94 protein-coding genes and 1 tRNA gene (2 of these 95 running past the window's edge) are annotated in these 115343 nt (G+C 66.9%); 49 read left to right on the top strand and 46 right to left on the bottom strand.

The annotated features are described in order from the left end of the window. Both SRU_RS10525 and SRU_RS10520 read right to left on the bottom strand, forming a co-directional pair. Positions 1–297, bottom strand: the start of a protein-coding gene (locus tag SRU_RS10525) for a DUF4139 domain-containing protein (RefSeq protein ID WP_011404730.1). 1734 nt of this gene lie to the left of the window's left edge; 297 of the gene's 2031 nt are visible here — the first part of the coding sequence; it begins with the start codon at positions 295–297; the stop codon falls past the left edge of the window. Between the two features lie 101 nt (positions 298–398). Next, positions 399–3887, bottom strand: a complete 3489-nt coding sequence (locus SRU_RS10520) for a DNA polymerase domain-containing protein (RefSeq protein WP_011404729.1) — start codon at positions 3885–3887, stop codon at positions 399–401. Positions 3888–4312: 425 nt separating this feature from the next. Between SRU_RS10520 and SRU_RS10515 the strand changes: the two genes are divergently transcribed. Further along, on the top strand, positions 4313–4657 hold the full coding sequence (locus SRU_RS10515; RefSeq protein ID WP_011404728.1) for a nucleotide pyrophosphohydrolase: 345 nt from the start codon (positions 4313–4315) through the stop codon (positions 4655–4657). A gap of 62 nt (positions 4658–4719) precedes the next feature. Here the strand turns inward: SRU_RS10515 and SRU_RS10510 are convergent, their stop codons facing one another. Continuing rightward, positions 4720–5058: a hypothetical protein gene (locus SRU_RS10510; RefSeq protein WP_112904373.1), complete on the bottom strand. Its 339-nt coding sequence runs from the start codon at positions 5056–5058 to the stop codon at positions 4720–4722. 389 nt (positions 5059–5447) lie between these two features. Here SRU_RS10510 and SRU_RS10505 point away from each other — a divergent pair, with 389 nt between their 5' ends. After that, positions 5448–5882 carry a PAS domain-containing protein gene (locus tag SRU_RS10505; protein ID WP_103016011.1) on the top strand — a complete coding sequence of 145 codons (435 nt, stop codon included), beginning with the start codon at positions 5448–5450 and terminating at the stop codon, positions 5880–5882. 72 nt (positions 5883–5954) lie between these two features. Here the strand turns inward: SRU_RS10505 and SRU_RS10500 are convergent, their stop codons facing one another. Continuing rightward, positions 5955–6665, bottom strand: coding sequence for a hypothetical protein (locus SRU_RS10500; RefSeq protein ID WP_237701717.1), 711 nt, complete (start codon positions 6663–6665; stop codon positions 5955–5957). Between the two features lie 284 nt (positions 6666–6949). Here SRU_RS10500 and SRU_RS10495 point away from each other — a divergent pair, with 284 nt between their 5' ends. Then, entirely contained in the window at positions 6950–7462 is a 513-nt protein-coding gene (locus tag SRU_RS10495) for a hypothetical protein (protein WP_011404724.1), read from the top strand. Between the two features lie 130 nt (positions 7463–7592). Here SRU_RS10495 and SRU_RS10490 read toward each other — a convergent pair. Then, positions 7593–7677 (bottom strand) — tRNA-Leu (locus SRU_RS10490). 144 nt (positions 7678–7821) lie between these two features. Here SRU_RS10490 and SRU_RS10485 point away from each other — a divergent pair. After that, entirely contained in the window at positions 7822–9900 is a 2079-nt protein-coding gene (locus tag SRU_RS10485) for a S46 family peptidase (RefSeq protein ID WP_237701716.1), read from the top strand. 55 nt (positions 9901–9955) lie between these two features. Then, positions 9956–12181: a S46 family peptidase gene (locus SRU_RS10480; protein ID WP_011404722.1), complete on the top strand. Its 2226-nt coding sequence runs from the start codon at positions 9956–9958 to the stop codon at positions 12179–12181. Positions 12182–12185: 4 nt separating this feature from the next. Here SRU_RS10480 and SRU_RS10475 read toward each other — a convergent pair whose 3' ends face one another. Next, positions 12186–13109, bottom strand: coding sequence for an alkaline phosphatase family protein (locus tag SRU_RS10475; protein ID WP_011404721.1), 924 nt, complete (start codon positions 13107–13109; stop codon positions 12186–12188). Positions 13110–13214: 105 nt separating this feature from the next. Continuing rightward, positions 13215–14159, bottom strand: a complete 945-nt coding sequence (locus SRU_RS10470; protein WP_164923611.1) for a universal stress protein — start codon at positions 14157–14159, stop codon at positions 13215–13217. Between the two features lie 43 nt (positions 14160–14202). On the opposite strand from SRU_RS10470, the gene SRU_RS15515 reads away from it, so the two are divergent. The 4 genes from SRU_RS15515 (at position 14203) to SRU_RS10455 (ending at position 16585) form a co-directional block, all read left to right on the top strand. Continuing rightward, positions 14203–14343: a hypothetical protein gene (locus SRU_RS15515; protein ID WP_162891551.1), complete on the top strand. Its 141-nt coding sequence runs from the start codon at positions 14203–14205 to the stop codon at positions 14341–14343. Positions 14344–14518: 175 nt separating this feature from the next. After that, entirely contained in the window at positions 14519–15289 is a 771-nt protein-coding gene (locus tag SRU_RS10465) for a hypothetical protein (protein WP_112904343.1), read from the top strand. Between the two features lie 47 nt (positions 15290–15336). Further along, on the top strand, positions 15337–15957 hold the full coding sequence (locus SRU_RS10460; protein WP_237701715.1) for an SAM-dependent methyltransferase: 621 nt from the start codon (positions 15337–15339) through the stop codon (positions 15955–15957). Positions 15958–15988: 31 nt separating this feature from the next. Continuing rightward, on the top strand, positions 15989–16585 hold the full coding sequence (locus SRU_RS10455; protein ID WP_237701714.1) for a hypothetical protein: 597 nt from the start codon (positions 15989–15991) through the stop codon (positions 16583–16585). Positions 16586–16613: 28 nt separating this feature from the next. Here SRU_RS10455 and SRU_RS10450 read toward each other — a convergent pair whose 3' ends face one another. From SRU_RS10450 to SRU_RS10425, 6 genes are all read right to left on the bottom strand, one after another. Further along, positions 16614–16865 carry a YgaP family membrane protein gene (locus SRU_RS10450; protein ID WP_112904341.1) on the bottom strand — a complete coding sequence of 84 codons (252 nt, stop codon included), beginning with the start codon at positions 16863–16865 and terminating at the stop codon, positions 16614–16616. A gap of 46 nt (positions 16866–16911) precedes the next feature. Further along, positions 16912–17238, bottom strand: a complete 327-nt coding sequence (locus tag SRU_RS10445) for a hypothetical protein (RefSeq protein ID WP_011404716.1) — start codon at positions 17236–17238, stop codon at positions 16912–16914. 303 nt (positions 17239–17541) lie between these two features. Next, complete coding sequence (locus SRU_RS10440; RefSeq protein WP_011404715.1) at positions 17542–20787, bottom strand: efflux RND transporter permease subunit; 3246 nt, start codon at positions 20785–20787, stop codon at positions 17542–17544. A gap of 46 nt (positions 20788–20833) precedes the next feature. Continuing rightward, positions 20834–21925 carry an efflux RND transporter periplasmic adaptor subunit gene (locus tag SRU_RS10435; protein WP_237701713.1) on the bottom strand — a complete coding sequence of 364 codons (1092 nt, stop codon included), beginning with the start codon at positions 21923–21925 and terminating at the stop codon, positions 20834–20836. 51 nt (positions 21926–21976) lie between these two features. Beyond that, positions 21977–23389: a TolC family protein gene (locus tag SRU_RS10430; protein WP_011404713.1), complete on the bottom strand. Its 1413-nt coding sequence runs from the start codon at positions 23387–23389 to the stop codon at positions 21977–21979. Between the two features lie 49 nt (positions 23390–23438). After that, positions 23439–24008, bottom strand: a complete 570-nt coding sequence (locus SRU_RS10425; protein ID WP_237701712.1) for a TetR/AcrR family transcriptional regulator — start codon at positions 24006–24008, stop codon at positions 23439–23441. A 273-nt stretch (positions 24009–24281) separates the two neighbouring features. Here SRU_RS10425 and SRU_RS10420 point away from each other — a divergent pair, with 273 nt between their 5' ends. Together SRU_RS10420 and SRU_RS10415 are read left to right on the top strand one after the other, a co-directional pair. Beyond that, positions 24282–24491, top strand: coding sequence for a YgaP family membrane protein (locus SRU_RS10420; protein ID WP_165443450.1), 210 nt, complete (start codon positions 24282–24284; stop codon positions 24489–24491). Between the two features lie 79 nt (positions 24492–24570). Further along, positions 24571–25809 (top strand): NAD(P)/FAD-dependent oxidoreductase, encoded by a 1239-nt coding sequence (locus tag SRU_RS10415; protein ID WP_011404710.1) that lies wholly within the window; start codon positions 24571–24573, stop codon positions 25807–25809. A gap of 9 nt (positions 25810–25818) precedes the next feature. Here SRU_RS10415 and SRU_RS10410 read toward each other — a convergent pair whose 3' ends face one another. The 3 genes from SRU_RS10410 to SRU_RS10400 all read right to left on the bottom strand — a co-directional run bounded on the left by SRU_RS10410 (position 25819) and on the right by SRU_RS10400 (position 28836). Then, positions 25819–26466, bottom strand: a complete 648-nt coding sequence (locus tag SRU_RS10410) for an NUDIX hydrolase (RefSeq protein WP_164923609.1) — start codon at positions 26464–26466, stop codon at positions 25819–25821. Positions 26467–26573: 107 nt separating this feature from the next. Continuing rightward, positions 26574–27809, bottom strand: a complete 1236-nt coding sequence (gene icd, locus SRU_RS10405) for an isocitrate dehydrogenase (NADP(+)) (protein WP_011404708.1) — start codon at positions 27807–27809, stop codon at positions 26574–26576. A gap of 145 nt (positions 27810–27954) precedes the next feature. Then, entirely contained in the window at positions 27955–28836 is an 882-nt protein-coding gene (locus SRU_RS10400) for a polyprenol monophosphomannose synthase (RefSeq protein ID WP_011404707.1), read from the bottom strand. Between the two features lie 225 nt (positions 28837–29061). On the opposite strand from SRU_RS10400, the gene pdhA reads away from it, so the two are divergent. The 7 genes from pdhA (at position 29062) to SRU_RS10365 (ending at position 37282) form a co-directional block, all read left to right on the top strand. Beyond that, positions 29062–30474, top strand: coding sequence for a pyruvate dehydrogenase (acetyl-transferring) E1 component subunit alpha (gene pdhA / locus SRU_RS10395; protein ID WP_011404706.1), 1413 nt, complete (start codon positions 29062–29064; stop codon positions 30472–30474). Positions 30475–30569: 95 nt separating this feature from the next. After that, positions 30570–31553: a pyruvate dehydrogenase complex E1 component subunit beta gene (locus SRU_RS10390; protein ID WP_011404705.1), complete on the top strand. Its 984-nt coding sequence runs from the start codon at positions 30570–30572 to the stop codon at positions 31551–31553. 95 nt (positions 31554–31648) lie between these two features. After that, positions 31649–33046: a pyruvate dehydrogenase complex dihydrolipoamide acetyltransferase gene (locus tag SRU_RS10385; protein WP_011404704.1), complete on the top strand. Its 1398-nt coding sequence runs from the start codon at positions 31649–31651 to the stop codon at positions 33044–33046. Between the two features lie 33 nt (positions 33047–33079). Next, entirely contained in the window at positions 33080–33883 is an 804-nt protein-coding gene (locus SRU_RS10380; protein WP_011404703.1) for a metallophosphoesterase family protein, read from the top strand. 119 nt (positions 33884–34002) lie between these two features. Next, positions 34003–34716: an energy transducer TonB family protein gene (locus SRU_RS10375; protein ID WP_011404702.1), complete on the top strand. Its 714-nt coding sequence runs from the start codon at positions 34003–34005 to the stop codon at positions 34714–34716. 97 nt (positions 34717–34813) lie between these two features. Beyond that, complete coding sequence (locus tag SRU_RS10370) at positions 34814–36811, top strand: alpha-ketoacid dehydrogenase subunit alpha/beta (RefSeq protein ID WP_164923608.1); 1998 nt, start codon at positions 34814–34816, stop codon at positions 36809–36811. 120 nt (positions 36812–36931) lie between these two features. After that, positions 36932–37282 carry a hypothetical protein gene (locus SRU_RS10365; protein WP_011404700.1) on the top strand — a complete coding sequence of 117 codons (351 nt, stop codon included), beginning with the start codon at positions 36932–36934 and terminating at the stop codon, positions 37280–37282. A 17-nt stretch (positions 37283–37299) separates the two neighbouring features. Here SRU_RS10365 and SRU_RS10360 read toward each other — a convergent pair whose 3' ends face one another. Both SRU_RS10360 and aspS read right to left on the bottom strand, forming a co-directional pair. Beyond that, positions 37300–37758 carry an inorganic diphosphatase gene (locus SRU_RS10360; protein ID WP_011404699.1) on the bottom strand — a complete coding sequence of 153 codons (459 nt, stop codon included), beginning with the start codon at positions 37756–37758 and terminating at the stop codon, positions 37300–37302. 10 nt (positions 37759–37768) lie between these two features. Continuing rightward, the gene (gene aspS, locus SRU_RS10355; protein WP_011404698.1) at positions 37769–39658 is read right to left on the bottom strand and encodes an aspartate--tRNA ligase; all 1890 of its coding nucleotides are present in this window, start codon (positions 39656–39658) and stop codon (positions 37769–37771) included. 236 nt (positions 39659–39894) lie between these two features. Between aspS and SRU_RS10350 the strand changes: the two genes are divergently transcribed. Together SRU_RS10350 and dut are read left to right on the top strand one after the other, a co-directional pair. Continuing rightward, positions 39895–41811: a peptide MFS transporter gene (locus SRU_RS10350; RefSeq protein ID WP_164923607.1), complete on the top strand. Its 1917-nt coding sequence runs from the start codon at positions 39895–39897 to the stop codon at positions 41809–41811. A 61-nt stretch (positions 41812–41872) separates the two neighbouring features. Continuing rightward, complete coding sequence (gene dut, locus SRU_RS10345; RefSeq protein WP_011404696.1) at positions 41873–42325, top strand: dUTP diphosphatase; 453 nt, start codon at positions 41873–41875, stop codon at positions 42323–42325. A 32-nt stretch (positions 42326–42357) separates the two neighbouring features. Here dut and SRU_RS10340 read toward each other — a convergent pair whose 3' ends face one another. Beyond that, on the bottom strand, positions 42358–43521 hold the full coding sequence (locus SRU_RS10340) for a BamA/TamA family outer membrane protein (protein WP_237701710.1): 1164 nt from the start codon (positions 43519–43521) through the stop codon (positions 42358–42360). 600 nt (positions 43522–44121) lie between these two features. Here SRU_RS10340 and SRU_RS10335 point away from each other — a divergent pair. Next, positions 44122–44958 (top strand): hypothetical protein, encoded by an 837-nt coding sequence (locus SRU_RS10335; RefSeq protein WP_237701709.1) that lies wholly within the window; start codon positions 44122–44124, stop codon positions 44956–44958. Positions 44959–45017: 59 nt separating this feature from the next. Here the strand turns inward: SRU_RS10335 and SRU_RS10330 are convergent, their stop codons facing one another. Next, positions 45018–45665 carry a histidine phosphatase family protein gene (locus SRU_RS10330; RefSeq protein ID WP_162892297.1) on the bottom strand — a complete coding sequence of 216 codons (648 nt, stop codon included), beginning with the start codon at positions 45663–45665 and terminating at the stop codon, positions 45018–45020. 144 nt (positions 45666–45809) lie between these two features. Here SRU_RS10330 and SRU_RS10325 point away from each other — a divergent pair, with 144 nt between their 5' ends. The 5 genes from SRU_RS10325 to SRU_RS10305 all read left to right on the top strand — a co-directional run bounded on the left by SRU_RS10325 (position 45810) and on the right by SRU_RS10305 (position 51488). After that, positions 45810–47396, top strand: coding sequence for an endonuclease/exonuclease/phosphatase family protein (locus tag SRU_RS10325; RefSeq protein WP_164923605.1), 1587 nt, complete (start codon positions 45810–45812; stop codon positions 47394–47396). Positions 47397–47612: 216 nt separating this feature from the next. After that, positions 47613–48050: an Hsp20/alpha crystallin family protein gene (locus tag SRU_RS10320; protein WP_011404691.1), complete on the top strand. Its 438-nt coding sequence runs from the start codon at positions 47613–47615 to the stop codon at positions 48048–48050. Positions 48051–48295: 245 nt separating this feature from the next. After that, positions 48296–49156 (top strand): prephenate dehydratase, encoded by an 861-nt coding sequence (pheA, locus tag SRU_RS10315; RefSeq protein WP_011404690.1) that lies wholly within the window; start codon positions 48296–48298, stop codon positions 49154–49156. A gap of 420 nt (positions 49157–49576) precedes the next feature. Beyond that, entirely contained in the window at positions 49577–50452 is an 876-nt protein-coding gene (locus SRU_RS10310; protein WP_118826915.1) for a cell division protein FtsX, read from the top strand. Positions 50453–50501: 49 nt separating this feature from the next. Continuing rightward, entirely contained in the window at positions 50502–51488 is a 987-nt protein-coding gene (locus SRU_RS10305) for a DUF4097 family beta strand repeat-containing protein (RefSeq protein WP_011404688.1), read from the top strand. A gap of 7 nt (positions 51489–51495) precedes the next feature. Here the strand turns inward: SRU_RS10305 and SRU_RS10300 are convergent, their stop codons facing one another. From SRU_RS10300 to SRU_RS10280, 5 genes are all read right to left on the bottom strand, one after another. Next, positions 51496–52737 (bottom strand): SGNH/GDSL hydrolase family protein, encoded by a 1242-nt coding sequence (locus tag SRU_RS10300; RefSeq protein WP_011404687.1) that lies wholly within the window; start codon positions 52735–52737, stop codon positions 51496–51498. Between the two features lie 5 nt (positions 52738–52742). Then, positions 52743–54191, bottom strand: a complete 1449-nt coding sequence (locus SRU_RS10295) for an OmpP1/FadL family transporter (protein WP_237701708.1) — start codon at positions 54189–54191, stop codon at positions 52743–52745. 280 nt (positions 54192–54471) lie between these two features. Next, positions 54472–55203, bottom strand: coding sequence for a DUF2071 domain-containing protein (locus tag SRU_RS10290; protein WP_237701707.1), 732 nt, complete (start codon positions 55201–55203; stop codon positions 54472–54474). A gap of 141 nt (positions 55204–55344) precedes the next feature. Beyond that, on the bottom strand, positions 55345–56184 hold the full coding sequence (locus SRU_RS10285; protein WP_013062346.1) for a sigma-70 family RNA polymerase sigma factor: 840 nt from the start codon (positions 56182–56184) through the stop codon (positions 55345–55347). Between the two features lie 248 nt (positions 56185–56432). Then, entirely contained in the window at positions 56433–57974 is a 1542-nt protein-coding gene (locus SRU_RS10280; RefSeq protein WP_011404683.1) for a GH3 auxin-responsive promoter family protein, read from the bottom strand. 189 nt (positions 57975–58163) lie between these two features. Between SRU_RS10280 and folP the strand changes: the two genes are divergently transcribed. The 3 genes from folP (at position 58164) to SRU_RS10265 (ending at position 60700) form a co-directional block, all read left to right on the top strand. Beyond that, on the top strand, positions 58164–59081 hold the full coding sequence (gene folP, locus SRU_RS10275; RefSeq protein WP_148278431.1) for a dihydropteroate synthase: 918 nt from the start codon (positions 58164–58166) through the stop codon (positions 59079–59081). A gap of 60 nt (positions 59082–59141) precedes the next feature. Then, a complete protein-coding gene (cdaA, locus tag SRU_RS10270) occupies positions 59142–59942 on the top strand; it encodes a diadenylate cyclase CdaA (RefSeq protein WP_011404681.1) in 801 nt (266 codons plus the stop codon). 65 nt (positions 59943–60007) lie between these two features. Further along, complete coding sequence (locus tag SRU_RS10265) at positions 60008–60700, top strand: protein-L-isoaspartate(D-aspartate) O-methyltransferase (RefSeq protein ID WP_011404680.1); 693 nt, start codon at positions 60008–60010, stop codon at positions 60698–60700. 122 nt (positions 60701–60822) lie between these two features. Here the strand turns inward: SRU_RS10265 and SRU_RS10260 are convergent, their stop codons facing one another. Beyond that, positions 60823–61353, bottom strand: coding sequence for a hypothetical protein (locus tag SRU_RS10260; RefSeq protein WP_011404679.1), 531 nt, complete (start codon positions 61351–61353; stop codon positions 60823–60825). Between the two features lie 288 nt (positions 61354–61641). On the opposite strand from SRU_RS10260, the gene SRU_RS10255 reads away from it, so the two are divergent. Further along, on the top strand, positions 61642–63321 hold the full coding sequence (locus SRU_RS10255) for a S41 family peptidase (protein ID WP_164923602.1): 1680 nt from the start codon (positions 61642–61644) through the stop codon (positions 63319–63321). A gap of 46 nt (positions 63322–63367) precedes the next feature. On the opposite strand, the gene SRU_RS10250 is transcribed toward SRU_RS10255, so the two are convergent. From SRU_RS10250 to fsa, 3 genes are all read right to left on the bottom strand, one after another. Further along, positions 63368–66325 carry an FAD-binding and (Fe-S)-binding domain-containing protein gene (locus tag SRU_RS10250; protein WP_164923601.1) on the bottom strand — a complete coding sequence of 986 codons (2958 nt, stop codon included), beginning with the start codon at positions 66323–66325 and terminating at the stop codon, positions 63368–63370. A 267-nt stretch (positions 66326–66592) separates the two neighbouring features. Next, the gene (locus tag SRU_RS10245) at positions 66593–67987 is read right to left on the bottom strand and encodes an MBL fold metallo-hydrolase (RefSeq protein WP_011404676.1); all 1395 of its coding nucleotides are present in this window, start codon (positions 67985–67987) and stop codon (positions 66593–66595) included. A 142-nt stretch (positions 67988–68129) separates the two neighbouring features. Next, positions 68130–68804 carry a fructose-6-phosphate aldolase gene (fsa, locus tag SRU_RS10240; RefSeq protein ID WP_011404675.1) on the bottom strand — a complete coding sequence of 225 codons (675 nt, stop codon included), beginning with the start codon at positions 68802–68804 and terminating at the stop codon, positions 68130–68132. A gap of 221 nt (positions 68805–69025) precedes the next feature. Between fsa and SRU_RS10235 the strand changes: the two genes are divergently transcribed. After that, positions 69026–70315: a GlmU family protein gene (locus tag SRU_RS10235; RefSeq protein ID WP_011404674.1), complete on the top strand. Its 1290-nt coding sequence runs from the start codon at positions 69026–69028 to the stop codon at positions 70313–70315. 5 nt (positions 70316–70320) lie between these two features. Here SRU_RS10235 and SRU_RS10230 read toward each other — a convergent pair whose 3' ends face one another. The 4 genes from SRU_RS10230 to SRU_RS10215 all read right to left on the bottom strand — a co-directional run bounded on the left by SRU_RS10230 (position 70321) and on the right by SRU_RS10215 (position 74157). Further along, the gene (locus SRU_RS10230) at positions 70321–70965 is read right to left on the bottom strand and encodes a hypothetical protein (protein ID WP_164923599.1); all 645 of its coding nucleotides are present in this window, start codon (positions 70963–70965) and stop codon (positions 70321–70323) included. Further along, complete coding sequence (locus tag SRU_RS10225) at positions 70962–71486, bottom strand: metallophosphoesterase (protein ID WP_011404673.1); 525 nt, start codon at positions 71484–71486, stop codon at positions 70962–70964. Before SRU_RS10225 ends, SRU_RS10230 begins: the two co-directional genes overlap by 4 nt. A 120-nt stretch (positions 71487–71606) precedes the next feature. Continuing rightward, on the bottom strand, positions 71607–72287 hold the full coding sequence (locus SRU_RS10220; RefSeq protein WP_011404672.1) for a metal-dependent hydrolase: 681 nt from the start codon (positions 72285–72287) through the stop codon (positions 71607–71609). Positions 72288–72402: 115 nt separating this feature from the next. Then, a complete protein-coding gene (locus SRU_RS10215; protein WP_011404671.1) occupies positions 72403–74157 on the bottom strand; it encodes a LamG-like jellyroll fold domain-containing protein in 1755 nt (584 codons plus the stop codon). Positions 74158–74313: 156 nt separating this feature from the next. Between SRU_RS10215 and SRU_RS10210 the strand changes: the two genes are divergently transcribed. Both SRU_RS10210 and SRU_RS10205 read left to right on the top strand, forming a co-directional pair. Further along, positions 74314–74781: a hypothetical protein gene (locus SRU_RS10210; RefSeq protein ID WP_237702055.1), complete on the top strand. Its 468-nt coding sequence runs from the start codon at positions 74314–74316 to the stop codon at positions 74779–74781. Beyond that, positions 74774–75031: a hypothetical protein gene (locus tag SRU_RS10205; RefSeq protein ID WP_164923598.1), complete on the top strand. Its 258-nt coding sequence runs from the start codon at positions 74774–74776 to the stop codon at positions 75029–75031. Before SRU_RS10210 ends, SRU_RS10205 begins: the two co-directional genes overlap by 8 nt. Positions 75032–75128: 97 nt before the next feature. Here SRU_RS10205 and SRU_RS10200 read toward each other — a convergent pair whose 3' ends face one another. Beyond that, on the bottom strand, positions 75129–75704 hold the full coding sequence (locus SRU_RS10200; protein WP_011404669.1) for an RNA polymerase sigma factor: 576 nt from the start codon (positions 75702–75704) through the stop codon (positions 75129–75131). 163 nt (positions 75705–75867) lie between these two features. On the opposite strand from SRU_RS10200, the gene SRU_RS10195 reads away from it, so the two are divergent. Both SRU_RS10195 and SRU_RS10190 read left to right on the top strand, forming a co-directional pair. Then, complete coding sequence (locus SRU_RS10195) at positions 75868–77052, top strand: P1 family peptidase (RefSeq protein WP_164923597.1); 1185 nt, start codon at positions 75868–75870, stop codon at positions 77050–77052. Further along, entirely contained in the window at positions 77049–77312 is a 264-nt protein-coding gene (locus SRU_RS10190) for a hypothetical protein (protein ID WP_011404667.1), read from the top strand. Before SRU_RS10195 ends, SRU_RS10190 begins: the two co-directional genes overlap by 4 nt. Positions 77313–77784: 472 nt before the next feature. On the opposite strand, the gene SRU_RS10185 is transcribed toward SRU_RS10190, so the two are convergent. The 6 genes from SRU_RS10185 to SRU_RS10160 all read right to left on the bottom strand — a co-directional run bounded on the left by SRU_RS10185 (position 77785) and on the right by SRU_RS10160 (position 83914). Continuing rightward, positions 77785–78153 (bottom strand): DUF5615 family PIN-like protein, encoded by a 369-nt coding sequence (locus SRU_RS10185; RefSeq protein ID WP_013062328.1) that lies wholly within the window; start codon positions 78151–78153, stop codon positions 77785–77787. Positions 78154–78156: 3 nt separating this feature from the next. Beyond that, on the bottom strand, positions 78157–78450 hold the full coding sequence (locus SRU_RS10180; protein ID WP_011404666.1) for a DUF433 domain-containing protein: 294 nt from the start codon (positions 78448–78450) through the stop codon (positions 78157–78159). Between the two features lie 394 nt (positions 78451–78844). After that, entirely contained in the window at positions 78845–80074 is a 1230-nt protein-coding gene (glgA, locus tag SRU_RS10175) for a glycogen synthase (RefSeq protein WP_231847101.1), read from the bottom strand. A 136-nt stretch (positions 80075–80210) separates the two neighbouring features. Continuing rightward, entirely contained in the window at positions 80211–81494 is a 1284-nt protein-coding gene (locus SRU_RS10170; RefSeq protein ID WP_011404664.1) for a glucose-1-phosphate adenylyltransferase, read from the bottom strand. Between the two features lie 147 nt (positions 81495–81641). Beyond that, positions 81642–83573 carry a choice-of-anchor B family protein gene (locus tag SRU_RS10165; protein WP_112904309.1) on the bottom strand — a complete coding sequence of 644 codons (1932 nt, stop codon included), beginning with the start codon at positions 83571–83573 and terminating at the stop codon, positions 81642–81644. Between the two features lie 113 nt (positions 83574–83686). Further along, positions 83687–83914: a DUF2905 domain-containing protein gene (locus tag SRU_RS10160; protein WP_011404662.1), complete on the bottom strand. Its 228-nt coding sequence runs from the start codon at positions 83912–83914 to the stop codon at positions 83687–83689. Between the two features lie 165 nt (positions 83915–84079). On the opposite strand from SRU_RS10160, the gene SRU_RS10155 reads away from it, so the two are divergent. Next, positions 84080–84556, top strand: coding sequence for a hypothetical protein (locus tag SRU_RS10155; RefSeq protein WP_011404661.1), 477 nt, complete (start codon positions 84080–84082; stop codon positions 84554–84556). 27 nt (positions 84557–84583) lie between these two features. Here SRU_RS10155 and SRU_RS10150 read toward each other — a convergent pair whose 3' ends face one another. Together SRU_RS10150 and SRU_RS10145 are read right to left on the bottom strand one after the other, a co-directional pair. After that, positions 84584–85435, bottom strand: coding sequence for a carbon-nitrogen hydrolase family protein (locus SRU_RS10150; RefSeq protein WP_011404660.1), 852 nt, complete (start codon positions 85433–85435; stop codon positions 84584–84586). Between the two features lie 41 nt (positions 85436–85476). Further along, on the bottom strand, positions 85477–85908 hold the full coding sequence (locus tag SRU_RS10145) for an SPOR domain-containing protein (RefSeq protein WP_011404659.1): 432 nt from the start codon (positions 85906–85908) through the stop codon (positions 85477–85479). A gap of 205 nt (positions 85909–86113) precedes the next feature. Between SRU_RS10145 and SRU_RS10140 the strand changes: the two genes are divergently transcribed. The 12 genes from SRU_RS10140 to nadA all read left to right on the top strand — a co-directional run bounded on the left by SRU_RS10140 (position 86114) and on the right by nadA (position 108155). Then, positions 86114–86911, top strand: a complete 798-nt coding sequence (locus SRU_RS10140) for a DUF6503 family protein (RefSeq protein WP_112904307.1) — start codon at positions 86114–86116, stop codon at positions 86909–86911. 14 nt (positions 86912–86925) lie between these two features. Further along, on the top strand, positions 86926–87618 hold the full coding sequence (locus SRU_RS10135) for a DUF1614 domain-containing protein (protein ID WP_011404657.1): 693 nt from the start codon (positions 86926–86928) through the stop codon (positions 87616–87618). A 405-nt stretch (positions 87619–88023) separates the two neighbouring features. Continuing rightward, positions 88024–91539, top strand: a complete 3516-nt coding sequence (locus tag SRU_RS10130; protein WP_011404656.1) for a TonB-dependent receptor — start codon at positions 88024–88026, stop codon at positions 91537–91539. 178 nt (positions 91540–91717) lie between these two features. Next, positions 91718–92683, top strand: a complete 966-nt coding sequence (locus tag SRU_RS10125; protein WP_118841294.1) for a hypothetical protein — start codon at positions 91718–91720, stop codon at positions 92681–92683. Positions 92684–93051: 368 nt separating this feature from the next. Continuing rightward, positions 93052–96387 (top strand): TonB-dependent receptor, encoded by a 3336-nt coding sequence (locus SRU_RS10120; RefSeq protein ID WP_231847099.1) that lies wholly within the window; start codon positions 93052–93054, stop codon positions 96385–96387. Positions 96388–96445: 58 nt separating this feature from the next. Next, positions 96446–97438, top strand: a complete 993-nt coding sequence (locus tag SRU_RS10115; protein WP_164923596.1) for a choice-of-anchor J domain-containing protein — start codon at positions 96446–96448, stop codon at positions 97436–97438. Positions 97439–97518: 80 nt separating this feature from the next. Continuing rightward, a complete protein-coding gene (locus tag SRU_RS10110; RefSeq protein ID WP_013062319.1) occupies positions 97519–99849 on the top strand; it encodes a DUF5689 domain-containing protein in 2331 nt (776 codons plus the stop codon). A 253-nt stretch (positions 99850–100102) separates the two neighbouring features. Next, positions 100103–103837, top strand: coding sequence for an endonuclease (locus tag SRU_RS10105; RefSeq protein ID WP_112904305.1), 3735 nt, complete (start codon positions 100103–100105; stop codon positions 103835–103837). Positions 103838–103882: 45 nt separating this feature from the next. Continuing rightward, a complete protein-coding gene (locus tag SRU_RS10100; protein WP_011404650.1) occupies positions 103883–104308 on the top strand; it encodes a fibronectin type III domain-containing protein in 426 nt (141 codons plus the stop codon). Positions 104309–104528: 220 nt separating this feature from the next. Further along, positions 104529–106025, top strand: coding sequence for an L-aspartate oxidase (locus SRU_RS10095; protein ID WP_011404649.1), 1497 nt, complete (start codon positions 104529–104531; stop codon positions 106023–106025). Between the two features lie 43 nt (positions 106026–106068). Beyond that, complete coding sequence (nadC, locus tag SRU_RS10090) at positions 106069–107004, top strand: carboxylating nicotinate-nucleotide diphosphorylase (RefSeq protein WP_013062317.1); 936 nt, start codon at positions 106069–106071, stop codon at positions 107002–107004. A 53-nt stretch (positions 107005–107057) separates the two neighbouring features. After that, positions 107058–108155 carry a quinolinate synthase NadA gene (gene nadA / locus SRU_RS10085; RefSeq protein ID WP_013062316.1) on the top strand — a complete coding sequence of 366 codons (1098 nt, stop codon included), beginning with the start codon at positions 107058–107060 and terminating at the stop codon, positions 108153–108155. Positions 108156–108281: 126 nt separating this feature from the next. On the opposite strand, the gene SRU_RS10080 is transcribed toward nadA, so the two are convergent. The 4 genes from SRU_RS10080 to SRU_RS10065 all read right to left on the bottom strand — a co-directional run bounded on the left by SRU_RS10080 (position 108282) and on the right by SRU_RS10065 (position 114871). Beyond that, on the bottom strand, positions 108282–109625 hold the full coding sequence (locus tag SRU_RS10080) for an amidohydrolase family protein (RefSeq protein WP_011404646.1): 1344 nt from the start codon (positions 109623–109625) through the stop codon (positions 108282–108284). 49 nt (positions 109626–109674) lie between these two features. Further along, complete coding sequence (locus SRU_RS10075; protein ID WP_011404645.1) at positions 109675–111102, bottom strand: amidohydrolase family protein; 1428 nt, start codon at positions 111100–111102, stop codon at positions 109675–109677. Positions 111103–111179: 77 nt separating this feature from the next. After that, positions 111180–112919 (bottom strand): amidohydrolase family protein, encoded by a 1740-nt coding sequence (locus SRU_RS10070; RefSeq protein WP_231847098.1) that lies wholly within the window; start codon positions 112917–112919, stop codon positions 111180–111182. A gap of 140 nt (positions 112920–113059) precedes the next feature. Beyond that, complete coding sequence (locus SRU_RS10065; RefSeq protein ID WP_013062315.1) at positions 113060–114871, bottom strand: AAA family ATPase; 1812 nt, start codon at positions 114869–114871, stop codon at positions 113060–113062. Positions 114872–115039: 168 nt separating this feature from the next. Between SRU_RS10065 and SRU_RS10060 the strand changes: the two genes are divergently transcribed. Beyond that, on the top strand, positions 115040–115343 hold the 5' portion of the coding sequence (locus tag SRU_RS10060; RefSeq protein ID WP_011404642.1) for a sucrase ferredoxin. 602 nt of this gene lie beyond the right edge of the window; the window shows 304 of its 906 coding nt (coding positions 1–304); its start codon is at positions 115040–115042; the stop codon falls past the right edge of the window.

The following is a 115343-nucleotide window of genomic DNA, read 5'->3' as shown; positions in this document are numbered from 1 at the left end:
CTGAAACCCCTCAAGGGTGCGCGAAAGCGGGTCCTGCGACGGATAGTTGATCGTGCCGACCCGTCCGCCGCTGAGGTCCTGAAGCACCAGCGACTTGAGCACGTCCTTCATCTGCTCGTCCCGGAAGCGCAGCGTCATCGTCGTCGTGCCCTGCACCGTGCCGCGGTGCTCGACGTAGCTGACCCCACTCTTAAAGAAGACGACCTTTTCGATGGGGACCGTCGGGTCGGACTGGGCGGCCGCGCTCAGCGGAAGGAGCAGGAGGAAAAGACCAGCACGGAGGCGTGGGGCGGACACGGAACCGAAGAGGATGGTTGGGAGCAGAAAGTCCGGGATTTTGTATGCCGTATTTCGTCACAATCAAAAGTGATGATACGCAATACGAGCACCAATCAAAATCAAAAAGGGACATCCTCCTGATCCTCGGCGTAGTCGGACGCATGTTCCTCCCGCTGAATCTCGATTCCGTCGGCGGAGAAGCCGAACAGATCCTCGGGGGAGAACACGAGGCGGAAGTCGGCCTCGTCGAAGAAGGGCTCGAACTTGCTCGCAAACTCGTCGAGTCGTTTCAAGTAGTAGGCGGTGTTCTCGTCCGGATCCTCGGGGTCCCACTCCTCGGCCCGCCGGCAGTGCTTGAAGGCCGTGACGGTGGCGTCGTCGCCGGTGATGTAGTACGTGATGCGGTCGCCCTTCTTCACGGGCTTGCCCGTGCGGTTCTGCTTCTCCTTGGCGAGTTCGTAGGTGGCGGCGCGGGGGCGCTGGCCCGCCTCCACGTCGGCCTCGTACTGCTCCAGCGTGTCTTTGAGCGTCTCGGTGCGAGCGAAGCGCTCCACGCCCTCCCAGTCGCTGTTGACGATTTTGTCGCGGGTGTCCACGTAGAGCTCGTGCAGGCCCGCCACGTCGTGGTCGAGGAGGCGGCGGATGGCCTTCCGGACGAAGTCGCGCCCGAACGGCTCGTTGGAGCGGGAGATGAGGGAGGAGCCCTTAAACTTCAACTCGTCGTCGTAGGTGAGGAGGGCATAGTTTTTCTTCTTGTACGACAGCATCTTCTTGAACCGCCCGTCGAACCCGACGCGGATGCCCTCCGGCATGGCCTCCGTCAGGCTCACGGTGTAGTCGATCTCGGCCTGCTCCCCCCGCACGTCCTCCGGGGGCACGAACAGGACCCCGTCGGTGTCGACCTCGATCACGGTGCCGCCGCGCGCCCGGATTTCGTCGATCAACTGGCGCAGAATTTGTTGCCCCGTCCGCGCCACGCGATCGGCCTCTTCGAAGTCGTTGAAGGCCGAGAGGCCAAAGCCGAGGAGGCCGTAGAAGCTCTGACCCGTCCAGTTGAACTTACGATTGCGCCCTGCGAGCACCGTGTGGTTGTCAGCAACGGTCAGGCAGTGGATCATTCCGTCGTAGTCCACCTGTTGCCGATGCTTCGGCTTGATCGTCGGGCGCTGGCCCCGAACCGTATTTACTTGAATTCGGTGGCTGCCATCATTCGGCATGTGAAAGGCGCGACGCCCTATGTGCATTGCAAGGCGGATAAAATCTTCGGCCAACTGATTGCTGGAGGTTGTGAAACGATCCCCATTTGCGGCGCTATCCCCTTGCATCAAGGTGTCAAATACAATCTTCAGGTCCTTGGGCCCAAGCTGAAAGATCCAGGGGGGAAGGTGCTTCGAGAAACTGTCCGATCCGCACTCGGCCTCCAGGATTTCATACAGCACTTTCGAACAGAAAGAGTGGTCGTTCTGGTCGGAGCTGTACGTAATGCCTGTCCGGTTGAGTAAGGTCGCAATTTCAGAACGTCCTATGTCGTTTTTTTGGCAGAGGGTCGTCTGGTACGAGACGCCGCGCACATTTCCATTCTCATACTGCCGCGCTTTGCTTTTGTAGAGCGTTCCTTCCGTTGCGAACCACCCAAGAATGCGAAGCCAGTCGGTCAATTCGTATTCTTCCGGCTGCCAGCGTGCTTGTCGACGAAGCTCCTTGATGCCGCGCGGGCCTGTTTTGTGCTCAATCGCAAGTCGATCGCACACGGCAGATAGAGAAATCGGACCCGGTCTCTCTTGAGTAGCGGGAAGTGAGCGGAGAGAGGGCAAACGGCGACGAATCCGGTCCCCCAGCATGTCGCCGGCCGTTTCCCACTCCAGGTCCGTGTATTCACCGGACGTGAACCTCTGTGTTAGGAACCGGTGGTTCGGGGTAACCAGAAAATCAGTGTGCTGGTTTTTTATCTCGACCATCGGGCCCGCGTAGTGCTGAGACTGGGTGGCTGTGACGGGCTTGATCTCGACCGCGCCGGTGTCCGGATTGAGAGAGTAGACGCGGTCTCCAACCTCGATTTCCTCGACGTGCCTAATGCCATCGACAGTTACGACCTCTGTCTCTGGGTCGAAGCAATTGATGAGCACCTTGTAAGAGCTCTGCCGTGCGTCGAGCTCGCTGCGGACTTCCTCCTCCTCGGCGTCCTTCATGTCCTGTTTCGTCTTCAGGCGCAGGTCCGTGAGCCGCTCCAGGAGCTGCGGGAAGAGGTCCAGCGTGTCGCCGGACGGCTGCACGTCGTAGTTGAGCATGATGGACGGGTACAGGCTCTCCACGTCGGCGTAGACGATGGGGCCCAGGACGCCCGTGATGAAGATGTCGGTGTAGCCGCCCATCGACTGGCTGCCCCACTCGCTGCGGGGCAGGGCGTGGCGCCGGCGCAGGTACTCCCGCACGAAGAGGCTCTCGATCTTGCCCGCAGGGCCGCGCCGCGCCGACGAGCCATAGGTCATCGGGAGCATCTGGGCGAGGTAGAAGGTGGAGCCGGAGAGGTGGCCCGCCAGCCGCTTCGTCTCGATCACGTCGTCGAGCGCGTACTCCAGCAGCGTCGCCCGGTCGGTGCGCCAGGCCTTGGCGATCTCGGTGCCCTCGATGTAGGTGCGCTCCTCGGGGGCGAGGTCGAAGTAGCGGGCGGCCGTTTTGAGGCTGTAGTCCGGGAGGTCGCGGCTGAACACGTCGAAGGACATCACCTGGAAGTAGGTGTCGATGACGTGGCGCCCCACGATGTCGACGGCCGGGTAGTCGACCGTCCGCTCCGCGAAGCGCATGCTGGAGTCGTAGGTGCGGGGGACCGACCCGTCGCGCCCAATGGCAAAGTCGACGCCGTGCAGGGCGCAGCGGTCGAGGAGGTAGGCGAGGTCGAACTCGAAGATGTTGTGGCCCTCGATCACGTCCGGGTCCCGCTCCTGGAGGACATAGACGAGCTCCTGGAGCAGCTGCTCCTCCCCGATCCCGTCGCGGAGGTGCAGCACCTCGTCCCAGCCCCGATTGTCGGAGAGGGCCACGATAATCACCTTGTCGTCGGGGCGGTCGGCGTTGGGGAAGCTGCCCTCGGAGTACACCTCAATGTCGAGCTGCAGGCGGTGCAGGTCGTCCAGCGTCATGCCGAGAAGGCACGACCGCCCGGTCTGCATGAGGTACTGCTGGGCGGGGGACCCGACCCGGTAGAGCTCGTCGGGCGCTTGCTGGTCGCTGTCCGATCGGTGTTCGACCTGCCGGAGGGCGTCCCAGTAGTCGCTCCACGTCTCGAAGGTCAGCAGGTACTGGTAGAAGTTGTCGCCGTTGAGCGGCGTGGCCGTGTGGACGTCCCCATTCCGGTACCGATCCGCGAGCAGCGAGAAGTCGGAGAGGAAGAAAAACGGAAAGAAGGTGTCCTCCTGCTCGTGGATGGAGGCAAAGTCCTCCGACCGCTGGTAGACGCGCACCCGAGCCGGCTCGTTCGACGGACGGTCCATCATCGGGTGGACGTCCACGAGGCGGGGCATGGGGTCTTTCCCGAACAGGGCCGTGTCCGCCGCCGACTGGGTCGCGTCGGCGGGGGCGGGGGTGTTGACGGCCGGCGGAGACGACATCGGACCGGGGGCGCTCTATTGAGAGTGAGTGCGAACAACCCGGATCGCGAGCCCGGGGAGCCAACAGCGAGCAACCAACGTCCCACCCCGCTGGCGAGATCGGCGTCGGTCTTCCGGATGGACGGAGGGCGCATGAAGAAGGCGTATAGCCCTCACGGGACATCGTCCGTCTAGATCCCAAGTGTCCCGGCGAGGTTTCGAGAACGTATCCCACCGGCCGTCCGAGGGGGACGTCGGAGAGCGCCGAGAACGTGCCCCCATTCCGGCATTGCGGCGGCACGCACAGGGGCAAGGGCACGTCTTCCGTTGCTGGGCCGCGGTCCGTCGTCCCCGGGATGTGAATTCGTTACGGCAGCGGGCGATCAAGTGGGGGAGCGGGCTGTATCGTTCCAGGCACCCGCTTCTTCGTTGCCGCAACATTCCTCATGCCCGATGCCCCCACGCCCCCGGCCTCCATCGAGGAGGCCATCGCCCGAGTCACCCGCTTCCGCGAGGCCCGCGACTGGAACCAATACCACACGCCACGCCACCTCTCACGGGCCGTGGCGGTGGAGGCGAGCGAACTGGAAGAGGAGTTTCTGTGGAAGGACGACCGTGACGTTGCGGAACATCTCCGGTCCGAGGAGGGCCGGAAGGCGGTCGAGGACGAGGTGGGGGACGTGCTGATCTCCCTCCTCCTCTTCTGTGAGCGGACGGGGATCGACCCGCTGGAGGCGCTCGGGGCGAAGCTGGAGAAAACGAAGAAGAAGTACCCTGTCGAGGACGCCTGACCGCGACCGGGTGTTTGGGCGAGGCTGCCGCAGTCCATCCTCGCTCCCGGAGGAAACCAGTCCTACGCGGGGCCGAATCCCTTCCGAATCTCGTCGAAGGTCTTTTCGATGATGCGCTCGTCGATGCCGTTGTAGATTGCGCTCATGAGTTGAATCGTGTTCTGGGCCGCGTCCTCAAACACGAACCGCGGGGCGGCAAAGTCGCACCGCACAAAGTGGGGGGGCTTCCCGCCCCCGTACACGAGGGTGCAGGTGTCGAAGGTGCAGTCCTCGAAGTGCGTCCCGTCGAGCAGGACGCGCTCACTCGAAAAGCTTTGCCCGACCACGTCGTCGCGGCCCGACTCGTCGCGGTCCGATTGAGACCCGCCCGAAGAGTCGCTGTGTCCGTTTTGCTTCGTCATGGTAGCGCTGCGTCTGGCTGAAAGGGGTGCCGTGGGTCCCTTCAAACCCTCTCGGGCGCGTGAGTTCGCCCGGTTGGGGCTTCTGGATGCCTTTCGTGGCGGTCGTGCCGGGATTCCCCAGCCTGTTCGCCGCGCCCCTGCGCTGTGGGGCACTCCGCACCGCCTGCCGGGCCTCACTCCCGTCCGCCTTTCGGTCCGGGGGGAGACCGTTCGGGCAGCCCTTCGTACCGCCGTTGGCCTCCACGAATCTTCCGATACGGTAAATCCACCGGCAGAGGACCGCTGCAGGAAACCGTACGGGAGGCGCCGCGTGGCGACAACTCCCGAGGGTCGAACCCCGATTCTCGTTGCGCGCTTGCCCCTCTATCTGCCCAGTTGCTCCTTCCTGTATGCTTGACCCCGATCTCCCCGACGCGTTTGCCCGGCACCTGCTGACGGCCGTGGCCGACCACTCCTTCAACGCCCTCACCATCACTCGTGCCTCCGGTGCGGAGGAGCCCGGCGAGATCGTCTACGTCAACGACGCGTTCGTGGACCTGACGGGCTACGAGGCCGAGGAGGTGATGGGGGAGACGCCCGGGGTCCTGCAGGGCCCCAAGACCGAGCAGGAGGTGCTGGACCGCCTCGGCCGGAAGCTTGGGGCCGGAGAGGTCTTTCACGGCCGGGCGACCAACTACCGAAAGGACGGCTCCGAATTTACGATGGAGTGGAAGGTCATTCCCGTTGCCGAGAGCGAGATGGATGTGGACGGGGCGGATTCCGGCGAGACGCTGGGGGCGTCCATCTACCACGTTGCGGTGCAGCGCGAGGCGCCGGCCGCATAGAGGACCGAGTGGCGCCCGGCCGCCGGCCCGCAGCGCGGCCGGCACCGCCGACCGTTCCGCACACCGGCGGCGCTACGCTCCGTACCGCTCGCGCACGAAGTCATCGTCCAGAATGGACCGGGCCGCTTCCCGCACCGTCGCCGGCCCGACCGCCGTCTCCAGGTCCGCGATGGTCGGCCCTGCCCCCGAGGTGTCCCGGTTGTGGTCGATTGGCTCCCGCCGGTCGGCGTGGGCCGCGAACCAGTAGGCCACCGCCCCCTGCAGTTTTGGAATGGGGATGCAGGTTTCCTCCTCGCGGTCCCGGATGTAGGCGAGGTCGTAGTAGCCGTCCGTCATGTCGCCCGTCGGGGTCTTGGGGCGCTCCCGGATGGACAGCGAGCACGTGACGCTCGGAAAGTACGCGTGAAGCGCGAGGGCGAAGGCCGCGTTGGCCGCATTGTAGTTGCCGCCGTTTTTGGCCTTCTCGGCGAAGGCAATCAGGTCCTCCGCGCCGCGGGGGACCGGCATCGCGGCCGGCTCCGACATCAGGGACGCATGGCCCTGAAGGCGGGCCTCGTCCCGGCGCTCGATGGCGACGAGGCGATCGGCGGGCTCACTGAGCATGTCCAGAACGTAAATCGTCTCGGACGCGTCGACGCCCGGCCGCGTGTCGGGGCGCTCGTGGGCCGCGACGCCGCCCTCAACGTTCTGATCAAGGTACCGAAGCCGCCGGTGAAGCTCTTCGGGCGCGATTTTGAACAGGGTGCCCCGGTTGCGGTGCCGGAGCGTGTAGTCGACGTCCATGAAGGGATGGGTTTGAGATGCGCAGTGCCGTAGGCCTGGTCTCGGTGGGGGTGACGGGCAGAAGAGCACCTGTTCCGCCAGCGTCAATCAAACCTGCGTCCCCCGTGCCGGATTCCGGAAATGCCGTGCTCCGGCGAGTTCTGAGCTGTTTTTCCCGTTTCGGGCCCTGCTCGGGGCCCGGTTCGTCTACTTCCGCACCCGGACCGGTCTGCGCCGCCACGGATCTGGCCTCCTCACGCTAATCCCTCACAGCCGACGCCCCGATAGGAGGCGTTTTTCCACCGATGGACCTTCCGTTATCGACCTTTCGCGTCTGCAACGGCCCTCGGGTTCCCGGAAAGGGACGCCCGGTGGCCATCGTGGTGGGGCGGGCCGAAGACGGCCTGCCGCCGGACCCACTGGTTCACCTGGAGTACTACGTGTTCTTCACCCGCGACGCCGACACCTTGATTGCCCGCGCCTTCCGAACCCTTGGAACCGTCCCCGAGGCCGTCGACCTGGGGGAGGGCCGTCCCGATCTCTCCTACTTTCTCGGACTGGCCCGAGAAGATGCCGAGACGAGGGTCCGTGAGCATCTCGAGTCGTTCTACGACGACCCCGAACAGGTCCTCGGTGGGCGGGCGGTTCGCCTGGAGTGGACGGACGCTTCCTACCTGGCCGACCTGTATTTTCGGGTGGTCGGCCTGGGGCAGTTCCGGCGGATTGCCGGGGCGACCGACTCGTCCGAGCTGAAGCGCTACCTCGACGACCTCGACGCGAACGGAGCGATTCTCGACCGGCAGGGCCTTTCCGCTTGAGATGTCCCCTCCGGGCCGGGGCGGCGCGACCTCAAGGTCGGCGGCTGCCCCCGCTGCCCCTTTCAAGGGACGGACTGGGAGCATTCCGTCTGCCTCCCTGCCCCGAACGCTGAGGGGCGTCTTCTGCTTGTGCGAAAGGGGGGACTCGAACCCCCACGGGGCTAGGCCCCACGAGATCCTAAGTCTCGCGCGTCTACCAATTCCGCCACTTTCGCATGCGGAACGTCGGGCATCGGTGCTGCCAGAAATAGGAATCGTAACATGGGATCGAGGTTCCTATGGATCCGCGTTGGTGTCGGGCTGTACGGATGCCGTGTCCGATCCACCTGCCCTGCTTGCTGCTGATCCCCCACCGGTTTATGACGCTCCGAGGCTCCGTACTTATCATCGGCGTGGCGAGTCTGCTGTGGGGCGGCCTCGGAATGGGGCCGCAGGCGCAGGCGCAGGACCGGGGGGCGCCGCGCTTTGGCCCGGCCGCGCCGGGCGACACGGTCGTGGCGGAGGCGTCGGACGCGGGACGAATCTGGAGCCTTGTTGCGCCGCCGGCCGACCGGCTTGTGCGTCGGTACGGGATGGAGGTGGACAGCGCCTGGGCGGCCCACCTGCGCCGAAGTGTCCTGCGGCTCCCTGGATGCACGGGGGCGCTGGTCTCGGCGGACGGGCTGGCCCTTACGACGGCCCGCTGCGTGCGACGGCACCTCAATTCTCAAGGCGACACCGCCATCGTGGCCGCGCGGCCCGCCGATGAGCGCGCCGTGCCGGCCTTGCACGCCGATCGCCTGGTCCGGACGAGCGACGTGACGGCGGCGGTGCGGACGGCCCGACAGGATACCGCCAAGGCGGCCGCGATATCCGCGGTCCAAGGGCGGCTCCAGACGGAGGCCGAGTCGGGTCGGCACGTGGAGGTGGCGGCCGACGGGGAAGGCGCATACACGGCGTACACCTACCGGCGCCACGAGGACGTGCGCGTTGCCCTGCTGCCGGACCGGCGAATCAGCGCATTCGGGGGCACCGACGCGGCGCTGACGTATCCGCGGTCGGCCTTCGATGTGGCACTGCTTCGCATCTACACGTCGGAGGGGCAGCCGTTGGCCCCCAACCACTTTTTCGATCCCTCTGGGCAGGGGGCACGCCCCGGAGACGCCGTGTTTTCGGCCGGACTGCCCACGGCCCCCCACCGGGCAGAGAGTGCGGCGCAGCTCGCCACGCGGCGGGACCTGGTGCTGCCGGCGCGGCGCGACCGCCTGGAGACGCGGGCCCAGGCCCTGCGAGCCCGTCTCGATACCACCGAGGCGTCCCCCCCTCAGCGCAGTGCCCTCCGTGATGCCAAGCGGGCCCTGAAACAGACCCGGGCGCGCCTGGAGGCCCTGCGGAACGAGTATGTGCGGGCCCGTCTCGCGCAGCGAGACGAGCGGCTCCGGCGGGCCCTTCGCCGAGACCCGGCCCTCCAGCGGCGGTTCGGGGGGGTGCTGGACAGCCTGGCTGCGATTCAGAACACCAAACGAACGCTTGGCGCCGGCTACCGGGCCTTCGGGGCCGCGGAGGGCGGGCCGCACGGCTCGTCCACGTACCGTCGGTTGCTTCGGGAGGAAAGACAGGAGTCGCCGACGCGCACCGCGTCCTCGCACGCCTCAATGACCGCCGCGGACTCCCTTCAGTCTTCGTCAGGGCCGGTCGAGACCGCCCTGCTGGCCGCCCGGCTGGAGGCCCTCCGGCGGCACCTCCGCCCGGACACCGCCGCCGTGGGGCGGCTCCTCGGGGGACAGTCGCCCGCCGAGCGCGCCGCCTCGGTCGTCGAGCAGCTCGCGTCGGCCTCGGGGGACGGGACGGACGCGTTCCCCACCGACGGCCCTGCGGCCGACGTGGCCGCCGTGGTCGGGGCGCGGGCCCGCTCCTTCCACGAGCAGTGGCGGGGCCTCACGCGGGCCGAACGCCGCCTCACTCGGCGTCTTGCAGACGCCCGTCGGGCCGCCCGGTCGGCCCCCGTGCTGACGGACGGCACCGCCCCCCGGTTGACGGACGGGCGCGTCCGGGGCTACCCGTACAACGGAACGACGGCCCCGCCCTTCACCACCGTCTTTGGCCTCTACGAACGGAACCGTGCGTTTGGCGGGGAGACGCCTTGGGCCCTCCCGGAGCGGTGGCACAAGGCGGGGGAACGGATGGACCGCTCGACGCCCCTTACCCTCGTGGCCTCCGTCGACGGGGCGGTCAGTAACAATGGGGCGCCGCTCCTCAACCAATCCCTGGAGCTGGTCGGGGTCGCCGCGGGGCCCAACATTCAGGGCGTGGCGGGCGCGTACCTCTTCCTGCCGGAGCGGATGCGGACCGTGGGGACGGACGTGCGCGGCCTGCGCGAGGCCCTGACGGCCGTGTACGGGGCGGACGCGCTGGTCGACGAACTGTTCGGGGGCCGCTCGCCCGACCGGTCGCCCTGAGGGACATGCTTCGGCGTTGCACCGTATTCTCTTCTGTGTCGTAAGACCCATCTGCATGCGCACTTCCGTTTGGCGTCTTGTCGCAATATTGGGAATTGGGGCCGTGCTCCTCTCGGGCTGTGGGGGGAGCGGGGGCACCGTATCGGTGCCCGTCGTGGAACGTCCCGACGAGACCGAGTCCGTGGACGACACGCTGGGGGCGACCGCCACGGAGGCGGCGTCGGTCCCGTCGCCCTCCGACACCGTCCGGGCCCAGCGGTTCGACCGCGGGCGAATGTGGACGGTCGAGAACCTGCCCACGTCCTACTTCCAGGAGGCCCACGGCGTCACCCCCGACGACGAGTGGCGCACGAAGGCCCGGCGGGGCGCGCTTCGGTTCGGCAGTGGGTGCTCGGCGTCGTTCGTGTCGTCGAGGGGGCTCGTGATGACCAACCATCACTGCGCGCGGGAGCACATCACGGACGTCCGTCGAGACGGGGAGGCCCTCTTGAAGAACGGGTTCTACGCGGCGGCCCGCAGCGACGAGCGTCGCGCCCCCGATTTGCATGTCGACCAGCTCGTCGAGGCGGAGAACGTCACCGGGACGGTGTACGACGGGCTCCGCGAGGGGCGAGAGGCCGGGGCACAGGCCCGCGAGCAGCGCGTCCAGTCGCTCCAAGAACAGTTGACGGCCGAGGCCAGCACGCGGGACAGCTCGCTCCGCGTGGAGGTCAAGGCGCTGTACCAGGGGGCGCGGTACACGGCCTACACGTACCGCCGGTACGAGGACGTCCGGCTCGTGATGGCCCCGGAGCTGCAGCTCGGGTACTTCGGGGGAACGGAGGACAACTTCACGTATCCCCGGTACGCGCTGGACGTGGCCTTCTTTCGGGTCTACACCTCGGAGGGCGAGCCCCTCCGCCCCGAGCACCACTTCTCGTGGGACACAGAGGGGGCCCAGCCCAACGAGTCGGTCTTTGCCGTGGGGCACCCGGGCTCCACGAGTCGCCTCGACATGGTCTCGCAGCTCGAGTACCAGCGGGACCACGCGCTGCCCGATCGGCTTGAGGCCCTCCGGACGCGGGGCGACCTGCTCGAGACCTACATCCGCAGCAATCCCGACTCGTCCGACCGCTACGGCCTTCGAAATACCTATTTCTCGATCGAGAACACGATCAAAGGGCAGACGGGTCAGCTCCGAGGGCTCCGCGACTCGTACCTCCTCGCGCGGCGCGGCGCGGCGATCCAGGCCCTCCAAGACTCCATCCGGGCCGTCGACTCGTTGCGGCAGTCGTACGGGACGATCGTGGAGCGGATTGGGGGCCTTCAGCAGTCCAAGGTCGTGATGGCGGAGAAGGCCGGGGCCTTCGTGACGTTCGCGAATCTGGAGCTCGGGTCCCGGATTCTGGTGCGGGCGCTTCACGGGTACTACTACGACTTCCTCCGCACACGCGGCGCGCCCCCTGATCGGCTGGAGGCCATTCGGGAGGACGCCGAGCAGGTAACCGACTGGCCCGCCGGGCTCGAAAAGGAGTTCTTGGTGGCACAATTTGAGGAGATCCGGTCGGCCTACGGCGCCGATCACCCCACCGTCCAGCGACTCTTCAAGACGCGCACGCCGGAGGAGGTGGCCGCCCGGCTGGTGGAAAAAAGTGCACTGATGGACTCGACGCGGTTCCTCACTCTGCTCGACGAGGGGTACCGCAAGAGCGACGACCCGTCGGTGCCGGTCATCGAGGCGCTGGCGCCCATGTTCCTGAACACGAACCGCCAGATGCAGGACGTGCGGGCGTCGGAGCGAACCCTCAATGCGCGCCTCTCGCGGGCCCGGCTTTCGGTCTACGGGACCACGTTTCCGCCGGACGCCACGCGCTCGCTGCGGCTCTCGGACGGCCGCGTGCGGGCGTACCAATACAACGGGACGACGGCCCCGCCCTTCACGACCTTCTACGGGCTGTACGACCGGTACTTTTCCCACAACGAGGAGGCGTGGTCGCTTCCTGCACGGTGGGCCACGGCCGTCGACTCGATCGACCTCGACACCCCCCTCAACCTCGTCTCCACCGTCGACATCTCGGGCGGCAGCTCCGGGTCGGCACTGCTGAACAAAGACCTCGAAGTCGTCGGGGTGGTCTTCGACAGCAACATGGAGGCCCTTCCCAACGAGTACCTGTACCGCCGGAACGGCGCCCGGGCGGTGGCGGTCGACGGGCGGGGCATCCTGGAGGCCCTCCGCACGGTCTACGGGGCCGATCGCCTCGTCGAGGAGATCACCACGAGTGGGGAGGGGCCCGAGGGGTGACGCGTCACCGGCCGTCGAGTCCGGTCCGGAACGCCTCGACGATGCCGGGGGTCACGTCGGCCAGCGTGCGAGCATCAGCCAGGTGCGGCGCGGCCCATCCGTAGGCCAGAAGCGGCACGGGGTTGCGGGTGTGCTGGGTGTGGCGGGTGTCCTCCAGGTTGCCGTGGTCACTCGTCACGACGAGGGTGTCCTGGACGGGATCGAGGAGGTCGAGCAACCGTTCCAGGAAGCGGTTCAGTCGCTCCAGGAGCACGCCCGGGGCGAGGTCGATCCGTTCGTGGCCCACCTTGTCCGTGTGGAAGAACTCGAACAGCGTGAGCGCGTGACTGCGGTGGGTGTCGAACAATGCTTGGGCAGTGTCGGCGGGGGTGCGGGGGGAGACGTCGAGCTGGAGGGCGTCCCGCCACCCCTCCGCCGTCAGGTCTGCGGGCACGGCCCGGCGGGCCCGGAGGGCCTCCTGGTCGCGAAGCGGCACGCCGGCCCCCGCGCAGCAGCGCGTCGTGACGGTCCACCGCCGCGACGGGGCCTCGAAGAACTGGGGCGGAAACGCGTTCGCGAACGCGACGCCCCCGTCGGGGACCGCTGGCAGGCCCTGCACGCGATGGAAGAGGTTCTCGTGGTCCAGCACGTCGTGGGTGGCGGAGTGAGGGTACGGCCCGAAGTGGCGCCCCACCCGCTCGGCACAGTTCACGCCGGTGAAGAGGGTGGCCTGTCCGGTGCCGCTCTGGGGCAGTCCGTCCATCCCCAGCGTGGCGTCGAGGGGGCGGACGACGTGATTGGGGGCGGCCCACTTGGGGAGCCCCCGAACCCAGGGCGCCCCGCCGGCCAGCCGCCGAAAGGCCGCGCCGGCGTCGTTCGAGAGCGGGTTGTCCGGCCCGGCCGGGCCCAGCCCGATCCCATCCAGAAAGACGAATAGAATCCGCTTCACAACACCAGTGCCTGGTCCCTGAAAAGATTACTGCCTCCGTTACGCGGGACCGGGGCGGGGCGAGACGGGTTCCATCGTCGCCCCCGCGAGGGGACGCGCTCGGCCTTAGTCGCGGGCCGAAGCGGCCTCTGCCGCATCCGACGACACGAGCGCCGCGCGGTCCGGCTTAGCGACAAACACCGGCGTGGGGGACTGGCGGACCACCCGCTCGGCCACGCTCCCGATCAGCATGCGGTCCAGGCCGGTGCGCCCGTGGCTGGCGATGACGGTGAGGTCCACCTCGTTCTCGTCGATGTAGTTGAGAATCTCGCGCGACGGTTCGCCGGTGCGGGCCTCGATCATCACGTGCTCGTAGCCGACCTCCGACCGGGCCAGGTCGGCAAGCTCGTCTTCCACGCTTCCGATCACCTTATCGGTGGGAAAGCCCGTCTCGCCGAGGCCGTAGGCCGGCGGGTAAAACGGCTCCTCCACGACGTGCAGAAGGTCAATCTCCGCCCCGTAGGTGAGGGCAATCTCTTTCGCGTGCCGGACCGCCGACCGGGAGGCGTCGGAAAAGTCGACCGGGGCGAGCACGCGGCGGACGGCCTGGTCCGGCGCCACGTCCGCGTCGGCCCGGACCGTAAGGGTGGGGCAGGGGGCCTTGCGGACCACCTCTTCGGTGACGCTGCCGAACAGCATGCGGTCGACCCCGCGGCGGCCGTGGGTGCCCATCACGATCAGGTCGATCGCCTCGTCCTCGGCGTAGGCCAGGATGCGCTCGGCGGGCTCGGCCGACTCGACCTGCTCCTGGGTGATGGGGAGGGCCTCCAGGTCCGGCCAGTTGGCGCCACGCACCGATTTTTCGGGGCGGCGCAGCCACTTCGTGAGCGTGTCGGTGGCGATGGGAAAATTCGCTGTCGTCTCCTCGTGGTCGTGGCGGTGCCGCCCCGTCACGTTCAGGATGTGAAGGCCGGCGTCGTGCCAGTCGGCCAGGTGGGCGGCCTGGGGAAAGGCGCGCCTCGCCCCGTCCGAGAAGTCGGTCGGAAAAAGAATGCGTTGAATGGAAAGCATGGGGGGATGGGGGGTTGTGAACAGAACGAGAGGGAATGAGGGAATGAAGGGTCCGATTGACGCCTGCACCGCGGGGCCGCCGCGGGCCATTCCCGAGCCGGCTACGGCCACCGACTCGTCGGGCGTCGGCGCCCGCTTGATTGCCATGTCTTTCGACAAGGGCCAAGAAGAAATCGTGTTATAAGTTTATCACATTTCGGGCAGGTTTGTTGTGGGTGTTTCCCCTGCACGGTCGTGGTGCATTCTGGGAGCACGCACCAAAGCCAGGGAGGAGCGGACGGCGTGGGATCGGTTCCCCGAGTCGCAGATATAGAGGGCCCACGATTTCTCGTCCCCGTTCCACGTCCCATTCCCCGCCCATGCATCGTCTTCGGTGGATTGCCATCGTTCCCCTTGTGCTGCTGCTCGCCCCGAAGGCGGTCGCGCAGGACGCCGTGCCGACCACGGTGGTGGTCCGGGCCGTTTCCAACGACGCCAAGCTCATTCAAGACCCGGTGGGCGGGGCCCGCATCACGATCGAACACGCCCGCACCGGAGAGGTGCTCGCCGAGGGCCGCCAGACGGGGGACTCGGGCAGCACCGACAAGATCATGCGGCAGCCCCGCGAGCGGGGCGCGACCACTTACGACGTGCCCGGCGCGGCCCAGTACGAAACGACCCTCGACCTGACCGAGCCGACCCGCGTCCGCGTCACCGCTGAGGGGCCGCTCGACTATCCGCAGGCGACACAGACGGCTTCGAAAACGGTGCTTCTCGTGCCGGGGGAGGACGTCACGGGCGACGGCATCACGCTCACCCTGCACGGCTTCATCGTGGAGGTGCTAAAGCCCTCGTCGACAGGGCCCCAACCGGGGGCGGAGTTGTCGGTTCGGGCCCGGGTGCGCATGCTCTGTGGGTGCCCCACGGAGCCGGGAGGGATGTGGGACGCGAACAGGTACACGATCCGCGCGCAGCTGCTTCGGGACGGGGCCGTCGTGGCCGAGGCGCCGCTCGCGTTCGCCGGCACCACCAACGAGTACAGGGGCACGGTCTCCGTGCCGGAGGGCGGCGCCACGCGCCTCCGTGTGATGGCCCAGGACGCCGATCGCATTAACTTTGGGGCGGTGACGAGGCCGTTGAGCCAGAAGTAGTCTTTTCTCGCACCGTCCCGCCGGCATTCGAACCGTCAATGGCCGCCATGCCCAAGCCCGCTGCGTTCTGGAACGACCGCTTTGCCAACGAGGAGTACGTGTACGGCGAGGCCCCCAACCGCTTCGTCGCGAGCGCCGCCCGGACGTGGCTGCCGGAGGCCGGTGAGGTTCTCCTGCTCGGGGCGGGCGAGGGGCGCAACGCCGTGCACCTGGCCCGGGAGGGCCATACGGTCACCGCGGTCGACTACGCCGTGGAGGGGCTCCGCAAGACGGAACGCCTCGCGACGGAGGCCGGGGTGGAGGTCGAGGCGATCCAGGCCGATGTGCGCGAGTGGAAGCCCGCCCGGGCGTGGGACGCGGTCGTCGTCACGTTTCTCCACCTTCCCGCCGACGAGCGACCGGGCCTGTACCGCCTCGTTCAGCGCTGTTTGCGGCCCGGGGGGCGCCTCGTGGCGGAGTGGTTTCGCCCGGAGCAGCGCACGGACGGCTACACGAGCGGCGGCCCGCCCGATCCTGCCATGATGGTCACCGCCGACGAGCTCCGCGGGCACTTCGCCGAGGCGGGCATCGACCATCTCGAAGCGGCCGAGCCGACCCTCGACGAGGGCATGCACCGGGGCCCCGCGGCGACGGTTCGTCTCGTGTGGTGCCGGCCGTCCACCTCGTAGACTCTCTGTACCAATGGACCCGATATCCCGTATGACCGCATCTTCATTCCGGTTCTGCATGTCCGTGCTCGTTCTTGTCGCCGGACCGGTTCTCTTTGGGCCGGTCGCCTCGGCACAGCAGCACGACCAGGGACGGCATCATGGTTCGGGAGGCGCAATGTCGTCCCCCTCGCCCGTACTCCAGGCCTCAGGACAGTCTGTCTTCGGGACGGTACAGGAGGCGGTCCGGCGGCTCGAAGCCGATTCAACGACGGACTGGTCCCGGGTCGACATGGCGGCCCTGCGCCAGCATCTGCTCGACATGGAGCGCGTGGCGATGGACGTGGCCGTGGAGGCACAGACGCCCATCGATGGGGGCGTCCGTCTTCGTGTACGGCCCACGCAGGAGGCGGCCCGTGCATCGCTCGACCGGGTGCTCGACGCGCACCCGCACATGCTGCGCCAGGAGACGGGCTGGACGATGACGGTCACTGAGGACGGCGACGCCTACGTGCTGCGCGTTACGACCCCGAATCCGCGGGAGGTCGACAAAATTCGCGGACTCGGCTACATCGGCCTGCTGGCCTACGGGCAGCATCATCAGCGCCACCACTGGCACCTCGTCCGGGGCGCCCATCCGCACGAGTAGCGCCGGGGGCATTCCGGGCGGCGCCTCGCTACTGGTTGATCCAGCGATAGACGATCTCGGGGGGACAGAAGCCGGTGACGGCACTCTGGATGACGTTGAGCCCCGCGAAGACGGTGAGCAGGTACCACCAGGGACTCACGAAGAAGCCGAGGGCCAGGCCCGTGAGGGAGACGGTGCCGGCCAGCAGGCGGACGATTTGTTCTTCGGTCGAGGGCACGCGGCAGACGCCGGACGTTGGGGCGTCGGACGTGTCGGGGGAGGTAGGGGCGTTGGCGGACATCGAAACTGGGGGGGAAGGTGGGGAGAACGGCGAATGCGAGCGGGGGTCAGACGGCCCGGTCCACGTCCATTCGGAATCCACGGACCGGGCGCTCCAGGTCGCGGCGCTCGTTGAAGTCCGCGATGGCATCGAGCAGGTGGTCGGCCTGGTCGTCGTCGAGGAAGGCCCAGGTGAGGGTCGAGTCCGCAGGGGGCGTGCTGCTGCCGAACCAGGCGGGCGCCGCTCCCGCCGCGGACGACTGATGATGGCCCTCAATGTCGAGTTCACTGAAGACCTCGATCTCGCGGTCGCGGAGCAGAGCGTGCACGTCGTCGCGGTAGGCGTCGAGGGTCATGATGGCGACGAGTTTCATGGCATTGGTAGATTGCGTCATTGGATCATTTTGGTATTTGGATGCTGTCGAACCCGTCAATCAAACCCGTCAATCAGGAGTGCCGAGGGTCGGTTGCACCAGTCGGAGTGTACTGTCCACTGCGGATTCTATCACCGGGAAAGTCGATGGTCTCACCAGTCGTGCCCCTGGTCGTCGTACCCGTGAGGGCTGAGTCCGTCGTCACTGCATTACGGTGCAGCCGTTGCAGTGGCCCTCCGCCTTCGACCCGCAAATGACGGGTACGAGAGAGGCCCAACCGCTCCAAAAGACACCCGTCGCGATTCGCGCTCCCCGATCCTTGAGTCATGACTCGTGACTCATGATTCGTGACTCAATCATGTAGTAGACGAGCGGCACGATCAGGAGCGTGAGCGCCGTGGAGGCGATCGCGCCCCCGATCAGCGAGATGGCCAGGCCCTGGAAGATGGGGTCGAACAGGATGACGGTTGCTCCGATCACCACGGTGCCGGCCGTCAGCAAAATGGGGCGCGTCCGCACGGCCCCGGCCTCGATGACGGCCTGACGCAGCGAGGCGCCCTGATCGAGGCTGATGTTTACGAAGTCGATCAGCAAGACCCCGTTGCGCACCATGATGCCCGCGAGGGCGATGAAGCCGATCATGGAGGTGGCGGTAAAGAACGCCCCCAGGAGCCAGTGCCCCAGCACGATGCCGATGAGCGACAGTGGAATGGCGATCATCATCACCAGGGGCACGGTGAGGTCCTGAAACCACCCCACGATGAGGATGTAGATCAGCAGCAGCACGATGGCGAAGGCGATGCCCAGGTCGCGGAACACCTTGTAGGTGACGCGCCACTCCCCGTCCCACTTCAGCGCGTAGTTGCTTCGGGCCTCGGGGGGGCCGGTGTACAGCTGGTCGAAGGAGTAGCCCGGCGGCGCCTCGATGGCGTCCAGGCGCTCCTGCATGTCGAGCATGGCGTAGACCGGGCTCTCGATGGCCCCGGCTACGTTGCCCGTCACGTAAATGACGCGCCGCTGGTTTTTGCGGCTAATGTGCTTGTCGCGCGTCGTCTCCTCCACCTCGACGAGGTCGGCCATCGGCACGGTCGGGCCGGCCGGCGACTGGACCGGTACGTTCTGCAGGTCCGCGAGGCTCGCCCGGCGCTCCTCACCGAGGCGAAGCTGCACGCCCACCGGATCGCGCTCGTCGGGATCGTGCAGGGTCGTCACCTCCCGACCGTCCAGCGCCATCTTCATGGTTTGGGTGACGCGGGCGGTGGGCACGCCGACGCGCATGGCCTTCTCCTTGTCGACCGTGAAGGTGTACTTCGTCTGGTCGGCCTCCACGCCCCAGTCCACGTCCACCACGCCCTCGGTGGCCTCGAAGGCCTGCCGGACGCTGTCGGCCAGGGCGCGCTGGGTTGCCCTGTCCGGCCCGTAAATCTCGGCCACGAGCGTAGCGCGCACGGGCGGGCCGGGCGGGACCTCGGCGACCTTGACGGCGGCGTCGTATTTCTCCCCAATCTCTTGGAGCGGGCCGCGCAGGTCCTTGGCGATGGCGTGGCTCTGGCGGGTGCGGTGCTCGGCCGCACGCAGGTTCACCTGCAGGTCGCCCTGGTGCGGGGCCGAGCGCAGGTCGTAGTGGCGCACGAGCCCGTTCAGGTTGACCGGCGCGGCGTCCCCGGCGTACGTCTGCACGTCGGTCACGACGGGGCGGTCGGTGAGGTCGGCGGCCATCTCGTGCAGCACGGCGTTCGTGCGCTCCAGCGGCGTGCCCTCCGGCATGTCCACCACGACCTGGAATTCGTTTTTGTCGTCGAAGGGCAGCATCTTCACCGTCACGGCCCGAAAGTAGAAGAGGGACACCGAGCCGAGCAGCAGAAGGGTCGTGCCCCCGAGGAAGGCCCACCGCTTCCAGGCGCTGTCGAGCAGCGGCTCGATGGTGGCGGCGTACGCGCGGTAGACCGCCGTCTCTTCGAGCTCGTACTCGGAGTCGTTCTCTTCATTGTCGTCGTCCCCGCCGCCTTCCTCGCCGGTGAGGTCTTCGTGCGAGGGAATCAGTCGAAAGGCCAGGTAGGGCGCAATCACGAGCGCCACCACGAGCGAGAACGTCATGGCCACCGAGGCCCCGATCGGCATCGGGCTCATGTACGGCCCCATGAGGCCGGACACGAAGGCCATCGGCAGGACGGCGGCGATGACCGTCAGCGTGGCGAGGATGGTGGGGTTGCCCACCTCGTCGACCGCGGCGAGGGCCGACTGCAGCTTCGGCAGGCGCCCCATCTTAAAGTGGCGCTCGATGTTTTCGGCCACGATGATGGAGTCGTCGACCACGATCCCCGTTACGAAGATGAGTGCAAAGAGGGTAATCCGGTTCAGCGTGTAGCCGAAGAAGTAGTAGACGAAGAGGGTAAGCGCAAAGCTGATGGGCACGGATAGAAAGACCACGAGGCCGCCGCGCCAGCCCATGGCGAGGCTCACAACGAACGTCACGGCGAGGATGGCCGCGAGCAGGTGGAGCATGAGCTCGTTGGTCTTCTCCGAGGCCGTCTCGCCGTAGTTGCGCGTCGTGCTCACGGTCACGCCCTCCGGCACGAGGGTCTGCTCCAGTGTCTCCAGCTTGTCGAGCGAGTGCTCGGCGATCGTCATGGCGTCGCGGCCGTTCCGCTTGGCGACGGCCACCGTAACGGCCGATCGCGTGCCGCCCGGCGCCAGGCTGTCGGGCCGCGGCGTGCCCGCCCCGTAGGAAAAGGACACGTAGTTCTTCGGCTCGGCGGGCCCGTCGGTGACCTCGGCCACCTGCTTCAGGTAGACCGGACTGCCCTGGTGCATGCCCACGACGAGGGTCTTCACGTCGTCGACCGAGGTGAGGAAGCCGCCGGTCTCCACGAGGTAGGACTCGTCCATTCGCTGAAAGGCCCCGGCGTCGGTCTCCTGGTTGGCGGCCCGGAGCTGTTCGGCGACGGACGGCGGGTCCAGCCCGTGGGCGGCCAGCTGGTTGGGCTGAAGCGCCACGCGCACCTGCCGGGGACGGCCGCCGTGCACGTTTACCTCCGCCACGCCGTCGGTCGTCTTGAGGTCGGCGGCCATCTCCTCCCCGATCCGGCGCAGCTCGTAGTCGCCCGTCGTCTCACTGTGGAGGGTGAGCGTCAGGATGGGCACGTCGTCCACCTCCCGGCTCTTGATGAGGGGCCGGCTCGCCCCCGGGGGCATCTCGTCCATGTTCTTCAGCAGCTCCTCGTAGAGCTTCACGGTGCTGGTCGACGGGTCCTCGCCGACGTAGTAGCGGACCGACACCATCGCCCGGCCCGGCATCGCCGTCGAGTAGACGTACTCGACGCCGTCGATATTCGAGGCCAGCCGTTCGATCGGCTCCGCGACGCGGCTCTTCACCTCCTGCGGCGTGGCGCCCGGGTACTGCACGGCGATGTCCATCATCGGGACCTCGATCTGGGGGTCCTCCTCCTTCGGCGTTACCCAGGCGCTGTAGAGCCCGATGCCGAGAAAGGCCGCCATCAGGAGGGGGGTGAGCTTGCTGTTGATGAAGGTGCGGGCGATGCGGCCCGCGATGCCGGAGGTCGTAGCCATGGAACGAAACGACTGGTGCGTGGAGCGACGGGAGGGAGAGACGGGGCTACTCGGCCTGGATGGGCTGCCCGTTTGCGATGCGGGGCGTCGCGTCAGTCACGTAGGTCTCGCCCGGACGCAGGCCCGAGAGCACCTCGATGCGGTTCCCGCGCTGCGAACCGGTCCGTACCCAGCGCAGCAGCGCATGGCCATCGCGTACGGCGTAGAGGCCCGTCAGCTGGCCGTGCTCGATGAGGGCGGCCCGCGGGACCGTCAGCGTCGAATGAGTCCCGGTCTGGTGGCGGACCTCAGCGTACATCCCGGACTTGAGGGCGGTGGCGGCCTCCCGGTCGTCCGGGGCCGTGCGGGGCAGGCGCACCTGCACGGTGAACTGCCGGCTCACAGCGTTGCCGGACGGGTTCACCTGCGTGACCACGCCCTGCTTGTGCACGTTGGCGGCCGCTCCGATCGTGACGGTCGTGCTGTCGCCCACCGCGAACTGATTCACGTCCTCCGCCGGCACCTGCACCACGGCCTTCAGGTCGTCGAGCGTCTCGACGGTGAGCAGCGGTCGGCCCGGGGCGGCCAGGGCGCCTTGCTCGGACTGCTTCTCGACCACGTAGCCGTCGATGGGCGCCTCCAGCGTGGCGTAGGTGAGCATGTCCTCGGTCTCCGCCAGGCGGCTTTCGAGGGCCTCTACCTGCGCCTGGGCCCGCTCGTAGGCGGTCTGCGCGTTGTCGAACTCCTGCTCCGTGGCGCTGTCTTTCTCGCGGAGCGCCCGTATCCGCTCGAACTGGGTCTCGGCGTTGTCGCGGGCGGCGCGGGCCTCCCGCAGGCGGGCCTGCACCTGCTCGCGCTGGGCCTCCACGTTCTGGCTGCGGATGCGGACGAGCGTCTCCCCCTTCTGTACACGGTCGCCCTCCTCGACCGAGAGGCGCGTGATGGTGCCCATCATTTTGGTGGAGAGGGGGACCCGGCGCGTGCCCTGAATGGTGCCGGTGTAGCGTCTGGCCTGGGGGGCGGTCGTCGTCGCCGCGGTCGCGGTCTCGACGGCAACCGGATCCCTCTCATCCGCGGGGGGCGTGGGGGCGTCCCCGCCACAGGCGGAGAGGAGCAGACCGAGAACGAGCGGAAGGATAAGGGAGCCACGTGCGGTCATGGGCGGGAGGGAGGCGGTGAAAGAAGCCATGGGAACGAGAGGCAAGATGGATTATCGGGTCATCGACTGCTCCGTAAGCAGCTCGAGGCGGTAGACCGTGATGTTGTGCTGGTAGAGGGCCCGGAGGTAGGCGAGGCGCCGTTCGGCGAGGGTGGCCTCGGCCTGAAGCAGATCCGTGGTGCGGGCCATGCCTTCGGCGTAGCGGTCGGACCGAATGCGCAGGCTCTCTTCCGCCTGGGCCACGGCCGTCCGGGCCTGGTCGATGCGTTCCTGCGCGGCCCGCAGGTCGCGTCGCGCGGACGTGATCTCGACGTCGTTTTCGAGGGCCTGTTGCTCTAAGGCAATCTCGGCGCGCTGCTGCTGCGCCTCGGCCTCCTGGGCCCGTCCGATCTGCTGATAGCCTTCGAACAGGCTCCACGACAGCGAGACGCCGGCCGTCCAGCTCTGCCCGTTCGTGCCGAAGGGCGTGTCGTCGTACCAGCCCGTGGTGCCGCGGGCGTTGAGGGTGGGCACGAACGCGAGCCACCGGGACCGGGTCTTCTGCCGGGCCGCCTCGGCCCGGGCGCGCAGGGCCTGCATGTCGGAGCGTCGCTGGTTGACGGCGTCGAGGGAGACGTCGCCCACCAGGGCGGATTCGCGCGTCAGTGAGTCGGTGGGCTCGATGCGCACGTCATCCTCCAGTCCGATGAGCACCCGCAGCTGATCGGCGGCGTTGTCGCGTCGAGCGACCGCCTCGCTGCGCCGGCTTTCCAGTTCTGAGACGCGCACCGCGGCCGCCAGCCGGTCGGCCCGGTTGATGATGCCCTCCTCGAAGAGGGCCTGCGCCTGGTCGCGAGTGGCACGGGCGGCGGCGAGGGCCGAGTCGATCACGCCCACCCGCCGTTCGGCCAGCAGCAGTCCGTAGTAGCCCTTCTTGGCCCGGAACGCGACGATGGCCTCCGTGCGCTCGGCCTTGTGGCCGGCGGCGCGGGCCGCGTCGGACGCTGCGCGCCGCTCAAAGATGCCGTCCAGGTTCAAAATCGGTTGCTCGATCTCCAACTGCGTGCCGTACTGGTCCACCCGATCCGGCGTGTTGAGGGCCCCCAACTGAAGGTCCTGCTGCGCAAAGCGCTCCTGCCGCAGCTTGCTGCCGAAGGCATTGACGGGATCGGTGGTGAACAGCCCCTGCTCACGGGCGGTGATCCGGGGGAGGAAGACGCCGAGCGACTGCCGCTTGCGGGCCGTTGCCGCCCGCCGCGTCGCCTCCGCCGACCGGGCCGGAAAGCTCTCCTCCTGGGCCCGGGCCAGCGTCTCGTCCAGCGACAGGGATAACGTGGCGGACGTGTCGTCATCGACGACCGCGGCCGGCTGCGCCGCCCCCCGAACGGGAAGAAGCGCAATGATGCCGAACATCAGTATCCACAGCGCACCTCCGATTCGCGGGCCGGACGTGAGTGATCGTTCGCTCACAACTGGAAAATACATGTGGGGGGTCGGGTTCGTAGTGGAGAAACGGTCGCGGCGCCTTCGCGTCTCAGCGCGGAGAGGGCATCGCCAGGCGGCGGGCCGCGTCGACCGTCTGGTCGATCGCGTCCTGCGTGCTCAAAGAGAGGGCCTCGGTCTTCAAAAAGAGAACGGTACGCTGAACCATCGCGAGAATCCATCCGGCGACGAGGGGGGATGAGGTTTCCCGAAAGACGCCCTGCCGCGTGCCCTCGTCGAGCACGCTCGCAAACAGGTGGACTGGGGAGGGCGGCGCGTCGCTCTCACTCGCGCCCACGGCGCCCGATTCCCGGGCCGAGAGCAGGTAGGTGCACGAGGCGGGCCTCGAGGCGTAAAAGTCAAACACGCCGCGTACGAGGGCCTCCAACCGATCGGTCGGGGTGGATGTCGCCTCGTCGGCATCCGTAAGGGTGTCGCGGAGTTGATTCAGGCAGCGCCGGTAGAGCCACTGGGCGAGGTCGGCCTTGCCGTCGAAATGGCGGTAGAGCGTCCCCTCGGCGGCCCCGGCGTGCTCCGCAATTTCGCGGGTCGTTGTGGCCTCGATGCCGTTCTCGGCGAAGAGAGTGAGGGCGGCCTCGCAAATGTCGTCTCGCTTGGTCATGGGCGTAGGCGAGTGGGAGAGAAAGCCCCAAATAGAGGGAGGAATGAGTGAGTGATCACTCACAACCACTCTATGCTGCCTACTCGCACAGGTTCAACGGTTCGTGAGGAGTTCAAATAAGAGGGGCGATTCTGTCGTGTCGGGCGGATCGTGCATCCCTACCGGAACCTCTCACATTGGCACCGGTGTCAGTTGTGAGTGATCAATCACTCACAATGCCGCCGCCAGTACGGTACGGCGCTCGCTGCGTCCATTCCGAACTCATACCCCCTTATGACCCAAAACATGGGATCCCTCGACCGAATCCTTCGCACCGTCGCCGCCTTCGTGGTTGGCGTGCTGTACGCCACGGGCACCCTCGGCGGCACCACGGCGCTCGTCCTGGGCGTCGGGGCCGTGGCGTTTCTCCTCACGAGCTTCGTCGGAACGTGCCCTGTGTACCTCCCCATGGGCCTCTCGACGCGACACGAGCAGCGCAACTGATGGAGGTTTTGTACGCCACAATTGTCCCTAACCTCGTGGGGGCTTTCGCCGCCTTACGCTCTTGATGGATCGCAGTCCGATGTCTGATCCGTTGCATCTCGTCCTCGTCGGAGGGGGACACGCCATGCTTCCCAGCCTCGCCCATGCCCGGGAATGGACCGACGCGGGGGTCAAGGTAACCCTCGTTGATCCCCAACGCTGGCTCTACTACTCGGGCATGGTGCCGGAGCACCTGGGCGGGGTGTACGCGGTTGACGACATCCGCGTGGACCTGCGGAGGCTGGCCCGTGAGGCGGGGGCCACGCACGTGGCGGACCGGGCCACGGCCCTCGATCCGGAGGCCCGCATGGTCACGACGGCCGAGGGGGACACCATCCCCTACGACGTGTTGGCGATCGATGTCGGGGGGGTGAATCCGGCCCTGCCCGACGCCGCGGTGGGCACGAAGCCGATCTACCGCGTCCGTGCCCTCCGTCCCCATCTGAAGCAGGTGCTCGATGCCCCGACGGAGACGCTCGGCCTGACGATCGTAGGGGGCGGGGCGGCTGGGGTGGAGGTGGCCCTCAACATCACGGGCCGGTTCGCCGGGGCCGGCCGGGCGGCGGACCTCTCGCTGACGATTGTGGAGCAGTCGGGGAAGATCCTGCCGGGGTTTCCGGAGGGCATGCGCGCCTACGCGGCCCGGCTGCTCCGGGAACGAGGCGCGACCATCCGGACGGCGACGACCGTCGACGAGGTGCACGGATCCGATGAAGGTCGCGCTCAGGTAGACATGCGAACGGACTCGGGCGAACACGACACGATCCATCCCGACGCGGTGCTCTGGAGCACCGGGGCCGTCGCTCCGCCGCTGCTCCGTGAAAGCGGGCTTTCGACCGATGGGCGGGGCTTCCTGCACGTAACCCGGCGCCTGCGCACCCCCACCCATCCCCGCATCTTCGCCGCCGGCGATTGCGGAACCATTCCGGAGTTGGACCTGGACAAGGTGGGCGTGCACGCCGTGAAGCAGGGGCCGGACCTCCGGGCAAACCTCGACACCACTGTACGTCGACTCGCGGGGGACGGCTCGGCCCCGGCCGCGTCGGACCTGACGGTCTTTCGCCCGTACCCGGTCGCGCCGCTGCTGCTCTCTACCGGAACGCGCCGCGCCATCTGGACGGCGGGTCCCCTGTGGACGGCCCGCACGTGGTCCCTCCGACTCAAGCACTGGGTCGACCGGCGGTGGATCCAGCGCTACGCCCCGGAGCGGTGGGGACGGGTGGGCTGGCGCTCGCTCGTGGGGGCGGAAGCGGCATCGAATCCCGACGGCACCGAATAGGGGCGGGGGTTATTCGGCCGACGCCGTCGCGTCCCGCACCACGGCCAGGAACTCGGCCAGCATCATGGCGGTGGCCCCCCAGACAGTATGGCCGGCCACGTCGTAGTACGGCACGTCCACGTCCCTCCCGTTGAGGGGGCGCGTCTCGGTCGTGCGGGCGGCCGGATCCAAGAGACGCGCGAGGGGAACCTGCAGAATCCGTCCGACCTCCGCGTCGGTGGGGCGGAGGGACGCGGGGGAGGGCGTGTGGCCCACGAAGGGATGCACGCAAAAATTGGAGGGCGGGATGAAGAGCGGCGTCAGGGCGCCGAGCACGTCCACGGACGCCGGGGGCAGGTTGATCTCTTCCTCCGCCTCCCGCAGGGCCGTGTCCGAGAGCGACTCGCCGCGTTCCCGTCGCCCTCCCGGAAACGAAATCTGGCCGGCATGGTCGGGAAGGTGGTCGCGCCGGACGGTCAGCACCACAGACGGATCCGCCTCGTCCGGGTGCAGGAGCAGGAGCACCCCGGCGTCCCGACAGTCCCGCGCCTCCACCGAGAGGTCGGCCCGCCGGCTCGGATTTTGGGGCGCCATGCGGAGGTGCGCCTCGTGGCCCGGCAGCGGGCCGCCCAGGCGCTCGGCAAGGCGGGGTACGAGGCGAGAGAGCGAGAAGGCCATGAGCGAATGCAGTGTATCAAAAGAACGGGGCAAACAGAAAAACGGCACCGTGGGGCCGCCACGATGCCGCTCTTTCGCTGAGGGGGGGAGCCGGTCGTCCGGAACAGTTATCTCATGTTTTCCACCACGGCCTGCCCGAACTCGCTGCACTTGAGCAGCTCGGCGTCCTCCAGGTTGCGCTCGAAGTCGTACGTCACGCGCTTCTGCTGGATCGTCTCCGCCAGGCTCTCGAGGATGACCGCGGAGGCCTCGTCCCAGCCCATGTACTCGAACATGAGGCGGCCCGACAGAATGAGCGCCGACGGGTTGACCTTGTCCTGGCCGGCGTACTTGTTCGCGGAGCCGTGAACGGGCTCGGCCAGGCAGGCGGCGTCGCCGAAGTTGGCGCCCGGCGCCACGCCGAGGCCGCCGATCTGGGCCCCGCAGGCGTCCGACAGGTAGTCGCCGTTCAGGTTCGGCATCGCCAGCACGTCGTACTGGTCGGTCCGTGTCTGCACCTGCTGCAGCATGTTGTCGGCGATCCGGTCGTTCACCACGACCGCGTCTTCGGGCGGATCGCCGTCGCGCTCCTCCCAGAGGGTGTCCTCGGTGATCACCGCGTCGCCGTACTCCTCGCGGGCGACCTCGTAGCCCCAGTCGCGGAAGGCGCCTTCGGTGAACTTCATGATGTTGCCCTTGTGGACGAGGGTGACAAACTGGTGGCCGTCGGACTCCAGGGCGTAGTCGATGGCCTCGCGGACGAGCCGCTTGGTCCCAAACTCGGTGATCGGCTTGATCCCGATGCCCACCGGCCCGTCGTGGATGGTGTCGTCGAAGCCCATCTGGTCCTCGACGAACGCCCGGACCTGCTCCGCGCCCTCGGTCCCGGCCTCCCACTCGATGCCGGCGTACACGTCCTCGGTGTTTTCCCGGAACGTGACCATGTCCATCTGCTCCGGATTTTTCATCGGCGAGGGCACGCCGTCGATGTAGTAGGTGGGACGGACGTTGGCGTAGAGGTCCAGCTTCTGGCGCAGGGCGACGTTCAGCGACCGGAAGCCGGCGCCGACGGGGGTCGTGAGGGGGCCCTTGATGGCGACGCGGTGCTCGCGGATGGTTTCCACCGTGTTCTCGGGGAGGAGGTCGCCGGTGTGCTCCTTGGCCTTCTCGCCGGCCAGCACTTCCGTCCATTCGATGGCGCGCTCGCCGTCGTAGGCCGTCTCCACGGCGGCATCGAACACCGGACGGGCCGCGGCCCAGATGTCGGCCCCCACGCCGTCGCCCTCGATGTAGGGGATGATGGGGGTATCGGGGACGTGGAGGGTGCCGTCGTCGACTGTGATGCGTTCGCCGGAGGGGCTCATGGTTGGGTCGAGTTGTTGGGAGAGAAAGGATGAACAGGCAGGAGTGGCAGGCGCACTGGTACCGGCCAAGGTAACACGCGGCGGCGACTCCCTTCATTAGAAAACCGAAAAGACGACGAGAAGCGTGGGCCCCGGCGGCCGCGGACTACAGCCGCCCGAGGAGGTCTTGGAGCCGAAGCTCCCACACCTTCAGGGCCGCCTCCACCACGATTTCGCGTCGCATCTTCGACTCCCCTTCGGTCCGCTCCGTGAAGACGACCGGCACCTCCGTGAACGGAAAGCCCGCCCGCCAGGTGCGGTAGTGCATCTCGACCTGAAAGGCGTAGCCGTCGGAGTTGACGCGGTCGAGCGGCAGGGTCTCCAGCACGCGCCGGTGGAAGCACTTGAAGCCGGCGGTCACGTCCAGGAGGGGCAGGCGGGTGATGGCGCGGGTGTAGACGCCGGCCCCGTAGGAGAGGACGAGGCGGGAAAGCGGCCAGTTGATCACGCGCACTCCCTCCACGTAGCGCGACCCGATGGCGAGGGCCACCTCCCCCTCCCGCACCGGCGCGATGAGGCGCGGCAGGTCGTTGGGGTCGTGGGAGCGGTCGGCGTCCATCTCGCAGATGTAGGTGTAGTCCTGCGCCAGGGCGTACCGGAAGCCGCGGAGGTAGGCGGTGCCCAGGCCCAGCTTGCCGCTTCGCTCGATCAGGTGAACCCGGTCGAGCGCGTCCGTCTTCTTCGACCGCACGAGGTCGGCGGTCCCGTCGGTCGAGTTGTCGTCCACGACGAGGACAGAAAGAGGGGGCGACTGCTCCAGCACCTGGTCGATTACCGGGCCAATGTTATCGGCCTCGTTGTAGGTGGGGATGATGACCAGGGCGTCGGGGGGAGACGCGTCGGAGGATGACGGAGACGGGTCGGACACCGGAGGAGAGGGAAAAGCGTGAGAACGGACGAAAGTGCGGAACCGGCCGCGGACGCGGAGCGGCCGTTGACGAACCGGATGCCAACACGGGAAATCTACATAAATGATGCACCGGGGCATTTCCGAGTCCGCCGGCAGGTTTTAATGAAAAACGGGTTTCAGCGGGCGTGGATGTGTCGAAACCGAGGGGGGAATAGTGAGATACAAGGGCTTGACAAAATTGCTTCTTCGGCTGGCATCGTGGATCCGTCCAGCCCTACGCGGCGACTGTCCGGTGTTGCTCCTGACTGACGGGGCCGGCACTCGCCGACGCATGGTTCTACTCACCCAACCTCGCCGCTTGTCATGGCTGACGACACCTCGGCCCCAAACTCCAGTTCCGGTTCGAATGGAAGCCTCAACGGCGGAGCCGACTTTCCGGAGGGGTTCCCCCACGCGTCCCGACTCAAGCAGGCCGGCGTCACGAGCCTCGCCGACCTGCGAGACGTGGAGTCGCTGGAAGACCTGTCCGGCATCGGCCCGGCCTACGCCCAAGACATCCAGAATGCCCTCGAGGGAGCGGGCACGGGGGCCCCGACCACCGGAGGGGCCAACGGCACCTCCACCGGCGCCGCAACCACCGAGAAGCGCCCGAGCCCGCTCTCGGAGGGCGACGCCGACTCGTCTGCGGGCGGGGCGGCCACCCGGCAGACCATCGACATTCCCGAGGGGCCGCTCGAAGAAACGGTTACCTACGAGACCTATCCCGCCGACACGTACGGGCACGACGAGCTGGGCATTGCGGACGATGAGGTGCTCGACCTGCTCCGCAACATGCTGCTGCAGCGGCGCTTCGAGAACCGGTGCCGCCAGATGTACCAGCGCCAGAAGATCTCGGGCTTTCTGCACCTCTACATTGGGCAGGAGGCGGTCTCGACCGGCAGCGTCAACGCCATTGAGCTGGGGGACGACTCGGTCATTACCGCCTACCGCGACCACGGCATGGGGCTGGCGATGGGCATCACGCCCGAGGCGGGCATGGCGGAGCTGTTTGGCAAAGAGACGGGCTGCTCGAAGGGGAAGGGCGGCTCGATGCACTTCTTCGACGCCGAGAAGAAAATGATGGGCGGGCACGCCATCGTCGGCGCCCACCTGCCGCTCGGCGCGGGCCTCGCCTTCGCCCACAAGTATCGGGGCGAGGACAACGTGTGCCTCTGCTTCTTCGGGGACGGGGCGATGCACCAGGGGGCGTTCCGCGAGGCGTGCAACCTGGCCGGCATCTACGAACTGCCCATCGTCTTTGTCTGCGAGAACAACCAGTACGCGATGGGCACGGCGGTGGACCGTGCCTTCAGCAAGCCCGACCTCTTCAAGCACGGCTACAACTTCGACTTTCCCGCGTCCCTGGCCAGCGGCATGGACGTGTTCAGCGTCAACAAGGCGGTCCAGGACCACGTGGAGAACTACGCCCGCAACGATCAGCCGTCGCTCCTGGAGGTGCGCACGTATCGCTACCAGGGCCACTCCATCACCGACCCGGCCGAGTACCGGGGGGAAGGCGAGCTCGATCAGCGCCAGAGCCAAGATGCCATCAACCGCCTCCAGGACTACATCCTCGACCGGGGCCTGGCCACCGAGGCCGACATGGAGGCGATCGACGAGGAGGTGAAGGAGCGGGTCAAAGACGCCATCGACGCGGCAAACGAGGCGTCCTTCCCGGACGAAGAGGCCATCTACGACGACATTTACACCCAGGAGGACTACCCCTTTATCGCCTAGGTCCCGTGAACGTCTGAGTGTTGGGGCCGGTCCCACGGCCCGCCACTCTCCGCTTTCCCCATTCGACATTTGCACTTCGAAACTCGCACTTGAATATGGCTACGCTGGAATTCCGCACGGCGCTCCGGGAAGCAATGACCGAGGAAATGGAGCGCGACGACGACATCTTCCTCATTGGGGAGGAGGTGGCCGAGTACGACGGCGCCTACAAGGTAAGCAAGGGCATGCTCGATCACTTCGGGTCCGACCGGGTCATCGACTCGCCGATTAGTGAGCTCGGATTTGCGGGGCTCGGCATTGGGGCGGCGATGAACGGGCTCCGGCCCATCGTCGAGTTCATGACGTTCAACTTCTCGTTCGTGGCCTTCGACCAGGTCATCAACAACGCGCCCAACATGCGCTACATGTCGGGCGGCCAGTTCGACGTCCCGATTGTCTTCCGCGGCCCCAACGGGGCGGCCGGCCAGCTCGGGGCCACCCACTCCAACTCCACGGAGGCGCTCTACTCGAACATTCCCGGCCTCAAGGTCGTGTCGCCCTCCGTGCCGGACGACGGCAAGGGGCTGCTCAAGACGGCCATCCGGGACGACGACCCGGTGGTCTTTCTCGAGAGTGAGCTCATGTACGGCATGAAGCGGGAGGTGAGCGAGGAAAGCGACTACACGATCCCGATCGGCTCGGCCCGCGTGGCGCGGGAGGGCGATGACGTGACGATCGTGGCGCACAGCAAGAGCTACCACATCGCGATGGACGCCGCGGAGACCCTCGAAGAGCAGGGCTACGAGGCGGAAGTGATCGACCCGCGCACCATCAAGCCGCTCGACATCGAGACGATCGTGGAGTCGGTCGTGAAGACCAATCGGCTGGTCGTCATCGACGAGAGCACCCCCTTCACCAGCGTGGCCTCGGAGATTACCCATCAGGTGCAGGACCGTGCGTTCGACTACCTCGACGCGCCCATCCTGCGCGTGACGGCCCCGGACACCCCGGCCCCGTACGCGCCGAACCTCATGGACGAGTACATGCCGGGCGCCGACGAGACGGTCGACAAGTGCCTCCGGGTCCTCTACGCCGAGTAACGCCCCGCAAGCCCCGGCGCTCGGCGCGGGCCTTTGGGGCCCGTGCCCCTTTACATTCGACATTTGTACTACACTTTGACACTCGACATTGACCCATGGCGATTCCAATTGAAATGCCCAAGTTGAGCGACACCATGGAGGAGGGGGTGCTTTCCGCCTGGCTCGTGGACGAGGGCGAGGAGGTGTCGGCGGGCGACGTGCTGGCCCAGGTGGAAACGGACAAGGCTACGATGGACCTGGAGGCCTTCGACGAGGGGGTGCTGCTCAAACAAGTGATCGGAGAGGGGGACGCCGTGCCCATCGGGGAGCTGATCGCCGTGATTGGGGAGGCCGGGGAGGACATCTCCGATCTCGTGGATGACGCCGGCGGGGACGGGGCCGCGGAGCCCGAGGCCGACCCGGACGCCGAGGTCGATTCGGACGCCGATGCCGAGGATGCATCAGCCGAGCCGGAGGTGGAGCCCGAGCCCGCGCCGGAGCCGAGCGGGGACGGGCAGTTGTCCGAACGGATGCCGGAGCCGGTGCCCGCCGGGACCGACGCGGAGGGGCGCCGCATCAAGGCGTCTCCTCTGGCCCGCCGCATTGCGCAGGAGCACGACGTGGAACTGGCGCAGGTCGACGGATCCGGGCCCGAGGGGCGCATCGTGCGTCGGGACGTGGAAACCCATGTCGAGAAGCAGGAGGCCGCGCCCGAATCGACGCCCGAACCGGAGCCGACAACCGAACCGGAGCCGGCGCCCCAGCCCGAGCCGTCCGTCCCGGAGGCGCCGTCCTACGCGATGCCGGACGAGGAGGCCGCGTACGAGTCCGAAGGCATCACGCAGATGCGGGAGACCATCGCCCGGCGCCTCGCGGAGAGCAAGTACTCGGCCCCGCACTACTACCTGACGGTCGACATCGACGTGGAGCGCGCGATCGAGGTGCGCGAGGACCTCAATGATCTGGCGGAGGAGCAGGGCCGCGCGAAAATCTCCTTCAACGACTTCATCACCAAGGCGTGCGCCCTCTCGCTGCACGACCACCCGTACGTCAACGCCGCCTACCGCCCCGACGAGGGCGAAATCCACAAGCACAACCGCGTGCACATCGGCATTGCCGTCGCCATCGACGAGGGGCTGATCACCCCCGTCATTCGCGACGCGGACCGGAAGGGGCTCTCGGAGCTCGCCCGCGAGACGCGGGCCTTGGCCGAGCGGGCCCGCGACCGCGACCTGGAGCCGGAGGAGTTTGAAGGGGCGACCTTCACCACGAGCAACCTCGGGATGTTCGGCATCGAGGAGTTCACGGCCATCATCAACCCGCCCAACTCGGCCATCCTGGCGATCGGCGAAATCCGCGACACGCCCGTCGTGGAGGACGGCGAGGTGGTGCCGGGGAAGCGCATGAAGGTGACCCTCTCCTGCGACCACCGCGTCGTGGATGGGGCCAAGGGGGCCCACTTCCTCGACACGGTGAAGTCCTACCTGGAGGAACCCATGAACCTGTTGCTGTAGCGTTGAACGGTTACGAGGCCCGCGTTCGGCGCTATGACCATTGCTCACATCTCCGACCTTCACTTCGGGCGCATTGCGGACTCCGGAGTGGTGGAGGCGCTTCTGGACGAGATCAACGCGGCGGGCATCGACCTCGTCGCGGTGAGCGGCGACCTGACACAACGGGCCCGTCCGGCGGAGTACCGGGCGGCCCGAAACCTGCTCGACGCGCTGGGCCCGCCCACCCTCGTCGTGGCGGGCAACCACGACGTTTATCCGTGGTGGCGCCCCCTAAAGCGACTCCGGACGCCCCTGGAGCGCTATAGGCAGTTCATTACGGAGGACCTCGCCCCGACCTTCGAGGCCGGCGGCGTGGCCGCGCTCGGCCTCACGTCCGCGTACGGGCCGTCGATCAAGGGGGGGCGCATCGGTCCGGCCGACCGGGCCGCCATGCGTGCGTTCTTCTCGGGGACGGGGGACGACCGCTTCAAGGTGCTCGTGGTGCACCACCAGCTCCACCCCACGGCCATCGGGCCCATCAGCCCGCACCCCGTGGCCCGGCAGGCCCAGCAGACCCTCGCGGTGGCGGGCGAGGTGGGCATTGACCTCATTCTCTGCGGGCACCTCCACATTTCTGCGATCCAGCCCCTCGAAATCATTCCGGGCACCCCGCGCATCGTCGTTGCCAGCGCGGGCACGGCGACGAGCAATCGCTGGCGCGAACCGACGGGCCCAATCAACTTCTACAACGTCGTCTCCGTGGAGCCGGAGGCCTTCTCCGTCGAGGAACGGCGGTACGTGCCCGACGAGGGCCGCTTCGTCCGCGACGGCGTGACGCGCTTCGACCACGCCGGCTGACGAGATCTGAGGTGGGGCAAGGGGCCGACGCGACGAACTTTTGTCGGGCCGAGGCCGTCCAACGTTTCTACGACCGACAACACTGATCGCCCGCCTGCTTCCACAACTGCGCGCGTCCCATGTCCCGTAGCGATTGGATCGGGGTCGCCACCACCGTCATCCTTCACGGGGGGCTCGCCCTTCTCTTCGCCTTCCTGACGGCGTCGCGCCCCCGCCCGGCCCAGCTCGGCTACGTGGAGGTGGAGTTTGGCGAGTTCTCGCCCGGGCAGCCGGTGGAGGCCACCGAGCAGGTGGAGAAAACGACGACGCCGGAGCCGCAGGAGGAGGCGCCCGAGCCGGAGGCCGAGTCCGACGAGACGGCGGAGGAGCCCGAGTCGGAGCCGGTCAACCTTCCGGAGGAGGAGCAGAGCGAGGAGTCCGTGCCGCCGACCGAGGAGGAGACGACCGTGCCGGAGGCCGAGGCCCAGCCCGAGACCGAACAGCAGGCCGACCAGCAGGAGCCAAGCGAGGAGCCCGGCGAAGAATCGGGCGATCCGGGGTCGGGCTCCCAGGAAGAGGCCGCTGCGCCCTACGACATTGAGGGGCTGGACCGGGATCCCGAGCGGGCGCCCCTTCCCCAGTACGCCGAGAAGGTGAACGCCCGCATCCGGGTTCGGATTACCGTCAACCCGGACGGGCGCATCGTGCGGCGCGTGCCCCTCCTCAAGGGCAATCCCGAACTGGAGGCCGCCGTCATGGACGCCCTGCAACAGTGGCGCTTCAACGCACTGCCGCCGGGGGCGCCCCAGGAAAACCAGACCGGCACGATCACCTTCACCTTCCGACTGGAATAGAAGCGAGCCGGAGGGGGCACGCTTCCAACGGCCCTCGTCTCGCCCGCCCTCTGTTCGCAGTGTCCATCGTCAGTCTTCGTTCCGAACTACGAGATACATGTCCTCTCCAGAGTCATCTGTCAATACGGGCCCTGACCTTGATGCCGAGGCGCTCTGCCGGGCGCTCCTCGAACCCCGTGTCATCGAGGAAAAGATGCTGACGCTCATCCGGCAGGGGCGCATCGCGAAATGGTTTAGCGGGTACGGTCAGGAGGCCGTCGCCGCGGGCACCGCCTGGGCGCTGGACGACCGCGACTACATCCTGCCGATGCACCGCAACCTCGGCGTGTGGACCACGCGCGACGTCGACCGGGAGCGCCTCTTTTGCCAGTTGATGGGGAAGAAGGGGGACTTTACGAACGGCCGGGACCGGACCTTTCACTTCGGGCTGCCGGCGAAAAACCTCGTGGGCATGATCTCGCACATGGCCGCCATGCTGCCGGTGGCGTGCGGGCTGGGGCAGGCCGTTCGGTTTCGGGAGGCGGACCGGGTCGCCTGCGCGTTCTGTGGCGACGGGGGCACCCGCGAGGGCGACTTCCACGAGGCGCTCAACCTGGCGTCGGTGTGGGACCTGCCGGTCCTCTTCCTGGTGGAGAACAACGGCTACGGCCTCTCGACGCCCACCGACGAGGCGGTGGCCCCGGACGACATCGCCGACGCGGCCGCCGGCTACGACATGCCGGGGATGATCGTGGACGGCAACGACGTGTTCGCCGTCATCGAGGCGGTTCGGGAGGCACGGGCGCACGCCCGGACCGAGGGGCCGGTGCTGCTGGAGATGAAGACGTTTCGCGTGCGGGGCCACGAGGAGGCCTCCGGCACTGCGTACGTCCCGGACGAGCTCATCGAGGAGTGGAAGGAAAAAGACCCGCTCGACCGCTTTGCCGCTCGGGTGCGGGAGGAGGGGCTGCTCGGGGCCGACCGGATGGAGAGCATCCGGGCCGAGCTCGAGTCCGCGGTCGACGAGCTGGCGGAGTGGGCCCTCGACCGGCCGGCGGTGACCAGCACCCCCGAGGCCGAGCGCGACGCCGTCTTTGCCCCGTCGCCCGATCCGGACCCGCCGTCGCCCGACGCGGACACGGAGGAGACGCGCTTCATCGACGCCATTCAGGATGGTCTTCGGGCGGCGATGCGGGACGACGACGAGGTGATTGTGATGGGGCAGGACATTGCCGAGTACGGCGGGGCGTTCAAGGTGACCGACGGGTTCGTCGACGAGTTCGGCAGCAAGCGCGTCCGCAACACGCCCATCATCGAGGATGGGGCCCTCGGGGCCGGGATGGGCCTGTCCATCGAGGGCCTCCCGGCGGTCGTGGAGATGCAGTACGCCGACTTCATCTCGTGCGGCTTCAACCAGACCGTCAACAACCTGGCGACGACGCACTACCGGTGGGGACAGCCGGTCAACGTAACGATCCGTGCGCCCTTCGGCGGGGGCATCGGGGCTGGGCCGTTCCACTCGCAGTCGCGGGAGGCCTGGTTCACCCACACGCCGGGCTTGAAGGTGGTCGTCCCCGCCACGCCCCGCGACGCGAAGGGGCTCCTCCGCACCGCCGTGGCCGACCCCAACCCGGTTCTCTTCTTCGAGCACAAGAAGCTTTACCGGTCCGTCCGCGGCGCGGTGCCGACGGAGGCATACACGCTGCCGTTCGGGGAGGCACGGGTGGCGCGGGAGGGCACCGACGCGACCATCGTCACCTATGGGGTGGGGGTGCACTGGGCGCTGGCGGAGGCGGAACACCAGGCCGAAGCAAACGGGGTGGAGCTGGAGGTGGTGGACCTGCGCACGCTCGTCCCGTGGGACCGCGACACCGTCCGTCAGTCGCTCGACAAAACAAACCGCCTGCTCGTGTTGCACGAGGCGTCGCGCACCGCGGGCTTTGGGGCCGAGGTGGCGGCGGAGCTGGGCGAGATCGGCTTTGAGCTCCTCGACGCCCCCATCACACGGGTGGCCGCCGAGGACCTGCCGGTGCCCAACGCCAAGCCGCTGGAGGACGAGATCTTCTCGGCGACGGCGCGACTGCGGCCGAAAGTGGAGGACCTGCTGGCGTTTTAAGGCACGGGAGCCGGTGTGAATTGGACGTCTCAGCCGGGACCGAGACTAGCGGAACGACCGCCGGGCTCGCTCCGTCCGCTTCTAATGGGTTGAAAATAGGCACAGCGAAGGCACGACGGGATGCACCACGACTCTGCAAAGGGGCCCGAAAACCAGTCGTCGGGCCCGCCGGGCCGCCTCAAGCGATTCGGGGGCATCATCTGCGGCTCCGCCTACATCTACTCGCGGGCCCTGAAGGCCTCCCGCGCCGAGATCATCCGGGCGGTGGACGGGGACGACGCCGTCGACACGCTCGTGATGGTCAATGGGCACCGCGGGACGGACCATGCCGGCGGCTCGACGAACCGGATCCGCTCCGACGCGCACCCGGGGTGCACCGGCGTCGACACGGTCTACATCGGCGTCACGCCGTCCCAGCTCCGGGCGCTTGCCGACCGGGTCGGGGCCACGGTGACGATTCGGCGGGCGTAAAGAGACGTGCGTCCCGCCTACGGCCGTTGCGCCGAGGGTGGGGCCGGTCCGTCGCCCTCGTCCCAGAGGGTCCGCATCTCTTGGCGGAGCACCAGCACGCCCTCCAGCAGCGTCCGGTCGTAGTTGATGAAGCCGTGGGCCGTGTAGACCTCGGGGGGCGTGCAGTCGTAGAGCAATTTCGCCTCCCGGTCCCGCTGCTGGTGGTCGGTTGTGAGGAGGGCCCCGACGAGGCCGGTCGTGCCGCGGCCCACGAACACGTCGAGCGCGTCGCCGTCGCCGCCCCGCGTGCCGTTCACGTAGCCATAGTCGACCGGGTAGACGATGGACGGATGGTCGGGATGGGCCGTCGTGCGGGGCCGCTCGATCGTAATCCCGTTGTTCGTGATGCACCGCGCCCACGTCCCCCAGTGAAGGTGCTCGTGGACGGCCGAGCGGAGGGCCTGCAGGTCCAAGGGGGGATAAAGCGAGTCGGACATGGGGCAGGACCTAAGACGCCAGGCGCTTGCGCTGGGCGATCCGGGCCGGCGGCTCCACGTCGGGGGGCAGGTCGAGGCGGAGGGCGAGGGTCTCCAGCTGCTCGGGGTCCACCCAGTCGGGCGACTTCACCATTGGCTCCTTGCCGCTCTGGGTCTTGGGGAAGGCGATGACGTCGCGGAGCGAATCGGCCCCGGCCAGCAGCATGACGAGGCGGTCGAGCCCGAGTGCGATGCCCCCGTGCGGCGGCGCGCCGTAGCGGAGGGCGTCGAGCAGAAACCCGAATCGGTCCTGCGCCTCCTCCTCGTCGATCCCGAGGACATCGAAGACCTGCATCTGCGTCTCGTGGTTGTGGATGCGGATGGAGCCGCCGCCAATCTCGTTGCCGTTGAGGACGAGATCGTAGGCGCGTGCTTGCACCTGCGTCGGGTCCTCGTCGAGGCGGTCGAGGTCGTCCGGGTGGGGCGCCGTGAAGGGGTGGTGCATCGAGACGGGGCGCCCGGCCTCCTCGTCGTACTCCATCAGCGGAAAGTCGGTGACCCACAGGAACGCGTCGTCGCCCTCGTCGGCGGGCGGGCGCAGGCCGAGCTCCTCGCCCATGTGGAGGCGCAGGGCGCCGGCCTGTTCGAACACGGTGGGCGAGTGGCCGGCCAGCGTGAGAACCAAGTCGCCCGCCTCGGCGCCCACCTGCTCGGCGGCGGCCCGCCCGTACTCGTGGGGCAGGGCGTCGCTGCTCAGGTTCTGCTCGATTCCGGAGCCGTCGGACGGCAGCTGGAAGTAGATGAGCCCGGCGGCGCCGATCTCGTCGGTCACGTGGTCCTCCAGCCGGTCCATGGCGGCGCGCCCCCGGTCGCCCTCGCCGGGCACCCGGAGGGCCACGATGTGTCCACCGTCGTCCACGATCGAGTCGAAGACGCGGAAGCCGCTGCCGGCGAAGCAGTCGCTCACGTCGTGCAGCTCCAGGTCGAAGCGGAGGTCCGGCTTGTCGGTGCCGTAGGTCCGCAGCGCCTCGTCGTAGGTCATGCGCGGAAAGGGCGTCTCCAGCGTCGTGTCCTCCAGGGTGTCCCAGAGGTCGGCCATGAGCCCCTCGGTAAGCTCGTAGACCTGCTCCTCGGTGGCAAACGTCATCTCCACGTCGATCTGCGTAAACTCTGGCTGGCGGTCGGCCCGCAGGTCCTCGTCGCGGAAGCACTTTACGATCTGGACGTAGCGGTCGAGCCCGCCCACCATGAGCAGTTGCTTGTAGGTCTGCGGCGACTGCGGCAGCGCGTAGAAGCGGCCCGGATGGAGGCGGCTGGGGACGAGGAAGTCGCGCGCGCCCTCCGGGGTGGATTTCATGAGCACCGGGGTCTCCACCTCCAGAAAGTCGTGGGCGTCGAAGTAGCGGTGGGTCGTCTGGTAGAGCCGGTGGCGCAGTTCGATGTTCTCCTGCAGGTCCGGCCGTCGGAGGTCCAGGTAGCGGTGCGCCAGCCGCAGGTCCTCGTTCGTATTCATCTGCCGCTCCTCGTGGGCACTCACGACGAAGGGCGGCGTCTCGGACGTGTTGAGCACCGCCAGGTCGTCGGCACTGACCTCGATGGCCCCGGTCGGCAGGTCGGGGTTCACGGCCTCCTCGCCCCGCGGGCGGACGGTTCCCTGTACGCTGATCACGTCCTCCCGGCGCAGCTGTCCGGCCACCTCGTAGGCCGTCTGGTTGTCCTGCGGCGAAAAGACGACCTGGGTGAGCCCGTAGCGGTCGCGCAGGTCCACGAACACGAGCCCGCCGTGGTCGCGCCGGGTGTCGACCCATCCTTTGAGGACGACTGCCTCGCCGTTGTCCTCGGCGCGGAGGTCGCCGCAGGTGTGAGTGCGGGCGGGATGGGAATCCTCCGAAATGAGATCGGCGCGGGAGGAGCGTTCCATGGTGGACGCGGGTGTTCGGGTGTGAAGGACGGAGGGAAGAGCGGGTGCATTAAAACTACCACCCCGAACGGCAGAGTCAATTCCCAGTTCGTCCTCACCGTGAATTTAGACATAGAATTAGACAGAGCAGCGGGTGTCTCCTATATTCCCAGCGTTCGTACGGATCCTGTAACGGTCCAGTTGAACACCCCCTTTCGCCCCCCGACGCGTTTTTCCGATTGATTTCTAGGCCACAAATGGCAGCCAGCGGTCCCTCGTCCGACGAGTCGATGCAGAATGGAGGCGCCCGGGCGCCGTCGGGGGGAGAGGCCACGGCCGTGGCCGGTCGGCGGGATTTCTTCGGGCACCCGCGCGGCCTCGCCACGCTCTTCTTTACGGAGCTGTGGGAGCGGTTCAGCTACTACGGACTGCGGGCGCTCCTCGTCCTGTTCATGACGGCCCCGGCCGGCGCGGCGGCGACGAACCCGGGGCTCGGCTTTGGCACCGAAAAGGCGACGGCGGTCTACGGCCTGTACACGGCGTTCGTCTACCTGCTGGCCCTGCCCGGCGGCTGGGTGGCGGACAACATCTGGGGCCAGCGGCGGTCGGTCTTCGTTGGCGGCTGCATCATCGCCGCAGGGCACTTCAGCCTGGCGATGCCGGCCTTTGGCCTCCCGGACGTGTCCTTCTTCTACCTCGGGCTGTTTCTGATCGTCATCGGCACGGGCCTCCTGAAGCCCAACATCAGCACGATGGTCGGGGACCTCTACCCGGAGGGCGGGGCCCGGCGTGACGCGGGCTTCTCGGTCTTCTACATGGGGATCAACTTCGGGGCCATCCTAGGGCCTACGCTCTGCGGGTGGCTGGCCGAGAATTACAGCTGGCACTGGGGCTTCTCGCTGGCGGGCTTCGGCATGCTTGTGGGGCTTATTTCCTACAAGCTGGGCGCGCCCAACCTGGGGGAGGCCGGGCTGCTCGACGCCGACGACGAGGAGGCCGTCCAACAAAAGAGCCGCACCTTCTACCTCCTTACGGCGCTGGTGACGGCCCTGATCGTGGCGTTTGGGTTCCTGGCCACGTCCGGGGTCATCAGCATCACGCTCACCCAGGTGGCCGAGGCGGTGGGAATTGGCATCATTCTCGTCACGCTCCTCTTCTTCGCCTACCTCACGCTCGAGTGGGCGGGCGTGGGGACGATGACCGCCTTCTTCGTCGTGGCCAGCCTCGTCACGAATCAGTTCGTGGACGGGGCGGCGCTGGCGTCCCAGATTGGGGTGGGCGCAACGGTCGTGTTCTTCGTGCTGGTGAGCATTGCCCGCCTCGCAGCCCCGCAATACGACGTGTCGCTGAAGCGGCGGCGGTACCTCGTCATCTACTGGCTGTTTCTCCTGTCGGCCCTCTTCTGGTCCGGCTTCGAACAGGCGGGCTCCTCGCTCAACCTGTTCGCCCGGGACCTCACGGCCCGCGACTTCGGGCCGTTTGCGCTTTCGCAGACCTCGGCCCTGATGGGGGCCCTCGTCCTGATCGGCCTGCCGGCGGCGTACATCGGCTACCGCATGTTTCGGCGCGAGAACCTCTGGTGGGTGGGACGGGCGGGCGTGAGCCTGCTCGGCGCCCTCGTGGTCGGCTTCCTCGGCTATCTGGCCTACCAGATTGCGGGGGGATGGACCATGCCGGCCAGCATGCTGCAAAACATCAACCCGACGTTCATCGTCCTCCTCGCGCCGGTCTTCGGGTCGTTCTGGACGTGGCTTGCCAACCGCAACGCCAACCCCTCCATTCCCGTCAAGTTTGGGCTCGGCCTCCTGGGCCTGGCCGCGGGCTTCTTCGTGATCGCCTGGGGCGCGTCGCAGGCGACCGCCGAGAATCCGGTGGGCGCCCACTGGCTGGTGGTCACCTACTTCCTGCACACCTGCGGCGAGCTGGCCCTCTCCCCGGTGGGCCTGTCGTCAATGACGAAGCTCGCGCCGGAGAACCGCGTGGGCCAGATGATGGGCGTCTGGTTCGTCTCTACGGCCCTCGGCAACCTGTTCGCCGGGCTCATCGCCGGGCAGCTGGAGACGCTCGACCCGTCCGGGCTGTTTACGACGGTGGCCCTCATCATCGGCGGGGGCGGCCTGGTCGCGATGCTTGCCGCGCCGCCCGTGAAGCGGCTCATGGGCGACATCGAATAACGGACCGGCGGGCGGGCCGCACGTCCCTTCTCGCACTCTCACTCCGATCCCGAACGCTTCGATGATCGACGTTTCCATCACGCGCCTGCCCCACGCCGAGGGGCTCGCCCTTCCGAGCTACGAGACGTCCGCGAGCGCGGGCATGGACCTGCGGGCGGCGGTGCCGGCGGACGCCCCGGTCGTGCTGGATCCGGGCGCCCGCGCCCTCGTGGACACGGGCCTGCAACTTGCGCTGCCGGAGGGGCACGAGGGCCAGGTCCGGCCGCGGAGCGGGCTGGCTCACGATCACGGGGTGACCGTCCTCAACAGTCCGGGCACCATCGACGCCGACTACCGCGGGGAGGTCAAGGTTCTGCTCGTGAACCACGGCGCCGAGCCGTTCACGATTGAGCGCGGCATGCGCATCGCCCAGCTCGTGGTGGCCCGGCACGCCCGCGTGGAATGGGTCCACCGGGAGGCCCTCGAAGAGACCGTGCGGGGGCCCGGCGGCTTCGGCTCGACGGGAACCGCGTAGGACGCAGGGCCCAGGTCGACGGGCGGCTCGCCCTAGAAGTTCGGGGTGATGCGGAGCCAAATCGACGGGCCAGAGCCCGTTGCGGGCACGGACCGGAGCGGCCAGGATACGTCCAGGCGCACGTCCCGCTCGTCCAGCCCGATTCCGACCCCGGCGGACGGCAGCACGTCTTCTGTGCGGAGCCGTGTGCCCGGCTGCCCCACCCACCCGGCGTCGAACAGCCCCACGAGGAAGAGGTCGTCAAGGAAATCGTCGTCCAGCGTGGCGCCGTCGACGATGTACTCGACGTTGCCCAGCAGCATGCGCGTGCCGCGGAGCGCGTTCTGGTCGTAGCTCCGAATGGATCCGATGCCGCCAAGCGTGAACTGCTGCTGGGGCGGGGCGTTGCCGGTCGCGTATCCGCCGCGGAGGCGCAGCCCGAGGCGCGTGTCGGCCGACAGCGAGAGAAAGGCCCGTCCGTCCACCTCGTAGCGATTGGCCTGGAAGTCGCCGCCGAAGGCCGTCCCGATTGTCGCCGCTGCCCGGAAGGCCATGCCCGTGGGAAGGCCGTCGCGGTCTCGGATCCGTCCGCCCACCAGGCCGATCAGCCCGGCCTGCAGGCGCCCCGCGTCGGCCGCGGGGTTTGGGCGGAATGGGGCCGCGTCAAAGAGGGACCAGCCGGTGTTTTGTGAGAGTGGACGGTGCTCTTCGGCCCGAAAGCCCGCGGTCAACCGGAACGTGGCCGGGAGGGCCTGAACCGCGTAGACGGAGAGCCCCTCGCCCTCGTAGTAGTCGAAGAAGTCGTACCCGAGCCCGATGCCGCCGAGCGAATTCTCCGCGTACGACGTCTTCCACCGGTCAGGGGTCCGGGTCTGCTTCTCGTAGGAGGCCCCGAGCTTTAGTCCCGTCTCCTCGTCGCAAATCAGTTTCGATTCGACCCCAATCGTGTACCGCAGGTCCCCCAGCGCAAAGGCGTAGCCGAGTTGGCCGTAAATGCGCGCCGTGTCGTCCGGGTCGCGGAGCGAGAGCGGGCTGCGCCGGAGGCCGAGCACCAGTCCCTCGACGCGATTGTAGCGGAGCGGCGGCGGCGCGCGGTACACGGCAGACGCTTGCCCAAACGGGCTCGTCCAGCCCTCCGTCGTGCCGACATAGTCCCCTGCGTGATCGCCCACGTACGACTCGGTGCGGCCCCACGGGGTTTCCTCGGAAGCCGGCATACCGGAGTCGGTGCTATCAAGGGCCGCATCTGGAGACGGGGCGGATGGTGAAGAATCAGTCGCGGGTTGGGCGGAAGCACACGGAACCGCCAGGAGGAGAATGACCGCCCAACTCAAGGTCCGAGAATAGAGCATAGCGACATGGGAACTCTGTACCGAGGGAAATGAGGGAAAATTCCCTTGTTCAGGTCATACCATCGACAGGACGATACCGCGCCTCTATCTGTTACAAGTCGTAACTGACTGGTACGTATGATACCGGCAAAATATTGTTTTAGTTGGGGATGATGTCGGGGGGCAGACAATGCAACGTCTGCCCGCCGTCTCTTCCAGTTGCGTGATGAGCTGTTTTTCGTAGGCGGAGTGGGGGCCGTTCGTCGCCGTGCACTCTTCCCGTACGGCGACGGATCGACGGAGGGAGGCACTTCCCCCGCAGGCGTCTGTTCGGAAGAGCCCTTCGCAAGAAAGCTCCATCGGCTGGCTTCGAGCGCCCACCCCGGTTGGCAATTCGCGACCGGTGTAGATACCTTTTGCGCCCGGGCGGCAAGCGACTTGGCGCCGGAACGGCCCCCACATCTCTCTCATCGAACGAACTCGCCTATGTCTAGAGTCTGGTTTGGCCTCCTCCTGATGGTCCTCGCCGGTGTCTTCGGGGGAGGCTGCAGCAGCCCGCCCACGTTGCAGTCGCACTCGCTGTCTCAGGCCCCGGCCATTGACGGGGCGCTTTCGGAGTGGGGCGGGGCGCTCGCCCGGGTGGACGGCCGCTCCGTGTCCATGAGCGCCGCGCCGACCGACAGTCTGCTGTATCTGGCCGTCGTGATTCCGGACCGCGACCTCATCCGGTCCGTGGCCGAGAACGGGCTCATCGTGTGGATCGACCCGGCCGGCGAAGAGCGGCACACCTACGGGGTCCGGTACCCGCTCGGGCGCCGGGCTCAGCAGGCCGGAGCGGGTCAGGGGGGCGGGGCGTCCCGGGCCGACGCGCCGCGAGGGGCGGCGACCCTCGACGATCTGTTTCCGTCGGACCTCGCGGTCATCCGGAACGACACGGTCCGCTACCGGATGCCCGCAGGGCTGTCCTCGGCCCTGAAGGCACAGGCCACGCTCGACACCGGATCGCTCATTTACGAAATGGCCGTGCCCGTGTCCCCGTCCCGGTCGGCAACGACCGGCGACCGCTGGGAGCACGGCCTGCGTGGAGAACTGGACAATACCGTCGCGATCGGGCTCCAGACCCCTGACCCGGAGGATACCGATCTCGTGACCCCGTCCTCGCGGGGCATCCCGTCGGTGACGGGGCGCGGAGGGCGGCGTCGGTCCCCGCGGGGGCGGCGGCGGGGACGCCGGGGTCAGCAGAGGCAGCAGCCTTCGGCCCCGACCCCCGACCGGCCGACGCTGGATCTCTGGACGCGCATTGCCGGGTCCGGTGGCTCCTGAAAAGCTGGGTGCCTCGTGCTTCGGGGGCATGTGGGGACGGAGGCTGCCCCCTTCCCGAGTCAGGCGAGTCGGTCGGGAGCGCGGGTGCCGTTTTCGAGGTGGCTCGTGTCGTTCCGGAGGGAAACGGTCCAGTCTCCGTCCCGCCGCGCAACTTTCGTGAGGCTGGCGAGCGGGCACCCGGGGTCGGGCACGTCGCTGCCCACGAGGCCGTGCAGAACGCCCTGCACCGTGATGCCGTGGCCCACGAGGAGCAGCGTCTCGTCGGCGTACCGGTCGGCGAGGCACGTGCCGGTAGCCCCGAGGCGGGCGAGGGCCCGGTGCCTTGACTCTGGGTAGGCGGGCTCCCGGCAGGGCGGCGCCGACGACGGCAGCACCGACCCGAACCGGTCGGCAAGCGCCGTGGGGGCGCGTGTGTTCGGGACGTCGTCGAACCAGTCGTCGTTGAGCCATTCCCCCAATCCCGGCTCCAGGAGGACGCCGTGGCCGGTCGTCGTGGCGACGTGGTGGGCCGTCTGGACGGTGCGGAGGTACGGAGACGCGACGATCCGGTCGACGTCGAGGGCATCGACGCGGCGGCCCAGTTGCCGGGCCTGCTCGACGCCGTCGGGAGAGAGGCCGGGGTCGTCGGGCCAGTCGGCTGTCGCCGCCCAGTTCGGGTCCGCGAAGTCCTGACGGTTGGCGTGGCGGGCGAGCCAGAGGGTCTGCATTCGTTTCGTGACGACGGATATGAAAAGCACGACGATTGGGGCGGCCGCGGTTCTGCGTGCTCCCCGTTTCCCGAACATCCCTCAGGACACGCAATATAGCGCCTCTGTCTCCCGCGTGGTTCATCCCAAACGCCCTCGTTGTCCATGTCTCGGCGTCTCCTGCTCTCTGTTGCGCTGTTGTTTCTTTTCGTCGCCGGAGGGTGTGGGGGACTGGCGGACACCGCCGACGAGCGTGACGACGCGTCGTCGGGGGACGCGTCCCCGACGGCCGCGCCGGTGGACGGGTACGCCTCGCACCCGGCGCGCATCTACGTGGATGGCGAACGGGGCGATTGGGCGGAGCTCCCGGTCCGTCACACCGACGCGCCCAACGACGGGGAGGGCGTCGACCTCGAACGCGTGTGGATCGCCCACGATGACGAATACCTCTTCCTCCGGCTCGAGCTCGGCGAGGCCGTTAATCTCCAGGAAGGCAACGACCTGACGCTCTACCTCGATACGGACGACAATCCCGGGACGGGGCAGCAGGCACTGGGACTGGGGGCGGAGCTGGCCTGGACGTTTGGCGAGCGGTCCGGCCGAGTGGTTCGTAACGGGGACGCGGAAGAGGTGACGCACGCGGCCCTCGGGTTCACGTCCCTGCCCACGGTGACGTCCGAGACGTTCGAAGTGGCCTTCGACCGGTCGGCGGCCCCTACCGACGACGGGTCCCTGTTTGAGGGAGACAGCCTCCGGGTGGGCCTGTCGACCGACGGGGACCGGCTGCCGGACGCCGACGGTGGGCTCGGGTACGTTCTTTCGGACGCCGACCCGCCCCTCGACGCGCCGTCCCTCGACGCGCCGACCGCCTCGGCCCTGCGGATGCTCTCGTACAACTCGGTCAACGACTTTGACCGCGAACAGAGTGCAATCTTTTTCGAAACCCGCCAGCCGAGCTTCCGGCGCATCTTCGACGCCACCAATCCGGGCGTCATTGCGTTTCAGGAGGTCTACGACCAGACCGCTGACCAGGTGGCGGCGGTCGCCGACGAGGCGCTCGGGCTGCCGGACGAGTGGGACTGGGCCAAGCAGGGGCAGGATCTCGTCCTCGGCAGCCGATACCCCATCCTCGACACCCACACCATTCCAGGGTACGAGAACAACGTGAGTGGCGCCTTCCTGCTCGACGCGGACGATGCGCTGGGGACGGACCTCCTGGTGGTGAACATGCACCCGCCCTGCTGCAACTACGGCCCCGATGACGGCGAGCCCTCCCGCAACGCGCAGCGGCAGCGGGTGGTGGACGGCGTGGTGGCCTTTCTTCGAGAGGTGAAACAGGGGGACGGGCCGTTCGACGTTCCGCCGAAGACCCCGATCGTGGTGCTCGGGGACATGAACTTTGTCGGGGACGCCCAGCAGCCGCGGACGCTGCGGACCGGGGAAATCGTACACACCGACCGGTACGGACCGCCAGCGGCGCCGGACTGGGACGGATCGCCCCTGCTGGACACCAGGCCGCGCCAGGTGGCGTCGCCCCTGCACACCACCTGGATCGCGCCCGGCAGCTCGTTTCCGCCGGGGCGGCTCGACTACGCGTTCGTCACCGACAGCGTACTGGAGGTCGTCCACGAGTTTGTGCTGCACACCCCGGCGCTGCCGGCCGACGTGCGTTCGGCCCACGGGCTCCGGGCGGACGACACGCCGACGGCGTCCGATCACCTCCCCGTCGTGATTGACGTGACGCCACGGTAGGGGAGCACACGCGTTGCGGGACCGTCACATCTACAGGTCGCTGTCACGACGGCAGGGGGCGGCTTGCCGAAATTTCGGTCGGCGACAGGGAGGACACCGGCTGGTACACGTCTTGATGCCGAATGTGGGTGCATCGACAAACGACGGGGCGTTGTGTGACGCCCTGGTTGACACGTTCGTGAGACTCTCGAACAACCTGTACAGAGGTGATCAACCATGACGCAGCTCACACGCCGCACCCCGAACCGCACGGTTCGCGACCTCCAGCGTGAGGTGGACAGCATCTTCGACCGGTTCTTCGGCCGAGGAGGCGACGACGACACGTCGACCGTCTGGGCCCCCCGGACGGACCTGTCGGAGACGGACGACGCGTTCCGGATTCGCCTGGACGTGCCCGGGATGACGAAGGACGACATTGCTATCAACCTCCAGAACAACACGCTGACTGTGAGCGGCGAGCGTTCCAGTGAGCGGCAGAAGGACGGCGAAGAGTACGTGCGCGTGGAGCGCGCCTTTGGCACCTTCCACCGCACGTTCACCCTGCCGGACGCGGTGGATCCGGACCGCGTAGAGGCCACCTACGACGAAGGCGTGCTGACCATCAATGTCCCGAAGACGGAGAAGAGCACGCGCCGTCAGATTGAGATCCAGTAGCCGTACGTCTCCGACGCCTTCTGTTTGCTCCCGTTGGAGGGCGTCTGGCGGGGGGCAGTGACGAAACTGCTCGCGCCGCCGGACGAGACCTGTAAGCGCATCGTGACGCCTGGTCGGGCCACCGGTCCGGTCAGGCGTTTCCTTTTTCCGGTGCGGAACGGAACGCAGGGCCATTGCGGGCGTGGGACTGCTGATTCATTTCTTTCCGGTCTCACGTCTTTGCCTGCAGCGGTCTACACACGACGATGGCCCCTCACGTTGCCTTTCAGGGAGAGCCCGGTGCCTTCAGCGAGGAAGCCGTCCGGTGCGTCTTCGATGCCGCCGAGGTGCATCCGTCCGCTACGTTCGAGGATGTCTTCGAGGCCGTCGAGGAGGACGCGGTGGGCCGTGCGGTGGTGCCCATCGAAAACGCGGTGTTCGGCAGCGTCCGCGTCAACTACGATCATCTTCGCACACACGCGGTGACGATCATCGGGGAGCTCCAGCTGCGCATTCACCACTGTCTCATGGCGCCGGAGGGGGCGACGATTGACGGGCTGGAGGTCGTACGGTCCCACCAGCAGGCGCTCGGGCAGTGTCGGGACTGGCTCCGGGCCCACGTTCCGGGCGCGACGCCGGAGGCCACGCCGGACACGGCCGGGGCGGCCCGGGTTGTGGCGGAGACCGGCGCCCCGACAACGGCGGCGGTGGCCTCCCGACGGGCCGCCGAGCGCTACGGCCTTGAGGTCCTCGCCGAGGGGCTCCAGGACAACGAACAGAACTTTACCCGCTTTCTCGTGCTTGCCCCGGCGGACACGGACGCGCCCCCGGTGGGCGCCGGCGAGCCGAAGACGTCCATCACGTTCGTCCTGCAGGACAATGTGCCGGGGGCCCTCTTCAAGAGCCTCGCCGTGTTCGCGCTCCGCGAGCTGGACCTGGCCAAGATCGAAAGCCGGCCCCTGGTGGGGCAGCCGGGCCGCTACCGATTTTATCTCGACGTGCACGGCGACCTGGAGGACGAGGCGGTGGCCCGGGCGCTGGACCACCTCCGGGAAATCACGATGGAGCTTCAGGTGCTCGGCTCCTACCCCCGCGGGGCGACGTATCCCGAGGGGGCCGATCGGTAGGTGCCCGTCCGGCGGCAAACGGAAGCGGCCAGGGCGGGGCGCTCCGGAGCGCGGCCCGGGCCCCAGACGCGTTTCTGGCCCCCGCAGGCCCACCGCATCAACTGCCCGTTCGTCCCGACTGATTCTCGTATTGCTGCCTCCCGAGGCGGAGGGCGCAAAACAGCGCCCTCGTTTGTCGTCTCCACCCCGATTGGCTGTGCCAGTCAGCTCCGCAAGGGCATGACCGTCGGTCTTTGCATCGCCCGGACTCATCCGGCCGGGTGAGGAGGCGCCCACAATTGTCAGAAGAGCTCCAGGTTAAGCGGGGCACGGCGGGTTTCGTGCCCGCGATTGTCCTGTGCGCCTCCGCTTGTCCTTTCCGACCCGGTCTTCGTAGGTTACCGCTACGGCCATATTCCTTCACACTCGACCCCTCCTGCCGTGCTGCCGTACTTCATCCGGGAAGGCTTTGCCAACCTCCGACGCGCCACGTTCTCGGCCGTCGCTTCCACGAGCGCCATTGCCGTCGCCCTAGTGCTGGTGGGCGTGTTCGGCATTGTGGGGTACGAGGCCTCGGTCGTGTCGGAGATGTTGCGCGAGCAGGCCAGCCAGATGGAGGTCTTTATCGAGCAGGACGCGACCGACGACGTTCAGGAGGCCCTCCACGCTCGGGTTCAGACGATGCCGGGGGTCGCGCAGACCGAGTTCATCTCCCACGAGGAGGCCGCCAGGATTTTTCGGGAGGAGTTTGGGGAGGGGGCCTCCGCCTTCGAGGACCCGACGTTTCTGCCCGCCTCGATCAAGATCGAGATGGCCCCGAGCCACGCCCATCCGGACAGCATGGCCCGCGCCGCGGACGTCATCGACGGGTGGCGAGGGACGGAGGAGGTCGTCCTAAACCGGGACCTGCTCACGCGGGTCGCACAGAACCGGCAACTCATCAACGCCATCGGGCTGTCACTGGGGGGCATTGTCGTGCTCGCGGCCGTCTTCCTCGTGGCCAACACGATCCGGCTCACCATCTACGCCCGGCGGCTCCTCATTCGAACGATGAAGCTGGTGGGGGCCACGGACCGCTTCGTGCGGCGGCCCTTCCTCGTCGAGGGGATCGTACAGGGGTTCGCCGGAGGAGCGATTGCGGGGGGCGTGGTGTGGGGGCTCTACCGGCTGTTTTTTCAGCAGATCGATCAGACCCCCCTGTCGCTCTACACGGAGCTCCTGTTCTTCGGTGGCCTCGTGGGGAGCGGCGTTCTGCTCGGGTGGCTCGGGTCCTACTTTGCCGCCCGTCGGTTCATCCAAAACATCGAGCTTCACTAGGTCCACGGGTCCTCTTCGCGCTCAGTCTTTCAAGTGATAGATACGTACCATGCGATGGTCGTCGACGGCACTCGCCATATTCGGGATGCTCGGACTCGCGGTGCTCGGAGGGGGGTGCCAGCGCGGTCAAGAGTCGGAGGTCGCACGGTCGGAGGACGGGGTGCTGCGGCTTGGCCCCGTGGAGGTGGTCGACACGGTGGCCCGGGCCGTGGCCCCCAGCGACCGGCCCCTGGTCGTGGAGGGACTGCGCGGCTCGGTCCGGCTGACGGGGGCGGAGCAGACGACCGCGGACCTCTCGTTCGTGCGCCGCGGCCGTGGGGACACCCGTGAGGCCGGGCAGTCGGTCGTGGAGGGCATCTCGATTACGGAGAGTGGCACCGACGCCGAGTACGCCTATACCCTGGCGGCCGACCAGGAGGACTACGCCGCCGTTGACGTGCGGGGCCGGGTGCCGCGCCGGACGGCCCTCCGCGTTGATCGGCTCAGCGGACCGGTCCACGTGGCGGGCGTGGAGGGGGCGCTGACCGTTTCTCACGCGCACGGTGACGTGACCGTGCAGGGGGCCGCGGGGGCCGCGGAGGTGCGGATCAAGAACGGGGACGTGGCGGTCGGCTTTCAGTCTCTGCCGACGGGGGGCACGCACCGCATCGAGACGGCGAACGGAGACCTGCGGCTCCGCCTCCCGCCGGACGAGACGGTTCAGATTGACGCCCAGACGGACGCGGGCACGATTCGGACCCGAGGGCTCTCCTTCACCAACGAGCAGTTTGCTCCCATCAATGCCGGGGCGCGCTACGACGCCCAGACGGGGGACGGCGGGCCGACCGTCGAGCTGCGCACCCAGAACGGATCCATCGTAATTGAGGCCGCCGATACGAGCGCGACGGACACCACGTCGGCGCCGGCCACCGTGCCGTCGTCCGACACGACCGTGACCCCGCAGCCGGACGTCGACACGATCCTGCCGGCGGAGCCCGACACGATGGGGGCTGACACTTCGACGACAGATGCGGCGGCTACGGACACGAGCCGTTGATCTGCCCTTAAGGGGCAGGGACCTCCGGTGCCTCGATCTTCTGCAGCGAGGTGCCGTACTGATCGTTGATGGTGTCGATAAGGCGATTCGTAATGACTCGGTGCGTGGCCGAACTCGGGTGCACCCCGTCGAGACTAAAGAATCGTCCGAACGGCTGCTCGGAGTCGCGATCCGGAAACTTCGGTATTAGGTCGTTCCTCGGGTCCTGGTCGCCGTCATCATTCCTATAGAGGGCCGAAAGGACGCCGTTTGGGTTGAGGTAGGCCAGGCCACGCTGCTGCGCCTGCTGCTGAATAAACGCATTATACTGCTGCACCGTCCCCGCCAGGGTCGACACCTCCGTGAGCGCTAGCACCGGCGTGTTCGCGGCTTGGCAGTCGAGCGTGACGGTCTGTCCAGGATTTTGGATTGCCTGTCCAATCAGGGAGAATCCGTATTCCAACGGCACGAGGGGAGTGAGGTTTGTATTAGGATCCTGCGTGTCGCAGTTGGAGGCCACGTTGAAGTTTTGAGGGAACTGACCCTGCTGGTCGAGGCCAAAGTACACGGGGCCCGGCGAGAAGAACGGGGTAAAGGCCACGTTTGCCACGCCGACCAGGACGCCGCCTTGAAAATTTGGGCTTGAGGTGAGCGAATCGAGGACGTTTGTGTATTGGCTTCTGAAAGTGTTCGGCGGCGTGACGTTGGCCGTGCCCTGAAGGGCGGGGTCGAGCACGTCGTTATTTCCAATCCAAACTGTGGCGAATGTAGGGTCGGCGTCGAGGGCTGCTTCGATTTGTGTTCGACCGCCCAGAATAAACTGTGTGAGGGCGTTCGTCGAGCTCGTCTGGTTGCTCAAGACATCGAGCGTCTGCGCATCCGGTACGGCAACGTTGTTCAGCGTGAGGGGAGATGCAGGATTGCGGAAGCCACACGTTACCTGAGTGGTTTCTACAGGACGTTGGGGAGCTGGAACCCCGTCCTCGTTGAAGAAACTCACGAACGGGGGGGGACAGCCGGGTGTCGCCAATTCGGGGATGCCGAAAGATGTCCCCATCTGTTTGGAGAGCAGCTCCGCGTACGACTCCAATTGGGTCTGGGTGCTGATGCCCCCCGACTGGAAGCCGGCAGTAATGCTGTTGCCGATGGAGACGTAGCTCGAAAACAGGTCGTTTTGGGTCTGCGGGGCCGTGAGTGTCTCGTCGTCACATCCCGACAACAGCGGCAGAACGAGGAGCAACGCCCCGGCGAGAAAGCGGCGAAAAGCCATGAGAACTAGAGATGCAGTGTAAAGGTCGCGCCAATGAGATTCGCGTTGAAGCTAAAGAGGCCTTGATTGAGGTCGGTCGAGAGGTCCTCGTCCGGAAGGGCCCCGCGAACGCGGCCCCGGCGGTCGTTCTGCTGAAGCCGCTGGTAGGATACGTTGAACGCCACCGCGTCGGTGACGCGCCAGCCAAATCCGACGGTAAACTGATTGCGCTCAGATTCCGGAAGCAAGGGGGTTACTGACTTGTCGGGGGCGGCGGCGGTGTTGAACAGATAGCCGGCTCGGACGGTGAGGGGGGCGAGGAGGTCGTACTCCGCGCCAACCCGGACGCCATGCGTGTCCTCGTAATCTTCGGGGCGAGTGCGGTCTTCCAACTGCCCGAATTCGAGCGGAAGCTTGTCGAAGCTTGACCAGCCCGTGAACTGGTAGTCGGCCAGCAGCATGAGCTTTTCGGTTGCCTGGACGCTGACGCCGGCGACGAGTTGCATCGGGAAGGTGATCTCGGTCTTGACGGACTGGCTCGTCAGTACGCCGTCTCCAGAGAACTGTGAGGCCAAAAGCCCGTCTGCTGGTGTAGGGTCTGGTGCATCATCGTCGTCCAGATCTTGGGCAAGCGGGCTGGTAGCAGGAAAGATAAGCCCCGTCTCTTCCTGCTCAAATGTCGCCTCACCCTCGTACTCTACGATAATGGGCGTCGTGTAACGCACGCCAAGTGTCACTCGGTCGGAGGCCTGGTAGGACACGCCAATGTTGGCCCCCAACCCGAACTCGTTGTTTGCATCCAGCTTTGACCGAGCGAAGGCCGTGTGGAAGGGAATCCCGAGCTGAGAAAATTGCAAGTTCTCATCCGGATTCGCGGGGTCAGGAACTGGTTCTCCGGTTTGTGGATTCCGGACGGTCCGTGGTGAGAGGTCTTGAAGCTGATTCAACTCTACGGACGAAATCACGGCCACCGGCCCGGCGCCGATACTCAGATTCGGCGTCACCTGGTACGACACTGTAGGCTGCACGTAGATGGCCTGGAGCTGATTGTCGAATCCCTCAAACGCTCCGTCAAAGACGGTCTCGTCCGACAGCCGCGTAGGCCATCGGGTTTCCAAACCGTACGGCACGTATGTCCCGAGCCCGAGCCCGATTTTCTCCGTCAGCCCGTAGGTGAGATAAGCATGCGGGACCGGAAGAGGGTCATTGTCCAAGTCTACCTCATCGACCGTCGCCGACGTCTGAGCGCCGGGATCGTAGGTAAAGTTCCCCCCGACGTCGATCACGGTCGTCCCGAACGATGCGGTGAACCCGTCGGTGCCTGCGACGTGAGCGGGGTTGAAATAAATCGACGACCCGTCCCCGCAGCCGTCCGCGACGGCGGCGCCCGCCCGGGCCATCGCGCACGAGCCCTGCTCGTAGACCCCGAACCCCTGCGCCTGCACGAGCGACGGGGCCCACAGTCCGGCACCCATAAACATGGCGAGAGTCAGGCAGAGGGCACGGAAGCGAGGAGGGAGAAGCATGAGTGGAAGCGGGGAGAGACGAGGCCAGCGGCGATCAGAAGGGCAGTCACCCACCCAGTACGAAGGACAGACGTCGCGAAAAGGGCTTCCAGCCCATTCAGCTGTGATCGGAGACGAGCAGTTCCTCGAAAGTGGTCCGGAAGGGTGAACGCGCGTGGATGGAATTTTCTTCCTTCGGATAAAGAGTGTATTAACAGAGGGGGCAAAATGCAACCACGGAGGCCGGTCGCTACGTCCGGGCCGGCCCGTGCACGGTCACGGGCGTCCGGGGGGCGAGAAGGACATGAGAGGGAGACTGGTCCTGGAGGAGGGCTCCGATGTCCCCGTAGGCGGCCGACCACTGCACGGTCACGTGGTGCTCCTGCACGCGGCAGATGGGGACGGCCGGGCGCTCGACGCGGGTCCGCAGTAGCGTGCCGTCCCGTGCGGTGCTGTATCGCCAGCGGGGGCGGAGGAGGGCATGGGCCCGGGCGCCGGGAGCCGGCATCACAGGAGGCTGCTCGCCCCGTGCCCGCACCCGTTGCTCGCGTCCCTTCCAGTCGAAGCGGTACGTCACCTCCACCTGGTCGACCGGCTCCCGCCGGATGGGCTGCATGGACGTTGTCGCTACCCGCTCCCCATAGAGCAACCGAGCGCCCCAGGCCACGAGACGCCGCGGCACGTAGGCCTGCGCCGTCCAGGTGCCCGCCGGGCCGGACGGGGCCCCGTCCGGCCGGACGTGCACTCGAAGCTCTACCACCGGCACCCGCTGCCCCCCGGGCCCCCCGACGCCAAGGACCCGCAGGTTCGTCAGCTCGACCCCCACGAGGCTGATGGGGGTCGTCCCGTCGTCCCGAACGGGAGAGAGGCCGTCCGGAAGAAAGGGCGCCACCCGGGCCGGGTCGACCGCGTAGCCCACGACCACCCGGTTTCGGGCCGTCGCCCGGAGGACGCAACGGGCTGAGAAAAATGGAATCGACATGAGTGTACGGAGGAAAACTCGGTCGGCGCCAACAGGTCGTGACAACGGCCCCCAACGAAAACGGGCGCACCCCGACAGGAGTCGGGACGCGCCCGGACCGTTCATCGCAAGGATGAATCGGGAGGAGGAGCCGTATTAGCGTTAATCAGTATGGGGCTGGAGGTCTTGTTTGCTGTGTCGCTGGCGAAGCTTCCGGAGGGCCTTCTCCTTGATCTGACGGACACGCTCTCGCGTGAGGTCGAAGCGCTTACCGATCTCCTCGAGGGTGAGCGGGTGCTCGCGCCCGATGCCGAAGTACAGGCGCGTGATCTCCGCCTCCCGGTCGTGCAGGGCGCTGAGGGCACGCTCGATGTCAATCTTGACCGACTCGGAGAGCATCTCCTCGTCCGGGGAGTCGTTGTCCTCGTCCGGCAGCACGTCGAGGAGGCTGTTGTCGTCCTCCTCGTTGAAGGGCGCGTCCATCGACAGGTGGCGGCTGGTGTGCTTCATCGCCTCCCGCACCTTCTGGACGTCGATCTCAAGCTCCTCGGCCAGCTCCTCGATGTTGGGCTTGCGGTCGAGGTCCTGCTGCAGGCGGGCACTGGCCTTCCGGATCTTCGAGATGGTGCCGATGCGGTTGAGCGGCAGACGCACCACGCGGCTCTGCTCGGCGAGGGCCTGCAGGATGGCCTGCCGAATCCACCAGACGGCGTAGGAGATAAACTTGAAGCCGCGGGTCTCGTCGAACCGCTTGGCGGCCTTGATGAGGCCGTAGTTGCCCTCGTTGATGAGGTCGGCCAGCGACAGGCCCTGTCCCTGATACTTCTTCGCGACCGAGACGACGAATCTCAGGTTGGCGCGACAGAGCTTGTGAAGGGCCTCTTCGTCACCATCTTCGATGCGTCGTGCCAGCTCGACCTCCTCCTCCGGCTCAAGCAGATCGATTTTCCCGATCTCCTGGAGGTACTGGTCCAGCATCCGTTGTTCGCGAGAAACTTGCATATGGTCCTGTCGGGTTGTGGGTGATGAGCGGTGGCAGTGATGGTGAGAACGGCACGTCCCCGGGAACGATCGGGGGGCAGTCGGGGCGGCGTGCGCTTCCAACCGGGATTAAAGTACGCCGAAACTCAACCGGCACCGAGTCTGCGGAGGATCCGATTTGCATTCCGAAAAACCATCACGAGCGACGTGACCGGTTGTTCCAGGGGCAGCGGCGGGACCACTTGTGGGGGATCCTTGCAGGAATGCCCTCACCGATCCCGCTCAGCGGCCGCAAGCACGCCGTCGGCGACCTCGCGGGTGTCGCTCATGCGCGGGACCTTCGTCTGGCCGCTGATGTCGTCGTTGGTCGCTTGGAGCCAGCGATAAAACGTCCCTTCCGGAAGGGACGACACGTCCGGGCCGTCGAGGGCGTCGCCCTCCCGGCGGATGTAGTAGTGCCGGTTTACCTCCTGCAGGTGCTCGTCGAGGGCGCGTTCGAAGGCCGCCAGGGCATCTGGGGGGCGCTCAAACTCGACGAGCCACTCGTGGCCCGGCTGCGTGCCGTTGGTCGCGGGGCGCGGGGCCACGTGGTAGTCGGAGACGTGCGCCCCGGTGGCTTCGCAGGCGGCCTTCAGGGCGGTGCGGACCTCGTCTCCGTAGATGGCCTCGCCGTACTCGTCGATCATGTCGCTCGTGCGGCCCGCCACGGTAATCTTGTGCGGGAAGGTCTGTGTAAACCGGAGGACATCGCCCACCTCGTAGGCCCAGAGCCCACTGCAAGAGGTCACGTATAGGGAGTAGCGCACGCCGGGCTCCACGTCGGCGATCGTGTGGCGGGTCGGGGCGTCGTCGCCGCGCTCGTCGAGGGGCACGAACTCGTAGAAGACCCCGTTGTCGAGGTGTAGCAGCATCGAGGGGTCGTCGAGCTCGTCCTGGAAGGAGAAAAAGCCCTCGGAGGCGCCGTAGGTCTCCACGAAGTCGATGTCGTGCCCGATCTTCTCCTCGATCAGGTCGCGGTACGACCGAAGGGCGACCCCGCCCGAGATGAACACCTGCAGGTTGGGCCACACCTCGCCCACGGTCGTGGCCGTATCGCCGTGTCGCTCGTTGTGCAGGTCGATCAGCAGGTCGAACAGGTTGAGGGCCCAGGTGGGCACCATCACGAGGAGGCGGATGTCCTTGTCGACCGTCCGCTCGGCGACCGCCTGAAGCTTCTCCTCCCAACTGGGGAGGAAGGTCACCTCGTTGGGGACGGCCTGAAAGAGGGCCCGGAAGAACCCAGGGGCATTTTCTGCGAGGATGCCGCTGATCTCCCCCGCCTTCGTGCCCGGGTAATTGGGATCCTCCTCCACGCGCCCCGGCAGGGTCAGGTGGCTGCCGCCGAAGAAGCTCGGGTCGAGGCTCTCCTTGAGGTAGTTTAGGCCGGTGCCCACGCTGAACGACCGGTTGTGGTCGATCGTCTCGTCGCTGATGGGGATCACCTTGCCGTCGGAGACCGTGCCGCTGGAGACGGCGAAGTTGGTGACGGTGCCGGGCCACATCACGTCGGCGGCGCCGTTTCGAATCCGCTCCGCGTCGTCGGCGATGTCCGCGTGGGTGTGCAGCGGCACGCGCTCCTGGTAGGCCTGTACGACATCGGACGCCTCGGCGATTTCGGAAAACCCGAACCGGCGTCCCCACTCGGTGTCGACGGCGCGGCGAAGCAGGCGGCGAAGCAAAGAGCGCTGCGTGGCGACGGGGCGAGCCTTGAACTCCTTGACCCGCCGAAGGGGACCCATCCACTGCAGGGCCGAGCGTACGATGTCGTCCATCAACGAAAAAGCAGGTCGTGAAAGCCGCTTCGTGAGACTCCCCGCAGGATACACGGGCCGGCCGGAAAGTTTCCACAAAAATAGACGATGGATCTCGTTCCGACAGCGCTCTGTGTATACCTTGCCCCAACAAGTGTTCGTGGCTCTCCGCTTCTTGAAACGCGTCCCCCTGCTCCTCCGATGCCCCGCATGTCGCGCTCAACCCCGTCGCTGAATCCTGACGATTTTCCCACCGACCGGTTCGTGCTCGGCGGGGACGACTACACGCTCGACTGCCGGCCCGGGAGCCCGGAGGCTGCGGGGGCTCACGTGATGGGGGTCCTGAACGTGACCCCCGACTCCTTTTCCGACGGCGGCCAGTACGTGACCGTCGAGAAGGCACTGTCGCGGGCCGCCGAGATGTTGAGTGAGGGGGCCTCCATCATCGACGTAGGGGGCGAGTCGACCCGGCCCGGGGCGGATCCCGTCTCGAAAGAAGACGAGCGCGACCGGGTGGTGCCCGTCATCGACGCCCTCACGGATCGGTTCCCCGAAGCGGTGGTGTCGGTCGACACCTACAAGCCCGACGTGGCCCGGGCGTCCCTCGCCGCGGGGGCGGACATCGTGAACGACGTCACCGGCCTGCGGCACGATCCCGAGATGGCCGCGGCCGCGGCCGACTGGAAGGCGCCCCTCATGGTCATGCACTCGATGGGCGAGCCCGGCGACCTCACGCGGCCCCGCGAGTACGACGACGTGACGGCCCAGGTGCGCGACGCACTGGCCCGGACGGTGGAGACCGCCGAGCAGGCCGGCGTGGAGCAGGTGATCATCGACCCGGGCTTCGGCTTCGGGAAATCCGACGCCGAAAACTTCCGCCTGCTCAACGAGATCGACGAGCTTCTCACCCTCAACTGCCCCGTGCTCGTGGGCGTCTCCCGCAAGAGCACGATCGGGGCCACGCTGGGCACGCCCGACGACCCCGCGCCTGTGGACGAGCGGCTCTTCGGGTCGCTCGGGGCGACGGCGGCGGCCGTAGCGCGGGGGGCCACCATCGTGCGCACCCACGACATTGCCCCCACCGTCGAGATGCTCAAGGTGCTCGGGGTCACCCTCCGTCAACGGTAGCGCGCGTGCCGCCGGCATTCCCGGTTCCGTTCCTCCCCTCGCATCCGGCCGAATTCCTCCGTGAAGGTCTTCGAGATTATCGGCTTCGGGATTGGCGACGCCATCGAGATTGTCGTCGTCGCCTACATCCTGTACCAGCTCTACCGGCTCATGCGCGGGACGATTGCCGTGCAGATTGCCCTTGGCCTCGGGGCGCTCTTCCTGATTCAGTTCGTGGTGGAGCTGGCCGACATGACGGTGCTGACGACCGTCTTTAGCTACTTCAACCAAGTCTTTGTGCTGGCGGTCATCATCATTTTTCAGCCCGAGATCCGCCGGCTGCTGCTGCTGCTGGGCAAAAACCCGATCGTGCGGCGCTTCGTCCGCACGACCGACCAGCGTCAGATCATTGACGAAACGGTGGGGGCGGTGGAGGAGATGAGCCAGCAGCAGATCGGGGCCCTCATGGCCTTCCAGCGGAGCACGGGCCTTCGGAGCTACGTCGAGACGGGCGAGCTGCTGGAGGCGGAGGTCTCGCGCGACCTGCTGCTCACGATCTTTTACGGCCAGAACCCCCTGCACGACGGGGCCGTCATCATCAACAACCGCCGCGTGGAGGCCGCCCGCTGCATTCTGCCCGTCTCCACGAGCATGAAGCTGAGCCCCCAGCTCGGCCTTCGCCACCGGGCCGCCGTGGGCCTCACCGAGCAGACCGACGCGTTCGTGGTGGTCGTATCGGAGGAGACCGGCGACATCAGCGTCTCGCGCGACGGGGCCCTCATCTCCAACATCACCCCGGAGGAACTGCGGACGTACCTCACGAGCGCCCTCACGGGGCAGTCCACCTCCCAGGCAAGTGCGACGGTCCCCGCCTCGGCCTGAAAGAACCCGCCTCGGCCTGAGAGAAAAGGCGCCGCCCTCCTACGACCTGTTTCCTTGCTGCCGCCATGACTGCCACCCCCTCGGACGACCGGAAATACCGCCACCAACGCGAACGACTTGTTGAGACCCTTCGCGAGCGGGGCATCCACGACGAGCGGGTCCTGTCGGCGGTCGGGGCGGTGGCCCGGCATGCCTTCGTGGACCCGGCCCTCCGCGATCGGGCCTACGCCGACGAGGCCCTCCCGATTGGGCTCAACCAGACCATCTCCCAGCCCTTCACGGTGGCGTACCAGACCGCGTTGCTGGGCGTGCAGCCGGACGATCGCATCCTGGAGGTGGGCACGGGCAGTGGGTTTCAGGCCGCCGTGCTGTGCGAGATGGGGGCGCGAGTCTATTCGATCGAGCGCCACGACGACCTGCTCCGGCGGGCCCGATCCGTGCTCGACGGGCTCGGCTACGACGTGCGAACGCGGCACGGGGATGGAACGCGGGGGTGGCCCGCCTTTGCGCCCTACGACGGGATCGTGGTGACCGCGGGGGCGCCCGAGATACCCGCTCCGCTTCTCCACCAGCTCCGTGAGCCGTCCGGGGAGGACGACGGCCCAGGGGGGCGGCTCGTCATTCCGATTGGGGGGCGTGAGGGGCAGACCATGACGCGCGTCCGCCGTACCGGTTCGGGCCCCCACGACTACGAGCAGGAGGAATTTCACTCGTTCCGCTTCGTGCCCCTGGTCGACGAGGACGAGGGGGGCGGATGAGGCGGGGCGTCGGTCCCACCCGCCGAGCGCGTGCGCCGGGCCGCATCCCGGCCCCAATGGTAAAAAAACGCATACGACCGGTCCGGACGGCCCGGTTGGAGAAACCGACGCGGTTCCTCAATCTACGGAGTGGACACCCGGTCGAGAAGCCAATCGACGTGGCGCGCCCGCATTGCTTCTGCCTCCTCCGCCGAGGCGGAAGAGGCGCTGAACTCGGCCCACCGTTCGCTCATGTGTGCGGCATCGCGGGCCGCCTGCTGCGCCTCCGGGTGCGTGCAGGCCTGTAGGGTGAGAAGCCGGGCGGCCGGGGGCTCGCGCTGGGGCAGGCCGAGTGACATGGCCAGCAGGGCCGCGTCGGCGGTCTCGTGCCGCACGCGCTGCCACGCCTCCGGGGCGTCGCGCTGGGCGGCGGCCCAGAGCCGACCGGCGGCGGTGTGGGCGGACGCCGCACTGGGGTCCACCTGCCGGGCACACCAGCGTGCGAACCGGCGCAGGACCTCGGGGCCCCGCCGGGCCGAAACGTGCTCGATGAGCGGCCCTCGCGGGTCGGATCCGGAGGCGTAGTGCTCCCCCGTCGCCCGGTCCAGCACGAGCGGACGGTGCGTGCGACTGTCGAAAATATAGTAGTACTGGTCCGCCTTTGCGTCCGTCATTCTGGTTGCGGGGGACAGGGCCCCGCTCCTGGTCTTGGGAAGGATGGGTCGTACTTTTCGCACGAATAAGCATCATTTGATAAGCGGATTCCCGGAAAACGTTCTCTGGTCGGTAACACCACGGCCAAGTCCGCAACAAAGCCGTCTGGCTTAAATATGAGAAAAAGGTTGATGTCATCACCAGGGGCCTCCCCAGAGGCCGCTCGTGGGGGATGAGGTCGAAGGATCCTTTCGGCACTCCACACCGTTCGCGCGCTGTCGTTTGACACGGATCTCTCCGCCGATTCTATGAAGCGTCTCAGCAAGTACCACATTCTCCCGGCCGTTCTTCTCATCGCCTTCGGGGCGGTGCTCGGCGTGCAGATCGACACGTACCTGACCGATGACGATCTGGGCACGCAGCTCGACAAGATGCGGCAGGCTCTCGTCGTCATGAACAAGGAGTACGTGGACCCGCTGGACGCGGCCGACGTGGCGGAGGAGGGCATTGAGGGGATGGTCAGCAGCCTCGATCCGCACTCCACCTACATCCCCGCCGATCGGGCCGAAGACGTGAAGGACCAGTATCAGGGCTCCTTCGGGGGCATCGGCATCGTCTTCGAGGTGCCGAACGACACGGCGCGTGTCATCTCGCCGGTCGCTGGGGGGCCCAGTGAAGAAATGGGCGTGATGGCCGGCGATCGCATCGTCGGGATTGAAGACTCGTCCGCCGTTGGGCTCTCGTCCAACGAGATTCAGAACAGCCTGAAGGGCGAGATCGGGACGGAGGTGCAGATCACGGTCTATCGTCCCACGATGGACGATCGCCTCGACTTCACCCTCACGCGGGAAGAGATCGAGACGCAGTCCGTGCGGTCGCCCTACATGGTCGACGACCGAACCGGGTACATCAACATCACCCGGTTCACCATGAAGACGCACGACGAGTTTCGGGAGGCGGCGTCGACGCTGCTCGACCAGGGCATGGAGCGGCTCGTCCTCGACCTTCGGGGCAACCCGGGCGGCGTGATGCGCTCCTCCTGGCAGATTGCGAACGAGATGCTCGGGGAGAAGATGACGATCGTAGAGACGAAGGGCCGGAGCGAGCAGATGAACCGGACCATCTCGGCGCGGCCCGGGGGCATGCTCGCGGACCAGCCCATCATCGTCCTCGTGAACCGCGGGTCGGCGTCGGCGAGCGAAATCCTGAGTGGGGCGCTACAGGACCACGACCGGGCCTTCCTTGTAGGCCGGCGCACGTTCGGCAAGGGGCTGATTCAGAAGCAGTTCGACCTCGGCGACAAGAGCGTGCTGCAGATGACCGTGGGCCGCTACTACACGCCGGCGGGCCGCCTCATCCAGTCGCCCTACGAGCGGGGCGAGCGGGAGGATTACTACGAGGAGAAATTCTCCACGATCAACCAGGCGACCTATCACCTCAACGAGTACCGCGAGAGCATTTCGGACTCGCTTGCCTACCAGACCGATCACGGCCGGACGGTATTCGGCGGCGGGGGCATCCTTCCGGACTACGTGGTACAGCCGGACACCGCGGCGTTGACCCACCTCGTGCAGAGCGGGCTCGACTATGCCTTTGCCCGCAAGTGGTTTACGGAGAACGAGACCGACCTCCGCGAGACGTGGCAGGACCGCCCCGAGGAGTTCCAGTCCTCCTTCGAGCCGTCGGAGAACATGATGGACTCCTTCTGGTCGTTTGCGGAGAAGAACGGCGTCCAGATCACGGAAAATCCGGACTCGGTCGACACCGCGGAGCGCGTTTACGCGGCGCAGACGGCCCAGGACGAGCAGGCGTTCGTGGCCACCCGGGTGAAGGGGTACCTGGCGCGCCTAATCTACGGGCGCGGGGTGGCGCGGCCCATCCTGAACCGGGCCGATCCGATTTTCCAGGAGGCCATGTCGCTGTGGCCGTCCTCGCAGGACCTGGCGGCCTACCACAAGACGGCCGCGCCGACGATCCAGCAGAACTAGCAGTGCCGACCGGACGCCGGAAATCCGACCCGCCCGCTGCGGTGCGCTAGCGGGCGGGCCGGGACGAACGGGCGGCCTCTGGAGAGCGGTCGTGTTCGATCGCGTTCCAGAGCAGCCCGGCGGGATGCTGGGCCGTGCGGGACGTGACGTCCTTGATCTGGGAGCGGCACGAGAAGCCGGGGGCGGCCACCTGGGTGTCCGCATCGGTTTGGCGGACGGCCGGGGCGAGCCGGAGCTCGGCCATCTGCTTTGAGACGCCCACGTGCTCGGCCTCGTAGCCGAAGGCCCCCGCCATGCCGCAGCACCCGGCGTCGACGGCAGTCACGTCGTACCCGGCCCGGGACAGGGCCTGCTCGGTCGCCGCCGTGCCGATCAAGGCCTTCTGGTGGCAGTGTCCGTGCAGCAGCACATCGCCGCTGCCCCGCCACGATGCCGTGTCGAGGGCCCCGTCCTCGGCCCGCTCGGCCAGGTACTCCGCAAAGGTATAGGCGGCGTCCGCGACGGCCTCGGCGCGTGCATCGTTGGGGAGCAGGTCCAGAAACTCGTCCCGGAGGGTGAGGATGGAACTGGGCTCCAGTCCCACCACGGGCACCCCCGCTTCGGCGTAGGCGTGCAGCGCATCGACTGTCCGGCGCGCACGGCGCTTGGCCTGTGGAACGAGCCCCTTCGACAGGAGCGTGCGCGCGCTCCCGACGGCCGCCGGGGGTAGCTCAACCCGGTGCCCGGTGGCTTGCAGGACGCGGGTGGCCGCCCGGAGCGGGGCCGGCGTGTGGTAGGCGTTGAACGCGTCCGGGAAGAGGACGACGCGCGGCCCCCTCGCCCCGTCCCCGCCGACAGGGGGCTGCTGGTTTTGGAACCACTGGCGGAACGTTTCGCGGGCGAACGGCGGAAGGGGCCGCTCCGCACTGACGCCCAGGAGCGCTTCCCCCACCTGCCGGAGGGCGGACTGGCCGCTCGCCCAGTTGACGAGCGACGCGAGAGGCGTGCCGCTAATCCACCGGGCCGCGTCGGGCTGGCGGGCGAACAGGCGAGTCCGGAGCGGCACCCCGTTGTCGTCCCAATAGTGGTGGAGCCACTCGGTCTTGATCTTGGCCATGTCGACGTTCGACGGGCACTCCGTCTTGCAGGCCTTGCACTGGACGCAGAGGTCCATCACCTCGTGCATGTCGTCGCCCGTCATGGCGTCCTCCGAGAGGTCCCCGGCCAGGGCGCTCCGGAGCGCGTTGGCCCGCCCCCGGGTGGAGTCCGGCTCCTCCCGCGTGGCCATAAAGCTGGGGCACATGGTGCCGGCCCGGAGCTTGCGGCACGCGCCGTTGCCGTTGCACTTCTCGATGGCCCCGGTGAAGCCGCCGTCCTCGGAAAAGTCGAGCTCGGTGCGGAACGGCGCGGTCTCGTACGTCGGGCCCATCCGCAGATTCTCGTCCATCGGCGGCGCGTCGACGACCTTGCCGGGATTGAGAATGCCCTCCGGGTCGAAGAGCGCCTTCGTCTCCCGGCAGAGCTCGTACAGGTCCTCGCCGAGGATGTGGGGGTTGGCCCAGCCCCGCGCAATGCCGTCGCCGTGCTCGGAGGAGACGACGCCCCCGTATTTCGTGACGAGGTCGAGCGACTCCTTCGCGATGTCCGTCATCTTCTCGACCTCCGTCTCGTCCTTGGTGTTGACGAAGGGGCGCACGTGGAGGCATCCGGCGGAGGCGTGGGCGTAATAGGCGGCCCGCGTGTCGGTGGCGTCGACGAACGTGGAGAGCTCGTCGATGTAGTCGGCCAGGTTCTCGACGGGCACCGAGGCGTCCTCGATGAAGGCCCACGGCTTGTAGTCGCCCTCTACGCCCATGAGCAGGCCCAGTCCTTCTTTGCGGATGGACCAGACGTTTTTGATGGCGTCCGGCTCGGTCACGCGCACGGTGGCGTAGCCGCGGCTCGCCTCCGCCATTGTCTGTTCGAGGGCGTCGAGGGCCGCGTCGACCTCGGCGTCCGTGTCGCCGGCGTACTCGGTAATGAGCACCGAGCCGGGCGTGCCCTCCAGAAACGTGAGGCGCTCGGCGTAGCCGGGCGTCTGCAGGGTGCGCTCGATGGCGACGCCGTCGAACAGCTCCACGGCCGACGGGTCGGTGTCGAGGACGGTCGTTACGGCCCGCAGCGCGTCGTCACGCGACTCGAAGTGAACCACGCCGAGGCCGGTGGTGGCGGGCTTCTCCACGAGGTCGCAGGTCAACTCGGTGGTGACGGCCAGGGTGCCCTCGCTGCCGCAGAGCAGCTTGGCAAGGTTGGGCGCCTCGTCCAACAGCGCCTCCAGGCGGTAGCCGTTGTTGCGACGCCAGTGGCTCGGGGTGTCCTCCCGGATCGTCTCGCGTCCGCCGTCGGCCAGCAGCGCCTTCAGGCCGCGGTAGATGGCGCCCTCCAGCCCGTCGTCTCGCATCTTGTCCTGCCAGGTAGCCGGGTCGGTGGGGCCGACGGTGGTGGCGGTGCCGTCGGCCAGCAGGACCTCGGCCTCGCGGACGTGGTGGATGAAGTTGCCGTACGCGATGGAGTGGGTGCCGGTCGAGTTGTTCGCCAGCATGCCGCCCAGGGTGGCGCGGTTGGCGCTCGCGGGGTCGGGGCCCACCATGAGGCCGTGCTCGGCGGCGGCGCGGTTGAGCTCGGCGAGCGTCACGCCGGGCTCCACGCGGGCCGTCCGGGCCTCTGGATCAATCTCGCGGATGCGGTTGAGGTGGTTCGTAAAGTCGACCACCAGGGCCTCGTTGACGCCCTGCCCGGCGAGCGAAGACCCGCCCCCGCGGGGCAGAACGGGCACGCCCTGCTCGTGTGCGACCGTCAGGGCCGTCTGCACGTCCGCTTTCGTCTCGGGGACGAGGACGGCGACGGGCGACATCGCATACATGCTCGCGTCCGTCGCGTAGAGGGCCCGCGTCATCTCGTCGGTGTGGATCGTGCCCGAGATGCGCGGCCGAAGGGCCTCCGCGAGCGGGAGCGTCTGGGCGGGGGGGGCGGAAGGGGCAGGCATGTGGAGCCGGGGCGTAATCCGAGAGGGGAAGGCGGGCGTGCATGGGGGCGGGGAGGCGACGCAGGACGGAACGGATCGTCGCCCGCCGGCCTCTTTCGCTGAATCTTCGTCGTACGTACCAATGGGCAACCGACGACAGTGCTCGGCGCTCGCCGCGGTGTTTCCAAGAGGTTACGTCCACGCGCGGCCCGTCACACGGTCCCCGGTGTTTTAGAATCGTGTCGTTCCGGAACGCGACCGGCCGGTGCAGGGCCGGCCCCCGGCCGACTAAACTTCGAGCACGCTGCCCCAGTCGGGGCGGTGCACCTCCGTCTCCGGGTGGGCCTCCTTGATGTGCTCGGCCATCCAATCCTTGGCGTCGGGATCGCCGTGGATGAGGAGCACCGTCTCGGGGGTCATCCGTTCGACCAGGGAAAGAAGCTCGCGCCGGTCGCTGTGGCCGGAAAAGCGAAAGCGCTCGACGGTGCAGTACACGGGCTGTGGGCCGTGCCCGTCCGCCAGCATCACCGGGGCCCCGTCCCCCTCGACGGCGGCGTCCTGCAGGCGGCGCGCGGGCGTCCCCTCCGCCGGGTGGCCCACCAGCAGCACGGCGTCGTCCTCGTTCTCGACCATGCGCCGGGCCAGGACGTTCGACAGGGTCGGCTCGATCATCATGCCGCTGCTGACGACCATGATGCCAGGGCCCTCCAGGATCTCGCGCTTCGCCTCCGACTCGTAGGGCACCCGCTCCTGGTCGACGGCGTAGACCTCGTCGCTGGCGTCGACGCGGGGGGTGGTGTTGCGGGTGTCGTCGTACACCCCCGCAATGGCCCGCATGGAGCCGGCCGTGTAGATGGGCACGTCGGCGGGGATGGCGCCCTCCCGCTTGAGCTGGCCGAGCAGCACCAAAATCTCCTGCGCCCGCCCCATCACGAACACGGGAATCAGCGCCGTGCCCCCCCGGGCGAGCACCTGCGAGAGCGTCTTCCGAAACCGATCGCGCTCCTCGGGGCGGCTGGTGGCCGCGGCCTCGGGCTCGGCCCCCTGGGTTGATTCCAGGATCAGCACGTCTGTGCTGTCCGGGTACTCGCCCCCCGGAATAATGGTCTGGGCCTGCATGTTCGTGTCGCTCGTGTAGAAGACCCGCCGGTCGCGGCCCCACTCCTCAAACTGGAGCTCGACGCCTGCCGAGCCGAGAATGTGCCCGGCCGAGAAAAAGCGCCCCGTGACGGACGATTGTCCCTTCGGCCCCGTCAGGTCGAACCCCTGCCCGAGGTCGTGTGTGAGGTAGAGGTGGTGCAGGGCCTCCAGCTCATCCTCGGTGAAGAGCGGCTCGTGCGTGGTCTCGCCGCGGTCCCGTCGCTTTTCTTGGAGGCGGGCCGAGGCCGGCAGCAGAATGTCGAGCAGCTTCTTCGTCGCGTCGGTCATGTGCGCCATGGCGTGGGGAAAGCGGCGCACCAGGACCGGCAGGCTGCCCATGTGGTCGTGGTGGGCGTGCGTGACGAGCGTGTGGTCGACGTAGCTGTCGGCCCGGTCCCCCACCCAGTCGAACCGAGGGAGCGAGTCGGGGCCGTCGCGTTGCGGGTCGGTGCCCGCGTCGAGGGCGATGCCGCTGCCGTTGAGGTCGAGAAAGTGGCAGCTTGCGCCGATGCCGTCGGTGTCTCCGAGAGCGAGAAATTTCATGTAGGGCGTACGGGTCGCAGGTCGTGAGCGGGAAAGGGCGGGGCCGGCCGGGACACGGAAGCGCAGCCGTGGCGGGGACCACGAGGGCGTGAACAGGGGGCCCGGGATGAAGGCAGGAAGGGGGACGGGGCCGCCGTGGGGCCTACGCGAGGCCGGCCTCGGCCTTGCGGGCGTCCTTGTACTCCTCCCAGTCCGCCAGAAAGCGCTCCAGCCCTCGATCGGTGAGGGGGTGTTCCAGCAGGTTAAGGAGCGTCTCGAACGGCATCGTCGCCACGTCGGCCCCGGCCAGGGCCGCGCGCTTCACGTGGGTGGGATGGCGGATGGAGGCTGCCAGCACGTCGGTGTCGAAGTCGTGGGTGTCGTAGATCTGCACAATGTCCTCAACCAGACCGATGCCGTCGGACGAGATGTCGTCGATGCGCCCGATGAAGGGGCTGATGTAATCGGCTCCGGCCTTGGCGGCGAGGGTGGCCTGGGTGGGGGAGAAGCAGAGGGTGCAGTTTGTCTCAATGGCCTCCTCGTCGAGGGCCCGCAGGGCCTTGATGCCGTCCTTGATCAGGGGAATTTTTACGACCACGTTTTCGTGGATCTGATGCAGCCGACGGCCCTCCTCCATCATGCCGTCGAAGTCCGTCGCCGTCACCTCGGCGGAGACGTCCCCGTCTACAATCTCGCAGATGGCGAAGACGTGCTCGTGGAAGTCGACGTTGCCCTGCTCCTTGACGAGCGAGGGGTTCGTGGTCACGCCGTCAAGAATGCACATGTCGCTTGCCTCGCGGATCTCGTCCAGGTCGGCCGTGTCGACGAAAAACTGCATGGTGGAAGCGGCGTTGATCAGTGGGCATAACAGCACGGAAGAGATCCCCCACTGTGAGGGAAAAGCCCCTAACGAGCGATCGGCGGCGGAGTTTAGGGGCCGCGCCCACGAGACGCGAGCGGGGGGCGTCCTTCGTCGTGACATCGCCGCGTTTGTTTTCTAGATTGCAGGCGGCGCACGGATGCGTGCCCGTCACACGTTCCACACAGGCCCCTACTGCTATGCACCTCTGTCTCTTCGAGGACGATCACGTTGCCGGCCTCCGTCCGTTCGTGGAAACGCGGGCCGCGTACGACCTGCGACTGGCGGGGCGCACCGTGCTGGCGACCGCCGCGGACGCGTTCGAGCCCGCCGGGCTGGTGCTCCATGCCCGCCCGCTGGTCGCCGAGGTGACGCGCCACGCCCACCCGGAAGCGGTCGTCAACGCGCTGCCGGACGGGGGCGACGTGCTGTTCCTCAACGGGCGGTACGTGGCGGAGGGCGGCGCGGCGCGCCGCCAACTGGAGGCGGCGCCGGCCCAGGACGGCCCCCGCGCCTTCGTACAAGACGACACGTTGGTGGCGGCGTGGGTGCCCGACGCGGCGGCCCGCCTGCCCGACGATCTGCTTGCCCGCCCCGCCCTGACGGCGGGCTCGTTCGATGGGCTGCCGGTCACGACCCTCAACGACGCGACGCTCCTGCGGCGGCCCTGGGATCTGCTCGATACCCTGCGGCCCGCCCTCGCCCGCGACGCGGAAGGGCTCGTCGACGCGCCCTCCGGGGCGCCGCTTGCGGAGCGGCCCCACGCCACGGTGCACGAGAGCGTCGTCGGCGTCCGCGACGAACAGATTCATCTGGGGAAGGACACTACGGTCAAGCCCGGGGCCCTACTCAACGCGGAGGACGGGGCCATCGTCCTCGGCCCGGACGCGACCGTCCACGAGCGGGCCGTGGTGCGCGGGCCGTGCTACATCGGGCCGAAGACGCACGTCAAAACCGGGGCGAACCTGGAAGGCACCGCCACCGGAACCTGGTGCAAGATCGGGGGGGAGGTGCACGACGCCCTCCTGCAGGGCTTTTCGAACAAGAGCCATCCGGGCTTCCTGGGCCACTCGGTCCTCGGGCAGTGGTGCAACCTGGGCGCAGACACCAACAACTCGAACCTCAAGAACGACTACGGAACGGTGTCCGCCTACGCGCCGGACGCGGAGCGCTTCGTCGACACCGGCCGCCAGTTCGCCGGGCTCTTCATGGGCGACCACTCCAAGTGCGGCATCAACACCATGTTCAACACCGGAACGGTCGTCGGCACGAACGGCAACCTGTTTGGGGGCGACTTTCCGCCGCGCTACGTGCCGCCGTTCTCGTGGGGGGGCGCCTCCGGCCTCACGACGTACCGGCTCGAGAAGGCCTGCGAGGTTGCCGAGCACGTGATGGGGCGCCGCGACACGCCCTTCACGGCGGCCCACCGGTCGCTTCTGGCCGAGCTCTTCGACCGGACGCGGGCCGAGCGCGCCGAGCACCACGACTGAGGGCGTCAGGGCAGGGCCGAGCCGCCAACCGCCTGCACGAGAAGCCACGCGTAGAGTGCCTCGGCGGCGAGGGCCGGGAGGAGGTAGGCGAAGTGGTAGCGAGGGGCCTCGCGGGGCCCCCCGAGCACCCCGAACCCGCGGCCAAAGCTCAGGAGGGGCACGAGGCCGACCACCACGTACGCGCCGAGGCCCCAGAGCGGACGCCGGTCCTGCCGGCCGTCGGCCGGCCGCTGGACCGCGCGGACCCGGCCGAACATTGGGGTCCGGACGACCCGCAGGGTGTCGTTGCCCGTCACCCGGCGCCCGAAGTCGAGGCTCACCGCCACGGATCCCGCGCAGCCGGGGCGGGTGGTGAAGAGGAGGCGGCGGCCCGTATCGGGGCGCTCGTCGAGGCAGTTGGGGCGGTCGGGCCAGCCGACCGAAATCTCCACCCCGTCCGGGGCGAGCCAATTGGGGGCGAGGGCCCGGCGGTACGTAATGCCGGTCTCCGCCGTCCCGGGCAGGACGATGTCCACGGCCAACAGCAGGCTCAGCGCCGCGGTGGGCACGGCGAGCACGCGAATGCCCCGGATGATCCACCGGGTCAACTCGCGTCGCCCGACGGCCCCGTCGTAGCGACGGCCTCGATGGCGCGGGTCGCGCGTCGTCATGGGTCTGGGGCCTGGGCCGGCGACGCGTCGGGGTCGAGGTGCACCACCGCCGCCTCCGTGGCCCGGCCGTCCTCCACGGCCAGCCGGAGGCACGTCTTCGTCTGGTGGAAGCCTTGTTTGCCCGCGGCACCGGGGTTGACGTAGAGCATGTCGTCGAGGGCCGCCACCCGCTCCACCTGGAGGATGTGGCTGTGCCCGCACACCAGCACGTCGGGCGGGGTGGCCTCCAGCTTCGTGCCCATTCCGTCCTGCCAGCGCCCGGGCCGGCCGGCGATGTGGGTCATCCACACGTCGAGCCCGGCCACCGTGAACCGTTCGTGCTCGGCGAGCCGACGGCGAAGGGAGGCATCGTCGATGTTGCCCCAGACGGCCGTGACCGGGGCCACCGCCTCCAGCCCGTCCAGAATGGCGGGGTCGCCCACGTCCCCGGCGTGCAGAATGCGGTCCACCCCCGACAGGTCGTCCGCCAGGTTGGGATGGAAGTAGCCGTGGGTGTCCGAGACAATGCCGAGCGTGGTCACGCGACGGTATAGAACAGAATGAGACGGAGCGTCGTCGACCGGACGGCCGACCGCGGACCGCAGGGGAGCGGCCCGCCGTCCATCGTACGGCCGAGGGCGGAGGAATGCACGAGGCGGTCGTTACAGCGCAGCCGTCTCGCCGGCCCCGAACACGCGCGTGTCGTACCCGGCCTCGTCGAAGGCGTCCTCGAACGCGTCGAGGTCCGTTTCGAGGGGCGGGAAGGTGTCGTAGTGGAGGGGGATGACCAGCTCCGGCTCCACCATTTCCGTGGAGTGGAGCGCGCCGTAGATGCCCATCGTGAAGACGTTGCCGACCGGGGCCAGCATCACGTCCACGTCCCACAGGTCGCCCACCCACTTCATCTCGGCGAAGGGGGCCGTGTCGCCGGTGTTGTAGACCACGTCGTCCCCCAGCTCCAGGACGAAGCCGTTGGGCACGCCGCCGTAGGAGCCGTCCGGGAAGGACGAGCTGTGCCGCGCGTGGGTGGACTCGACGTAGCCCCAGTCGAACTCCACACTGCCGCCCTCATTCAGCGGCTGAATCGCGTCGTGGCCGTACTCCTCCTGGACGTACTGCGTAATCTCGAAGTTGCTGATGACGAGCGGGTCGCTGGCCTCCAGCACCGCCTCGACGTCGGAGAAGTGGTCGAAGTGGGCGTGCGTGATCAGGAGCACGTCGGGGGCGAGCGTTCCCGGATCGGTCTCGGTGTGCGGGTTTTCCTCGAAGAACGGATCGAAGAGCAGCGTGACGTCCTCCGTCTCGATCTGGAAGGTGGAGTGCCCGAAGTACGTGAGGTCCATGACGGTCGGTATCGTCTCGTGTGATCAGGATGTCGGAGCGAATCTGCGCGGTGGAACGGGGGACGCCACCCGACCTGTTTCACGGAAGGGGCGGAGCATGTGCCGGCCCGCACCGCTACTTCAGAAGCACCATCCGGGCCGACTGGATGCCCTCGGGCGTTTCGAGGCGGGCGAAGTACGTTCCGCTGGGCAGCCCGTCCGCGGTCAGCGTCTGCTCGTAGTAGCCGGGCTCGTGCACGCCGTCTGCGAGGGTGGCGATGCGCTTCCCGGACAGGTTCCAGATCGTGAGGGTGACGGGCCGAGACGACTCGACCTGGTACGCAATCGTGGTGGACGTTTCGAAGGGGTTCGGGAAGTTGCCGACGAGGTCGACCGCGCGCTCAGGGGCCGGCTCGCCCCCCAGCCCGATCTTGATCGTGCTCGTGCTGCGCTCCACGCCCGAGGCGGACGGAACGTATCGGACCCGGTAGAAGACGACCTGCCCCGAGACCCCGTCGTCCGTGTACGTGAACGCCTGTCCCGCCCCGGAAGAGGAGGACGCGGCCTCGGCCGGGGAGACACGGTCGACGGGCGTAAAAGACGTGCCGTCGGGGGAGCGCTCGACGACAAACTCCCCGGCGTTCGTGGCCCCGCTTTTTGTTCCGTCGGCAACCCCCTGCGCGTTCCACCGAAGCGTGACGGACTGCCCGTCGGTACGGGCCCGCAGCCGCCGTAGAGGCGGCCGGAACGACAGGTGGGAGGGAACCCGCCGGGCCCCCTCTGCCGCATCGAGGCCGGATTGCGGCGCGTCCTCCTCGAAGCTGAGGCGAAAGGGCTCCGCGTCGCCGGCGGGGGGGAAGGGACGGCTCTGCGTCCGGCGGATTGCGGACGCGGAGCGGGCGCTCGGCCAGATCCGGAGCTCGTCGAGCCGCCCGACGAAGCGTTGGTCGGAAGATGAGGGGGCCCGTTCGGGGCCGGCCCGCCGGCGCCCCCCGAGGGCGAGGGGCAGGGCGCCCGACTGTGCGGGCAGGGCCCGGGCCCGGGCCGAGTCGACCACCGTCCCGTCCAGCAGGAGGCGGAGCACAGACGCGGTCGCGTCGTGGACGACGGCGGCGTGGTGCCACTGGCCGTCGGCGACGGGGCTCGTGCTGCGGAGGGCCTGGTGGCGCCCGCCCCGCCCGCAGTAAAACCGGAGACGCCCGCCCGAGTCGGTTACAAACTCAAGCGGGTAGGGCGCCGCCTCGTTGCCCGTCCACGAGGACAGAATGACCCGGTCGAGGCCGTGGGTTCGTACCCAGAACTCGACGGTAAACGAGCGGCGCCGGCTCGGGGCACGGTCGGGCGGCACCTGGAGGCGGGACGGCGCCGCTGCGTCGGTCAGGGCGAGGGCCTGATTCGGGCCACGGGGGCGAGGCGGCGGATTGACCTCCACGGTCCGCGTGAGACGGTCCGTACGGCGCATCCGTCGGTTTACCGAGTCTCGGGCCGGGACGTGGGCAGAGAGGGGCGTCGTAAACGGGGTGAGGTGCCACTGGTATGTGCCCGTGTGGTCGCCCGGTTTCACTTGCACTACCAGCTCGTGCGGGCCCTGAATGGACGAATTGAGCGCCAGAAACACGACGCCCGGTTCGCGGCCGGACTGGAGGCGAACCGGGACGGGCGACGTCCCGTATCGGAGGAGGTGAGCATCTCGGACCGTCCAGCGTTCCGGAAGGTCCAGCCGAACGCCGTCGATCGAGGAACTCGGGTCGAGGGTCTCGAATAGATTGATCACCGTTTCGCCCGGCGCCCCCGCCGAGAGCGTACGCTTCGCCTGTGCGTCCACGAGCCGGGGCCCGATCCCGGCCCCGATCGTCCCGATCAGGAAAACAAGACAGACGACGCGGGCCATGACCATGCGTTGTGTTGTGGGCGTTCCCCCAACTCCCGATGGTCCCACCGGATGGACTCCCAAGCGGTCCGTGGGGCCCTGCTTTCAGGGCGACGACGGTGTAATCATAATGTTGTATTTCGTGAAATACAAATGAAGCCCCCCTCTACTGTGCCCATGGCCGACCTTCCCGACGACCTGAGTGACGTTGGTACCCACCGCGGCAACGACCCGGAAACGGAGACGGGGCAGACCGTCCGCTCTCCTACAGGACCGGACCCGAACGCAACCGAGGCCCAGCCCGCCCCGGGCCTGTTCGTGGTGGTCCGGGCCGCGTCGGGGGAGTGGCTTTCGATCCAGGCCCATTCCGCCCGGGCCGAGGTGGCCGAGCCCGACGACGGCGACGAGGTGGGGCGGTACCGCTCCGTGGAGGCGCTCCGCGACGCCCTCGCCGACACGGGAATGGACGGGTCCGTCGCGGTGTTCGAGGACGCGGAGGCCGATCGCGTGCTCGTGGAGGATGACGTGTCCGCCCATCACGCATGGATTGGCAATCCGCGGTACCCGCGGATCACCCTCTTCCGAGACGCCGACGAGGCCGACGCGTTTGCCGAGGCCCACGAGCGCTCGGGGACGAATGCCTAAAGCGGCCGACTCCCTCGTAGACACGAGCAGGGGCCGCTCCCCAACGAGACGAGGCCTCGGGGCTGTTTCCGGCGCCCCCACCCGCACGTCAGCAGTTCAGCCCGTACACGCCCCCACCGGGCACGTGCAGGGGCCCGGTTCGGAGGCCGTTGACGACACGAGCACGTCTCACCTCCAGACTTGTGGCGTGTCGGAAATGGTCGTAGAGCCCAAGGAGCTGCTCTCCGACCTGAAGGAGGCGGAGGGCTAGGGGAGATGCGGAGAAGGGGCCATGGTGGAGCGATTCCTGCGTGAGGGGAGGCGGTCCCGGGAGACCACCCCCCACGGATTCGTTCCGCATCCCCGATTTAACACTCCATCCGTTCACAGAGGTGTTCGCGGAGGGCCTTCCGGGCGCGGTGGAGCCGGACCCGCACGTTGATCTCCGTGAGGTCGAGCTGCTCGGCCGCCTCCGCGGTGGACTTTTCCTCCAGATCGCGCAGCTGCACCACGCGTCGGTAGTGGTCCGGCAGCTCCTGAAGGGCGTCGTGCACGATCTGCTTCCGCTCGGACCGTTCCACCTCCCGCTGCGTCCCGCTGACGGAGTCGTCCCGGTCGACCTGCAGAAACTCGATGGTCTCGTGCTCGAGGTAGTTGTGCCGGTCGCTCGTGCGGAGGTGGCCGTACGCCAGGTGCTTCGCGATGGAAAACAGCCAGGTCGACACCGACGCCTCGCCCCGAAAGTCCTCGATCTGGCGGTAGGCCTCGGCGAAAGTTTCCTGGACGATGTTTTCCGCTTCGTCGGCGTCCTCGACCAGCTTGACCACGAAGCGGCGGAGCCGTTCGCGCTCCTGTTCGAACAGGCACCGGAACGCGTGCTCGTTGCCGGCCTTGAGGGCCTCAATCGTCGGGTCGCTGGCGGTGCAGGGCTGGGGCAGTTCCATAAGAATCGGGCGGGACCGGTGGAAAAAAGCGCGAGTCCTTGTCTCCGTCGTCCCTTAAGTCTACCTTGGCCCCGGCGTGGAGTTATCACAGAAGTCTAACACGGGGATAAGATTTCGACGACATGTGGCCGCGTGTTCTGCTCTGGCTCCTTTGTTGACCGGTATGTCGCTTCGTTGCCTCGTCGTCTCGCTCCTGTTCTGCCTCGTCCCCATGACCGCGCCGGCCCAGTCCGAGTCCGTCCGCCTGCGGGACCTCGGGGTCGCCCCCGGGCTCTTTTCGCCCGGGAGCCTCAACGCGATCACCGACGTGGCGGGGGTGCAGGTGGGCCACCGCACGCGGATGGAAGGCGACTCGGTGCGCACCGGCGTAACGGCGGTTCGCCCGCACGGGGGCGACCTCTTCCGCGAGAAGGTGCCGGCGGCGGTGCACGTGGGCAACGGCTTCGGCAAGGCCGCGGGCTTTCTGCAGGTGCGAGAGCTGGGCACGATCGAGACGCCCATCGTGCTCACGAACACGCTCGATGTGGGCACGGCCGTGGACGCTACGGTGGCCTGGACCCTCGACCGGCCCGGCCACGAGGACGTGGGGTCGGTGAACGCCGTGGTGGGGGAGACGAACGACGGCTACCTGAACGACATCCGCGGGCAGCACGTGACGCGAGAAGATGTCATTGGGGCCATCGAGTCGGCGTCGGGCGGGGACGTGGCGGAGGGGAGCGTGGGGGCGGGCACCGGCACCAGCGCCCTCGGGTGGAAGGGGGGCATCGGCACGAGTTCGCGCGTGCTCCCCGAGAAGCACGGCACGCACACCGTGGGGGCGCTCGTCCAGGCCAACTACGGCGGCGTGCTCCGCATCGACGGCGTGCCGGTGGGGGAGCGGCTGGGCCGCTACGACTTCCGCTCCGTCGTCGAGGGGGAGGGGGGCGAAGAGGCGCCGGGGCCCGACGACGCGGGGTCCTGCATGATCGTGCTGGCGACCGACGCCCCCGTTTCGCCCCGCAACCTGGAGCGGATGGCCAAGCGGGCGATGCTGGGGCTGGCCCGCACCGGCAGCTACGCGAGCAACGGCTCCGGCGACTTCGTCGTGGCCTTCTCGACGCAGAACCGCCGCACCGGGGCGGCGGCCCCCCGCCCCGACTCGCTGCTCCCGAACGACCAGATGAGCCCGCTCTTCCTGGCCACCGTGGAGGCGACGGAGGAGGCCGTCTACAACGCGCTCACGGCCGCCACGACGGTGACGGGCCGCGACGGCCACACACGGAAGGCCCTGCCGCTGGCCCGCCTCCGCACGATCCTCCGCGAGGCCGGCCGCATCGACACGACCGAATCGGACGCGCCCCGCCCATGACTACGGACCCCGACCGCCTGTCCCCGCCGGGCGACGAAGAGATTGAGACGACCTTCCGCCGGCTGCGCCGGGACGGCCACTCGCGCCTGGAGGCCCTCCGCCTGATCCTGGACACGCTCGACGTGTCCCTCGCCGAGGCGAAGCGGCTCCTCATGAGCAACGACACGTGGGCGGAGGCGCGGGCCGAGACCGAGACTGGCGCCCCGTCGCCCTCGGGGGCGGACGCGGGCGACGATCCCGTTCCCCCCGCGCCCGCTTGATTCGTGGTGGCCTGCGGGCGGAGGGATGTGTGGGGCGTGCGATGGGGGCGATCCGCACGTGCACCGATGCGGAGCGGAGGGCCTCCTCACCGTTCCGGCCATGCCCGCCCCGCCGTCCGGCCCTCCTGGGAGGCCCGCTGGGCGGCGTCCATCATCTCCGGCCCCGCAACGAACCGCGCGACCACGACGCCGGCCGCTGCCGCAGGCGCGAGCCCTTTTCCCAGCTCGTCGTTCGCCTCGAGACGCCGAGTCCGACCGTGACAACTCCGATCAACGGAATTGCATGCCACATAACGTGGAAGCTGAGGTGCGGAGGGCGTGAAAACGCCAACCGAAGCGCTGACCGATATAAATAACGGTGCCGGACGAAGTGCTCAGCCGTCGGCATTGCCACTTCCGATTAGCGAAGGCGATCCTATTCAACAAACCTCAACCAATGAGGGCAAAAGCCTTCCGCCTCCTCCAGCGGGGGTTATGTGCCGCTCCGAACACGGATACGATGGGCTTCGACCAGTAAAAGCTTCCCGACGTAGTGCGATCGATCGGGATGTTGCCCCAAATATTCGAGTAGCCTATCCATGATTGAGGGAATCGCCTCGGGGCGGTTCCGGACTTGGAGTGCAACGATGCCTCCATACTCCTCCGGCGGATACCGAAGGAGATCCGCAAAGTCCCCGTTGAGCGATAAAAGGATCGCCCCGATCTTCTGGGCCTCTTCGATGACAGCCGAATCCTCAGCATCAACCCGAAGCCGGGCCGATAATCGAATGACCTCGTGTCCTTCTGACTCCAGCGTGTCGCCAATCGAACGCGGCACACAGTGATCTGCGAAGAACTGCATAAGTTACGCCGCGACTTCGAAGTCGGAAAGATCGCGCGCGTACACCAGACAGGCAGAAATGTCTTTGGCCGTCAGGTCCGGAAACTCCTTGATGATCTCGTCCGGTGAGGATCCGGAAGCCAAATATCCAAGGATGAGACTCACGGGAATTCGGGTCCCCTTAACGCGAGGCTTTCCCTTCAGCACCTCCGGGGAGCTTTCAATGTGATCCTTCCACTGGATATCCATCAGGACCGACCTTTTCGATTCAACGTCAGTCTGGAGTACATGAACGAACCCCATCCGCGAAAGCTCCATAGCAATTCTGCTTCCACGCGCACATGACGTGGACGCTCACCTGACCCGGGCGAGAAACCGTTTAGTTCCGATTGGTGCCGCTCGAACTGTAACGTACGACGAGGTGTCCACCCGTCTGCGTCATCACTCTCAGTCAGCGAAGTCGAACCGCTTTATCGAATCCGATTGATAGTGGCAGCAGCCCGGGATCAGGTGCAGTGGACGGTGTTATGCGTCGTTTTTGCCATTCTCCACGGCCTCTGCAGCTTCTAAATCCTCACGCTCTAAATCTTCCTGCACAATATCTCGGAGAAGCGCTGTATAGTACTGGCGGGACGACGACGGGGCGGGGCCCGAAGGCGGCGGGCCGCCACCCCCCGACCGCGACGCGACACGGGCCCGGGGCGTACGGCCGTCAGGAGTGCCCGTCGTCCACCAGCGACTTGTAGAAGCCGAGCGTCTGCTCCGCAATGGCGGTCCAGCTGAACTGCGCCTCCACGCGCCGCCGCGCCGCCGTGCCCATCTGCTCGCGCCGGTCCGGGTCGCGCATGAGGGCGTTCACGCCGTCGGCCAGCCCGTGGGCAAAGGCCTCGGGGGCGGCGGGCTCCACGTCGTCCCCGCCGGTCGGGTCCACGTCCACCAGCAGGCCCGTCTCGTCGGGCACCACGATCTCGGGGATGCCGCCGACGCGCGAGGCCACGATGGGCGTCTCGCAGGCCATCGCCTCCAGGTTGATGATGCCGAACGGCTCGTACACGCTGGGGCAGACGAAGACCGAGGCGTGGGTGTACATCGTAATCACGTCCTCCCGCGGCAGCATCTCGGCGAGCCACACGATGCGATTCTCGGTCTCGGCGCGGACGGCCTCCACCCGCGCCTCCATCTCCGCCCCAATCTCCTCGGTGTCCGGGGCGCCCGCGCAGAGGACAACCTGAATGTCGGGGTCGAAGTGGCGGATCGCCTCCACGAGGTGCAGGATCCCCTTCTGGCGCGTAATGCGGCCCACGAACAGCACGAACGGCCGGTCGGGGTCCACGCCGTAGTCCTCCAGCGTCGACCGGTCGGGGCGCGGGCGGTACTGCTCGATGTCGATGCCGTTGTGGATGACCTGCGTGTCCGCGCCGCTCACGTCGTAGAGCGACTGCACGTCGTCCTCCATCGCGCCGGAGACCGCCACGACGCCGTCCGCGGTCTCGTAGGCGGTCTGCTCCACCCAAGAGGAGCCGTCGTAGCCGCGGCCGAGCTGCTCGCGCTTCCAGGGGCGGTGCGGCTCCAGGGAGTGGGTGGTGAGCACCAGTTGGCCGCCGGTCAGTTGCTTGGCGAGGCAGCCGGCCAGGTGCGAGTACCAGGTGTGTCCGTGGATGATGTCGGCGTCGGCCACGGAGCCGGCCATAACCAGGTCGCGCGCCATCGCGTCCATGAACTTGGCGTGGCGCTCGTCCTGGTGGGGGACCTCCATGTCCGGGTCGATCCCGCGAACCCGCAGGTTGTCGTGCGTCTCGTCCTGCGCGCCGAAGCAGAGCACCTCGATCTCGTGCCGGCCGTCCTCAAGCTTCGCCAGCTCGCGGGTCAGGTACTCCACGTGCACGCCGGCCCCGCCGTAGACGTTGGGCGGGTACTCGTTGGTGAGGATCGCAATTCTCATCGGTTTGGGGGGTCGGTCCGCAAAGAGGGAAGGGGAAGAGCTTGTTGCCACGGGGGGATTGAGAGGGCGCGGGGGCATGGACCGGGGAGGGCGCCCCCGGCCACACGCTCACCCCCACGCACCCGTGCTCCCGTGCTTATATGATGGTGTCGTCCGGGATGCGCGTGTTTTTGGGGATGACGACGATCCCGTCGCGGATGTGGTAGAGGTCCTCCTCGGCCTCCTGCACGTTGTCCCGGTTCTTGATGATGCACCGCTTGCCGATGGAGACGTTCTTGTCGATGATGGCGCCCTCGACGTAGGAGTTCTCTCCGATTCCGGGGTTGGCCGGGCCCTCCACGAAGCCGCGCTCCTCCATGTCGTGCCACCGGAAGTGGTCGGCCCCCATCATGACCGTGTTCTTGAGGGTGGTGTCCGGGCCGACGTACGAGCGAATGCCGACGACGGACTTGGAGATTTGACTGTTTTCGACGAGGCTGCCCTCCGTGATTAGCGAATCCTGGACGGTCGAGTTCTGGACCTTCGCCGGGGGCAGCATCCGGGCGCGGGTGTAGAGGGGGCGATTCGGGTCGTAGAGGCTGAAGGGCGGCTCCGGTTCCGCCAGCATCAGGTTCGCCTCGTAGAAGGAGCGGATGGTGCCGATGTCGCTCCAGTAGTCGGAGAACGGGTAGCTCGCCACCCGCATCTTGTCGATCGCCTTCGGGATGATCTGGTTGCCGAAGTCGTGGTCGTTCGGGTTGGCGTTGAGCAGCTCGTGCAGGGGCTCGCGGTCGAAGATGTACATCCCCATCGAGGCATGGTAGACGCGGCCTTCGTCTTCGAGGCCAGGGCCGACCGGGCTCTCCAGGCCGTCGAGTTCATCGCGGTCGGGCTTCTCGTGAAATTCGGTGATGATGTGCTCGTCGTCGGTCTTCAGGATGCCGAAGGACGTGGCGTCGTCGGCCGCCACCGGAATGGTGCCGAGCGTGACGTCCGCGTCGGTCTCCCGGTGGTGGGCCAGCATCTTGCGGTAGTCCATCGAGTAGAGTTGGTCCCCCGAGAGGATGAGCACGTGGCGGTGCCGGTGGCCCTCGATGTGGGGCAGGCTGCGCCGCACCGCGTCGGCGGTGCCCTGGAACCAGTCTTTCGACGAGGGGGTCTGCTCGGCCGCCAAAATCGACACGAAGCCGTTGCTGAAGCGGTCGAACTGGTAGGCCCGCGCCAGGTGGCGGTTGAGGCTGGCCGAGTTGTACTGGGTGAGGACGAAGATGCGGGTGATGCCCGAGTTGATGCTCGTGGAGACGGGCACGTCGATCAGTCGGTAGCGCCCGGCGAGGGGCACGGCCGGCTTGGCGCGGAGCTTGGTGAGGGGGTAGAGGCGGGTGCCCTTGCCGCCACCGAGGATGACGGTCAGGATGGAGTTGTCGAGCGACGTGGACATAAGATCGAAGGCGAATGCGAGGAAGGAGCTGCCGCAGGCCCGTTGGGGCAGCGGTCTGGGCGGGGCGTGGGGGCGTACGAAAGAAAGGAAGCCGCCAGGGAGGGTGCAAGGAGGGGGGCGACGGACGTGCCGGGCGTCCCGGCGGCGCTACTGCACGACGACAATTTTGCGCGAGGCCCGCACCGACTCTCCCCGAATGCGGAGAAAGTACGTGCCGCTGGCGTGCCGGGCGGCACGGACGCGGAATCGGTGGATCACGCCCGCCGCGGCGCGGCCGTCGTGGAGCCGCCGGACGCGGCGCCCGGCTTCGTCGTACAGGGCCACGCGGAGGTCTTGGGGCTCGCGGAGCGTGAGTCGGATCACGGACCGGCCGCGGGTCGGATTGGGGGTGGGGCCGTTCACCACGGCCGCGGCGGACGGCAGAATCGTTACGGATTGAATCCGGCTCGTGCGGGCCGGCCCGTCCGTCGGGACGTGTCGCAGCCGAAACCGGTGGGTGCCCGGCGACAGGTCGCCGACGGAGACGTCGTGCTTCTGCGCGTCGGGGCGTCCCGCAATGGCTCTCCGGCGCTCCCAGGCGCCCGCCCCGGGCGTCTTGTGCTCGACCTCCGTCCGTGCGGTCTGGGCGGCCGCGGAGGGGGTCCACTGGAGCTGTGCGCTCCGGCCCCGGCGTGTGACCGTGAACGACAGGAAGGGGGCCGGCCGTGGCTGTACCACGAACAGCCCCTGCCCGATGCTGCTCACGAGCACGATGTTGCGGTCAAAGAACGGGTAGGTGCTCCACGCGCCCCGAAACTGGGGCGCGTCGTCGGCCGGGTAGGTATCGAAGTACGCCACCTCCTCCGGGGCCTCGGGCGCGGCCACGTCCAGGACCCGGAGCCCGCTCGTGTAATTGGCCTGGTAGGCGTACGAGCCGGCAATGTACTGGTTGTGGTCGATGGCGCCGGTTGCTCCAAAGAAGGTTGCCGCGCGCGTAGGGGCGTCCAGGTCCGTCACGTCAAAGACGAGGGTGCGCGTGCGGTCGACGAGCCCGTCCCGTTCGTCCAGCTCGTCGTCGACGTAGAGGTAGCGGTGATCGTCTGTAAGCCACGCCTGGTGGACGTACCCGACGTCTGGATACGTCGCCTCGGCGATGGTCACTGGGGCGTCCTTGTCGGTCACGTCCGCGATGTTGACGACGGTCTCGTTGGCGTTGATGCAGATCTCGTCGCCCCGGTGCTCGGGATCCGGCCCCCGGTACGTGACGCACTGCGCGTCGTGGGTGTACCCGGCGTCCTTGGCGCGCGCTGATCCGGATTGACGGGCGTTGGGGCCTAGGCGCGCGGCAGACGACGGCCCGGAGAAGCGGGCGGATCCGTTGGCGTCTGTGGCGACGCCGGGACCGCACCCGGCGAAGGTGGGAGTGGCGGGAGACTGGACGTTCACCATGTGGAGGCCCCCGCCGCAAGTCGGGGCCGCCCCGGACGCGTCCCCGCCCACGATGTAGGCAAATCCCGTGTCGGTGTTGACGGCCACGTTGTGCGCCGTTTCGAGGCGGACCGACTCGCCTCCGTCGTAGTGGGCGGTCGCGTCGAACATCTTGGGGCGCTCGTCCGCGCTCACGTCCCGGAGACGCGCAAGGTCGAACACCTGCATGCCGTGCCCGGGCGCCTCGCTGACGATGAAGGCGTGGTCGGCGTATACCTTCACGTCGCGCCAGGCGCTCGCCGTCGTGTGGGAGGGAAGTGTGCCCACGTAGACCGGCTCCGTGGGGCTGCTGACGTCGACGAACGCAGTGCCGTCGGTGCGGCCCACCAGGGCATATTCGGTCCCGGTCTGGGGGTCGGTCCAGCCCCACACGTCGTTGAGGTCCGTGTCGGCGGTGCCGCCGAGGGCCTCAATCGACAGGACCGAAAGCAGGTCGGCGTCCTTGCACGGGTACGGGCCCGCGGTGCCCTCCGTGCACGCAACCTTTGCCCCGGTGATGGAGGACTGCCCCTGGGCGGCGTGGAGGGCCGGGCTCGCCCCGAAGACCACGAGGCCGAGAAGGGCGACGGGCCAGAACGAGAACGGCGGGCGCTCGGTGGGCCGGAACCGCACGACGCAGGTCGAGCCGAGGAGGGAAGAACGAGAGGGATTCGTCGAGAACAAGGCTCCTGGCCCCAACGGGTAAATCTGCAATCACCGTCGTGCCGAGAAGATCCGTTGGGGGCCTACCGGAAGAGGCGGAGGGCCAGGTTCACGAGAAGCGTGAGCACGACGCTTAACACCACCATGGTGGCGATCGGCACGTAGACCCGGACGCCGTCGCCCCGGTAGACCAGGTCGCCCGGAAGGTGGCCCAGGTCGAGGGCCCGTCCGAGAAGCACGACGAGCCCGCCCAGAACGACGAGCCCGCCGCCCAGGTACATCAGTCCGCGGCCGAGGGTGCTGGCGTCCATGCGGGAGGGGGCTTTGGTGTGTGCTCGCAGCGGTTCGTTTCAACCTGAGTTGGGCCTTCTCGTTCGGGCCCGGTTCGAGACGACGAAGGGGGGCGACAAAACTCTCCCTTGGACCGCCCGTGAGAGGGCACCGAGCACGATTTAAACTGACCATCCGTCGCTTCCATGATCTTCTCCATTCTCGTCACGCTCCACATTATCACGGCCGCCGCGTGGTTCGGGCTGGGCCTCCGCCTTGCCGGGCGGGCCCGCACGGTGCTCGACCAGGGCGGCGAGGCCGGAATCGCGCTCGCGAACGACGGGGCGTCCACCGTGTGGCAGATGAACATCTTCGCGGTGCTGACCCTCGTGTTCTCGCTCGGTGCGTTCGTGGCGGGCGGGCACTTCGCCGCCTACGGGCCGCTCTACCACACGTCCGTCACCCTGATCGTGCTGTTTGCGGCCGATCAGCTCTTCGTCATCCGGCCGGGCTGGAATACGCTCCAGGCCTTCGTGACGGGAGGCGGGGGCGCGTCGCTCGGGGCCGACGCGGCCGATGCGGCGCGGAAGAAGGTGGCCATTGGAACCGGGGTGGGACACCTGCTCTGGGTCGTCATGCTCGTCCTCATGCTCTGGAATCGGTACCTCGGCGTCTACGTCTAGCCGCAAAGCGAAGCAGGGGCCGTGCGCTCAGTCCTGTGAACGGAGCCCAGTGGCCACGGCTCCCCGTTCGTACTGGTCCGGGCGGCGGTGGCGCAGAAACAGCCGGCGGGCGGGGGCGTCGGCGGTCCGGGAAAGATCGAGTGACGCGTGCAGGATTGTCTCTTCGGCCCCCGGCGCCTGCGCCACCACCTCACCGAAGGGATCCGTGACGAAGGAGCGGCCCGCAAATTGCATGTCGCCCTCGGGTCCCGTGCGGTTGGCGAGCGCCGCAAAGAACCCGTGCTGGAGCGCAGCCACCCGAAGCTCGGCCTCGTACATCCCGTCGGGCCACTCCCCGACGGTTCCGGCCTGCGGCACCACCACGAGGTCGGCGTCCTGCAGCGCCAGCGCCCGCAGGTACTCGGGGTAGTGGCGATCGTAGCAGACGGCCACACCAATCCGCCCGGCGGCCGTGTCGTAGACCGGCGCGCCGGTGTCGCCCGGGTCGTAGTAGCCCTGCTCGTGGAAGTTCTCGTACGCGGTGATGTGCATCATGCGCGTCCGCCCGAGCAGCGTGCCGTCGGCATCGAGGACGGGCGAGGTGTCGAACGTGCGCTCCCCATCCCGCTCCATCAGGTTAAAGACCACGACCACGCCACCGTCGGCGGCCGCCTCGGCAAGGGCTTCGGTCGTGGGGCCCGGCACCGGCTCGGCCAGGTCACGGGCGCTCCGGCGCCGCTCCGCCACGGGCACGCGGGGGTAGAAGGGCGTGAACGAGAGCTCGGGGAAGACGACGAGGTCGGCCCCGGCGTCGGCAGCCGCCTGCACCGCCCGCACCCCGCGATCGACCCTGGGGGGAGAGGCGGGCGACACGGCGTGCTGCACGAGGGCAATGGTCATGGTCGTGGGCGATGGATAACACAGAGAACGCGAGGGTGGGGTCAGCGCTTCTGGGCCGGCGCCGCCGCGCGGTTGGGGGCGACGAAGGCCTCCGGGAACGCCGGGCGGGCGGCGTCGAGCACGGCCTCGGCCTGCGTCTCGGTGGCGAAGGGGCCGAGCCGCACGCGGTAGAGGGGCGCCTTCCACGTGATGGTGACGGGCCTTCCGGAGGACGATGTCCCCTGAACGAGCGGGGGCCGCTCCGCCGGGGGGCGCTCGCGCCACCACCGGCTGGCCCGCCCGAGGGCCTCGGTCGCCCGGCCCTTGTCCTCCGTGAGCCGAAGCTGCACGTGGTAGATGCGGGTGCCCGGCTCCCCCTCAGACGACCGGCCGGTGGACCCCGGGCCCGAGCAGGCGCCAAGAACCATTCCGCTCATCCACACCCCGGCCAGGACGGTCAGCACCCGGACCGGCAGCGCGTTCGGTAGGGGCATGGGGAGGAACGTGATGCAGGAGGCGTCTCAGGGCCGTACTCAACTCGGCAAGGTCTTCCCTACGCACCGCCCCGGTGCGCGGTTCGAGGCGAGACGGAACGGAGACGGCCGTACGTCCCCCGACCGTCCCGGTGCAACTCCACTCCCCATGGACGATTAGACATGCCGCCCACTGCCCTCCGACTGCACGCTCCCCCTGTCTCGCATGCGCCATCTTGCTCTTTTGCCCACTGCGGCCCTCATGCTTCTCCTCGGGGCCTGCGGGGCCCCGGCCCCGTCGCCGTCCGCCGAGGCCGTGATCGACAGCGCCCGGGCCGCCCACGGCGCCCCGGTGCTCGACCGGGCCCTGGTGACGTTCGATTTCCGGGGCGACGCGTACCGCCTCCGGCAGGACGGGGGCGCCTTTCACTACCGGCGCGCCTACGCCGACCCGCTGGGGCGCCCCGTCGTGGAGGGCCTCACGAACGACGGGCCCTACCGGGCGGTCGAGGGGGACACGGTCACGCTCTCGCCGTCCGAGCAGAGTGCGGTGGAGACGACCGTCAACTCGGTGGCGTATTTCACCCTGCTGCCCGCGCCCCTCGGCGACCCGGCTGTGCAGCCGTCCTACAGCGGCCGCGACACGATCGACGGCGTGCCGTACCACCGCGTGGAAGTGACCTTCCGGCAGGAGGGCGGCGGGGCCGACTGGCAGGATGTGTTCGTGTACTGGTTTCGCACGGACACCTACGCGATGGACTACCTGGCCTACGCCTACGGGCAGGGGCCCGACGAGGAGGCCGGCACCCGGTTTCGGGCGGCCTATGACGTGCGTCGCCGCACCGGCGTCCGCGTCGCGGACTACCACAACTACACGGCCGACACGCTGGCCGCAGACCAGATGGCCCAGTACCCGGATCTCTTGGAAAAAGATGCTCTGGAACAGGTGTCGGAGATTGAGGTCGACAGCGTGCAGGTCCGCTCTGACAAGGGGGAGCACGGTCCGGTCGAATTGTTGAACTGAACTGCCCGACCCACATGCGCACGGCTCCGACGGGGTGCCTTTCGCTTCTGATGTTCGGCCTGGTGCTGGCGCTCCCGTTCGTGCTGGCCAACGCCTTCCTCACCGCCCTCACGAAGCTGGGGCTCGGGCCCCTGAGCGCGCTGGGGGTGGCCGTCGGCATTTTCGTCGGCGGGGCGATCAACATTCCGGTGGCGCGGGTTCAGCAGACCGAACGCGTCGAGTACCGGCCGACCCGGCTCCTCGGGCTCCACCGTCTTCTGGGGCGGCCCGTGCGGCATCGGGCCTACACGGTGGTTGCGGTCAACGTAGGGGGCTGCCTCATTCCCACTGTCCTCGCCGGGTACCAGGTTGCGCGCATGGCCCTGGAGGCCCCCGCCGCCCTCGGGGCATTGGGGATTGCGTTGGGGCTCAACGTCGGCCTCTGCTACTCCTTCGCCACGCCGGTGCCCCGGCGGGGCATCGCCATGCAGCCCCTGATCCCGGCCCTCGCGGCGGCGCTCTCGGGGCTGGTGCTGGCCCCCGAATGGGCGCCGCCGATCGCCTTTGCGGCCGGCGTGCTCGGGCCGCTCATCGGGGCCGACCTGCTGCACCTCGACGATATCGCCCAGCTCGGCACCGGCATGGCCAGCATCGGCGGGGCGGGCACGTTCGACGGCGTGGTCCTCTCGGGCCTCGTGGCGACGCTGCTGGTGCCGGGGGCGCTCTAGGGCACCGCTGGAGCGCATCGCGCACCGTAGACCGGCTGTCAGTCGCGTTCACGCCGGTCGTTCTCAGAAACAGGACTGGCGGGGTCCCCAACGCGCCAGGGCGGTGCCCTGAGCGGTGCGGTAACGTCGTCGCACGTCTCGTCGAGCCGGCGCGGATCTTGAAAAACTTGTATCAAGGCGTAGCCGACCATTACGAAACCATTATCCCAACATTAAAGACGTGCGAGGCACGATATCTTAAAAAAGAAGGGTAGCAAAAGCAGGAGATGGTTCGTATCGTCCGATTAGTGTCTAACCAAACCTTGGTCTGCAAGGCACATTGAGCGGTCCGAAAAATGGCCGCCGTGGACTTTAGTGTTGGCACTCTTTCTATTCGCATTTGCTCTAACAACCCCTTCGTCCATCATGAAACGTTGGGTTACAATACCACTCGTACTCGTTCTTGGACTACTCTTCTGGCCATCTGCGACGTTTGGCCAGGGGGCTACGACCGCGACTATCCGAGGACAGGTGACTGACGCAGACGGACAGTCCCTCCCAGGTGCTAATGTGCTGGCGGTACACGTACCGTCAGGAACGCAATATGGGGCCTCAGCCAATGCAAACGGCCGATACGCTCTCTCCAACATGCGTCCAGGTGGGCCCTACCGTATTACCGTATCGTTCGTCGGGTATCAGTCGAAACGGGAAGAAGGGGTGACGCTGGATTTAGGCCAGACGCTGAGTCTTGACTTCGCGCTTCAGGAGAGCACTGCCGAGATGGATGAGGTAGAAGTTGTCGCGAACACGACCGGCATACTGTCGTCGGAACGCGATGGACTCGTCACGAACGTTAGTTCGGCAGAGCTAGAGGAACAGCCCACGATGAGCCGTAGCATCGCGGACGTGGCACGGCTGACACCACAGTCGTACGTCGTGAACTCCAACGACGATGGTCCGGCCATCTCAATCGCTGGACAGTGGAACCGATTCAACTCAATTTACGTCGACGGCGCTGTTACCAACGACGTTTATGGACTCTCCGCGCAAGGTACTCCGGGCGGACAGAGCGGGGCGTCGCCCATCAGCCTCAGTGCAGTGGAGGCGATGTCGGTTGAAGTCTCGCCCTATGAGGTGACAAAGTCTGGATTCGTGGGAGGGGCCATCAACTTCACCACAAAAAGCGGGACGAATCAGTTCGATGGTTCGTTTGAGTACTATCGCCGGGGTGCCAACCTGACACAGGGAGAACTGAATGTCGAAGGAGAGACACTTGTGGATGGCATTCCTTCTTCCACATCGTCCGACCGCTACGTCTTCTCGCTGGGGGGACCGATCATTAAGGATCGCCTGTTCTTCTTCGTCAACACTGATATCCGGCGCGAGAACGAAGGCAAGCCGCTCCAGCAGGGATACGAAGGAAATACGCCGCTTCGGGGCGGGAACCCCGATAACAACACACTTGACAGCGTCTTTGAAATCAGGGACTTCATGGAGCGGAATACCGGGTACGACCCAGGTACGCCGGGAAGCAAGTCCGATATCCTGGATGCTGACAAATTCCTGGGCCGACTTGACTTCAACCTCAATAGTAATCACAAGTTAACGGCCCGGTACTGGTACAACGATAACTTCAACAAAGATCGTTTTCAGAGCACTCGAAGTGGAATCAACTTTCAGAACAATTCGGAGGTATTCCCGAGCACACAGCATAACGCCATGCTGCGGTGGAACGGGACCTTTGGCGGTAACGTCGCTACGAAAACCACTGCGACCTTCCAGAACGTCGAAGATGATCGTGGTGTAGACGGAGAGCCGTTCCCGAGCATCAGTATCACCGATGGCGGAGGAGATATCAGTCTCGGCTCCGAACCGTTCTCCTATCCGAACTTCTTAGAGCAAAATGTTTTCACCTTCACAAATGAAACCGATATCTTCATCGGTGACCATACGCTGACGGTGGGAACACACAACGAACTGTACGACATTGACAATCGGTTCGCGATCTTCGGACCTGGGTCGTATGATTTTGCTAACGTATCCGACTTCGCGGAGACGGTGTGCCACTATGCGGAGCAGAAGCAGGGACAGTTCGGCATTCAGGAACCCGGTCCCATCTGCCAGGCACAGTATCCGGATCCGTCGACGCAGACAGACTTCTATCTCCATCAGTATTCGCTCGTCGACAATGACCCAGATACGCCGTTCAACTACATCGCGAACGACAACACGGCACTACGAGCTGAATTCCAGTCAGTAAAGCTTGGGTTTTTCGTGCAAGATAAGTGGGAGCCGATTGAAGGTTTGAATCTCACCTTCGGCCTTCGAGCCGACCTCCCGAAGATTCTGGATGACCCAGGTGCTCATCCCAGTGCCAACGCCGAGCTCCTTCCAGCCGTCAGCGATGCTGGTTACGACTTGAATGGTGCAACGGCGGGCGAGATGCCAGACTGGCAGGTGTTCTGGTCGCCCCGATTCGGCTTTAATTACTCGTTCACCGAGGAGCGAAACACGCAGGTTCGTGGCGGTACAGGGGTCTTCACCAGCCGTCTTCCTCAGCTGTGGCCGGGAAATGCATTCACGAACAACGGTCAGAGTGCAGCTGTCGCCGCGGGAGGTAGCTTCGCGGGTCCGGTTCCGCTTCGCCGTCCACAGAACGGATTGACGCAGTTCGACGACGCGGGAATCTTTGGAGGAGGGGCATTTGGTGCGACACCACCGTCTTCGGTAGATGAACTCACGCCGACTGGTAACCTAACCCTTTTCCGGAACGACTTCACGTACCCCCGTGTGCTGCGCACCACTCTGGGGATCGATCATGAGTTACCGTTCGGGTTCACGGGCACACTGGAAGGCCAGTATTCCAGCAAACTCAATGATGTGATCGTGAAGAACGTGAACTTGAAACAGCCGAACGCGAACCTTGACGCTGGCCAGACAAACGACGACCGTCCGATTTACACACAGCCGCGGGACCCCAACACAGATATTGGTGTTGATCCCCGTTATGGTGATGTCTATCTGCTGGATAACACCGACAAAGGGTACAGCTACACGGTCACAGGCCGGTTGCGCAAGGCACCCACTCCTGTGTGGGAAGGTGGTACTGTCCGCGGGCAAGTGTCCTATACCTACGGAGATTCGAGAGGCCTCAACCAGTTTGGCGACACGGTGGGTTCGAACTGGGGTGACAATCCTCATGCGAGCACCACGAACAACCTGACTCTTGGTCGTTCTCCTTTCTCTCTCGGACACAGGATCCAGTTGTCGCTGGGGTACCGTCAGGAACTCACGGAGAACGTCTCCACAAACCTGTCGCTCTTCTACAACGGGCAGTCGGGTCGGCCTTTCTCTTACACGATTGGTGGAGGCGCAGCAGAAACCATGATCGGAGACGAAGGTGGCCCGCCGCTCTTCTACATTCCAGAGGACGCCAGCAACCTCCAGTTTGCTCCGATCAAAGACGGCAACGGCGATGTCATCCGAACGCCGCAGCAGCAGGCACAGGATCTTGACCGCTTCATTGAAAACGTTGACTACTTGAGTGAGAATCGCGGCGAGTACGCCACCCGCAACGGGGATCGAACCCCGTTCGAAGGTGTCGTGGACCTGCAGTTTGCCCTTAACTTCTCTGGCGAACTTGTAGGCCGTAAACAGCAGCTTACTCTCACAGCCAACGTCTTCAACTTCTCCTCCATGCTCGGAGACATCTTCGGCACCGAGTGGGGCTATCGGTACCAGCAGGCTGGACTTGTCAGTCCGGTCAACTTTGTTCGCTTCACAGACGAGGACGGGGACGGTAACCCGACGCCAGTGTACCAGTCGGCCCTCGGAACGGAGAACCCCGAAACGAACTTGGAGGAATCGTTCGACGTACAATCGGGAACTCAGACGTACAGCACGCTCTACCAGGTGCGTCTCGGTGTCAAGTACACGTTCTAACCTGGGGATAAGATTGAAAGCCGATAGTGTCGAGACGGGTGGTCGTCGAAAGACGGCCACCCGTTTCGTGTTTTGGAGTGCCTACTCGAATGGCATCGCGACACCTTCCAGCAAACACGTCGCAATGACCAGACCCCACCGACTTTCTTGTCTTGCTTCTGCACTGATTCTGCTGACTGTGGGCCTTCCGCGTCCGGGAGACGCCCAGTCTCCCGACAGCACCGTCCTGAATCGTACCGGCCGTGTGGCCCATACCCTGATCGATGAGACGAGCGGCATCGTCCGGAGCCGGTGGCAGGAGAACGTGTGGTGGGTGCACAACGACAGCGGGGATCGCCCCCGCCTCTTCGCCATCGACAGCACCGGGGCGGTACACGTGGCCCCCTGGCACGCCGGCGACTACGCGGCGGGCGCCGAGGCCGACAGCAGCGCCAATCCACCGTGGCCGGGCGTCCAGCTCGGGGCGGCCGCCCACATCGACTACGAGGACATCGCGGTGGAGGACAGTACGCTGTACCTGGGGGACATTGGCAACAACGGCAACGCCCGGCGCGACCTGGGCATCTATGTCATCCGAGAGCCCTTCCAGTACGACCGCCGGACTCGACCGGTCAAGCACCTACCCATCCAGTACCCGGATCAGGAGACCGTTCCGGCCCGAGAGTGGGACTTTGACGCGGAAAGCCTGTTCGTGGACAACGGCACACTGTACGTGTTGACCAAGCACCGAAAGGGGCAACAGATTAACGTATCCCAGCCCGGAACCAAGCTGTACCGGCTGGACACCGAGCACACGCACCGGGTGAACACCTTGACGCTTGTGGACCGCCACGACACGATTCCGCCGCCCACGGCCGCCGCCCTCAGCCCGAGTGGGGACCGGCTCGCCGTGCTGGGCTACGCGTCGGTCTGGCTCTTTCCGCGCCCCGAGCGGAAGCGAGGGAGTAGTCCTGGGCTGCGCCCTGACGACGAGACGCACTGGCTCTCGACCAAACCCCGGCGCATTGCCCTGCCCGCCGACCAATCCCAACAGGCCGAGGCGGTGACCTGGGACGATCCCCACACGCTCCGCATTGCCAACGAGCAGCGGAACGTCTGGACCCTCTCGCTCAAGACGAAGGCTCGATCCAACGGCCGGCGCTAGCTATGGGAAGGGCTGTCCCCTGTGGGAAGAAGGGATCACCATGGAGCCGGGCCCTGAAGGACCTCCGAAGTGGTCGTCCTACAAACGCCTGCCGACACACGTCTTTTCCAAACCACCTCTCGGCTTGAGCCTTGTTTTGTTGGAAATCAGGCACCATATTACCAAACCATTAGCCCTAAGCAAAGAAGAGGCAGGGCATGAGTTCTTAACAATTGGCGCTGGAAAATCGGGGAAGCGTCTCGTACCCTGAGAATGTCAACAGGGGGCCTTTGGTGTACAAGGCCTGAAAAGATCGTCTTCCCGCCAAATGTTCTTACGGGAAGCGTCGCACCGCCATCAAGCCTGGTTCACAAATGGAACGCTCCATCATGAAGTCTATCGTCACGCGCTGGCTCTTGCCTGTTCTCGTCTTTTGCCTGCTGCCCGTTGCGGACAGTGCGGGGCAGGGGACGACGGCCTCAATCACGGGCACCGTCGTGGATGAAAATGAAGATGTGCTGCCGGGCGTCAACGTCGTTGCCGTTCACCAGCCGACCGGCACGCGGTACGGCACCGCCACGAACACGAACGGTAGGTTCAACATCCAGGGCATGCGGGTCGGAGGGCCGTACACCATTTCCGCGTCGTTCGTGGGATACCAGACCATCCGGCGGGAAGGCATTCGGCTGCAGCTCGACGAGTCCCGAGAGCTCAACTTTGCCCTCGAGCCGAAGACGGCACAGATGGAAGAGGTGGAGGTTGTCGGGCGACAGTCCGGAGCGGTGATCGACAAGGACCGGACGGGCGCCGCCACGAACGTATCGACCGAGCAGATTGAGGAGCTCCCTGCCATCGGCCGCAGCCTCACCAACTTCACGCGGCTCGTGCCGCAGGCCCAGGGCGACGGCAGCATCGGAGGCGCAAATAGCCGCTACAACAACATTCAGATTGACGGCGCAACCCTCGACGATGTCTTCGGACTGGGCGACGCGGTGCCCGGCAGCCAGGCGGGGGCCGAGCCCATAAGCCTCGACGCCATCGAGGAGTTCAACATCAACATCGCTCCATACGACGTGCGCTCCAGTGGCTTCACGGGGGGGCAAATCAACGCTATCACGAAGAGTGGCTCGAACGAGTTTGAAGGGTCGTTCCGATTCCAAGGTGGCACTGAGGACTTCACCGGCGACCTCGAAGGGGTGGGGACGGGGGAGTTCAATCAGGCGTTCTACGTGGGCACCCTCGGCGGGCCCATCATCGAGGACGAACTGTTCTTCTTCATCAGTGGCGAGTTGAAGCGAGAGAGCTCGCCGCTCGACACGCGGGTGGGAGAAGATCTGGAAGGGACCAATGTCTTCCGCGAATCTCGTGATACATTTACTGAGCTCCGGTCGATCTTTCAGGACACATACGGCTACAATCCCGGCGGCATCTCGCCGCTTACGCAGCGACAGGACGACGAGAAGCTGCTGGTGAAGTTGGACTGGAACGTCAACGACAATCACCGCCTGACGCTCCGCAACAACTACGTTAACGCGACGGACGATCAGGGCATCGACCGGAGTGAAGGCAGCTTCAGCTTTGCCAACCGGCAGTACGTCTTCCAGAGCCGCCAAAATTCCCTCACGGCCCAGCTCAACAGCAGCTTCGACAACGACATCTTCAACGAGGCACGGTTCGTCTACACCCGCATCCGGGATGAGCGGGACGTACAAGACGCCGCGTTCCCCGAGATTGCGCTTGATCTTGGGGGAGGGGATGAGATCGGGGCCGGCATCGGTCGGTTCAGCCAGGCCAATCGCCTCGATCAAGACCTGTTCGAGTTCACCAACAACCTCTCCTACACCGTTGGCGACCATACGCTGACAGTGGGGACGAGCAACAAGTTCTACCAGTTCAGCAACCTATTCATTCAGGACTTCTTCGGGTCCTACACGTTTGAGGAATTCGTGGCGGACGGCGACACCATCTCGGCCACCGAGGCGCTGCGACGCGGCCAGCCGTCGGAGTACCGGTTCAGCTACGCCACCGAGGCGGCCGGCACCGACCGGCCGGAGGCGGACTTTTCGGCCTTCCAGTTTGGCGGCTACGTGCAGGACGAGTGGCAGGCCCTCGAAAATCTCCAGCTGACACTGGGCCTGCGTGTGGACGTGCCGGTGCTGCCGGACGACCCGACCTTCAACCCCACGGCGTTCGAGGCCTTCGGCCGGAGCACGAGCAATGTGGCGAGTGGAAACCCGCTCTGGTCGCCCCGGCTCGGGTTCAACTATGACCGGGCGTTCCTGGGCAGTGACCTCTCGACTCAGATTCGGGGAGGGATTGGCATCTTCAGTGGGGACCCGCCTTACGTTTTCATCTCCAACCAGTACAGCAACACCGGGGCCGACGTCAACCGGATCGACGCAACCTTCGACCAAGAAAGCGACTTCTACGGCGAGAATGCGCCGGAAAATGGACGTCGATTTGTGCCGACCAACATCGGCGACAACCCCACGGGCCAGCCGCTTCCCCGAAACGCGCCCTTCTGTCAGGAAACCCCGGACAGTGAACGCTGCAGCGAGCTCCTCGCGCCGGTGCAGACGACAGAGATTAACCTGGCGTCCGACGACTTCAAGTACCCGCAGACCTTTCGCCTAAACCTGGCGGTGGACCAGGAGTTGCCGCTCGGTGTCGTGGGCACGGTGGAGGGCCTCTATTCGAACACAATCAACGACGTCACCTTCCGCAACATCAACCTCGAGGCGCCGGAACCGGGAGGCACCAGCGACGGCCGCTACCCGATCCAAGGGTCGAAGTATGGACGGCCGTTCTACGGCACGCCGGGCGGGGACGTCAACCGCGTGAGCGAGCGCTTTACCAACGCGATCCTCCTCGAGAATACAAACGACGGCTACCAGTACAGCCTGACGGGCGAGCTTCAGCGCAACGTGCGAACGGGGATCGGTGGATCGGTCGCGTACACCTACACACGGGCCACGAACGTCAACAACGGATCCTCCAGCCGGGCCATCTCCAACTGGCAGTTCAATGAAAACAAGGACATCAACGACCCGCGCGTGGGCACGGCGGACTACGAGATCCGGCACCGCATCCTCGGGACGCTGAACTACACACTCACGTACGGCGACCGCTTCGGGACGACCATCGGGCTCATTTACGAGGGGCGCTCTGGGGAGCCGTTTAGCTGGATCTACGACGGCAACGCCAACGGTGACACGCAGTCGTTCAATGACCTCGTGTACGTGCCCGAGAACGAGTCGGACATCGTCCTGGAGAGCGACAACTGGGACTTGATGAATGCCTTCATCGAGGGAGACGATGCGCTGAGCGATGCTCGCGGCTCGGTGATTGAGCGGAATACGGCGCGCGCCCCCTGGCAGAACATCCTCGACGTGCAGATCTCGCAGAGCATCCAAACCTTCAATGGGCAGCGGATTGAATTCATTGCCGAGGTCAACAACTTCCTGAACCTGCTCAACGAAGACTGGGGGCGGATCCAGAACACCAGCTTCAACAACGTCACGGCCTGGGCCTTTGAGGGCTACGTCCGCCCCGACCAGGTGGGCACGATCGAGAACGGGCGGGTGATCACGGAAGACGACGTGGGCAAGCCGCGCGTCTCGTTCGAGGAAGAAACCGTCCGTGAGCGCCTGAACGGTGAGCAGTTCTTCACCTCGGACATTCCGTCCCGCTGGCGCGCCCGGCTGAGTGTCAAGTACACGTTTTAGCGCTCCGCGTCTCGTCTTACTCCCTCCGCGCTCCTGAATCTCTCCGACTGCCCCCATTATGAACACGCTTCAACTCCTCCGCCTTCCGGCCCTACTTCTCGCTGGCGCCCTCCTCATCACCGGCTGCGATGGACTTGACAGTGGGACGCCGCCCACTGAGGCCACGGGAGAGAGCAACGCCACGGTGTCGTTCGCCACAGACAACATCTCCATCACTGAGGAGTCTGGGACGGTGACTATCGAGGTCACGGTCACCAATCCCCCCAACGACACCGTCTCCGCAGAGGTGCTTTACGCCGATGGGACGAGTAGCACGAGCCCCTCGGACTTCGGGCTCGAATCCAGCCGCAATGTGGGAAGTGGGTACGTGGCCGGTCGCGTGGTTTTTCCCGACACGGCGACTACGGGCAACACCCAGACCTTGACGCTCGACATCGCGGACGAAGAAGACAACGAGCCCAAAGAGGATGGCGTCTTCGTTTTTCAGAATGTCACCAATGCCTCTGTGGAAGGGACAGATCGGTTGACGATTTCGATCGGCGCCATCGAGATCTTCTTCAAGGATTTTGAAGACGGAAGCCTGGATCCGATGTCGGTCTTCAATGTCACAAACGGCAATGGGTGGGGAACAGGCAACTTCGAAAACAACAGTTACGCGGTGGCAAACGCCTTCGGCGGAAGCGAGGCCTCCAACTCGTGGCTCATTAGCCCGGCGATTAACTTCAACAACTTTGAAGGCGAGACGCTCACCTTCCGGAACAGGAAACGCTTTGACGATGGCGGAGAGGAGCAGCCGCTAGAGGTGAAGGTGTCGACCGACTACGACGGATCGGGGAATCCGGAGAACTTCAGTTGGACCGACATCACCGACCGTGTTCAGAGCCTCGCGTCGGAGGGGGAAGGCTTTGTCGCGTCGGGCGAAATCGACCTGTCCGACGCCCAGTTTCAGGCCGACGAGGTGTACGTGGCCTTCAAGTACACCTCTAGCGGAACGGGACCGGGATCGTCCGAAGAGCAGCAGGTGGATGACGTCCGGGTTGTGGGTCGGTAACGAATGACCATGCCTCGGCGGTTACGCCGTGCGAAGTTCTGTACCCTCATCGTGCTACTAGTTTTACGCCCCAACGACCTATGCGACGTTTTCTCAGCGCACTCTTGCCTGTTCTTGTGATCGGCGGTCTTGTCCTTGCTGGCTGCGACAGCGGGGGCGGCGTTCCCGACGATCTGGGGGACAGCACCTCTGTCGGATTCGTGGAGTCCACGGCCACGTTGGTTGAGGGGGAAGACGAGACCTATGCCCTTGAAATTACGGCCGACGACCCAGGGTTTGAGGAGGTGCGGCTCAACCTCTCGGTCAATGCCTCGCAGAGCACCGCCGCGCTGGGCGACGACGTGACGGGGCTGACGGGTGACACAACGGTCACCTTCCCGCGCTCGGCCACAAGCGGGGGCACGGTTTCCATCCCGCTCACCATCGTCGACGAGCCCGTCGACAGCACTGGATTTTTGGAGGACACGGAAAGCCTCGCGTTCACACTGAGCCCGGCGGACACGCTCGCTCCCGAGATTGACGACGGGGCCAGCAGCTTTACCCTCACAATCGAGGAGGACGATGCGCCGTTCACTGCGGAAGAATCCCGAAACCGCCCGAGCGGTGGGCGAACCGTTGCTGACGGCCTCGTCACTCGTGTGGAGTCGGATGGGGTGTACGTACAGGATGGCACGGGTGCCTTCTTTGTGTTCGACAGTGACTTTGCCAGTCAGGCAAGCAAGGGCGACTCGGTCCGCGTCGACGGTGCGGTGGGGTACTTTAACGGGGTGTTCCAGGTCAGCGGCGTGAGCGACGGGCCGCAGACGGAGGTGTTCTCGTCAGGGAACGCGCTGCCGGCCCCACAAGAGGTGTCGCTCGGAGAGGTGGTAAACAACGGCGAAGAGTACGAAAGCGAGCTCATTCGAGTTGAGAACTTTGCCATCGACGCCGGCGGGGATCAGACGTTTCAGGGCGGGGTTCCCGCCGGGCTGTACGACATCAGTACGCAGGACGCTTCCTCCACCCTTCTCGTGACGGGCGGGTCCGGCCTTGTTGGAGAGTCGATTCCCGATCGGGGCACGTTCCAGGGCGTTCTTGGGCAATTCAACGGTGAGGGCGGTGGCGGCGACGAGCCGGATGAGGGGTATCAGTTATTGGGAATCGACCTGGACGACGTGATAGCCCCTGAGGTCGCTACGATCAATGAAGTGCGCCAGGAGTCAAACGGCTCGTCGGTCTCGACCGCCGGGGTGGTCACGCGGGTCGACGGCCAGAACGTCTTCATCCAGGACGAGAGTGGCCCAACTGGGGCCAGTGGCATCGTTGTACGCAACGGTGACCTGGCCGATGACGTGAGAGATGGAGGCATTGATCCGAATCCGGGCGACCAAATTGAGGTCTCCGGAGAGCTTGGGGCCTTCAGCGGCCTTCTGCAGATTTCTTCGAACGTGCAATACAGCGTCATCCAGACAGACGCTGGGCTCCCCAGTCCACAGTCCGTCTCGGCAGGTGACCTGCTCAACGGCGGCGGGGAGGACTACGAGTCGGAGCTCATTACAGTCTCGGGACTAGCGATCGATGACAGAGGGGATTCCACCTTCCAGGGCGGTACGAACTACGACGCGACCGATTCGAACGGAAACACGATCACCCTTCGGATTTCGGACAACTCGTTCTACGCCGGCCAGACGATTCCGAGTGGAGCTGTCGCCTTTGAAGGGGTCCTGAGCCAGTTCAACGGAGGCTTCGGAGGGGCACGCGGGCCGGACGAGGGATACCAGCTCCTTCCGCTTGTTGACGGGGACCTGAGTGATACGATCAATCAGGTTCGTCAGGAGTCGAACGGTACGAGCGTGTTTACGCTCGGGGTTGTCACGCGAGTGGATGGTCAGAATGTCTTCATCCAAGATGAGAGCGGCCCGACCGGGGCCAGTGGCATCGTTGTACGCAACGGCGACTTGGCCGATGATGCGCGAGATGGAGGCATTGATCCGAACCCAGGCGACCGCATTCAGGTCTCTGGAGAGCTTGGGGCCTTCAGCGGCCTTCTGCAGATTTCCTCGAACGTGCAGTATACTGTGGGTCAGACGGGAGTTGGCCTCCCCAGTCCTCAGTCTGTTTCGGTCAGCGATCTGCTGAACGGCGGCGGGGAGGACTACGAGTCGGAGCTCATTACAATCTCTGGGCTGACCGTTGACGGTAAGGGGGATTCCAACTTCCAGGGTGGCACCAACTACGACGCCACCGACTCAAGTGGGGACACGGTCACCCTCCGGATTTCGGACAACTCCTTTTACGTCGGAGAGCCGATCCCGGGTGGATCCGTCACGTTCGAAGGCGTGCTGAGCCAGTTTAACGGAGGCTTTGGTGGTGCACGCGAACCGGATGAGGGGTATCAGACGCTCCCGCTCATTGATGGGGATCTGGAATAGGGCAGACATCCCTGTTACTCGCCCCGTCGGACCGTCGAAGAAAATGGGCGGTGCCCCGCGTGGGGGCCGTCCCTTTTTCGAGAATGACGGGTGCTTGGTAACAGAAGAGGCCTTTCTTGAACTGTGAAGGTGGGCCCCAAGCCCGTCGTGCTCCGGCGACTCACGGCAGAAGATCACGAGACGTTGCAAGCGGCCCGTATGTTCATGCAGTCCTCCGTTCCCCCCTATCTTTCAAGTGTTTTTCCCTGATGTCATGGCATGCCTGCCGCGCTGGGTCTTTCTAGCCGCCCTATCGCTGCTCCTCGTTGGCGCATGGCCGGAGGCCGTTCAGGCGCAGGACCCTATCACGATCAACGAGGCACGCGATGAGCCGCTAGGGACAGAAGTGACGGTGGAGGGTACGGTGACGCGAGCGTACGGGTCGTATGCCCGCGTTCAAGACGACAGCGGCCCGACCGGGGCCAGCGCCATCGTCCTCCGCCAGACGAGCGGATCAAACAGCAGCGCGTTTCAGAGCGACATTGCGGACGGCACCATTCAGCCGGGGACCACGGTGAAGGTAACCGGAACCACCTCGGCCTTCAACGGGCTTTTTCAGATCAACAACGAGGACCTCACCGACTACACGGTGCAGGGGCAGGGCTCCCCACCGAGCCCACAGACGGTGACCCTTCCGGAGTTGGCTCAGAACGGGGAAGACTACGAAAGTGAGCTGCTCCGTGTTGAGGGATTGCGGTTTCTCAGTGCGTCCGGCGCCTTCGAGAACGGGACAACCTATACGGTAGAGGACGGGGACGGACAGCCCCTTGAATTTCGAGTACAGGATGGCAGCGAGACGGCGATCGGCGGCGCCCCGATTCCGGGCGGAGTGTTTGACTTTGAAGGCGTCCTTGGGCAGTTCAACGGAGAAGGCCCGGGGGGGGATGAGCCCGACGAGGGGTATCAGTTCATTCCGGTTCGCGAGAGCGACCTGCAACCGTCGCTGTCGTTTTCCTTCAATCGCCTGTTCGCCCAGGCGGAAGAAGGGGACGGCCCTGTGTCGGTGCAGGTTCAGGTCTTCAACAAAGAAACGGACAGGACGGTCTCGGTGACGGCAGAAGTAGGGCCGTCCAGCACCGCGGATGGGACGGACGTCATGGGCTTTCAGAGCCCGCAGACGCTTACGTTTTCCGGAACGGATCCGTCGCCACAGACCCTTACCCTGGAGCCGGTGGACGATTCTGAGCAGGAGGGGGTGGAGCGGCTAGAGGTTGCGCTGTCGTCCGAGGACGGGGGCATCTCGTCTCCCAGCCGCTTTACGCTTTGGATTCTGGACGGCCCGGCGGCCCAAGGACCGATCGTTGCGGGCGATAGCGCCAACGTGCTCCTCGACTCGCTCCGGCAACGGTACGGCGATCCGCCCACGATTGGATACGGCCCGGCCCGCGACACGCTGTACCGCCGCGTCTACAACGAGCAAGATACCGTCGAGGCCATTTACAGTGGGCTCCAGGTGGTCGTCGACCCGGACGGAGGAGACGCCAGTGATCAGGCACTCGATCAGGGTGTAAATACCGAGCACATCTGGCCCCGCAGCAAAGGCGCCGAGAACGAGCCGGCCCTGAGCGACATGCACATCCTGGCCCCCGCACACGATGCGGTCAACTCGGCGCGAAGCAATTACGCCTTTGGGGAGATCCCAGACTCGGACACCGACAGTTGGTACTTTGAGGACGAGTCTCGATCGACCACTCCGCAAAATGGGTTGGAGCTCTGGAGTGAGCTTGACAGCAGTCCTGCTGAACGGGACAACCGCCGCTTCGAGCCGCGCCATAGCAAGAAAGGAGACGTGGCGCGTGCGGCCTTCTACTTCGCCATGGCGTACCCGAACCGAGCGGACTTGTCGTTCTTGGAAACCCAGCGGGAAACGCTTCTGGAGTGGCACGAAGAGGATCCTGTGGATGCGACGGAGCTCCGTCGAACGCTTTCTCAGGGCAGCTACCAGGGCAACATTCCGAACCCGTTTGTGCTCGACTCCACCCTCGCCGACCGAGCCTACGGCGAAGAGGTCCCGGGCCCCGAGGTGATCTCTATTCAGAATGCCCGGGAGCAGGGCGGCGGCCGTACGGTGTCCGTGGAGGGCGTTGTGACCCGTGTCGGAGACGACGGCCCGTACATTCAAGACCAGACCGGCGGGCTCTACATCTTCGAATCCCAGGGGGTCTTTGGGCAGGCCCTCGGCAGCTCCATCGAGAAGGGCACCCGACTAGAAGTGACGGGAACGCTCACCTATTTTAACGGGCTGCTGGAGTTGACCGACGTGCCTGACGATGGCTTCGAAATCATCGCTCAGGACGAGTCGCTCCCGGCCCCGACGACCCTCACGCTTGGAGACATTGCCGCCAGCGGCGAGAATCACGAGGCAGAGCTCGTGCGGGTGGAAAACGTTTCCATCGACGCCGACGGGGACGACACGTTTCGGGCGGGCAGCAGCGCGGGGAACTACATGATCCAGGACGGCACGGGCTCCCTCACGCTTCGAATTCCCAGTGGATCGGAACTTGAGGGGGAGCCGATCCCGGACCGTGCCACCTTTCAGGGGGTCCTCGGGCAGTTCAATGGGGCGGGGCCGGACGCGGATGAGCCGGACGAGGGGTATCAGCTTCTTGGTCTCGACGCCGGCGATCTGACGGCGGAGCTTCCTGGGGAGACGACCGTCGACGTGACGCGCTCGTTCGGCGACCCGAGCACCGGGGACAGCTACCGCCTCGTGGCCCTGCCGGGCCAGGTTGACCAGGCCCTCGCGTCGACGCTCTCCGGCGAGGCGGGCGTCGGGTGGCAGGCGTACTGGGACGACGGCAGTGACCAGGAGCCCTTCATTAAGTTCGACGGCAGCGATCAGTTTGACTTTCGGCCCGGCCGCGGGTTCTGGGTCCTGAGCACGAGTGACTGGTCGGTCCAAACGACAATTCCCACGGTGGACGTGCAGAACGGGGCGACCACAATCCCGCTGCACGACGGGTGGAACATCATCTCCAACCCACTGCCCCGAAACGTTCCGTGGAGCGCCGTGCAGAGTGCCAACGAGGGGACGCTTCAGGCCTTGTGGGACTGGGACAGCGGCTCCTTTCGGGAGGCGTCGACTTTTGTGTCGGCAGCGGAAGGGGAGGCCTTTTACGTCCTCAACGACCAGGGGCTGGACCAGCTCACGATACCGCTCTCGTCCTCCGAGGGCACGACTGCGAATGCCGCCAATGAGTCCCGGACGACCCGTGCGGTCGAACTGGTTGCCGAGCGCAAGGGGCGCGCGACGGCCCGTGTAGAAGTGGGAGAGCATCCCGCGGCCGCCGACGGGAAAGACGCACAAGACCTTGCGGCCCCGCCGTCACGGTTTGCAAGTCTGTCCCTGTCCGCCCGGGCGCCATTCGCAGGCGCGGCCCCCGAGCGGCAGGGCCGGTTGGCGCGAGATGTACGGCCCACGGGAACGGGGGGCCAGACGTATACCCTCGAGCTCCGGGCCGACACGACAGGACCGGTGACACTGCGTGCGGAATCGCTCCCGCAGTCGCCACAAGTGGACGTGGCCCTCGTTGATCCGGCGAACGGTCGTTCCCACGACCTCCGGACCGACGGGCCGTTGACGCTTGCGGCGGGCCCCGATCCGTCTCGCATTCAGCTCCTGGTGGGGCGCTCGTCCTACGTGACGTCGGAGACCCGTGAGCGTCTTCCGGAGAGCCTCACGGTACAGGCCCCAGCGCCCAATCCATTCCGCAACCAGATCACCCTGAAGTACGCTCTGCCGGAGACGCAGGACGTGACGGTTGCCGTGTTCGATCTTTTGGGACGGCGGGTTCGCACCCTGGCGGAAGGGCGTCAAGAGGCCGGTCCCCATCGGGTGAATTGGGAGGGAACGGACGCGTCACAGCGTCGGCTGGCCAGCGGGACGTACTTCCTGCGCGTGTCGACCGACGAGAAGCAACACGTCGAGAAGGTCGTGCTCGTCCGGTGAGGCAGACTCTCCACGCCGTCTGGTCCACAAGCTGTCTTGGGTTTCATGATTAACCGCTCGCTGTTTCCGGCCGTCGTACGAATAGGGGTTCTGACGGCCATTGGGACTGGGCTTCTTCTCTTGCCGGGGTGCGACGGTGGAGGAACGTCCCCGGAGCCGCCGTCGCCGCCCACGAGTGTCCAGGCGACCACCCAGGACGGGAGCGTCAGCCTGACGTGGGACGGCGGGGCAGATGCATCGGGGTACAATGTCTACCGGAGCACCAGCTCATTTTCGGGGGCCAACGGGACCCCGGTGAACGGGGACACCCCGCTCGGGCAGCCCACACTGACGGACGACGCGGTTGACACCGGGACGCGCTACTACTACCGGGTCACCGCGGTGGGGGAGGGCGGAGAGAGCGATCCCTCCGCGGAAGTCAGCGTTCGCCCCTTTCCGTCCCCACCCCCTCGCCCTGAACATATCCTTTGATCCCCTGCGGACGGAGCCCGGGCCCTGTCAGGAGGATGTCGTGGATCGTGTAGGGAGTGGGTAACATCGGCGTCCCGTCCCTGCGTGTGCGGATCAGGCGCTCTTTTTGGGCTTAGAAACGGTCCCACCGGGCCGAAGCAGTGCCCACGCCGTCGCTGTCTGCCTGGCAAAGGCGGGCCGCGGCGCGCCCCTGTCCGGTAGCACAAGTGCCCCTTCCCCGATGACGCATTCTACGACCGACATTCTCGTGCTGGGCTCCGGCATCGCGGGCCTGTCCGCCGCGCTCGGGGCCGCCCGCGACGGCGCCTCCGTCACCCTGGCCACGAAGGCGACGCAGCCCGAAGGGGCCTCCACGTGGTGGGCGCAGGGCGGCATCGCGGTGGCCCGCAAAGCGCCCCGCCAGTTCAAGGAGGACATCCACACGGCCTCCAGCGGCACGAGCGACCCCGAGGCCCTCGACGTGCTCGTGCAGAACGCCGACGCCGCCGTGCGGGACGTGCTCATCGACACGCTCGGCGTGGACTTCGACACCGGGGGCGACGGCGCGTCGTTTCACTACGGACGCGAGGCCGCCCACTCCGAAGACCGCATCCTGCACGTCGACGCGTCGACGGGGCGGCACATTCACGAGCCGTTCCTGAGCCACCTCGCCGCCCACGACCGCGTGGAGATTCGGGGAGACACCGCCGCCATTGATCTGCTGGAGCGGGACGGCGACATCCACGGCGCCCTCCTCAAGTCGGGGGACGCGGTGCGGCACCACTACGCCGGCGCCACTGTCCTCGCCACCGGCGGCATCGGGGCGCTCTACAGCCGCTCCACGAACCCCGGGGGGGCGACGGGGGACGGCATCGCGATGGCGCACCGCGCCGGGGCCGCGACGGCCGACATGGAGTTCGTGCAGTTTCACCCGACCGTCTGCGTGGCGGACGGCGATCCGTTTCTGGTGAGCGAGGCGGTGCGGGGCGAGGGCGCGGTCCTCCGCGACGCGAACGGGGAGCGCTTCATGCCCGCGGTCCACGAAGATGCCGAGCTGGCCCCCCGAGACGTGGTGGCCCGCGCCGTGGAGCAGGCGCACGAACGCACCGGGCGCGTCGTGCTCGACGTCTCGTCGTTCGACTTTGCCGGGACCTTTCCGGACCTCGCGGCGATGTGCGCGGAGCACGGGGTGGACCCGTCGACCGGCATCCCGGTGGTGCCCGCCGAACACTTTCTCTGTGGCGGCGTCGACGTAGACACCCATGGGCGGGCGTCGCTCGGTCGGCTCTATGCCGTGGGCGAGTGTGCCCGAACGGGCGTCCACGGGGCGAACCGACTCGCCTCCACGTCGCTCCTGGAGGGACTGGTGTGGGGGCTGCGGGCGGGGACCGATGCCGCGGGGGCGACGCCAACCGACCAGGAGGTCTCCCTTTCGACGACGGCCGGATCGCCGCCGTCCGACGCGGCCCTCGACGCGTCCGTTGAGCGCCTCCAGCGGGTCATGGACGAGCACGTGGGCCTTCGCCGCACGCCCGACGGCCTCCAACGGGCCCTCGACGCCCTGCACGCCGTGGAGGCGGACGTTGACGCCTGGACGGACCCCAGTGCCCGGCGCGGCGTCCACGAACTCCGATCGGCCTGCACGGCGGCCCGCCTGATTGCCGAGGCGGCCAAGGCGAATGAGACCTCCGTGGGGTGCCACTACATGGAACGCTCGGACTCCCCGCCGGCCTCTTAGGCGCCCCCTCGCATGCTGTACGACTGTTCGATCCCGCAACACTGTGAGCACCGACCCCACGACCGTCGCGTCGCCCCGAGAGCGGGCCCGGCGCGCGCTGCCGGACGCGCTTCGTCGCCCTTCCGTGCTCTCGCTCCTGCGGCTCAGCATCGCGGAGGACGTAGACCCCAATGGCGAGTGGGACTTCGAGGGGGAGGCGCCGTCGCGCCGGGACGTCACGAGCACGGCCGCCCTGGCGGCCGACACCCCCCTGGACGGCCGGCTCGTGGCGAAAGAGGACGGCGTGATTGCGGGGCTGCCGCTGGCCGACGCGCTGTGTCGGCTCGTGGACCCGGCCCTGCAGTTCGTACCGTCGGTGGACGAGGGGGAACGGGTCGAGGCCGGACAGCTCCTCGCCACCGTGGAGGGGCCCGGGCGGGCGCTCCTCACCGCCGAGCGCCCGGCGATCAACTTCGTCGGCCGCCTGTCCGGCATCGCGACCCGGACGCGCCGCTTCGTCGACGCCGTTTCGCACACCGAGGCGGACATCCTCGACACCCGCAAGACCCTTCCGGGGCACCGTCGCCCCGACAAGTATGCGGTGCGGCACGGGGGCGGCCGCAACCACCGCATGGGGCTCTACGACATGGTCCTCATCAAGGACAACCACATCGACGGGGCCGGGGGAATCCCCGAGGCGGTGCGCCGCGCCCGCGATGCGCACGGCGACGACTACCCGATCGAGGTCGAGGTGAAGACCCTCGACGAACTGGACGAGGCCCTTGCCCTCGCGCCCGACTTCATCCTGCTCGACAACATGCCGCCCGAAACGCTTCGTCAGGCGGTGGCCCGCACCGACGGGCGCGTGCCCCTGGAGGCCTCCGGCGGGGTGACGCTCGACACGGTCCCGACCATCGCCGAAACGGGCGTCGACGCCATCTCCGTGGGGGCGCTCACACATTCGCCCGAGACGCTCGACCTTAGCATGCGGATCCACTGAGACGGTCCTGCCGCCGCATCCCGATCCATCCCCGACACACGTAGCCTACCGCCATGATGAACGACGCTGCCACCCTGACCGACCCCGACGCGCTCTACGACATCCTCGAGGAGCGCCTCGAAGATCGGCCCAGCGACCCGGAGCTCCGCAACAAGGCCGAGATGGCCGCCGAGATTAACGCGCTCAAACAGGAGCAGAACGCGGTGATCCTGGGCCACAACTACATGGAGCCGGCCCTCTTCCACACGATTCCGGACTACACCGGCTCGTCGCTGGAGCTGAGTCGGCGCGCCGCCGAGGCGGAGGCGGATACGATCGTGTTCTGCGGCGTGCGCTTCATGGCCGAGACGGCCAAGATCGTGAACCCGGACAAGACGGTGCTTCTGCCCGCGGAGGAGGCGGGCTGCTCGCTGGCCGAGAGCATCACGGCGGAGGACGTGCGGCGCCTGCGCGAGCGCTACCCCGGGCTGCCGGTCGTGACGTACGTCAACACCTACGCCGACGTGAAGGCCGAGAGCGACGTCTGCTGCACCTCCAGCAACGCGGCGCAGGTCGTGGAGTCGCTCGACTCGGACACCGTCATCTTCATCCCGGACGAGTTCCTGGCCCAGAACGTGGCCCAGGAGACCGGAAAGGACGTGCTCTTCCCCCAGAAGCGCGAGCGGAAGGATGTGGGGGGCGACGGCGCGCCCACGAGCGGCGACGGGGCCCCGGCCGAGGCCGCCGACGCTGACCTGATCGGGTGGGAGGGGCGCTGCGTGGTCCACGAGATGTTTCAGGTGGAGGACGTGCAGCAGGCCCGCGAGGAGCACCCCGACACCGTGGTGCTGGCCCACCCTGAGTGCAGCCCGGAGGTCGTGGAGGAGGCCGACCACTCCGGCAGCACCTCGTCCATGATCGACTACGTCGAGAACACGGACGCGGAGAGCTACCTCCTGCTCACGGAGTGCTCGATGGGCGACAACATCATGGGTGCCAACCCGGACAAGAACCTGCTGCGGATGTGCTGGCAGCGGTGCCCGCACATGAACCAGATTACCCTGGAGGACACCTACCGCAATCTGGCGAACAACCAGTACAAGATCGAGATCGAGGAAGAGGTGCGCCTCGGTGCCCTGGAGGCCGTGGAGCGGATGCTTGAAATCGGGTAACGCATCGACGAGTGACTCGGCTCGTACGTCCCGGGGGCCTCGACGTACATCCCTGGAGGCCGATTCCCTGGCCGTTCCAAGCTTGAGGTACTGAACTGGTTGACCCTCCGCCCCGAACGGCGGCCGCTACTTCGTCAGTCCCGGATTCCGGTTCCGGAACTCGTCGTACAGCTTCGTGGCCCGGTTTTCGAGCGGCAGCTTGTACCCGTCGATGAAGAGGTGCTGCACGTCGGTGGCGGGCTGAAGCGGATCGCCGTCGGCGACGAAGAGGTTGGCCCGCTTGCCGGCCTCGATGGTCCCCACCTGGTCCGCGACCCCGAAGATGCGCGCCGGGGTGGTCGTAATGGCGCGGAGGGCCTCCGTCTTGCCGAGGCCGTGGGCGGCGGCAAAGCCGGCGTGGAAGACGAGATTCCGCACGTTTTCGGTCTTGCCGGAGCGGAGCGCCACGGTCACGCCAGCGTCGTGGAGCAGGGAGGGGGTGCGGTACGCCTTGTCGTAGCGGTCGCTTTCGCGGCTCGGGGGCTGCATGATGGAGCCGACCAGGACCGGCACGTTGGCCGCCGCAATCTCGTCGGCGACGCGCCACCCTTCCAGGGCCCCGCTCAGAATCAGCTGGTCGAGCACGCCGCGCTCCTCCGCCCAGTCGAGGGCCTTCGAGATGTCGGCCGCCGCGTTGGCGGAGATCATGAGGGGCTGCTCGCCGCGGATCACCGGAAGCAGGCCCTCCATGGCGGGCACGAACTCGGGCTGACGCCGCGCCTCCGGCTGCTCCGCCACCGCCGAGTCGATCCGGGCGTACCGCTCGGCCTGCGCCCAGAGGTCGTTGAGCTGGGTGAGGGCCTTCTCCGCCTCTTTCTGGATCGTCTCGGGCGACCGGTCGTCCGACGGCCCCTGCCGGCCGACGGACGGGAAGTTCAGCTTCGTGAGCGTCACGTCGCCCAGGTGCATCTGCTCGGGGGTGTAGCCGTGCAGGCCGATGAGGGCGGCCGTGCCCGGCAGAATCCCGTTCTCCGGCTCCGTGATGACGGAGGTGATCCCGTGAGCCCGCGTCGTGGGCACGTGCACGGTGCTGGGGTTGACGGCCGTGAGGGCGTTCATGTGGGCCGTGAGGTCGCCAATCTCGTTAAAGTCCTGGGTCTCCGGAAGGGAGCCGATCTCCGCGAGGCCGAGGTGCGTGCCGCTGTCGATGAATCCGGGGTATACCATCTGGCCCGAAAGGTCGAACGCCTGGGCGTCGGACGGCACCGACACGTTCGGGCCCACGGCGGCAATTGAGTCGTCACGGATGACGACCGTGCCGTCGTCGAGGGTGTCGCCGGGGGCGACGATCACCTGGGCGTTCGTCAGGGCAAACGGCCCCTGAAAGCCGGGCTGCTTCTGGGCGTGGGCGGGCAGGGCCAGCAGGAGGGCAACGAGCAGGGTCAGCCCCGCGAAGACGCGCTGGGGCCGCGGGCAGAAGGGAGAAAGCATGAGCAAACGTGTTGGTCAGCAGGCGATCAGAGAGGCAGGGGGGCAGGACTTACCGGCCCGTGTTTTCGAGGGATACGCCGTTGCGGGTGGCGCGCAGCTGGGCCACGCCCTTCAGGCAGCTGTGGGCGGCGTGGCGGCTCCAGCCGTCCCGCGCCAGGTTGACGGTCCCTTCCGGGTCCACGCGGAGCCGCATGTCGTCGGGGTCCTCCTCGTGGTCGAAGCGCACGACCCCGTCGACGTAGGTCCGCTGCGGTTCGGTGTAGACCGATAGCGGGTGCTCGCTGAAGAGGGCCAGGTCGGCGGCCTTGCCCTCCTCAATCGACCCCACACGGTCGGCGATGCCGAGCTGCCGGGCCGGATTGATGGTGATGAGGCGGAGGGCCTGGGTGTCCGAGAGGTCGCCGTACCGTTGCGTCTTGGCGGCCTGGAGGTACAGGTCGCGCTGCTCCCCCGGAATGTCGGAGTTGATGGACGCGTTGACGCCGTTCTCCGCGAGGACGGCGGCGTTGTAGGCGGTGGAGTAGTAGACCTCAAACTTGTACGACCACCAGTCCGAGAAGACCGTTGCGCCGGCGCCGTTGTCCCCGAAGGCCGCCAGTTCGGGGGCAATCTTGAAGCCCTCGTTCGCGTGGTGGAAGACGAGGTCCTGAATGCCGAAGTCCTCAAAGACGTCCATGAGCATGAGCATCTCGTCGGCGCGGTACCCGTGGGTTTGTACCAGAATGTCGCCCCGGAGGACCCGGGCGAGCACTTCCATCCGCTCGCTGTGGGCCGGCGGCCGGGCCCGCTCCCCGTCCTGGTAGGCCTGCTTCGCCTCCATGTAGCGCTCGGCCTTGGTGAGGGCCGTCCGGATGACCTGCTCCACGCCCATGCGGGTGCGGGGCACCTGGTCGCGCCCCTGGCCGTACAGCCCCGTCGGGTTCTCCCCGAGGGCAAACTTGATCGTCCGGGGCGCGCCGTCCATCTGCAGGCGGTCCGGGTTCGTGACCCCGTAGCGCAGCTTGATCGTCTCGTTGCGGCCGCCGATGGGGTTGGCGGAGCCGTGCATCACGTGGGCGGTCGTCACGCCCCCCGCCAGCGCGCGGTAGATGCCGATGTCGTAGGGGTTGAGCACGTCGCCCACGCCGACCTCGGCGGTGACGGGGTTGGTGGCCTCGTTGACGTCACTGATGGCCATGTGCTGGTGGGCCTCCACGATGCCGGGCATCACGTACTCGCCGCTGGCGTCGTACGTCTCGACGCCGCTCGGGGCGGAGAGGTCCTGTCCAACCCGGGCGATGTCGCCGTCGCGGACGAGGATGTCGCCGTTCTCAATGGTGCCGTTCGTGACGGTCAGCACGGTGGCGTCCTGAATGAGCCAGTCGTCCGGGGCGTCGCCCCGGAGCTGGTCCTGGGCCTGCGTGGGCGCGGCCCACAGCAGCATGGCGGCAAGGACGCCGAAGACGGAACGATAGGGAGAGGGGAAAGCAGAAGGCATGGAAGATCGTAGAACCGGAACGCAGAGTATCGTCGGAGGGGGCGCGCAGAGTTCGGCGCGGGGCGTGGGGGCTTACACTACTTCTGAGTCGCATTCGGACCGCTGGTGCGCTCCCCAGAGATGGGGAACGAGCCGCCGGACGTGGAGGCGGAGCCGTCGAAGGTGTCGCCCTCGACCGTCACCGAGACGGACACGGAGCCGCCCTGCGGGGAGTCCACCGTGAACGAGAGGGTGGTGCCGTCGAACGACACCGACTGGAGCGGCTGTTCGTCGCCCTGGGGACCGACGAAGGTGCCGTCCAGGCCCGACTGGTCGCCCTCAATCGTGACCTCGCCGGAGAGCTCGCCCTGCGGGGTGTCAAGCGTGTACGACCACGTCCCGAGGACCGCGGACACGTCGCCGCTGACCTCCCCCTCGTCGGAGCCGTCGGCGCTGTAGTCGTACAGCCGGCCGTCTACGAAGACGTGCGTGACCTTTGTGTCCTCCGCGAAGTACGACCCGTCGGTGACGACCAGGTTGGCAATCTTGCCCGCCTCCACGGTCCCGAGGCGGTCGTCCAGGCCCAGCTGGGCGGCGGGGCGGGTCGTGAGGGCGGCGAGGGCCGTCTGTTCGGGGAGGCCCTGGTCGATCATGGTGCGGAGGTTGCCGCGGACGTCGCCCGGGTCGGCCTCGCGGGTGGTGAAGCCGAATTCAAGCCCGGCGTCGTGCAGGGTGGCGGCCGTCTCCAGGTAGTCCTGCCGCTCCATGGCGTGGCGGAGCTCAAGGTTCTCTTCCTCCTCGGCGACCGTTTCGTGCGACGGGACCTGCAGGTCCGGGTTGTAGTAGCGGGACGGGGTGCTCGTGGTATCGGCCGTCGTGGTATCCTGGCCGGTCGACCGCGTCGGCTCCTCCGGCAGATCGAGCGTTAGAAAAAGCGGCGCGTCGACCGCCTGAAGGGCGTCCACGAGCTCGTGGCTCTCCCCAAGGCCGGCCAGCACGAGCGGGAAGTCGAGCTCCTGGTGGAGCGCGAGGATGCGGTGGAGGGAGAGGGCCTCGTCGGCGTAGAAGGCGAGGGGCTGCTCGCCGTCCAGCACGGAGAAGAGCGCGCTGTGCTGTGGGTCCTGAGGCGGCTGTGGGCGGCCCGTGGGGTCCCGCTCGTAGGCCGCCTCAAGCTGTTGGCGGCGCTCCGCCTCGCGGTACAGCTGCCGCATCTGCGCAATCACGGCCATGCCCGTGGCCGGGTACACGTAGCCGTCGGCCGTCTGGAGCTGGGCGAAGAGGGTGGGGCCGGCCTCCAGGACCATGTCGTTGGCCGTCTCCCCGCCGTAGAAGACGTGCGCGCTGGCGCCGGGAAGCATCTGTCCCTCCGGGGCGACGTGGCCGAGGGTGAACCCGGCCTTCCGCAGCGACTGCAGGGCCGATTCGTCGGGGGACAGGAACGGGCGGACGGACCGGTCCGGCTGAATGCCCGCCGCGTCGGGGGGCGGGTTCCCGGGGTCCTCGACGTCCGTGTCCTCGCCCTCCGGCATCTCGACCCCCGCGTGCGAGAGCCCGTCAATAAACCCGGCGTAGACCACGAGCGAGTCGGCCTCGATGGTGCGGGCGTCGTAGGGCACCTCGGCGTCCGGCCCCACGGCGTCGATCACGCCATCCCGCACGACGACGGTTGCCGATTCGAGCACCTGACCCGGGGCCTGTACGACGCGGGCGTTCTGGAGGGCGTACGTGTCGGTCACCGTCGGCACCTCGTAGTCCTGGGCAGCGAGGCGGGACGGCAGGACCAACAGGACGAGGCTGAGAAGGCCGAATCCGTAGCGGCGAAATGTCGAAGCAGTCATGCGGGCGGCGTGCGTCCAATGGGGAGCGGGAAACCAAATCATCCGAAACATAAGGGCACCGACGGACAGTGTCATCCGGGTCGTGGCGTCCATCCGGCCATCCATCGTCTTCGGATGCGTTTCGTCGCGCCGGGGGGCGACTAGTCCACCATCCGTTTCAGCTGTTCGAGCCGCTCGACGACCTCCTCCCGCTTCATGGACCGGAAGCGCTCCGGGAGCAGGTCGCGGCTCGTGCACTCCAGCACGGCGGCCAGCTGCTGGAGCTCCACCTCCGTCGGGTAGGTGGGCGGGATGAAGTCGTTCACCGTTTCCTGCAGCAGGGCGGGCGTCACGGTGCCGTCGTTCGACCCGGCGGCCCGGAAGGCGGCGCGGGTGAGGACGGCCTCCATGTCGGCCCCGCTGTAGGTGCGCTCGCCCTCCAGCAGTTCAGGGGGAACCGCCTCAATCGGCAGGTCCACGCCCGTTCGGCGCATCATCACCCGAAGGAGCTCCTCCCGGTCCGCGCGGGTGTGGGGGTAGAAGAGCGAGAGGTGCTCCTCTGCGCGCCCCTGCCGCTTGAGGTCCACCGGCATCAGGTCGGGACGGGCCGTGACGAGGAAGAAGATCACGCGCCCCCGGTGCGCCGGGTCGCTCATGAACGAGACGATCTGCGAGAAGACGCGCTGGCTCACGCCCGAGTCGCCCTGCGCGTCGCGGTCCCCGAGCGCCGCGTCGGCCTCGTCGATCATGACCGCCACCGGCGTCATCGCTTCCAGCAGGTTCAGAATCTTTTCCAGGTTGCCCTCCGTCACGCCCTGCCACTGCGAGCGGAAGTTCTTGAGCTTCACCATCGGAATCCCAATTTCCCCGGCGAAGCAGTTGATCAGGAACGTCTTGCCGCAGCCCACGGGCCCGCTCACGAGGTACCCCATCGGGAGCACGTCGTGCTGCCCCGTCTGCACCGCGTGGGCGGCCTGGCGCAGGTGGCGCTTCGCCTCCGTGTGGCCCGCGATCAGGTCCAGCGAGTTGTCCGTCTCGATAAACTCGAGCATCCCGTACGCCTCCGCCTCGATGAACTCCTTCTTCAGGTCGGAGAGCGTGGCGGCGGTCAGTCGGTTCTGGTTCTCCAGCACGTCGGCCAGGATCGTCCGCAGCTGCGTGTAGTTGAGGCCCGCCGTGTTCTGGGCCAGGGCCTCCGGGGACACGTCCGAGTGTGCCCGGAACCGGTCGCCCCGCTCGTCCAGGGCCCAGTCGATGTACGCCTGCCGGTCGTCGCCCTCCGGAATCGGGACGTAAATCTCGGCGGTGTGGGGGCTCTGGACGAGCTGCTGGTTCAAGTCCGTCAGGTTTTCGGTGAGAAGGGTGAGCGTGAAGTCGCTCTCCAGAAAGAGCGAGTCGCGGGACCACTTCTGCAGGTACACGAGCGACTGCCGATCCGGGGCCGAGTACATCGACGCCTCGGCCATGGGGGCCACCGTCTCCGCGTAGTCGATGACGCAGGCCACTCGGGTGCCGTTCGAGAGGCGGAGGCGAAAGTAGTCCTCCAGCAGCTCGAAGACCTTGTTGGGGGCCTTCGGCAGGTTGTTCTCGTATTCGGTGCCGGCGAGGCGCTCCTCCCCGGCCAGGGCGCGGCTGAAGTCTCGTCGGGAGGCCGCGTCCGCGAAGTGGATCCCGGCGCTGCGGTCGTAGAAGACCACCACGTCGCGGGCGGCGAACAGGTCGTCGGTCAGGAAGCGCCGAAGCGGCGGGTAGATGCGGGCGCCGTCGCGGTCCTCGGTCGGCACCACGTCGCGAATGTCGCCGTGGAGGATGAAGGTGGAAACCGTCTTCGTGAAGTACTTCCGTGCCAGTTCTCGGGCCCACGGCGGGTAGTGGGCCGTGTACGGGTCCAGGGGCGGCGTGTCGGGGGCGGCCTCGGGGGCCTCGTCTGCGGGCGGAGCCGCGTCGGGCTCGGGCGATTCGGGCTCGGGCATGGACACGAAGAACTTGGGGGAAAACCGGCGTGATGGGGCGAACGAGAGGGGGCGGCGCGGGGTTCAACGAGGCAATCAAACCCGGAGGCCGATCACAGGACTCCGGCGTCGTCCCCGTTCATCCGGACGGGGCCCGAATTCCGTACCTGTTTCGTCGAGAAGGATTGTATGGCGTCCGCTTTTTGTTCACGGCTGGCCCGCTCGCACGGCGTCTCGCCGAGGGGCACCGCCACCGAGGCCACCCACTGGCTCCTGATCGAAGACCCCTCGCCGTGGAGCACAGACGCCGTCGAGGATGCGGCGTGGGGGCCGAGCGTGCACGAGGCCATTGCGGGGTGGACGGACACGATGCCCGACCTGCGCGTGCAGCTCATCCGTCGGGGGCTTCAGCGGTGGGACGACCCGGGCCGCATTCGCTGCATCGCCGTGCGGGCCGGGCCGCGGCCGGTCGTGCGCGAGTGGTCGCTTGGGG

The sequence above is a fragment of the Salinibacter ruber DSM 13855 genome (assembly GCF_000013045.1).
Lineage (GTDB): Bacteria > Bacteroidota > Rhodothermia > Rhodothermales > Salinibacteraceae > Salinibacter > Salinibacter ruber.
This window is presented reverse-complemented; position numbering and strand designations above follow the sequence as displayed.

What these genes read in the sequence shown, in the direction of transcription:
- SRU_RS10520 (WP_011404729.1), bottom strand. Translation starts at nt 3,887, where the DNA reads ATGTCGTCTCCGCCGGCCGTCAACACCCCCGCCCCCGCCGACGCGACC.
- SRU_RS10515 (WP_011404728.1), top strand. Translation starts at nt 4,313, where the DNA reads ATGCCCGATGCCCCCACGCCCCCGGCCTCCATCGAGGAGGCCATCGCC.
- SRU_RS10510 (WP_112904373.1), bottom strand. Translation starts at nt 5,058, where the DNA reads ATGACGAAGCAAAACGGACACAGCGACTCTTCGGGCGGGTCTCAATCG.
- SRU_RS10505 (WP_103016011.1), top strand. Translation starts at nt 5,448, where the DNA reads ATGCTTGACCCCGATCTCCCCGACGCGTTTGCCCGGCACCTGCTGACG.
- SRU_RS10500 (WP_237701717.1), bottom strand. Translation starts at nt 6,665, where the DNA reads ATGGACGTCGACTACACGCTCCGGCACCGCAACCGGGGCACCCTGTTC.
- SRU_RS10495 (WP_011404724.1), top strand. Translation starts at nt 6,950, where the DNA reads ATGGACCTTCCGTTATCGACCTTTCGCGTCTGCAACGGCCCTCGGGTT.
- SRU_RS10485 (WP_237701716.1), top strand. Translation starts at nt 7,822, where the DNA reads ATGACGCTCCGAGGCTCCGTACTTATCATCGGCGTGGCGAGTCTGCTG.
- SRU_RS10480 (WP_011404722.1), top strand. Translation starts at nt 9,956, where the DNA reads ATGCGCACTTCCGTTTGGCGTCTTGTCGCAATATTGGGAATTGGGGCC.
- SRU_RS10470 (WP_164923611.1), bottom strand. Translation starts at nt 14,159, where the DNA reads ATGCTTTCCATTCAACGCATTCTTTTTCCGACCGACTTCTCGGACGGG.
- SRU_RS15515 (WP_162891551.1), top strand. Translation starts at nt 14,203, where the DNA reads ATGAAGGGTCCGATTGACGCCTGCACCGCGGGGCCGCCGCGGGCCATT.
- SRU_RS10465 (WP_112904343.1), top strand. Translation starts at nt 14,519, where the DNA reads ATGCATCGTCTTCGGTGGATTGCCATCGTTCCCCTTGTGCTGCTGCTC.
- SRU_RS10460 (WP_237701715.1), top strand. Translation starts at nt 15,337, where the DNA reads ATGCCCAAGCCCGCTGCGTTCTGGAACGACCGCTTTGCCAACGAGGAG.
- SRU_RS10455 (WP_237701714.1), top strand. Translation starts at nt 15,989, where the DNA reads ATGACCGCATCTTCATTCCGGTTCTGCATGTCCGTGCTCGTTCTTGTC.
- SRU_RS10450 (WP_112904341.1), bottom strand. Translation starts at nt 16,865, where the DNA reads ATGTCCGCCAACGCCCCTACCTCCCCCGACACGTCCGACGCCCCAACG.
- SRU_RS10445 (WP_011404716.1), bottom strand. Translation starts at nt 17,238, where the DNA reads ATGACGCAATCTACCAATGCCATGAAACTCGTCGCCATCATGACCCTC.
- SRU_RS10440 (WP_011404715.1), bottom strand. Translation starts at nt 20,787, where the DNA reads ATGGCTACGACCTCCGGCATCGCGGGCCGCATCGCCCGCACCTTCATC.
- SRU_RS10435 (WP_237701713.1), bottom strand. Translation starts at nt 21,925, where the DNA reads ATGACCGCACGTGGCTCCCTTATCCTTCCGCTCGTTCTCGGTCTGCTC.
- SRU_RS10430 (WP_011404713.1), bottom strand. Translation starts at nt 23,389, where the DNA reads ATGTATTTTCCAGTTGTGAGCGAACGATCACTCACGTCCGGCCCGCGA.
- SRU_RS10425 (WP_237701712.1), bottom strand. Translation starts at nt 24,008, where the DNA reads ATGACCAAGCGAGACGACATTTGCGAGGCCGCCCTCACTCTCTTCGCC.
- SRU_RS10420 (WP_165443450.1), top strand. Translation starts at nt 24,282, where the DNA reads ATGACCCAAAACATGGGATCCCTCGACCGAATCCTTCGCACCGTCGCC.
- SRU_RS10415 (WP_011404710.1), top strand. Translation starts at nt 24,571, where the DNA reads ATGTCTGATCCGTTGCATCTCGTCCTCGTCGGAGGGGGACACGCCATG.
- SRU_RS10410 (WP_164923609.1), bottom strand. Translation starts at nt 26,466, where the DNA reads ATGGCCTTCTCGCTCTCTCGCCTCGTACCCCGCCTTGCCGAGCGCCTG.
- icd (WP_011404708.1), bottom strand. Translation starts at nt 27,809, where the DNA reads ATGAGCCCCTCCGGCGAACGCATCACAGTCGACGACGGCACCCTCCAC.
- SRU_RS10400 (WP_011404707.1), bottom strand. Translation starts at nt 28,836, where the DNA reads ATGCCCCGGTGCATCATTTATGTAGATTTCCCGTGTTGGCATCCGGTT.
- pdhA (WP_011404706.1), top strand. Translation starts at nt 29,062, where the DNA reads ATGGCTGACGACACCTCGGCCCCAAACTCCAGTTCCGGTTCGAATGGA.
- SRU_RS10390 (WP_011404705.1), top strand. Translation starts at nt 30,570, where the DNA reads ATGGCTACGCTGGAATTCCGCACGGCGCTCCGGGAAGCAATGACCGAG.
- SRU_RS10385 (WP_011404704.1), top strand. Translation starts at nt 31,649, where the DNA reads ATGGCGATTCCAATTGAAATGCCCAAGTTGAGCGACACCATGGAGGAG.
- SRU_RS10380 (WP_011404703.1), top strand. Translation starts at nt 33,080, where the DNA reads ATGACCATTGCTCACATCTCCGACCTTCACTTCGGGCGCATTGCGGAC.
- SRU_RS10375 (WP_011404702.1), top strand. Translation starts at nt 34,003, where the DNA reads ATGTCCCGTAGCGATTGGATCGGGGTCGCCACCACCGTCATCCTTCAC.
- SRU_RS10370 (WP_164923608.1), top strand. Translation starts at nt 34,814, where the DNA reads ATGTCCTCTCCAGAGTCATCTGTCAATACGGGCCCTGACCTTGATGCC.
- SRU_RS10365 (WP_011404700.1), top strand. Translation starts at nt 36,932, where the DNA reads ATGCACCACGACTCTGCAAAGGGGCCCGAAAACCAGTCGTCGGGCCCG.
- SRU_RS10360 (WP_011404699.1), bottom strand. Translation starts at nt 37,758, where the DNA reads ATGTCCGACTCGCTTTATCCCCCCTTGGACCTGCAGGCCCTCCGCTCG.
- aspS (WP_011404698.1), bottom strand. Translation starts at nt 39,658, where the DNA reads ATGGAACGCTCCTCCCGCGCCGATCTCATTTCGGAGGATTCCCATCCC.
- SRU_RS10350 (WP_164923607.1), top strand. Translation starts at nt 39,895, where the DNA reads ATGGCAGCCAGCGGTCCCTCGTCCGACGAGTCGATGCAGAATGGAGGC.
- dut (WP_011404696.1), top strand. Translation starts at nt 41,873, where the DNA reads ATGATCGACGTTTCCATCACGCGCCTGCCCCACGCCGAGGGGCTCGCC.
- SRU_RS10340 (WP_237701710.1), bottom strand. Translation starts at nt 43,521, where the DNA reads ATGCCGGCTTCCGAGGAAACCCCGTGGGGCCGCACCGAGTCGTACGTG.
- SRU_RS10335 (WP_237701709.1), top strand. Translation starts at nt 44,122, where the DNA reads ATGTCTAGAGTCTGGTTTGGCCTCCTCCTGATGGTCCTCGCCGGTGTC.
- SRU_RS10330 (WP_162892297.1), bottom strand. Translation starts at nt 45,665, where the DNA reads ATGCAGACCCTCTGGCTCGCCCGCCACGCCAACCGTCAGGACTTCGCG.
- SRU_RS10325 (WP_164923605.1), top strand. Translation starts at nt 45,810, where the DNA reads ATGTCTCGGCGTCTCCTGCTCTCTGTTGCGCTGTTGTTTCTTTTCGTC.
- SRU_RS10320 (WP_011404691.1), top strand. Translation starts at nt 47,613, where the DNA reads ATGACGCAGCTCACACGCCGCACCCCGAACCGCACGGTTCGCGACCTC.
- pheA (WP_011404690.1), top strand. Translation starts at nt 48,296, where the DNA reads ATGGCCCCTCACGTTGCCTTTCAGGGAGAGCCCGGTGCCTTCAGCGAG.
- SRU_RS10305 (WP_011404688.1), top strand. Translation starts at nt 50,502, where the DNA reads ATGCGATGGTCGTCGACGGCACTCGCCATATTCGGGATGCTCGGACTC.
- SRU_RS10300 (WP_011404687.1), bottom strand. Translation starts at nt 52,737, where the DNA reads ATGGCTTTTCGCCGCTTTCTCGCCGGGGCGTTGCTCCTCGTTCTGCCG.
- SRU_RS10295 (WP_237701708.1), bottom strand. Translation starts at nt 54,191, where the DNA reads ATGGGTGCCGGACTGTGGGCCCCGTCGCTCGTGCAGGCGCAGGGGTTC.
- SRU_RS10290 (WP_237701707.1), bottom strand. Translation starts at nt 55,203, where the DNA reads ATGTCGATTCCATTTTTCTCAGCCCGTTGCGTCCTCCGGGCGACGGCC.
- SRU_RS10285 (WP_013062346.1), bottom strand. Translation starts at nt 56,184, where the DNA reads ATGCAAGTTTCTCGCGAACAACGGATGCTGGACCAGTACCTCCAGGAG.
- SRU_RS10280 (WP_011404683.1), bottom strand. Translation starts at nt 57,974, where the DNA reads ATGGACGACATCGTACGCTCGGCCCTGCAGTGGATGGGTCCCCTTCGG.
- folP (WP_148278431.1), top strand. Translation starts at nt 58,164, where the DNA reads ATGTCGCGCTCAACCCCGTCGCTGAATCCTGACGATTTTCCCACCGAC.
- SRU_RS10265 (WP_011404680.1), top strand. Translation starts at nt 60,008, where the DNA reads ATGACTGCCACCCCCTCGGACGACCGGAAATACCGCCACCAACGCGAA.
- SRU_RS10260 (WP_011404679.1), bottom strand. Translation starts at nt 61,353, where the DNA reads ATGACGGACGCAAAGGCGGACCAGTACTACTATATTTTCGACAGTCGC.
- SRU_RS10255 (WP_164923602.1), top strand. Translation starts at nt 61,642, where the DNA reads ATGAAGCGTCTCAGCAAGTACCACATTCTCCCGGCCGTTCTTCTCATC.
- SRU_RS10250 (WP_164923601.1), bottom strand. Translation starts at nt 66,325, where the DNA reads ATGCCTGCCCCTTCCGCCCCCCCCGCCCAGACGCTCCCGCTCGCGGAG.
- SRU_RS10245 (WP_011404676.1), bottom strand. Translation starts at nt 67,987, where the DNA reads ATGAAATTTCTCGCTCTCGGAGACACCGACGGCATCGGCGCAAGCTGC.
- fsa (WP_011404675.1), bottom strand. Translation starts at nt 68,804, where the DNA reads ATGCAGTTTTTCGTCGACACGGCCGACCTGGACGAGATCCGCGAGGCA.
- SRU_RS10235 (WP_011404674.1), top strand. Translation starts at nt 69,026, where the DNA reads ATGCACCTCTGTCTCTTCGAGGACGATCACGTTGCCGGCCTCCGTCCG.
- SRU_RS10230 (WP_164923599.1), bottom strand. Translation starts at nt 70,965, where the DNA reads ATGACGACGCGCGACCCGCGCCATCGAGGCCGTCGCTACGACGGGGCC.
- SRU_RS10220 (WP_011404672.1), bottom strand. Translation starts at nt 72,287, where the DNA reads ATGGACCTCACGTACTTCGGGCACTCCACCTTCCAGATCGAGACGGAG.
- SRU_RS10215 (WP_011404671.1), bottom strand. Translation starts at nt 74,157, where the DNA reads ATGGCCCGCGTCGTCTGTCTTGTTTTCCTGATCGGGACGATCGGGGCC.
- SRU_RS10210 (WP_237702055.1), top strand. Translation starts at nt 74,314, where the DNA reads ATGGCCGACCTTCCCGACGACCTGAGTGACGTTGGTACCCACCGCGGC.
- SRU_RS10205 (WP_164923598.1), top strand. Translation starts at nt 74,774, where the DNA reads ATGCCTAAAGCGGCCGACTCCCTCGTAGACACGAGCAGGGGCCGCTCC.
- SRU_RS10200 (WP_011404669.1), bottom strand. Translation starts at nt 75,704, where the DNA reads ATGGAACTGCCCCAGCCCTGCACCGCCAGCGACCCGACGATTGAGGCC.
- SRU_RS10195 (WP_164923597.1), top strand. Translation starts at nt 75,868, where the DNA reads ATGTCGCTTCGTTGCCTCGTCGTCTCGCTCCTGTTCTGCCTCGTCCCC.
- SRU_RS10190 (WP_011404667.1), top strand. Translation starts at nt 77,049, where the DNA reads ATGACTACGGACCCCGACCGCCTGTCCCCGCCGGGCGACGAAGAGATT.
- SRU_RS10185 (WP_013062328.1), bottom strand. Translation starts at nt 78,153, where the DNA reads ATGCAGTTCTTCGCAGATCACTGTGTGCCGCGTTCGATTGGCGACACG.
- SRU_RS10180 (WP_011404666.1), bottom strand. Translation starts at nt 78,450, where the DNA reads ATGGAGCTTTCGCGGATGGGGTTCGTTCATGTACTCCAGACTGACGTT.
- glgA (WP_231847101.1), bottom strand. Translation starts at nt 80,074, where the DNA reads ATGAGAATTGCGATCCTCACCAACGAGTACCCGCCCAACGTCTACGGC.
- SRU_RS10170 (WP_011404664.1), bottom strand. Translation starts at nt 81,494, where the DNA reads ATGTCCACGTCGCTCGACAACTCCATCCTGACCGTCATCCTCGGTGGC.
- SRU_RS10160 (WP_011404662.1), bottom strand. Translation starts at nt 83,914, where the DNA reads ATGGACGCCAGCACCCTCGGCCGCGGACTGATGTACCTGGGCGGCGGG.
- SRU_RS10155 (WP_011404661.1), top strand. Translation starts at nt 84,080, where the DNA reads ATGATCTTCTCCATTCTCGTCACGCTCCACATTATCACGGCCGCCGCG.
- SRU_RS10150 (WP_011404660.1), bottom strand. Translation starts at nt 85,435, where the DNA reads ATGACCATTGCCCTCGTGCAGCACGCCGTGTCGCCCGCCTCTCCCCCC.
- SRU_RS10145 (WP_011404659.1), bottom strand. Translation starts at nt 85,908, where the DNA reads ATGCCCCTACCGAACGCGCTGCCGGTCCGGGTGCTGACCGTCCTGGCC.
- SRU_RS10140 (WP_112904307.1), top strand. Translation starts at nt 86,114, where the DNA reads ATGCGCCATCTTGCTCTTTTGCCCACTGCGGCCCTCATGCTTCTCCTC.
- SRU_RS10135 (WP_011404657.1), top strand. Translation starts at nt 86,926, where the DNA reads ATGCGCACGGCTCCGACGGGGTGCCTTTCGCTTCTGATGTTCGGCCTG.
- SRU_RS10130 (WP_011404656.1), top strand. Translation starts at nt 88,024, where the DNA reads ATGAAACGTTGGGTTACAATACCACTCGTACTCGTTCTTGGACTACTC.
- SRU_RS10120 (WP_231847099.1), top strand. Translation starts at nt 93,052, where the DNA reads ATGAAGTCTATCGTCACGCGCTGGCTCTTGCCTGTTCTCGTCTTTTGC.
- SRU_RS10115 (WP_164923596.1), top strand. Translation starts at nt 96,446, where the DNA reads ATGAACACGCTTCAACTCCTCCGCCTTCCGGCCCTACTTCTCGCTGGC.
- SRU_RS10110 (WP_013062319.1), top strand. Translation starts at nt 97,519, where the DNA reads ATGCGACGTTTTCTCAGCGCACTCTTGCCTGTTCTTGTGATCGGCGGT.
- SRU_RS10105 (WP_112904305.1), top strand. Translation starts at nt 100,103, where the DNA reads ATGGCATGCCTGCCGCGCTGGGTCTTTCTAGCCGCCCTATCGCTGCTC.
- SRU_RS10100 (WP_011404650.1), top strand. Translation starts at nt 103,883, where the DNA reads ATGATTAACCGCTCGCTGTTTCCGGCCGTCGTACGAATAGGGGTTCTG.
- SRU_RS10095 (WP_011404649.1), top strand. Translation starts at nt 104,529, where the DNA reads ATGACGCATTCTACGACCGACATTCTCGTGCTGGGCTCCGGCATCGCG.
- nadA (WP_013062316.1), top strand. Translation starts at nt 107,058, where the DNA reads ATGATGAACGACGCTGCCACCCTGACCGACCCCGACGCGCTCTACGAC.
- SRU_RS10080 (WP_011404646.1), bottom strand. Translation starts at nt 109,625, where the DNA reads ATGCTTTCTCCCTTCTGCCCGCGGCCCCAGCGCGTCTTCGCGGGGCTG.
- SRU_RS10075 (WP_011404645.1), bottom strand. Translation starts at nt 111,102, where the DNA reads ATGCCTTCTGCTTTCCCCTCTCCCTATCGTTCCGTCTTCGGCGTCCTT.
- SRU_RS10070 (WP_231847098.1), bottom strand. Translation starts at nt 112,919, where the DNA reads ATGACTGCTTCGACATTTCGCCGCTACGGATTCGGCCTTCTCAGCCTC.
- SRU_RS10065 (WP_013062315.1), bottom strand. Translation starts at nt 114,871, where the DNA reads ATGCCCGAGCCCGAATCGCCCGAGCCCGACGCGGCTCCGCCCGCAGAC.